This is a genomic window from bacterium (genome assembly GCA_022763185.1).
Lineage (GTDB): Bacteria > Bdellovibrionota_G > JALEGL01 > JALEGL01 > JALEGL01 > JALEGL01.
This window is the reverse complement of the sequence record JALEGL010000012.1, coordinates 57,672-147,316: the sequence shown is the minus strand read 5'-3', so window position 1 is coordinate 147,316 and position 89,645 is coordinate 57,672. Positions and strand designations below refer to the sequence as shown.

The window sequence follows — 89,645 nt, the reverse complement described above, 5'->3', positions numbered from 1 at the left end:
TTGCTTTGAGCAGCGTGAAACACAGGCCACCATCAGGTATAAGTCTATTGTGATATCGGCCAAACGCTTTTGCACCAATTGCATTTCAATGATTTTGTTACCATGTCGCTGTAGAATTTTTTCAACCGTATTGGCTAAAGCCACGACATGACCTTCAATATGCGCAGTTTCCTTTTTCAATTGTGGATCTGCTTGAGCAATACTGTCGCCATATAAATTACGAGATAACTTATTGCTCACATAATCATACAATAAACCAAAAGACTTGATTGATTTATTAAGGATGGATTTTTGTAATAGTTTAAGCTTTTCTCCCGTTTCTTTTATTCCGGATAAAGCAATAAAACAACGCAAAATTTCATTGGTCCCTTCAAAAATCATGTTAATTCTGGAGTCTCTTAACATGCGCTCATAGGGATATTCCTGCATATAACTTGATCCACCCGCTATTTGTGTGGCTTCATTGGCAATGTGCCAAAGCTTTTCTGAACCCGCTATCTTGCATGCAGCTGATTCAAGAGAGTAATCTTCAATACCTTGATCTACTAAGTTACAGGTTAAATATGTAGCTGACTCAAGCGCATAAATTTCACTCTGCATCAAGCCCAGTTTTTCTTTAACAATACCAAATGAGCCAATGGTACGACCAAACTGTTTACGCGTATTGGCTTGCGTTGCAGCCAACTGTAAAAGTTTTTTTGACCCGCCAATGCAGCCAGCAGCTAAACCCAAGCGACCAGAGTTTAAAATTTGCATGGCTAATTTAAATCCCTGCCCTAGTTCACCCAGAATATTTTCTTTTGGGACGTGTACTTGATCAAAATGCAACTCAACTGTTGAAGAGGCTTTAATACCTAATTTTTTTTCTTCTGGTCCGTGACTAAAGCCTGGCATGTCTTTGGTTACAATAAAGGCGCTTACTTTTTCTTTGCCCGTCTCTTTAGATTTGGTTTTGGCAAACACTGTAAAAAAACTGGCAAAAGCACCGTTGGTAATCCAAATTTTATTACCCGTAATTTTATATGAACCATCTTCTTGTTCTTCTGCTTTGGTTTTTAAGCTGTACGCATCTGAACCTGCACCAGGCTCAGTTAAAGCAAACGCTGCAATCATTTCTCCACTGGCAAGCTTGGGTAAAAAGCGTTGTTTTTGTTCTTCATTACCCGCTAACAGTAAACCCTTTAGACCAATAGAAGCATGTGCTCCAAGTGTAACAGCTATGGAAGCATCAATACCACCGATGCACTCAAATACTTTGGCATAAGCCATTTGGCTTAAGCCTAAGCCGCCATATTGTTCAGGAATGATGAGACCAAACAAACCCAGCTCAGCCAACTGGCTTAAAAACTCTGGTTTCAATGTTCCTTCTGCTTCAATTTTTGCAGAATCAATGTGATCTTTGGCAAATCGTTCAACGGCATCACAAATCATGTCAACGTTTTCTTGTTCTTTGGCTTCAGGATATGGAAAAACCATATCTTCTAATAGCCTCCCCATATACAAAGATTTTGCAAAGCTTAAGTCTGTTTGATTTTCTTTTTCTTGATTTTCTGGCATAGTCACAGAATATCAGGTTTTAAAATAAATGTTTAAATTTTTACAAAAAAGAAAATTTCATAAAGTTCTTAATCAATATATTCAACGTGGCGACTATAAACATGCTCTAAAGCATATAGAGGAAGCTCCTGAAAAATATAGCATGGACGGTGACGTTGAACTGTATAAAATATGGCTATTAATTGAATGCAATCAACTTCAAGAAAACTCTAATGTGCTGCATGATTTGGAAAAAAAGTATCCTGGGCACCCAATTGTCTTACTTCTCAAAGGTGAATACCTTTTTCAACAAAAGCACTTACCTCAAGCACAAGCCGTATTAGAAAAATCTCTTAGCATTGATCCTCACAACTTAAGAACAGAGTATAGTTTGGCCAAAGTTTGTCTAGCCCTTGGAGAAATTGATAGAGCAACCCAACTGATGAAGTCTACAGTACAGTATGACCCTAAACTGGTACAAAGTAAGCTTTTGGCGCTTACAGAGCTACTGCTGATGAAAAATACCGATCAAATCTCTTAAATATTATTGATCGCTACTATCGATCATGTTATGGCTGGCGACATGAAATACCTTAAACCTTGGTTCAGCTTGATACTTTTATCAAGTTTTTTAGTCCAAGCTCAGGATGCTTTGCAGCTTTCTGAAAAAGACTTAACTCGCTATGTTGGTGAAAAAAATCTTAATAATTTAAATAGCCTTATTGCTCAAGAGCAAGCAAATGTTAATCAAAAAGAATTTAAAGATCAATACAGCGCTTCTGCCTTTGCCAATGCTACCTATATCAATACCAATGAAGAAGCATTTATTGCGTTTCAACCGATCATATCTCCACAGAATATTGTTGAGTTTGGGGTAAGAAAAAAAATACCCTATGGTTTTGATGTACAAGCATCCATCGGATTTGATAACAGACGTTTTAATCTGGGTGCAGATGAAGAAAGGCCTTCTATTGCTACATCCAGCCTTGAAGTTAACATGAACTTATGGAAAAACTTTTTGGGAAAACTGGATAAAGCCAATTTAAACAGTTTTCAATTGCAACAAACACGCTCAAAACTTGAAAATAAAATCAATCAATCGCAGCAACTCTACATACTCAGATCCATGTTTTGGAACCTTGTTGCAGTGAATCAGCAAATCCAAATTTCTCAATCCATGGCCGACTTAGCAAAAAAACAGCTTAACAATGCTCAAAGACGATACCGTCAATCAGCTTCTGATCTAGCAGAAGTTTCTTTTTATCGTTCACAATTGGCTTCTCGCAACAACGCCGTTATTGTTTACAATTACAATAAGCAAACCATCGTTAATCAATTTAAAAAGGCTATTCCTGAATTTTCGCAATACACAGATATCCAAGTTAAAGATCTTGATTTAGAAAAAGCTCGTAAAGATGTTTTAGAATGCGTTAATGCTGTTCAGGCATCTTCATCCGTACCTGAAAACCAAACTTTGTACTCTGACTTAATTGCAGTCATCAAAAAATACTACAGCAATCAGGCTAAAATTCATAAAACCTATGATGATGTTGATATTAATTTAAATACGAGTATCTACACCCGCGCTGTTGATCCGTCAGCATTGGATGCTTTTGAAGAGTCTTTTTTAGAAAATAGACGGGGACTTAGAGCAAGTCTAAGTATCAATATTCCTTTAGGCAACACAAAAACCGAGTCTGATAAACTAAAATTAAATCAGATGATGCTAAACAGTGAGATAAAAAGCTTAAGGCAAAACTTTTTAACCCAATATCAGTTGATTCAAAAAAGCTCTTATTTACTTTTGCAATCTATTGAACAACAAAAGGATAATTTAAACAGCTTAAAACAACGCAGCAAAGAGATTTTAAGAAAATTTAATCAAGGCCGTTTATCCATTAGTGACTATATCTCTGATCAAGATAGACTTTTACAAACAGAATTACAGTTGATTGATAGCCAAAATTTAATCATACAAACCATGTTAGATTATCTAAATATTTTTAGTAAAAGCCAATGTGCATTTAATCAGGTATCCTTATGAAAAACATCATTCAGTTCTTTATCAAAAATTATAAGTTCACTTATATCTTAATGGCCTTTACCTTGATTTATGGTTTGATGGGCTTATCGCAAATGAACTCTGAATCTTATCCAACAGTTAATTTTGCAACGGCAACCATTACAACCATGTACCCTGGCGCCAATCCAGATACCATTGAAGAATTGATTACCAAGCCTATTGAAGATGAAATTAGAACGGTTAAAGGCTTAAAAGATACCAAGTCTACGAGTCAAGCCGGACAAAGTAAAATTGTTGTCCGTGTTGATATGGATCATTATGATGTTGATACGGTCATGGATGACTTGCAAAAAGCTGTGCAAAGAGTATCCAACCTACCCGCTGATTTAAGAGAACAACCTAAATTTGAAGAGCTCAACTCTGAGGAATTTCCTGCCATAGAATTGGCTGTTTTGGGAGACAATCAAAATAGAAAGCGAGACCTTTTTGCTGATTTTTTAAAAGACAAACTTGAAGACAACAAAATGGTGCGTAATGTACGTTTGGTTGGTTTTTCTAAAAGAGAGTTCACCGTAAAACTGGATGCTCAAAAGCTGCAAAGAAACTATGTCAGTATCACTGAGGTTTTGGCGGCGCTGAAAAAGCGTAATCAAAACATTCCTGCTGGTAACATTAAGTCCGATAGCCAGCAATACCTCGTCACTTTGGACGGTAAGGTTAAAAATATCAATGAATTGAAAAACATTGTTATCCGTGCCAATTTTTCTGGCAAGAAAATTTTACTCAGTGACATTGCTCAAGTTGTTGATGGCTCAGCTGAGCATGATGTTCTTGCCTCCGTCAACGGTAAAGCTGCTACACTCATGGTGGTCACTAAAAAAGGAGGTCAGGACACGATAGCCTTGGTCTCCGCAATTGAAGAGGTCCTTGAAACAACAGAAGTTCCCCAAGGCCTAAGCTTAAAAATCTACAACAACGAATCTGAAAAAGTAAAAAACCGAATGCAAATTTTACAATCCAATGCTTTAACGGGTTTGATTTTGGTTATTGTTTTCCTATTGATATTCTTGCCTGGTATTGTGGGTGTCTTTGCTTCTTTCTCTTTGCCTTTAGCGATCATGGGTACGTTTGGTGTGATGGCAAGTTTAGGCATGAACTTAGATGCTATTACCATTCTCGCTTTAGTGATTGCTTTAGGGATGCTGGTTGATAACAGTGTAGTCATCAGTGAATACTTTAGCCGTCTGATTCAAGATGGCATGGATAAGCATGAAGCGGCATGGACAGCGGCCAATCAATTTTGGTTGCCTATAACCTGTACTGCCTTGACGACCATTGCCGCTTTCCTGCCTATGTTGGTGACCAAAGGCATTATGGGTGAGTTCATTAAGTTTATTCCCATTGTTGTAACTATTTCTTTGATTTTAAGTTTAATTGAAAGTTTCTTTTTATTACCCTCACGCTTAATTTTTTCAACCCGTCAAAAGAAGTCTTCTTCAGCTACAGAAAACAAATCCAATAAAGACTGGTTCATGCGTATATCTGATCAGTTTGAGCGTATGATGGCAAGCTTGATTCGCTTGCGTTATGTCATGTTGGTTGTTTTTGGTCTATTGGTGGGTGGATCTCTATTTATGTTGGTTAAGGTGAATAAATTTATTCTCTTTCCCGCTGAGCAGACTGAGATTTATATTGCCCGTTTAGAAGCTCCCACCGGCACGCCTCTTGAAAAAATGAATAGGTTTACTCAAGAGGTGAGTTCAAAAATTAAAGCTGTTATGGGTCAAGACCTTGAAAATATTGTTGCTCGCTCTGGTGTTTCACAAACAGACCCAGGTGACCCTAAAGCCCGTGAAGGGGATAATGTGGGCATGATTTTAATTTATGTTACCCGTGACGCTTCTTTTAACCTTAAATATACTGATGCCTTAAAGCGTTTACGCACCATTGAACATGATCAGCTCAAAGAGCTAAGTTTTGAAGTTCAAGTCAATGGACCACCTGTAGGGAACCCAGTTGAGGCAACCTTTAGATCTAATGATGCCCAGCAATTGAACTTTGTTACCAAAACAATGATTAATCGCCTTAATGAGATCCCTGGAATTTTAAACCCACAAACAGATGATATTTTGGGTGATGATGAAGTTAAAATCATGCTCGATCATGAAAAAGTAGCGCGCTTAGGTCTAAGTTTACAAACTGTTGGAGATGCTATTAAAACTGCTTTAGAAGGGACATTGGTCACGGAAATTACATTAGACAACAAACAGTTTGACCTGCAACTTAAGTTTAATGAAAACTTTACTACCCAAACCAAAGACCTACACAATATTAAGGTTATGGACAGCAATGGTAACCTTATTGCCCTAACAGAACTAGGTAGCTTTAAGATTGAGCCAGGTAGCCCTGTGGTCAAGCGTTTTGATTTTCAACGCTCACGTAATGTTGTTGCAGATATTGATGAAGATCAAATCACCAGTATTGTTGCCAATCAAAAAGTTTTAGAGATTTACAATGAACTTAAAAAAGATAACCCTGAAGTAACGCTTGTCTTTGGTGGTGAACAGGAAAACACCAACGAGTCTATGGAAAGCTTAGGTAATGCCATGATCTTGGCTCTGATTGGGATCTTTGGTATTTTGGTGTTTTTATTCTCTTCATACTTACGCCCTGTTATTATCATGTCTACTATTCCCTTAGGTTTACTTGGTTTTGCTATTGCTTTTTACTTTCATGATAGACCGGTGAGCTTCCTAGCCATGATTGGAGTGATTGGTCTGTCTGGGATTATTGTTAACTCAGGCATTGTATTGATCAGTTATATTGATGACTTAAGAGAAGAAGGCAAGTTAAGCTTGGATGAGATATTGGTCCAAGCCTCTGGCATGCGTCTAAAAGCTGTGTTGGTAACCTCACTGACCACCATCAGCGGTTTGTTTCCTACAGCTTATGGTATTGGTGGTAGTGACATGATGTTAATTCCCATGACTTTAGCCATGGCTTGGGGCTTAACCAGCGGTACCCTACTCACTTTGATTTGGGTTCCCTGCGCCTATAGAATTTTGGAAGATTGGAATAATCTTTTGGGTCGTTTGTTTGGCAGAAAAAATACAGAAACACAATAAACACTTTGTGCTTAGCTAATACTTTCTAGCTCTTCAGCAACTCGCAAGTCTTTGGGTCTACCCATGACTTTTTTAGCCTTAATGAGTTGTTTTTTGGACAAAACCCTTACCTTGTCTTTTTGACTAATATTAACGTATTGTGCGAAAGGTTGAATATCACTCAACAATCCCAAACCTTTGATTTCACCAAGCACATCCAGTACGCCAAGTTGCGTTGTTAAATAAATATTTTTTAAGGAATCGAGATCCTCTGGGTATTTTAAAAAGCTCAATTTTTTTGGATGCATACGATGTCTCGGATCATATTCAGATAAGATACTCCTCAGTTCTTGAATCGATATTTCATCCATGTTCATACAAATATCAATATCACGTGTAACTTCAGACGAGCCATGAATAACTCCCGCAAAGCCACCTACCAAAACGAATTCAAGATCACTTTGAGCTAAGATTTTAAGTAAATTTAGTAAATCACTTTTCATCACTTAGGGTATGTTTATAGCTTTCTAGGGTTTCCAGCAAATATAGTGCATCTGCATGTTTTTTAAGACGCTCTTCAACACTTAATGATAAATTTTCTTTAAGCAGTTCTAAATCAATATCACTTATTTTTTTATTTTTATCCACAAGACTCTAAATACTAACAAATATTAATACACATGCACAAGCATAAAACTAGCCAAAGGTACCGGCTACCTTTGGGTACGGCTTATTGTATACCAATGGCTTCTTTCCACTCATCTGTTGCATGGATTAGCTTGCGTTTTTGCGTATCCCAAAAGCCCATGGTTAAAACGGCATCGCAACACACTTCACCCTTTTCGTTTTCTATCCATTGTCTCAATTCACCTATTTTAGGTTTGAAACTTTGCATTTGTGATTTGATCATTACTTTATCTCTGGCTTTGAGCTCTTTATGATACTTTATGTTAATGGCTAGGATAACGGGACCGGTTTTGGTTTCTTTTATTTTTTCAAGTCCAAAGCCTCTCTGGCTGATAAACTCCCAACGGGCAAACTCAAATAACTGCAAATAAACTGCATTGTTTAAATGACCAAAACTATCCAAGTGTGCTTCTTGTATGGTGCTTGGGTACTCAAAAATAAGATTGCTATTTGTCATGATCTTTCTATAACTTAAATTGTGACGCATATAAAATTTATTGTCATGAATGCATAGAAGACCTACAGTGAGCACATGCATAAACCTTTTTCAGAAGCCTGTGAACGCAATAAAGCCATTATTTTTGATACCCTTAAGCCTTATTTAAAAAAAATAGAAGGCCATCTTTTAGAAGTGGGAACAGGGACAGGTCAACATGCCGTTTATATGGCTCCACAATTAGAGCATATCACCTGGCACACCTCAGATGTTTCTGGAAATCATATGGGTATAAAAAGCTGGTTAAAGGAGTCCAAGGCTAAAAATATCAAAGCCCCCATCGCTTTTAAGGTGGGTGTGGATAAATTTCCCAAAAAAACCTTTTATCAAGCGGTCTATTCCGCCAACACCTTTCACATCATGTCTTGGAAACAAGTAAAAACACTGATCAAACTTTTAGGGCACTCTTTAAGGAAAGATGCACTGGTCTTTATTTATGGTCCGTTTAAATATAAGGGACAATATACCTCTGATAGCAACGAACATTTTGATCAAAGTTTAAAAGAAACTGATCCACAACGCGGTATACGTAACTTTGAAGATGTTCATACAGCTTTTGAAAAGTCTGGCTTTATTCTGGTTGAGGATCATATTATGCCTGCAAACAACCAGCTTTTGGTATTCAAACGCTTAGAGCATGGATAAATTAACCTTTTATTTCTGTTATCTTTTGTGCGTTAACAAAAACTTGCCTAAAGCAGCTTAAATGCGTTATGAGCTGGGACTGTGAATTTACGGATCAATGAAATTTTTTATAGCATTCAAGGAGAGTCTTCATACGCTGGTAGACCGTGCACATTTATTCGTTTAACCGGATGTCCCCTGCGCTGTTCATACTGTGATACCGGATATGCCTTTCACAAAGGTTCAGATATGAGCATTGAGGATATTTTAAAACAGGTTCAAGATTACGGTTGTAACTTGGTTGAAGTCACGGGCGGTGAACCCTTGGCTCAAGATAATGCTGTTGATCTTATGCAGACCCTAATTGATGATGGTTATGAAGTCATGCTTGAAACCAGTGGCGCTTTCTCTGTTGAAAAAGTCCCGCAAAAAGTCAAAATCATCATGGACATCAAAACACCCAGTTCCAATGAGATGGAGAAAAACATCTATGACAACTTTAAACTTTTAAAGCATAACATTGATGAAGTTAAATATGTTGTTAAAAATAAAGACGATTTTGACTTTTGCACCAAAGTTTCTGATGAGTTTGAACTGTGGGATAAATTTACAGTTTTGGCCTCGCCTAACTTTAAACATCTGGATAACTTGCAGTTGGCCAAGTGGGTTTTAGAGTCAAAAAAACCGTATCGCATGCAATTACAAATGCACAAATACATTTGGGACCCTGAGGAAAAAGGAGTTTAACATGAGTCATTATGATGTTCGTTTAGAACTTGAATTTAACTTGGAAGTAGCGCACTACATGACCAATGTGCCTAAAGACCATTTTAATGGCCAAATGCACGGTCACTCCTATTTAGGTTTGGCTATTTTTCAAGGACCCATTGACCCAGAAACTGGGATGCTTTTGGATTATGATCATCTTAAACGCAATTTAAGCGAGTATTTAACAAAATACGATCATAAGGTTCTCAATGATTTACCTGGTTTGCAACATCCCAGCAGTGAAAACCTGGCAAAAGTATTGTATGAAGACTTATCCACTACATATGAACATCTTAAAGCCATTCGCATATGGCGCCCCACTTTGGGCTTGAATATTCAATATCCAGGTGATTTCTAATGGCTTCTGATTCAGCCTTGGTTCTCTTTTCTGGTGGCCAAGATTCTACCACCTGCCTGTTATGGGCAAAACAAAAATTTAGTCACGTTGAGGCCATTTGTTTTCACTACGGACAAAAGCACAGTATTGAACTGGAATGTGCCCAAATGATTTGTCAGAAGCACGAGGTTCCTTTAAAAATGGTGGATCTTTCATTTTTATCCAGCTTGAGTCACAACGCTTTAACTGATGAAAGCATGGAGCCCACTGGTGAAAAGGGAGACAACGCATTGCCCACAACCTTTGTTCCTGGAAGAAACGCCCTCTTCTTGACCTCAGCATTATGTTACGCCGCTCCTAAAGCTATCAATAATTTGGTTATAGGTGCCTGTGAAGTCGACTACTCTGGCTACCCAGACTGTAGAGAGGACTTTATCCAATCCCAGCAACAAACCCTAAGCCTTGCTTTAGGCCAAAACATCAAAATCCACACCCCTTTAATGCAACTCGATAAAGCTGAGACCTTCCAACTGGCAAGCAACTTAGGTGGCCTCAATGATGTCATTGAATTATCGCATACTTGTTACAGAGGTGACCGCAATATATTTCATGCTTGGGGTTATGGCTGCAGTAATTGCGATGCCTGCCACTTAAGAAAAAATGGTTTTGAAAAATTTAAACAAATGAACAAGAATTCATAAGGAGTAAACCCATGGCAACAGCAGAAGGTAAAGTTTTACAGTTTAAATCCCCAGACACCGTTGATCCAAGTATTTTAGAAACATTTCCCTATGCTGGCCCAAAACAGCACGTGCAATACAGTACCAATGAATTCACAGCGGTATGCCCTTTTTCTGGCTTACCGGACATAGGTATTGTGACCATTGACTATATGCCGGGTGAGAAATGTGTAGAGCTCAAGTCTCTTAAGTATTATTTGTTAAGCTACCGAGATGTAGGCATTTACCAAGAACATGTCACGGCCAAACTGTATGAGGACATCAGTCAAACTCTTCAAGCCCAGGAATTGACCTTAACTGTTGTTTACCAAACCCGCGGTGGAATTGATACTACTTGTAGCATAAGCTCTAAAGATCAATAGACTTGCTAAAATTCCTCATGCGTGTATAGGTCTACATATTATGGCGACAACATCACGGTTTCAAAGAAAGCCGGAATGGTTAAAAATTAAGGCGCCCAGTGGCAAATCTTATCAAGACATTGCAAAAATGTTGCGTGAAAAGAAGTTGGCTACGGTCTGTCAAGAGGCTCTCTGTCCTAACATCAACGAATGCTGGAACGGTGGTACAGCCACTATTATGCTTTTGGGAGATACCTGTACCCGAGGCTGTCGATTTTGTGCGGTGAACAGCGGCAACCCAAAAGGGGTTTTAGATGAAATGGAGCCATTTAACACGGCTGAAACCATAAAAACCATGAATCTCAACTATATCGTGCTTACTACAGTTGATCGTGATGATTTACAAGATGGCGGAGCTGCGCATATCGCCAAAACTATTCGCTATGCCAAAAAAAACTGTCCCCAGACCATGATTGAATGTTTGGTGGGAGATTTCCGCGGTGATCACGCTGGGGTTAAAACGGTTGTCAATGCTAAACCAGAAGTCTTTGCCCATAATATTGAAACTGTAAAACGCCTAACCCCCACTGTCCGTGACCGTAAAGCTGGGTACCAACAGTCTTTAGAGGTCTTAAGTGCAGCTAAAACTTTTTCAAATGATATTTATACCAAGAGCTCTATCATGCTGGGCTTGGGTGAAACACTGGATGAGTTAAAACAATCTTTTGAAGATTTAAGAAAACATAAGGTTGATTTTTTAACCTTAGGGCAATACTTACAACCCAGTAAAAAACACTTGCCTGTTGAACGTTTTGTCCACCCAGATGAGTTCAAAGAACTCCAAGAATTGGCCATGACTTATGGTTTTACTTATGTCGCCTCAGGTCCGCTGGTAAGAAGCTCGTATAAAGCGGCTGAATTTTTTATAGAATCGCATATTAAACAACATAAAAACTTAAACAAAAACCCAAATCCTGTTGACATTAAAGCTGAGCAATATACATCTTTGCCGGTTATCCAACAGATTTAATACTAACGAGAAGGAGAAATCTCATGGCAAATCATATGTTTAACTTACCTGACATTGGCGAAGGTGTGAATGAAGGTGAAATTGTTCAATGGCTAGTAGCCGAAGGCGACGCAGTCAAAGAAGATCAACCTTTGGTTGAAATTATGACCGATAAAGCCACTGTTGAAATTGCTGCCCCTGTTTCGGGCACAGTGGTTAAACATGCTGCTCCTGAAGGTGAAAGCATTGATGTGGGTTCGTTATTGGCTGAGATTGCTACTGATGGTGCTTCTGCAGGTTCTAGTAGCGACTCTGATTCCAGACCAGCTGAGGGTCACTTAAAAGATAAAGCTGATGGAGGCGATACCATCAGACAAGAAGCTGAGCAAGCCGCAAAAGATCTTAAAAAAGATAATGGTTCCAATGTTATTTCTATGCCCGCAAACAGTGAAAAAGACGGTTTGGTTTTGGCCTCACCCGCTACAAGAAAAATGGCTCGAGAACAAGGTATTGCTCTAGCCTCTATTCCTGGTACTGGTGAGCATGGCCGAGTTTTAAAATCTGATGTTGAGCAATTTGTTGCCAATGGCGGTAACACCGCAACGGCTGCAGCCACTCAAACAGCACCAAGCTTTGTTCCTCAAACGCATGATGGCCCAATGGAAGAAAGAATTAAACTCAGAGGTATTCGTAAAGCCATTGCCAAAAACATGCAGCTTTCAAAAAATACGGCGGCTCACTTCACCCATGTTAATGAGCTTGAAGCCGATGAATTGGTTAAAGTTCGTGGCATGCTTAAACAAGAAGCAGCTGATAAAGGTGTGAAACTGACCTACTTACCATTTATCATTAAAGCTATTTGTGGTGCCTTAAAGGAGTACCCCAAACTTAATTCTAGTTTGGATGAAGAAACTCAGGAAATTGTCATCAAACATTATTACAATATTGGTGTTGCTGTTGCGACCAAAGATGACGACTTGATTGTGCCGGTAATCAAAAATGCTGATCAAAAAGGTTTGTTACAAATTGCTGCTGAAATTGTTGAGCTTGCAGACAAAGCTAGAAACAATAAGCTTTCTCCAGAAGAACTACAGGGCGGTACATTCACCTTAACCAGCATGGGTAACGATGGTGGCTTATTGGCCACACCAGTCATCAATTATCCACAAGTGGGGATTTTGGGCTTTTACAAAATTGCAGACCGAGTGGTTGTCCGTGATGGTGAAATGGTGATTCGAAAAATTGCTAATTTATCTGTATCCATTGATCACAGAGTGGTTGATGGAATGATGGGCGCTAACTTTATGAGCAGCGTAATCCGAAATTTAGAAAACCCTAGCAGACTGTTGCTATAAGGAAGGATAACTAGACGTGAGTGATAAAAATACAGAAGTAGTTGTTATTGGCGGTGGCCCTGGCGGTTATGTGGCTGCCATTCGTTTAGGACAACTGGGCAAAAAAGTTTGTTTAATTGAAAAAGAAAATGTTGGCGGTGTTTGTTTAAACTGGGGGTGCATCCCGTCTAAAGCTTTAATTGGTGCCGGCAAACTGTATGAAGAAATGCAGCAAGCACATGAAATTGGGCTTAATGTAGGTACAGTAACGGTTGATCTTAATAAAACCCAGGAATGGAAAAGCGGTGTCGTTAAAAAGCTAACCTCTGGTGTAGCAAGCCTTGCTAAAAATGTTGGGGTTGAAATCATCAAGGCCAAAGCCAGTTTCACCTCTCCCAATGAACTTAAACTAGAAAGCTCAGAAGGCACAAGCACTTTAGCTTTTGAACAAGCCATTATAGCTGCGGGCTCTAGCCCTATTGAAATACCTGGTTTTGCTTTAGATGGCAAAGCTGTGGTGGACTCACGTGATGCTTTAGATTGGACAAAAGTTCCTAAAAGGATGTTGGTGATAGGCGGTGGCGTTATTGGTCTTGAAATGGGCATGCTGTACCAAAAATTTGGCTCACATGTCAGTGTGGTTGAAATGACCGATCAGCTTTTGCCAGGCACCGATAAAGAAATTGCCAAAGAAATTGCCAAAGCCTGCAAAAAGAAAAAAATGGATATTCATTTAAGCTCTAAAGCCTTAGGCTATGAGCAAGGTAAAGACGGCTTACAGGTCAGCATTGAAAAAAATGGTAAAACTGAAAAAGTAGCCTGTGATATTATTCTATTGGCTGTGGGCAGAAAGCCAGACGGTAGCTCACTTAACCTGGAAGCTGCTGGTGTTAGCTTTGACAGAAAAATACCCGTCAATGAAAAACTGCAAACCAATGTAGATCACATCTATGCCATTGGTGATATTGCTGGCCCGCCTCTTTTAGCGCATAAAGCCTCTAAAGAAGGAGTTGTTGCTGCAGAAGTCATTGCCGGTAAAAATGTAATCTACGACGTTAGAGCCATGCCTGGCGCTATTTTTACAGACCCTGAAGTGGCTAGCGTAGGGATGACCGAAGAAGAAGCAAAAGAAAAAGGGATTGACTATTTTACAGGTAAATTCCCTATGGCTGCCTCTGGAAGAGCCTTAGCCTCTAGACATACCGATGGTTTTGTTAAAGTAATTGCAGAAAAAGGCAGTGAGAAGCTTTTGGGTGTACATATGATTGGTGCCCACGTTTCTGAACTGATTGGAGAAGGAACCTTGGCCATTGAAATGGGTGCGGTTATTGAAGATATCGCTTTAACGGTTCACCCTCATCCAACATTATCTGAATGCTTGATGGAAGCTGCTGAAAACGCTTTGGGTCATGCCATTCATACGGTTAATAAAAAAAACAATAGAAAAGCATCGTAGGTTAACATGATAGACAAAGCATTAAAAAAACAATTGTTTACCAATATGGTCAGAACGCGTGCCATGGAAGAGCGCTTGATCAAAATGGCTAAATCCTCAGATGGTTACTTCTGGATTGGTGGTCCGGGTGAAGAAGGCTTTAATGTTCCTTTAGGCACCTTGGTCAACAAAGGCTATGGCATTGATTATGACTATACCCATTTTCATTACCGCAGCTCTGGATGTATTATCGGTATGGGAGCTGAACCCATCAGCTTAATTCGTCAAATGGCAAGTGTCAAAACTGATCCTTACTCTGGGGGCCGTCACTTTGTGAACCACCCTGCCATCAAAAAATGGAATGTATGTCCAGTGAATGCACCCATTGAAACCCAATATTCATTTGCCATTGGTACAGCCAAAGCCCAAAGAAATAGTAAAAAAGGGATTACCATTGTAACAGGTGGTGATGCTGGGACGGCTGAAGGCGATTTTGCAACCTGCTTGGTTTGGGCAAGTCGTCCCGAAGAAGAGCTGCCCATGTTAATTGTGGTCACCAACAACCGCTTTGGGATTTCAACACCCTACAGCGAAGTCAATGGCACCAAATCTATTGTAGCAAGAGCAGAAGCGTTTAACATGAAAACTGACGTCATCAATGGCAATGACCCAGAAGAGTCTTATACAAGACTTAAAGCAGCCATGGACTATGTTCGTAAAGAGCGTAAGCCCTTCTGTCTTGAAGCATCTGTATCAAGACTACATGGTCATTCATCTTCATCTGGGGCCAATAGGGTTTATGATCAAGAAGATTGTATAGAAAACTACAAGGCCAAGCTTTTAGATGAAAAAGTATTAACCAAAAAAGAAGTGGATAGCATTATCGATGCTGCCCATCAAGAATGCAAAGACGCTTTGGATCAAGTGAGAAAAGAAGAAAAACCTTCTTCTGATTCAGTATACATGCACACCTTTAAGGAGGAGTAAGATATGGCATCGATCGCACAAGCCATTAGAATGGCACTTCATGTTGGAGAAACACAGTTGGGTGTTCAAGATATTTTTGGTGAAGATGTGGGACCTCCTTTGGGCGGTGTCTTTACTTGCACGCAAGGTTTAGAAAAAGCCTGGAACTCACCGCTTGATGAGCGCGGTATCATTGGCATGGCCATGGGCTTGGCTTTGGCTGAACAAAAGCCTGTTGCTGAAATTCAGTTTGTGGATTATATTTTTAACACCATTGACTTGATGAAGTTGGCCGGCAATACTTGTTGGACCACCAATGGTGAGTTTAACATTGATATGGTGGTGATGAGTCCTACGGGTTCAGGCGTACATGGTTCTGTCTATCACTCACATTCATTTGAATCAATTGCAACCCATATGCCGGGGTGGAAAGTCATCATTGTATCAAATCCTTTAGATGCTTATGGTTTATTGATTTCAGCCATTAAAGACCCAAATCCTGTTTTATTTATGTATCCTAAGGCATTGATTCGTACCCAAACAGATGATGTGATTCCTGGTGCGCCCAAAGATCAGAAAGAGCTTTCTAAAATGATCGATGCACCTTTGGGTGATCGTAGTCAATGGAAACCCGAGTGGCCAAAAACAGAAGTCATGGAAATTCCAATTGGCAGAGCAAAAAAATATACCAGTGGTGATAAACTGACGGTAATCAGCTATGGTAGAACCCTTCCCTTGGCTGTTAATGCTGCTAGAAAAATCAATGAGAATCGTGGCAGCGAAGACATTGAAGTCATGGACTTACGCACCATTTACCCCTATGACTGGGATGCCATTAAAACATCGGTAGAAAAAACCGGTAGAGTTTTGGTGGTCAATGAAGACACTGAAGTCACTAACTTTGGTGAACATCTCATCCGCAGAATAGCCAATGACTGCTTTTATCACTTGCAAGCTCCTCCAAAACTTTTGGCTGGTGCAAATACACCGGGTGTAGGTTTGGCTTGGACACTTGAACAAGTGCAAGTGCCTCAGGAAGATAGCATTGAAAAAGCCATGACTGAGCTTTTAAGTTTGGAAGCTTAATACTTTTATTAATAAAATGAATTGAGGCCTGTATATTTTTTGCAGGTCTCTTTTTTTAGGTTAACATTCTTAATTGAAATGCATTTATATTCAAATTATTTAAATATTTTTCTGCTTATCTTAGTTTTCAGTCTCACGACAGCTTGTGACAGACAAAAAAAATACCAACAAGAAAAAATTCAAGCCTATGAAAAGAAGCTTGCTCCACCTACTTACAAAGCACTTGGACATGGTTACACGGCGCTGCCTAAAAATTTAAATCCAGCCGTCTTGGAACAAAGAAAGTTGTTTGTAGAGTTTTTACAAGCTTTTCAAGATCAATGCTTAACGTTGATTCACTTGTATCACCCCAGTGATGTGGACATTGAATCTGTTGCTTTATGCATTAAAACAGAAGAAAAAAATGTAGGTATTTATCAAAACAAAGCCTGTGTTGTGGCACTGATTGATCACATTTATCAAAGACCCATGCCTTATTACTCAGAAAACAACTCGCATTGGGGCATTCAAAAAGCATGTGAATCAAATGCCATGCTTAACAAAATAAATCAGCCCGACACCCTAACAACAGTTAACCCCATAACATATGCACGCATGAAGTTGAATGACGATGGCTTTAGTATGCACACCATTCAAGATAGACTTGAACTTGCTCAAGCCATTAAAACAAAAATTAGCCCCTAAAAATATACTTCTAAGTCTTAAGGATAGGGGTACACCTGTACTCTAAAGCTATTGCTGGTTTATATTATTCAATATTGCTTACGGCACAATCAAGTCAAAGGTGGTAAAACCATTGCTTTCAATATGGCCTCTTGAAAAGCCCTGTGGAGGTGGCATGAGTTTTTGGTTTCGGATTCTAAAGTGAATTTTTTCTCCTGAAGTATAATTGTTTAAGTCTTGCGTATTTAAATCATTAGAATTAAAACTAACACTGCCTTGTGATTCAGAAGGCGTATCGTAATGATTAGAGCACTCTCCTCCACCCACATTAATATTACTATCGGTGTTCACCGCAGGTGAATAATTGATAACCAAGGTAGAGTTGAGTAAATCTGGTGCGGTATCATTATGGCTGTATTCTGTGAGCGAAACCCTTTGTGCCAGTTCAATGACTTCGTTGCTGATCGATCCACCAGACTTTACGGTTGTGATTGTAATTGTTGAAGCTTGTTCATCCAAAGGAATAAATGCACTGTAGCGCATGTAGCCTTGGTCAATAAATGGAAGTTCAATGCCATTGGCATAAATCTTTGTGCTTTCATCGTACCTTAAACCTTGTCCATCTTTACTAAACCTAACAATGACAGCTGCTTGACGCGTGTAAGGAGAAAAACCATCATTAATAGTGTAGTAGGCAGAGACTTCATCAGGGTGATGATAGGCAACATAAGAATCTGCTGACATTGTGCTTATACTAGTGCTACCACATGCCATGATGAGTATACCGCTTAGAAGCATACTAACACTAAAACTAAATATTTTGATTGTATTCATTTCAACCTCGAGCTCAATGAAATTTAGATTATCTAACAATGGACAAGGTTTGTTAAAGCAACTTATATGCCATACATATAAGTGCTGATTATCACTATAGCTCCTCTGCTTATATTTAAGCAGTGAGCAAAGTTTGGTTTTGATTTTGAGTCAATTTTAAGCAGCCGCTTAGCAGCAGTATTCAATCTCTGAAATTATTAAATTGCAGTGGCAAACTAAAATCTAAACCTTTTAATAAGGCAATCACGTCTTGGAGATCGTCGCGTTTTTTTCCTGTGACCCGCACAGCTTCACCTTGAATAGACGCTTGTACTTTCAATTTAGAATCTTTGATTTTTTTAACCAATTCTTTGGCTTTTTCTTTATCAATGCCTTCTACCACTTTAATGTTTTGTTTGGCTCTCCCACCACCGGCAGGTTCAACCCTTCCTAGTTCCAAAGACTTTAACGAAACGCTTCTTTTAGCTAATTTAGCCTGTAAAACATCAACCGCAGCTTGAACTTTATAATCATCTGCCGAGTTGACCATGATTTCTTTATCTTTACGTTCTATGCTTGTATTACTGCCTTTAAAATCAAAACGCTGGGTTAACTCTCTATTGGCCTGATTTAAGGCATTATCTATTTCAGAAAAATCAATCTCGTTAACAATATCAAAACTGGGCATGCTTCACTCCTTTATTTTATGCATCTCTTTGGGTCATACGTTTTGGATTTAAGGCTTCATTAAGTTTTGTCTCATCCAAAATATTTTTTGCCAAAGCAACTTCGCGGACAGTTTTACCACTTTTATAGGCTTCTTTAGCAATGGCCGCCGCTTCATCATAGCCAATCAAAGGTGCCAATGAGGTACACATGGCCAAACTTTCTTCAATCAAGGCTTCACAGCGTTCTTTATTTACACCCAAATCATCAATACAACGCTCTACAAAGTTGTGACAAGAATTGGCCAAAAGCTCACTGCTTTGCAATACATTGTGAATCATCATGGGCATCATGACGTTGAGCTCAAAGTTACCGGCTTGACCACCCATGGTCACCGCTGCATCGTTACCCATCACTTGCGCACAAACCATGCAAACCGATTCAGCAATCACAGGGTTGACTTTGCCTGGCATAATCGATGAGCCGGGTTGCGTTTCGGGTAAAAGCAACTCGCCAATACCACAGCGAGGTCCTGAGCCCAAAAGTCTAATATCATTGGCAATTTTCATGAAGCTTACAGCAAAACCTTTTAAAACTGCACTGGCTTCAACAATGGCATCTTTACACGCTTGCGCGGCAAAGTGATTGCGAGTTTCAGAAAATTGTAACTGTGTATGTTTGGCAATTTCGGCAATGGCGTGTTTTGGAAAAGCTTCTTTAGTATTTAAACCGGTTCCAACGGCTGTTCCGCCCAAAGCCAGTTCACTGATTGAAATTAAAGCCCGTTCTATTCTTTCTATGGCTTCTTGCACTTGAAAAGCATAGCCTGAAAATACCTGTCCCATTGTAATGGGAGTTGCGTCTTGTAAATGCGTCCGACCAATTTTAACAATGTCATCAAATTCATGGGCTTTTTCATCCAAAGCTGTATGCAAGCGCCGCATGGCGGGCAGCAATACTTTGTTAAAGTGTAAACTGGTGGCTATATGCATGGCTGTAGGAAACACATCATTGGAAGATTGGCCATAGTTGACATGATCGTTGGGATGAATCAGCTTACTGCCTTTTTCTCCACCCAAAATTTCTGTGGCTCTATTGGAAATTACTTCGTTTGTATTCATATTGGAAGAGGTCCCAGACCCAGTCTGAAAGATATCCACCACAAATTGATCATCAAACTCACCGGCAATCACCTGTTCTGCCGCTTCAACTATGGCTTTTGATTGTTCAGAACTGATACACCCCAACTCAGCATTGGCAATGGCTGCGGCTCTCTTAATTTCTCCCAAAGCCTGAATCATAACCCTAGGGATGGTATAAGAACTGATAGGAAAATTTAACACTGCCCTTTGCGTTTGTGCCGCATAATAAGCGTTTTTAGGAACCTGCATTTCTCCCATGGAATCTTTTTCTATACGATAGTCTGTATTTTTGAGCATAAGGGCTAACTACTAAAGCCATCAAAAAAGTAAAGTTTTACTCAACGCTTAGGATGGAATATTGGTTTTTGCATAATTTAATACCGGCTCTAGTTTAGAAGCGTTAAGAGCTGTATTTATATTTTCTCGTTCACAGAAATAAAGCAATTTTTCAGTGGCTAAATTGCCTTTAGCGCCGGGTGCATAAGGGCAGCCTCCCAAGCCAGCAATCGATGTATCAAAGACTCTAATTCCCTGCTGCAAACTTTCATAAACATTGCATAAAGCCAAGCCATAGGTGTCATGATAATGACCTGCTAAAAATGGATTTAAACCCATTTTTTCAGTCATCTGATACAAGGTCTTGATTTGTCGTGGACTGGCTTTGCCAATGGTATCGCCAATGGACACCTCATAGCAACCCATATTGAATAACTTTTCAACAATACTCACCACTTTATCTGGATTGATATCGCCTTCATAGGGGCAGACAAAAGCCGTGGACACATAAGCTCTTACTTTTATTTTATGCAGCAAGGCTTTTTCAATGACAGGCTTAAAACGCACAAAACTTTGCTCTATACTGGCATTGATGTTTTTTTGATTGAATGTTTCTGAAGCCGCTGTAAAAACAGCCACTTCTTGCATGTCACTTTCAATGGCCATGTCCAAACCTTTTAAATTAGGCACAAGTACGGATGTTTGTATATTTTTGGTCAATGCTTGAGTTGCAGCAAGAATCGCTTGTGTATCGGCCATTTGTGGCACAGCTTTAGGCGAAACAAATGCACCCAACTCTATGTATTGTAAGCCAGTTTGAGTGAGCAACTCAATCAGCTTTATTTTGATTTCTGTAGGAATGACCTGTTTAATGTTTTGTAAACCATCACGCGGGCCCATTTCTTTAATCTGTATGTCCATAGCTATGCTTATTCCAACTCAAGCAAATGTTGTTCTTCATTTACTTGTTGGTTTTCTTGAACCATTACCTTTTTTATCACGGCGTCCCTTGGGGCAAGTATTTTATACTCCATTTTCATGGCTTCTATGGTTAACAGGACATCATTTTTTTTAACGCTTTGTCCTTTTTCTGTAAATACAGCCTTAACCAGACCGTTGAGCGGAGCTTTACAGTGGTTTAAAGCCGCGTCTTCATCTTCAGATTGTAAGCGTTGAGCCTTCTTTAAAGTAATCTGCTTGCCATCTATATGCAGATATAGCGCATTATTTGCGGCTATCATAATCAGCTTGTCTCCATTGGCTAAACTAAAAACATGCTCCTGATGTGTTTTTGTTAAGGGCAACTTTTCAAGCTGTTGGGGATAAGGCAACAGTTCATTCATTGCAGTTTTATACAGATTTTGAGCTTGATCTCTGGCTGGAAGATTGGATGGAAGTGAATTGTGGTACCACGGATTGTGGTTTTTATCTTCTGCGAGATGTTCAACGCTATAAATTAAGTTGTAAATCGCTTGTGTTTCAAAGTAACTCGCTTCATATTTGACATAATCTTGATAATGGCGATCAATCCATTGAATATCATGTTTTCCGTCTACAAAATCATTGGCCGTTAACAGCCATTGCACAAAATTCATGTTATTTTGCACACCTAAAATATAACTGTCTTTAAGCATCTGTAACATTTTTGAAATGGCTTGATCTCGGCTTTCTGACCAAACCAAAACTTTGGCGATCATTGGGTCAAAGTTGTTGCCAACCATCGTGCCCTTTGCAACATCACATTCAATTCTATCAATACTTGACGAAAACTCAATGGCCCTAACCTGACCGTTGGCAGGAACAAAATCTTTTAAAGTGTTTTCTGCATAAACTCTTACCTCAATAGCGTGTCCATTCGGCTTTAAGTCCTCAGCAAGAGTGACGGTCTCACCCAATGCATGTTTGACTTGCAATTCCACCAAATCAAGAGCAAAAATCAACTCTGTTACACCATGCTCTACTTGCAGGCGTGTATTCATTTCCATAAAATAAGCTTTTTTGTTTTGATCAATGATAAACTCAACAGTTCCCAAACTTTCATAGCCAATGGACTCCACCAAATCAACGGCTTGTTGACAGACTTGAGCTTCTTGTTCATCATCTAAAAAAGTAGAATGACTTTCTTCTATAATTTTTTGATAACGCCTTTGCATGGTGCAATCACGGGTTTTAAAATGATAGGCTTTCTCTCCTGTAGAAAAAACCTGCACCTCAACATGACGCGCTTTTTCTAAATACGGTTCAGCCAACAAGCTTGCATCAGCAAAGGCTGCTTGAGCAACTCTTTTGGCTGAAGCCACCGCTTCTTTAAGTTCATTGATATCTCTCACAATGGTCATGCCTTTGCCCCCACCCCCAAGGGCTGGCTTTAAAATAATAGGCAACGATAAGGTTTTTTTTATTGCATCAATAAAGCTTTCTGTATGCTCAAAGTTGGCTTCATCTACACTATGTAAAACACTTAAACCTGCATCGATAGCAATGCTTTTGGCTTTGGCTTTGTCAGCAAAAGCTCTGATCGATGAGGGCTTGGGGCCAATAAAAACAATTCCATTGTCTTTGCAGGCTTGAGCAAAATCTGCATTTTCAGAAAGAAATCCCCAGCCTGGATGAATCGCGGTACAATCTTGACTTTTAGCATGCGTGATCATGGCTTTTGCATCGGTAAAAACCGTTTGCATGGCTTTAGCTTCTATCCATATGACTTCATCCAGATGCTTTGTATATTGTGATAAGTCCTCTTTACAAGCCAAGCCCACGGATTCAATGTTGAGTTTTTTTAGAGTTTTACACAGCCTTGAAACAACCTCCCCCCGATTGGCAATAAATACTTTGTGCTGGTTCAATTCTCGCTTCATGCTTCACTCCACTGCGGCTTACGTTTTTCAAAAAATGCATTTAAACCTTCCTGGCCATCATGAGATACCCGACACTGCGCAATCAGTTTGGATGTATATTGAGCAAAATTTTCAGGTTTTAAAGGTAAATATTGCCTAGATAATTGTTTAATGATTTTAAGTGCATAGGGCGAGTTACTTAAAGTGTCTTCACATGTTTTTAAAAATACTTTTTTACTTTCCTCTTGCCCAGCAATGCACTGATGAACCAAGCCAAAATTCAAAGCTTCTGGTGCCGAAAACTTTCTAGCCTGCAAGGACAAAGCTAAAAACTGTGAATAACCTATTTTTTGTATGACAAAAGGAGAAATAGTGGCCGGCACAATGCCTAATTTGGCCTCACTCAAACTAAAAAAAGCATTGTCTTGCGCAATGACAATATCAGAACAAGCAACCAAACCCAAAGCGCCACCCATCACAGCACCATGAACATGACTTACAACAGGTATGGGGCATTCATACAAGGCCAAGTACATGTTGAATAAATTTTCAGCTGAAGCAAGGTTCTCTTCTTCACTTAAGTCTTTGGATTGTCGCATCCAGTTCAAATCTGCACCGGCACAAAAATGCTTTCCATTGGCAGAAATTGTTAATATTTTAGAGCTCTTAGGAATGTTTTTGAATGCATCACTTAACTCTAAAAGCATGGCCTCAGTTAAAGCATTGCTGTGCTGAGGACGATTTAAAATAATATGACTTTGCGTTTGGCTATGCTCAATATTTACGGCTGACATCAATCACGCTCACATTCTAAAAACACCAAATTGGGTGTCGGGTATAGGGTTTTCTAAACTTAAGTTTATGGCCAAAGCCAAAGTATTTCTGGTTTGTCTTGGATCAATGATACCATCGTCCCATAAACGAGAGGTGCTGTAATAAGGTGAGCCTTCGGCTTCATATTTGTCCAAAATCGGTTGCTTAAAACTGGCCTCATCGAAATCTTTGGCTTTGCCCTGCATTTGCTTGAGCGTCCACAGAACATTGGCGGCCTGTTGGCCTCCCATCACCGATATTCTTGCATTGGGCCACATCCATAAAAAGTTGGGGTCATAAGCTCTACCACACATGCCATAATTACCCGCGCCAAAACTTCCTCCAATGACAACAGAAAATTTAGGGACTTGAGCGTTAGATACTGCCATGACCAACTTGGCACCATCTTTGGCAATACCACCCTCTTCGTAACTTTTACCCACCATGAAGCCGGTAATGTTTTGCAAAAATAATAAAGGCACTTTTCTTTGACAACACAACTCAATAAAATGCGCGCCTTTTTGAGCACTTTGTGAAAACAGCACACCGTTGTTGGCCACAATACCTATTGTTTGCCCCCAAACCTTGGCAAAACCACAAACCAAAGTTGTCCCATACAAGGCTTTAAACTCATCAAATTCACTATGATCAACAAGTCTTGCAATCACTTCACGCACATCATAGCTGGTATTGGGTGATTTGGGTATGACGCCCCATATGCTGGAACTGTCATACAGAGGTTCTTGATCCCTCATGACCAGCTTATGTTTTTTAATATTCAAATGACTTACAATCTGCCTAACTTTATCCAGGGCATCGTGATCATCTTTGGCCAGATGATCCACAACACCTGATTTTTTAGCATGCACATCGCCACCCCCCAATTCTTCTGCCGTGACATCTTCTCCGGTGGCTGCTTTAACCAAGGGAGGACCTCCCAAAAAAATAGTGCCTTGACCTTTTACAATCACTGTTTCATCACTCATAGCTGGGACATAGGCTCCACCAGCCGTACACGACCCCATCACACACGCTATTTGCGCTATTCCCTGAGCAGACATTTGCGCTTGATTGTAAAAAATACGGCCAAAATGCAGCTTATCGGGAAAGACTTCTGCTTGCAGAGGTAAAAATGCTCCACCAGAATCAACAAGATAAATACAGGGCAACTTATGCTCTAAAGCAACTTCCTGAGCTCGTAAGTGTTTTTTAACCGTTTGTGGAAAGTACGTTCCACCTTTAACCGTAGCGTCATTGGCAATAATCATGACTGAGTTACCCTTAACTTTGCCAATACCACAGACAAGACCAGCGCTGGCTACGGCATTGTCATATTGACCATAGGCGGCAAGGGGCGAAAGCTCTAAAAAACTACTGCCTTCATCAATTAAATAAGCAATTCTATCACGGACATACAACTTACCTTTTGCTTGATGTTTTTTTAAGTAAGTTTCGCCCCCACCCTTGGCAACGGCATCTAATTTTTGTTGATGGTCTTGCCAAAGATCTTTGTGGTATGCGTAATTTTCTTTAAATTCTTTTGATTCTGAATGGATTGTACTTTGAATAATCACAACTCTGTATCAAAGCTGCAAAATCAAAGCTCGTCAACTCTTAGGATCAAGAAAAACAATAATTTTTCTTTCTGGTAAAAAACGAACTCTTTACTTTTACACTTATAAAAATTTGGATATAAGAGCAACAGGGTTTAATTTCCATTTGGAGGTATGATGTTAAAAGAATTTAAAGATTTCGCTGTTAAGGGCAATGTTGTTGATATGGCTGTAGGTATTATTATTGGCGCAGCTTTTGGTAAAATTGTAACATCGTTTGTTAATGATTTAATTATGCCTGTTGTTGGGCAACTTACGGGTGGCGTTGATTTTTCAGATATGTTTTTTGCGCTAGATGGTTCTAGCTTTGATACACTCGCTGCAGCACAAGAAGCTGGGGCGCCTGTTATTGCCTACGGTGCTTTTGCCAACACTGTTGTTAATTTTGTCATCGTTGCATTTTCAATTTTCTTAGTGATTCGGCAAATGAACAAACTTAAGAAAGAAGAAGAAGCAAAGCCGACCCCACCCCCAAAGCAAGAAGTTTTACTTGAAGAAATTAGAGACTTGCTTAAAAAACAAAATTAAATCTTTGACGATGTGTACCCAAACCCAATAGAGCCATGTGTCTTGGGTATACGTTCAAAATAAATAGGGCTGAGACCTTTGTTTTGAAGTTATTTTATTAGATCAAAAGATAAAACTCAGATATAGTTGCCGGCACTCATGAGCAGAATACAACATCGTCTTACACAAAATATTCTCCTTTTAGATGGAGCCATGGGAACTGCCATTCAAGACTTAAACCTTAATGCTGCCGATTTTGGTGGTGAAGATTACTATGGGTGCAATGAAAACCTATGCTTAACAGCTCCAGAGAAAATTCTTCAGATTCATAAAAACTATCTCAATGCTGGTGCAGATATCATTGAAACCAATACTTTTGGTGGTTTAGAATTTGTTTTAGATGAATTTTCTTTGGGTAAAAAGGCCTATGATATTAATTTTACCGCGGCTCAAATTGCTAAAAAAGCCGCTTTAGGTTTTTCTACATCAGAACAGCCTAGATTTGTTGCCGGTTCTTTAGGGCCCAGCACAAAATCTTTGTCGGTCACCGGTGGCATTGAATTTGATGAATTGCAACAACAGTATTTCCAGCAAATAAAAGCTTTGATTGATGGCGGTGTTGATTATTTGTTGTTTGAGACCGTACAAGACATGCGCAATCTTAAAGCAGGTTTAAGCGCAGCTTTGAATTTATTTGAAAAAGACCCAAGTCTTAAACGGCCTATTGCCATCAGCGCCACCATAGAAACCATGGGAACAACATTGGCCGGGCAAAGTATTGAAGCTTTTTGGTCGAGTGTAGCTCACCTCCCCCTTTTATATATTGGTTTAAACTGTGCAACTGGACCCGACTTCATGACCGATCATTTGCGCGCGCTTCATGACTTATCCCAAACACCTATAGCCTGTATCCCTAATGCAGGCTTGCCTAATGAAGAGGGCCAATACACACTTGATCCCCAGCAATTGGCAGAAAAAATTAAATTTTTTATGGATAACGCTTGGATCAATGTCATGGGTGGCTGTTGTGGTACCAACTACCAGCACATTAAAGCTCTAAGAGTTTTATTGGATCAACACAATCCCAATCCCAGACACAACATTACCAAGTCAATACACCACCTATCGGGCATCAATTTTTTAGATATCACTGATGATAAGCTTCCCATTTTGGTGGGTGAACGCAGTAATATTATTGGCAGTCGAAAGTTTAAAAAACTCATTGAGTCAGAAAACTTTGAGCAGGCTGCTGAAATTCCCAGACAACAAGTTAAATCTGGCGCTGATATCATTGATATTTGCTTAGCCAACCCTGATCGAGATGAGCTGAACGACATGAAAAACTTTTTGGTTTATGTCAATAAAACCCTGCGCGCGCCCTGGATGATTGACTCAACCGATGCCCAAGTTATTGAGTATGCTTTAAAGCAATGTCAGGGCAAAGCCGTGATCAACTCTATTAACCTAGAAGATGGTTTAGAACGCTTTGAAAACATTGTTCCTTTGGCTAAAAAATATGGTGCAGCCTTAATAGTTGGGACTATTGATGACGATCCCAAGCAAGGTATGGGAATCAGTCTTGAAAGAAAAGTTGAGATCGCTGAAAAATCTTATAAAATTTTGACGCAAGACTTTAAGATTAGCCCTTACGATATTTATTGGGACCCTTTGGTATTTCCCTGTGCCACTGGAGATGAAAATTATTTAGCCTCAGCTAAAGCCACGGTTCAAGCTCTGACGGAATTGAAACAACGCTTCCCCAATACAAAAACAGCTTTAGGTATATCTAATATTTCTTTTGGCTTACCTGCTGCGGGAAGAGAAGTCCTCAATGCAGTATTTTTATACCATTGTAGTAAAGCCGGTTTGGATTTGGCTTTGGTCAACACTCAGATGTTACAGCGTTATGCCAGTATTGATCAAAAAGAAAAAAAATTAGCCGAAGATTTGCTGTGGAGTGGCGAACAACATTTCATTGATGCTTTTGCAAACTTTTACAGAAAAAAGAAAACGGCATCAACAAGACAAGATCAATCCAAGCGCAGTTTAGATGAACACTTGGCTTTTGCTATTATTGACGGCAGCAAAGAACACTTGATTGAACGCCTTGATCTGAAACTAAAAGAACAAAAAGCCATGGACATCATCAATGGTCCTTTGATGACTGGCATGAACGAAGTGGGACGTTTGTTCAATAACAATGAACTGATTGTAGCAGAAGTCTTGCAAAGCGCAGAAGTCATGAAAACAGCGGTTGATCATCTTGAACAGTTTATGGATAAAACAGACGCTGTCAGTCAGGATACCGTCATGTTGGCCACGGTTAAAGGAGATGTTCATGATATCGGTAAAAACCTGGTTGATATTATTTTATCCAACAATGGATATAAGGTCATCAATTTAGGCATTAAGGTGACCTCACAAGAATTGATTGATGCTTACAAAAAACACAAACCCTCCATAATTGGTTTATCTGGTTTGCTGGTTAAATCAGCGCAACAGATGGCCATCACGGCCTCTGATCTTCAGCGCGAAAACATCAACACCCCTCTCTTGGTGGGCGGCGCTGCATTGTCCAACAAGTTCACTACTGAAAAAATAGCCCCCAATTACGATGGCCATGTGTATTATGCTAAAGATGCTATGACCGGTTTGACCTTATGCAAAGATGCCTTAAATGAAAAAACGCTTCCAGACAAATCTAAACCGCTTTCTTCAGAGAGCACCTTAACTCAAAACACGAGCACTGCTGATAACACCGTTGTAGCTGCGTCTCTTTCAGATGCAGGATATATCCCCGATCCTCAACATTTTAAACAGGATGTTCATACCGTACAGGATTTGGATAGCATTAAAGACTTCATCAATCCAAGAATGTTGTATGGAAGGCATTTAGGCTTACCCAACTCACAAGTAGATCAGCTCTTTTCTATCTTTAAAGCCAAGGACAACACTGTAGAACTTAAAGCTAAATCCATAGAACTAAAAGAAAGTGTTGAATCAGTCTACAGCTATGCCAAAGAACAGCGTTTGTTTAAACCGCAGTATATTATCCATGACTTCCAATGTTTAAAAAATAAAAACAGTATAGAGTTTTATGACGAGGAGCAAAAGTGTATTGAGCGCTTTACCTTTCCGAGGCAAAGTAAAGGCGATGGTCTCTGCCTTTCAGATTATGTAAAGTCAGAAAAACCTTATGATACCTGCGCACTGTTTATTTGCAGTTTAGGCAATCAAGCACGCGAGCAAGCCATCGCTTGGAAAGAAAGTGGAGACTATTTAAAATCTCATATCTTGTTTGCCCTCAATTTAGAAATGGCTGAAGCCCTGGCTGAGTATGTTCATCAAACCATTCGACAAAATTGGGGGATCGAAAAAAACAGCTTTAGCTTAAAAGAACTTTTTCAAGCCAAGTATCAAGGTAAACGTTACTCTTTTGGTTACCCGGCCTGCCCTGACCTGGATGATCAAAAAAAATTATTCAAGCTGCTAAAACCGGAACGCATCAATATTGAGCTGACTGAAGATTGCATGATGGATCCAGAAGCCAGCGTAAGTGCCATCGTCTTCCACCATCCACAGGCAAAATATTTTTCAGTTTAACTTTTTATATGCCGCTAAGTTTACAAAATGATAACTAAAAAAAGAATTGTTTTACCCAGTTTTTGTTGTTTCCCATGGCCAAACAAAGCCCTTAGCGCGTAGAAACCTTTTTTCTTCCAACAAATTAACACAAATCAGCCCCATTAATTTGTCACGTTAGTCAACCTATAGCTTAAGATTTTTAACGGCTCGCTTTAAAGGCTGGGCCAATTCACCTTTATCACCAACCGTAATTGTATTTAGGTTTAACCACAACAACATTTGTTTCAATTCAATCGCTAAAGCAAGCGCAACATCTGTTTTCTTAACCTCATTTTCCATAAATGCTCCAGGCACCCATAAAGTATGTGTTGTTCTATCAGCCTTAAGATCAACTCTAGCAACTAAATCTCCGTTCATTAAAAATGGAAGCACATAATAGCCCCACTTTCTTTTTTCTTTTGGAACATAAATTTCTATTCTATAGAAAAAATCAAACAGTCTTTCGGTTCTTGATCTATGCCAAACAACTGGATCAAAAGGAGACAGAAGAGCTGTCATATGATCGCTAGAATTGTCAATATTATTATTTAACTTTGGTAAAGCATAGGCTGGTTTTTTCCAGGACTCTACCTGCCATTGTTGCAATTTTTTATCTTCACACAATTCTTTTAAGTAAGGCTTAGCAAGCTTGGGTGGCAATCTAAAATAGTCAACAATTTCGTCCTCTGTTCCTACTGCTAAAGCTTGTACAGATAAAAGCAACAACTGCTTTATTGCTTTTTCAACTGACGGTGTTTTTTGCCGGTAGATATTGTTTGGAACAATATTGTCTAAACAATCAAACTCTTTTTCAAAGTTCCCAACTCGCCTTATACCTGCACGTCCCGTACGAAATAACCAATCTAAAGCTTTAGCTGCATAAGAATAATGACCCCATGTACTCTTAGGTAATTTTTGCTGATCTAATATATCTTTGGCTCTTAGTCTTCCTCTCTCTTTTAATTGCGCATATACATCTTTAATGTACTTTTCTTCTTGTGTTGCAAAACGGTACAATGACTTCCAAGTATAGCCCTCTTTCACGCGCTCTTTTGACCAACGAAATAGTGGTTCATATTCAACCGGTACTAGTGAAGCTTCATGCGCCCAACATTCAAACCACTGATCTTTTTGATAGGCTAGCTCATCCAACCATTGATTGTGGTATGGACCTATGCGAGAAAATGCAGGAATATATTGAGCTCGAGCAACAATTGGGATGGCATCGAGTTGCAAAACATGCAACTTTGCCATCATGGCTTTAAACTGACTTTGTTTAAGTTCTTGACCGGTCTGTTTAATTTTTTGTTTATCTGCAAAGCCCTGAGCTATTAAAAACAAAAGACGAACCTCAGACTTTGATAGATGTTGTGTGCTTAACTTGGCCATAATATTTTTTTTCACAATTGTTGTAGGATTAGTGACTTCTGCTTAATCATAAAATGGAACAATTTTTTACGCAAAAAATATACAGTATAGGATTTATAGTCACCTAAATATTGTATAAATCATAACTTAGGCTTTAATTTATTTGGCATTTGTTTTGCTTAATTTAAAGCACAGTGTTAATTTTACAAAATCAATTAAAGTTTTTAGCCTCTGCAGAACTTTGCTATAATTAAGTGATACTATGAAAAAACAACTTACGGCTTTCACTCTTTTCTTTTCATCTATTCTTATTTTATCTTTACCTGTTCAAGCAGCGACATATGCCTACATTAAGCAGGCTAAAGTCTATGTAAAAAGTGCGGCCAATAGTCAAGCACGTAACATTGCAGCGTTACGACAAGGGACAAAAGTTGCCTACAGAAAAACACAAGGCAACTGGTATTTAATTTCATACAAATCATCCAATGGACAAGTTAAAAGTGGTTGGGTTGCTAAAGGTAGTCTCTCCAAGCAACGCCCAAGAAGTTCACAACCACGGTACTCTGCACCACCTCGCAGGCCAGCTCCTCCAAGGTATTCACCGCCTCCTAGAAAAAAGCCATCTTCTTCTACGGCCAATCGTTCAAACTATAAACGTCCTTCAGCCAACACCAGTGACTCTAAGTTGTTGGTGCAAGCCGGTTTAGGTGGTTCTTACTATGCTTACGACGTAAGTTCAGACACACAAGCTTTTGCCTATGCTTTTTTAGGGCCCAGTGCTCAAGTAAACCTTGCTTACAGCGCTTGGGAAAGTGCCAATAGTGACATGCGAGTAAAACTTTTGCTTGATGGAAACTTTGCTTTTTACTCATCTAAAACCAACTTACAAGATGGCACGGGCAGTGTTTTTAGCAAAAGAACTCAAAACAATATGGCCTTTCACCTTGTTCCAGGTTTACAAATAGAAAAAGATATAAATCCACAGACCACAGCTGGTTTAATGCTTGGTTATCGTTATTTCAGTTTCATGGGTGATGATATAGTTGATATTAATAACGATCCTATTGGCCTTTACAACAGTTACACAGCAACAGGTATCGTTGTTGGCCCCACTCTGGCTTACAAAGCAACACCTGATATCACAGTAAACTTGGCGATCAATGCCGTCTTGATGCAAAATTATGCTGAAGATCCTGAAGGCACTTCTGGCCAGGCTGATGCTCAGTCTATGGGTTACATGCCCAAATTGGATGTCATGTATGATTCTAATTTTGGTAGCTTATCTTTACGCTATAGTTTTCATAGAATTGAAAGTGCTTTTACAGGTACGGTAACTAGAGTTGAACAAAGCTTTACCAATATTACCAGCAAAACCGATACTCATTTTATTGGCTTGATGTACAATAAACGGTTTTAAAACAATTGTTTAGCATCTTTATAAAACATATTTATTCCTTGCTCTATTGCCTTGTTTTTCTTACAATATTAAGTAGCAATGAAAGCTAAAAAAAAATCAAAATACTTTAATATCAATACCTTAGATAGACTACTTTTTTTCTCTTTAATGTTTTTGATGACATTTTTTTTTGCCTGTAAACGTGAAGCTCTGGTTATCGATCAAAGCCCAGACAACCCTGATGGAGACTCGCTGTATGAAAACCGGGAAGTAGAATGGACGCCACAACAGTTGTATCAAGCGTTAGAAACTGCGAGTTCAAGAATGACAGATGGCTTTGCCGCGATTGATTTAAATATTGATAGCAGTCAACTGCTCAACCAAACTAACCCTGAAACAGCCAGAGACTTGTATGAAAGCTTAGTTGATCAAATTTTCACTCACCCTAGCTACGAACAAAAAATACGTGAGTACTTTAGAAAGCTTTTATTGGTTGCACAAAATGAACCTGATTTTTTTGAATCTCGGCGACTTGACCTTGCCATGTATGTGGTGAACAACAATTTAAGTACAGATCAGCTGTTTTTGATTCAAGGCAGTGTTGATCAAAATAATGTTGATAGCCTCGTTGCTTACAATCAATCAGATTATGATTCTTCTTCACTTACGGTTACACCCGACGGTGAACAAACCGGCATATTATCTGATCCAAAGTTTGTTCAGTTTTTACAAAACTCAGGAACCAGCTTGCCTGCTATTCGTTCTTATATGCAGTATCTTACCTGTCAACCACCACCCTATCAAATCCCGAACTTTAATAACTGGACCTTAGAACGTCTTGACCAAGCCTTTCATGCCCAACCAACATGCCAAGGCTGCCATGTTTATCTAGAAATGCTTCAAGGCGCGGTTAGTCAATACAATGCTGATGGCTACCAACCCAACCTGGATCCAGAGAATACTTGGGGCAAGCTTTCTGAAACTGAACCTGTCCTGGTTAATGGCCAAACGGTTCCCTTAAACCAAAGAAATCAATACTATAATATTTTTTTAGGTCGCCCCCCCGTCTTAACGCTGCATAGTTTTGTCAATGAAATGTTAAGCCAAGCCAGAGATACCGTAGACTCTTGTTGGAGTAGACGTGTTGCTGCTTTAGCTCTATCCATTAATAAAGAAACGGCCGGGTCAGGATTTGTAGAGGAGTATAATTTTGCCAACACTTCTTCTGAGCTATTGTACCTTGATCGATTCACTGATCTTTACGTTGAAAATAATCGTTCCATCACAGATACATTGAACGACTGTTTAAAATTTGACTGGTGTTTTATAGGTCCAGCAATAGAACCTTTTATTGGAGACCAACCATGAGCAATCAAAACAATATATTTTTTTCATTTTCCATACAGGCCTTATTTGTTTGCATACTTATGTTAACAGCGTGTCTCCAGCAGCCCACCCTAAAAAAAGTGTCCGCGGACGACCCTTCTTTACCACCATCACAAACATTTGAGGCAGACCAAACCAACCTAGAAATCATTTCTTATGATGCTCTAAAAGCTAAAATAAAACGTGTATTTAATCTCAGTGACGCTTCAAACACGGTAAGTCTTTTAGAAGGCCTTGAGTCTGAATTTAGAAGTTCATCACAGTTTTCTTCAGGTATATTTCGTTCATTGCTAACCGTATTTGATGAAGCCTGCACTGAAGCAGACCTACTTGCCATTGGATTATCTAACCCAAGCCAACCCAATGCATTTTGGCAAGCCTTAACTGGCTTGGATATGAATCAAGAGCAACTTGACAGTGTCACAAGTATGCTTGCAGATCCAGGGCTTTTAAACTCGGTTCAAAGAAGAGAAATGGCTTGTTTAACGCTTGCTTTACAAGCAACAGTTTGGGTGAAGAGGTGAAACACAGTGAATAAACAGAATAAAAAAAATATAAAACATTGGATGAATCATAACGATCCTAAAAAAATGAACGACATCAGCAGAAGAAAGTTTATTCAATCTGTTGGCATGTTTCTGGGAACGCTAGGTTTACCAGGCTTAGTCCGCTATGAAGTCATGGAAGACTTTTCTAAAAAACTTTTTGGGAGCTCTCTAGCTTTTGCACAAACAGGGGCATCTACACCTGTCATGTTTTGGTACAATATATCCGTAACCATCGCCGGCAAGCTCGATGCTTTGATGACCTTTAATTCTGATGCTTCTACCTATGGCAGCAATGACCTTAACCGAGATACACACTTTGCCGCAAACAACGCTATTGTAAGCCCAGGCAGTTTGATTAATGCCCCGGGTGTCTTCTCGCCGGAAATGAACAGCGTTGCCAATTCATTTTCTGACTATATGTCCTATATGGTTGGAGATAGAAACACCAGTCATGCATTTTCTGGCTCGACTATTTCTATTATGCAAACCGGTCAAAGCAATACCTCAGCAACTTTTCCAGTAGCTTTTATCAATCAACGCAATGATATCATTGCCGATATCAACAGTATTTTTGATTTTTCTGATGTTTGGGAACTTAACGGTGCTGGCCCTTATTCTTCTGGTTTTACATCAAAAGTAAGGACACTTGAGCTTTTATTAAGGCAGTTTGAGCAACTTAATATTGCCACCAATGCCGGAACCGTTTTAAATGAACCTTTTGTCAATGCTTTGAGTGCAATCAATTTAGGGTTTAAAAACTCAGTGCTCAAACTTATTGAAGACAAGCATCACAGCAGCTTCAATGACATTATGAGCAATATTGAAACCCTACTAAGGCTTAACAAACGTGCTCTTCTTGAAGAGAATCTTGCTGCTGCACAAACACTCAGCAATGGCATTACAAAACCCAGTTTTGGAACCATCAGTCTTGAGCAAAGAAATATTGATCCTTTTGTTGCCGGTCGTTTAGCTGCCAATATGGCTGCCAACAAAGCTTCTATGGGACTCAATGTTGAGATTGATAACTTTGATCCCCATATTTTTGTTGACAGTACGCAAGGCAATGTTGCCTTTGGCCAAACCACACGTGGAACGGCGGTTAGAGCCGGCGGTGTTGCCAATGGTCGTTTTTTTCAGCAGTTTGCAGATTATATGTCACAAGTTATTTTTGATACCCTATCCTATGCTCAATCAATTGATGACCCCGACATTCCAGGTAATTCAGTCCTAGATAGAATGCTGATCACCATTACCAATGATTGCAATAGAGGTCCGGATTTAGCGGATGACCCCAATGCCAATACCGGAGACAGCTTTGGTGGCGGAACCGCAGCCAATGTTGATCAAAAAGGTATAGAAATGATTGTGGTTGCTTCTCCTACGGCTTTTAAAAATGGATCTTTGGCCAGTATGGATAATAACTTTAACTACCTCGGTTTTGATCCGGTTTCACAAAACTTTATGAGCTCAGGGAATACTGTTGCGCAGCTACGTAATTCATTGGCAGATTTACTTGGGGTTGATATTGTTGCTGCTGGTGGTGACCTATCTAACTCAATTATGGTCCGTGTCTGATTGGAGACCGTTTAAAAGTATTGTGAAAAAAACACTTCTAATTGTGATTTTTCTTAACCTGAGCTTTAGTTTTAGCTTGTGGGCAGCAACGGTTCAGCGCAATACTTATATTTATCGTTACCCTTATAAAGATTCACAGAAAATTGACCGCGTATACCGCAATCAAAAAGCCAGTATCAAAGGCTCCACTGGAGCATTTTATAAAGTTAAAATTTTTTCAAAACGCAGCAATAGGAATATTGAAGGCTGGATTGCGAAACAAGCGTTTATACCTCTTAAAAAAGCGCCTGCTCCCTCTTATAGACAAAAACCTAGAAAAAAAACTCCTTATCCACCTGTTAGAAAAGTAAAAAGACCCCATCGTAATAGAAGCAGGACTTTGCAACAATCACCACAGTTGTTTTTTACAGCTGGCCCTAGCTACTCTGCAATAAACTACTTGATACGTTCAGAAAACAACACGCCCTTTTACAGTTATTGGACAGGTGGGCCTGGTGTTAATCTTTCCTTAAAGTACAAACTGTCCAAGTCTCCTCAAGCTAAAAAACAATATTTTCTAAACATCAATAGCAGCTATCACGTATTTAAACCCAATGTAAACCTCAATGATGCTGCTGGAAACACATTTTTGCAACAAAACCTTAATCAAAGTATGCTGCACATTCACCCTTCTTTACATTATATGAATCAATCTTCTCAAAACTTAAACTGGGGTCTTAATCTAGGCTATCAAATACAACGCTTTAAAAGCGATGATATTGAAGATATCAATCAAGTTTCACAAAATGTTTTTAACAGTTTTTCAAGCAAGCAGTTTACTCTGGGCTTTTCAATGCTTAAAAAAATTGCCAACCATCCATTAACAATCAACCTCCAATATGCTTTTTTAGGCAACTATACCGATACCGGTAGCAATACGGTTCTTAATGATACAAATTTAAAGTTAGGTTTATTGGGGCAAATTTATTATGATTACGTACTTCATCGCCAGCATAAACTAAGACTGAACTATTCAATTGATTACAAACATTATAGTAATAGCAATACATTTAGTCTTGCTGATGAAGACTATACAAACAGTTCTTTTGAATATTTACAACACATTGCTTCTTTGGAGTACCAGTTATCATTTTGATGTATAATTAAAATAAGGAAAATGGAGTCTACAACAATGAAAAATCATAACACACTAAAAACTAATAATTTTATATTGCTCAGTGTATTAATCTGCGTGACTCTTTTACAGTTTTGTTCCGTTGTTGATGTTAGTCAACTGGACCCTCAAAATTATCCAGAGGAAGGATCAAACCTCTCCTTTCAAAATGATATCTATCCCATTTTTTCAGACTCAAGCATTGGTCAACGCTGTACCAACTGCCACTACAATAACACACCGCTTGATGTTAATGGTCTCATTTTACAAGAAGGCAATGGTGAAACACTGGTCACCATTTATGACTCTTTATTTTTAGATGTTGGGCAAGGTTTAAGAGTTGATCCTAGCTCACCTAGCAGCAGCTTACTTTTGACCTATCCAAATGGTCAATCTCCTCATATCCAAGCTTTTACCGGCGGCACCAGCAATAGTGCTTACCAAACAATTTTGGCATGGATTCAATCAGGAGCACCTTTTTAATCCAATGCTAAATCTTTCCTTAAAATATCAGCTCAAAGTGTGCATTTTGGAAAAAGTGTTATAAAATGGAAGTATCAATGAAAAATTTAAAGCCTCAGTTTATTTTATTCTTTTGCTCGGTTTGTTTTTTTGGCATTCAACACTCTTTTGCACAAAGTTTTCTTGACCCAGAAACTTATGCCATCCAAAACAGAAAATACCACATGAAAAATGAATTTTTCTTTGCGGCTTCATACCTACCCATTGATGCCTTTGAAAAAGGCTTTGGTGCCAACTTCTCTTATGTTTATCACTTTAATGATGCTTTTGCTCTTGAGCTGCCTCAGTTTACCTGGATTGCCAACCAAAATACCGGTCTACAAAATGACTTACAATTGCTTTTTGGCTTGGAAGCCACTGATAGAGACTCTAAAAACTATGTCATCACCAGTAATATTATTTTTAAGCCCGTTTATAGAAAAATGCTGTTTTTCAATAGAAAAATTATGCATGGTGAAAGCTATGTCCTTTTAGGGGGCGGTTTTTTTAATTTTGATAGTGGTTTCAAACCAACGGCTGACCTTGGTTTTGGTTTAAGGCTGTACTTAAACCAAAAACTCTCTATTAAGACTGAACTTCGCAATTACTTTATTTTTGATGATTTAAACCCAAAAAATGAGCCCAGTATTGTTGTAGGTTTAAGCTTTAATCGCGGCGGGAATGGACAAAAAAAATAAATGAATTCTATACAAGTAAAATTGTATCGTCCTTGTTTGATATTCTTTTTTTCTTTTGGCTTGTTTTTTATTAACGGTTGTAGCAAAAAAATCCGTCAATCTCCCACCCCACAAGGAGATTACAATAACGCTAGAAAATATTTTGATAAGAAAAAATACTTAAAATCAAGTGCCTATGCTTGGTTGTTTATTCAGAATAACCAAAACACGGCCGAAAACTATGTTGGTGCTGAATTTATTTTTGCAAAATCCTTGGAAAAATTAAAACTGTATACTGTGGCCTTGGAATATTATGTTGAAGTTATTCGGCATGGTGCCAATAAAGAGTTTATAGGAGAGAGTTTAAAGTCTATTTTTAATCTAATGGAAAAGCTTCCCTATGATGCTCACTTGATTGAACAAGAATTATTGGCCAGCAGTGAGTTTGCACAATTTTCTGAAGCTCTTGATGAGCAAATTAAGTTTTATCAAGGAAAAGACGACTATATTAAAGCTGATACCCAATGGGGAGATGACAAGTTCAATTATCTTAAAGAAGGTGGTCTACCCTACCAAAAAGTAGAATACAGTAAGATTATTCGTGAATTATCTGAGTCTGAAGAAGAAAAAATATCTCAAGAGACCATTGATCAACTGGTGACTTTGTTGGAAAAAGTCCCTGAAAAAACACGATTAAAAAATTTAATTAGAAAAACCTTAGCTAGACTCTTGTTTGAGCAACAAGAGTATGAAAACAGCCTAAAATTTTACAATGCCGTTGATAGCAATATCTTAACCCAAAGTGATGTTTTTCTGGAAAAAGCCTGGAATCATTTTTGGCTTTATGATTACCAAAAGTCATTGGGATCACTGCATGCCTTAAAAGCACCGCACTTTAGTGATATCAATCAACCTGAAAAGTATTTATTGTATGGTATTGTTTTGCGTAATTTATGTCGTTACGGTGACACAAGAAAAATCATTGATCTTTATAGAGACCAATACTCAAAAACCATTGAAAAAATAAAAAATGGCGATTCTTTAAATAAAATTAATGCGATTGTTGATGCTGCCAAATATCACCCTTTGATTGAAAATATTTGGCAACAACAAAAACTCATAAGCTTTGAAAAAGAAAGGCTCTTGGCCGTTAAAGATGAACAGTGGAAAGAATATGGTCTGGCGACTCATTTATCCATGATTTATTCTTTAAAAGAAAAAGAACTCAAAGCTGAAACACTAACTGTACAAGAAGATGCATTAAAGGATGTATCTGCAGAGATTATTCATTTTAATGAACAAATGAATATCCTAGAGTATGAAACCCGTATGGATGAGTTTAAGCGTGGACAGTTCTCAGATACCAAAGAACCTGTTGAGCATAAAAAAGCAAAAGTGATCAACTCAGACCCCATCCATTGGAAATTTGATCAAGAATACTGGATTGATGAACTGGATTTGTATTTGGTTAAAATGGAGAGCTTATGCAAGTAAATCTACGCCATGCCATACAAAATTTAATGTGTTGTATAGTGCTGTTTACATTTTCAGTGATGACAACAGCTTATGGTTTCGAATTCCCAGAAAAAAAAGATTCAAAGACCTTCATTAAAGACCTTAATGACAATTTAAAGAAAGTAGATAAAGCGCTTGAAGCGGTTAAAAACCGCTTAAAAACCATTGATGAAAAAACCAATAGACCTGATTTACTGATGCAGCAAGCGGAATTGCACATAGAAAAATCGCGTTATCATTATTTTATAGCCAGGGAAAAATCACCTGACAGCATCAAGTCTTTTAAAGATGTTGAGCAATCTATAGCTCAAAAAGAGTTGGCCATTGGCGTTTATCAAAAAATTATTGAAGAGTTTCCCAACAATTTTAATGTTGATAAAATCATGTTTTTTATGGCGCAAGAAATGCAGCAAGTTGATGCTACAGATGCCGCCATGGATCAATATAAAAAACTGGTTGCCCAGCACCCCAACAGTGAATTTAAAGATGATGCTTTAATTATTCTGGGCAACAAAGCTTTTGATGAACGCGACTTTGCTGCTGCGACAGACTTTTACATTCAAATTCTGGATATGCCAGAAGGCCCTATGCACAATGTAGCTCGTTATAAGTTGGCTTGGAGTGAAGTCAATCAGGAAAATTGTGATAAAGCCTTAAAACTTTTTGAAACCGTCGCCCGCAATGCCAAAGAAGAAGATGAAGAACTTAAAAAAATATCGGCTACTGGCAACATACAGCGAGAAGCTTTGGTAGATAGTGTCTTGTGTTACACAAAAGTCCGTAAAAAAGATTTACCAGAAACCACCATTGCTTGGTACAAAGAGCTTTCCGACTCTAACCATACTTATATTACTGTTTTAGATAAATTGGCCAACCGTTATTATATTCAAAAACAAAATAAAAAAGCGATTCCCATTTACAGAGAGTTGATTAGACGCAGCTATGATTTAGAAACCAAAATTGATTACATACAACGCCTTTTTGGTAATTTAAGAAAATATGGCTACACGGGCCCTATCGATGAAGATGCAAAAATCTTAGTGGATAGCTTACGACGTTACTTTTATTCTTGGCGCCAAGAAAAGAGTGATAGGCTTGAAGTCGCTAAAAATCTGGAAAAATACTTGCGAGATGCGGCCACCCGCTTGCATGCCTATGCCAGGAAACAAAATGATCCTGACATAACCTTAAAAGCTGCCAATACCTATAAATATTATTTAATGGCCTTTGGACGTCATCCCAGTGCTTTAAAAATGAAATACAACTCTGCTGAGGCGCTGTATGAAGCCAAACAATATTTAAAAGCTGCAGAAGAATACAGAGAGTTAGCCAAGCGTGCCCGCAGGCCAAGAGAACAAGCAGACCTTTACCATTCTTCAGTGGTATCATATTTAGAAGCTTTAAAAATAAAAGATGACTTGAGCAAGCTAGAGTTGGTTCAAGCGCGATCTGGGTTTTTAAGATCCAGTGAAGCCTATTTGCGTCTCAATCCAAGGTCAAAAAAGGCGCTTGATATACGTTATGCCATGGGCAAGGTTTATTTTGATCAAAATGACTGGGATAAAACCATTGATTACTTTTGGAAGTTTGTTTTTCAATACCCCAATACTTCTAAAACCGTTGATGCCATTACTTTGATATTGGAATCTTACCATTTAAAAGATGATAAAGACGGCATGGTAAAAGCGGGAAATCAATTGATTCAAAGTCGTCGTTTTAATCGACGTATTGTTGCAGAAATAAGAGATATGGTTTCTAGAGCAGAGTTCAAACGCTTAGAAGAACGTTACGCAGCCAGTCCTGGTTCAAGCAATCAAAACTTAGCCGCCGGTTTTTTTAAGTTGTCTGCAAAATACAAAGGTACAGAAGCGGGTGAAAAAGCGGTTTACAATGCTTATGTATCGGCTAAAAAAACCAAACAGCCTGATCAAATGATGGCGGCTGCAGAAATGTTGATGCAGGATTATCCAAAATCAAAATATTTAGAAGACATCTTACCCAACATGAGCCAAACCATGTTTAATGTTGGTTTATTTGATCTAGGGGCCAAAGCATCAGAAATCTATGCGCGTAATTTTAAAAGTAAAGAAGCCTCCGTTGATCTATTACTTAACTCAGCTAAAATAAGATCCGCGTTGAACAATCACCTTAAGGCTTATCAAAACTTTAACCTGGCTTTAAAGTTAGCAAAGAGTAAAAATCAACAAATCAGCATCATGCAAACAGCGGCAGAAACCTTTGATGAATATGAAAAATGGTCATTCTTGGATAAACAAGCCAAACGATGGTTGCAAGTTCAGAGAAACAGTGCAAAAGCTTACTATTACCTGGCAAAAAGTTCTTTTAAACGCAAACAATTCAGCTCAGGCTTTGCTTATGCAAAAAAAGCCAAACAGTATATTGCTAATGCCGGCAGTGATAGAGCCTTTGTCTTATCGCAAATCACACTTTTAGAAACTCAGCCCATTTTTAAAAAATACAATGCTATTACCATGCGCAGCGGTGGTTCAGAAGAACAACTTATTGCTCAAAAAACCCAACTTTTAGAGCTTTTGTCGCAGAAGTACACGCAAATTGCGCAGTCGGGTGAAAGTACCGCCTCTATTGCAGCACTGGCCCAATCAGGACATTTGTATAAAGATTTTTCAAAATTTTTAAGTCAAACAAAAATTCCTGCTGGCTTAAGTGGCGCACAAAAAGCGCAGTATAGAAACATCATGCGCAACAAAATCAATGAAGTTCAACAAAGTGCTTTAGGCCTTTATCAAGCTTGTCATCAAAAAGCAGAGCAAATCAAGCTTTTCACGCATGAAGCCTTGGAATGTTCAAAAAAGAAGCTTCTTCCTAAACAAGGACAACAACTCAGAAGCTCTATGCGAAACTTTAAAGATCAGTTACAAAACAATGTTAAAACACTGATGAAAAATCCAAAAGATATTCAAACCCTTCACAAAAATGCAAAAATGTATTTGGATAACCGCTGGAACTACTCTGCTCTGCTTACTTTATCTAGAGCCAAAGAAATCGATGCCAGAAACTCCACAACCTTTGACCTCATGGGAAGAACCTTAGAAAACTTGAACCGCGATGATGATGCCTATAAAAACTATCGTCAAGCCCTAAAATACGATGCCAGCAATCGATCTGCTGCATCACATGTAAGAAAGCTTTGTAGAAAATACAGCTACGCCTCTTGCAGTCGCTAAGTTTGCTTAAGCTTCTTTATTGACTCTTTTTGCACCCAAATAAAAAAAGTATGCCGCAATAGCTAGAAGGCAATGACTAAGATCTATATGGTTGAACCAAGCGTGAAAACCAATGACCAAGTTGAATGTTAACACCGCTAAACCTGAAAATCCAATGCCATAAAAAAAATATTTACAGGCGTCGTGTTTGGTGCGCAAATAAAAATATATATTCAGCGGTAAAACAACGCATAAGAAAGCATAGCCTGAATGAATTTCAATAAATTTAAATTCTTGCGTCCATAGCACCAATACAAAGAAAACAATAAACTCAATAATATTAAGGTATGTCAATAACAGTAAGAAGCGATGGTTAACAAAACCTCTAGTTTGCAGGATAGAAGCACGCTCTAAAAATGTTAGCGACAACATTGCTAAAATCCACCCAGGAATCTTCCAGTTCATACTCAAATAAGGGAAGAGCGCGTGTCCAAAGATACCTGCATATAGCGTAGCAAAAGCCATAAGCAAGAAATAAACTTTAAATGATTGATGCGATGATTTTTTTAAAGATAACTTATGTAGTTGATAACACGCCCAAAAACAAACAATAGCAACCACTATATCGGTTAATGCGGTAACCGGCTCAAAAATTTTGAAATCAAATACAGTGATATAGGTTTTATCCAACATATTTTTACGTTTTAGATATATCTTTTTAGTAATTCGTTAATGATTTTATCAAGAGCCAGAAGCCATAACACATAATATTTTTTAGACCTATAAAAAAACCCGGCGTGCTAGCCGGGTTTTTAGATCATTTTATAGCTGTTTTGCTAAACTGTTTAAGCGTTTTGCCTTTTTCTTAAGCTTACATTGGCCAAAATAACTAAGGCAAAGAGAATGAAGTAACTTGGCATACCACTGTTGTTAGCGCCTGCACTTGCACACCCTTGAACCTGTGTACCTTCAACACTTGTGTCTTTATTAAAGCTTGGTCCTGAATCATCAGAAGTATAAGCATTACAAATCACTAAAGTATTTTCTGAACCTTTAGCTGTACATGCTGCTTGAAATGTTGCCGCAGACTCAGTCACAGTTGGATCTGTTCCTAACATTACTTCATCAAAGTCTGAAACATTATCTTCATCAGAATGTGCTGAAAGTGGATTTGAGCCAATATGCACTTCATGACCATCCAATAAACCATCAAAATCCATATCAGGGTTGAATGCATCTAAACCCATATTTAATTCTGGTCCATCCAATAAACCATCTTCATCCGTGTCGGCTTTAGTAGGGTCTGTTCCAGTTTGGCTAAACTCAACACCATCTAATAAACCATCTGCATCTGTATCAGCTACAAGTGGATTGGTTAACTGTGCATCTTCTTCTTGATCATCCATGCCATCACCATCAGAATCAGCATCGCACGGGTCGGTTCCATTGGCTACTTCTTCGCCATTGGTCATGCCATCACCATCATTATCTGCATCGGGATCTGAAACATCACAACCTGGTCCACCCCATTGGGCTAAGGCATAGTCAGGTGTAAATAATGTAAAGCCTGTTAATAAAATTATACAGGCAAAAATTCTTGCTATCATTGTTTGCTTGTTTATCATTGTGCTCTCCTTTAGCTGTGCTATAAAATTTAACATGCCTTAAGTAAGAGCAAGCACTGTACCAAGTTAAAAATTGACTTAACGCATTGATTTCTTTACCCCATAGATAATAAAAAATGGTAGAGAGCGTAATTTTTTTTGCAATTGAGAAAAAGTTGCATAGCTCACTAAAAAAAAGAGTGTCCTTTTTATAAATGGTCTATCCAGTTAGGCGTTTCATTATTTATATATAGAGCGTGCAACTTGTTTTTATAAAAACAGCTTTATCAACAATTACACGATCTATACAACTCACCCTTTGAACAACTTAACTTAATTGGCGCAATAACAATCCAATGAAAACAAATACACATTGTTTTTACAAATAACTATGCAATTTTTGCAGCCTGTAAATAATTATTTACACTTTATGCACTGACTGCATTCAGTTTTAAAAAATAAGTATTTGAATATATTGTTATTTTTTCTTCTAAACAACACAAACAACAATGGCATCAAGCTTGCTCTTATAAAGCCTGGAATTAATAACACTTTAAAAGGAGCATTATTATGTTAGCAATATTAAACAAAGGTGGACTGTTCATGTACCCCATTTTAGCGGTTTCCATCGTGGCACTGACCATCATGGTAGAAAGAGCTTATTATCTCTTTTTTGAATTGAGCCTGAACACCAAAGACTTCAGCCAAAGAATTTTTAGATCTGTTGAGTCAGGTGATATCAATGGCGCTATTCAAGCCTGTCATTCATTTTTTAACCACCCTCTTCCTCAAGTTCTCAATGCCGCTCTGGTTAAAGCCAATAGAGGTGACAAAGAAATTGAAAGAGCCATTGCCAGTAAATACATGCAGGTTACTCCCACAGTCAGTGAACGCACGGGATATTTATCCATGTTAGCCAACGTGGCTACTTTAATGGGTCTTTTAGGAACCATTATAGGTTTGATTCAGTGTTTTAAAGCGGTTGCTAACGCTGAAGCAGCTGCAAAACAAGAAGCATTAGCCAACGGTATTTCTGTAGCGATGTTCACAACTGCTTCAGGTTTGATTGTGGCCATTCCCTGTTTGATTGGTTTTAACATCCTAATGAACCGTCAAAATAAAATTTTAGACAGTATTCAAGAGTCCTCTATTGAGCTTTTGAATATGATTTCAGCATCAAATAAAGATTTGCGCGTGGGACCTCAAAGAGTAATCAGAGGTCAAAACCATTAATAGGGGCGGGAATTAAAGGAGAATCACTATGTTTGGACAAGATACATTTCCAGTAAGAGAAACTGCAACTGAAGAAGAAGTAAACTTAACACCCATGATGAACTTATTCGTGGTGCTAATCCCCTTCTTGTTGATGAATGCAGCATTTATCAAACTCAGTATCATTAATGCTTCAGTACCAACCATAGCTGATGCTCCTTTAAAACCTGGACAGTCTGAAAAAGTTTTAAACATAAGTTTAAGAGTTGAATCTGATGGATTTCATATCAGCGGTAGCGGCGACAACCTCACAGCTCAAGAGCTGGATAGTGTCCGAACAAGTATTAGAAAAAGTAAAGGCAAGTTTGACTATGACAAACTCAACCTAACACTGCAAAGTATTAAAGAACGATTTCCTCGAGGCAAAGCGGTTATGATGTTCCCAGATAAAAGTATTAACTATCAAACGCTCGTGAATGTCATGGACACTGCTCGTTGGGCAAAATCTCAAGGTAAAGGTGAACGCAAACTTCTCTACAATGAAGTTGTTTTAACCAGTACTGTTGGCGTAGAGTAATCTAAATGAAGCTTAAAATTTACTTAACTACAAAAGCTGCTTACACGCGTAAGCAGCTTTTTTGTTAGTAAAATATATAAAACGCTTCAAACGCTCTGGAAACATTAAAAAATTTTAAGAAACAATTACCAGGAGTAATACGAACTATAGCGCATTGTCCTGGCAAACTAACTTAGAGTGAAACACCATCAAAAGCCTCTGCAAGTTTAAAAAAACATCTTTCTTCATCGTTTTAAGTTTCCTTTCTTAAAGCAAACTTAACTCTTAAAGCCTAAAGTTTTTTACTCAAACAAACACTAACATAACTAAAAAACGTAGCTCATAGAAGGATGTGAATAGTTTTCTGCGACATAAGTAACTCGATTTGTGCCAAATGAGAAAGGACTTACATCTAAATGCTTGATTTTATTACTAAATAATTTTTTGCAACTTGGTATAAGCTTTGCTATGTGTAATGCGTCGCAAAATATCAAAACAAAGGAGATGAGAATGGGACAAGTAAATACATTATTTAGAGAAAGATTAGGTCTACGGGCTTTAGGAGTTGTAATGGCGGCATTACTTATAAATTTATCTTCAGCACAAGCTGAAGATATAGAAGCCCTAGCAGAACTAAAGCGCAATGAACTTCAAACTAAAATTAGTGAGCTGCATGAGAGAGGGGAAATTAGCTACGATGAAGCTGTAGAGTCTTTCATGGAAGTCTCTAGCCTGTCTAGCAAAACGCTTGCGAGCAATAACACTCGTTTTTATTTGTGTGGTGGGGCTGGTTTTGCCTTAATTGCTATGGCTGAATCACACAGATGCCTAAATCTGGGAAAATATCCGAATATACAAATCGGCAATATCTTGATTTTTGATGAAGACGGTGATCATATAGAGACTGATAATGGTTTTGGCATCGATGGAGGATTCAAAGTGAACGCCAGTATAGTTGTATACCACGGCAATGGTTCGCCAGAAGGTAAATATTCTGGTATTCAAATCGGGTTTACAAATGTAATTGGAGCGGAGATGGTCTTTATGGACAGACAATATAATATGGATGGACAATATGATAGGGCTACTATTGGGAGTGCAGGTGCAATGTTTGGATGGTTACTTGAGCTAGGTGTTGCAAACTTGAATGTAGTTGAGATCTCCAAATAAAAAAACCAAAAAGCGATTTATCCGCTATGGCAAAAATTGACCAGAGCACATAAGAGCGAATATTTGTCTATATTGGATCAACATTCTAATATAGACAAATTCGAGCTAAATCTTAGAAATTTTTGCCACTCATTCTATAAGCTTCTAGCTCTTTATTAACTAACGTAAGTATAGTTTTTCTTAGTCACACACAAGGTTTTCAAAGATATATTTCTATAGCAGAAAGTTACAGTATTTTTTTATAAGAACCTACTATTACTTTGCCTCATTACTTGTATTGCTTCCAATAGCGCTGAAATTATTGTGTTTTTCAGCACAAGATTAAGTATTGAAAAAAGCATCTCTAAGATTTATTTTAAAAAAGATACTTCATAGCTTGAGCTTTCAAATGAGATAAAGACTTTCATATTTATATTAAATAGCACAAGCGTTATTCCTCCGCCAAAGTCATCCCATTCTCCCTCAAGTATATCCTCTAATTCCGCTAAAAAATTTCTAACCCTTCCCTCTTTACTGTAATTATAATAGGCAGTTATAAGTCTTGTTTCCTTTATAGCTTTGTTCGTACACAAAGCATAAAATATTTCAATAAGCCATTTTGGAACATTAGCATCAATATGTAAGTTGCTATCTTGAGCAATATTATGAATCAAAATTTCAAGTTTATCAGGCTGGTATTTATTATTGATATGTATTAAATCAATAACCAATTTAATCTATGTGTTATTCATACCAACTAAAATGCACAATAGCACTATAAATATACAAGAAAAAATTTGCTAAATTTTTTCAATTTTAATCTTTTGGCATTATAAAATCACTCATTCATTACAAAGAATACAGTTAATCAGCTTAACTATACATTTAAAATATTACTATGTACTGAAGCGTAAGTATTATTTTATACAAAGCCACACTTAGACTGATGCAAAAAGAAGTTTGTATCAATTTCAAAAAACAACTATTTAACTCATAACTACTATGCAAAAAATGCATGATTGCAATTTTTATTTACGCTTTTTAAAGTTTAAACAACCAGAAAAAAAACTAACTAATTGAATTTACTTGTTTTTCAAAAAAACTCTTCCTCATTCCTTCTGGCACTACATTTGCTCTTAATAGAGCTAGTTATGATGTATTTAAAAAAAGCTCAAAGAATCCTTATTAACCTTGGACGTATCACTGTAGGAGTAATTTAAAATGAATTTTCCAAAACGCAAAGTCCCGCAAGAAACAATCATGCTTACATCTATGATGGACATGTTTACCATTATCCTGGTTTTCTTGCTGTTCAACTTTTCTTCGGAAGAACAAAAAGACATCAGCATTCCTAAAGATATTAAAGTCCCCTACTCTACCTCAGAAATAAGTTTAAACAATGCTGTTAATGTTACTGTAAGTCAGAACGCTATTATGGTTGAAGATAAAGTTGTCGCCAAACTACGCTATGGCAAAAAAATTCAAGCACAAGTTGATGGCCAAAAAATATTACCTTTGTATAGAGAATTGGTACAAATCAGAAGCCAACAAACCAATTCTGGAAAAGTTAAAAAAGAAGATGAAGGTGTTGTTTTACTCAAAGCAGACCAAAGTATTTCATTTGAAGTTTTAGATAAAGTTTTAAAATCATCCGGCATGGCAGGATATCCAAAATCTCGCTTTGTCGTCTTTAGGAGAGAATCATGAAAAACATAATCAATATAAGTTTAACGATAGTTCTTTTGTTTTCAAGCAGCCTTTTTGCAAAGTCTGGACAAACAAAAGTTAACTTTGGAAACATGCAAATTAAAGGACAAACTAAAAACGCAGACTCTGTCTATATGTCTGACAGAGGCCAACTGAAGCAAAAAAGCCAACTTCAGCCCCGTTTAAACTATAGAAAGAAAGTTAAAAAAAGCGCTTTATATTAAGCCAACAAAGAAGCCAACAACAAAGGAATCATTATGAAAACATTTAACACCGTCATAGCACAAGTCAATCAGGGATTTAGATTTCTCTATATTGTCAAGATTTCACTTGCCAATGGGAAGACTAAACAGTTCAAATTAAGTCATCCAGAAGCAAGCATTGGTCGATCAAGTAAAAATGACATTGTTATCAAAGATAAATATGTTTCAAGACATCATGCAACCTTAAGACTTAATGCTGATGGAACATTTTCACTTGAAGCTTTAAAAAGTAATAACGGTATTGAATATCAAGGCGAAGAATTTTTAAACATTGACCTTAAACCCAATCAAGAAGTTGTTATCGGTAGTACAACATTTTCTATAAAGATTCCTTCTTTAGAAAAAACTGAAATAGCCAATGTTTATGATGGTTCAGACTTATTTATTCCTGAACATAAAAAAGATACATCTGCGGTAATGGAAGATAGTCAAGAGTATGTTGTTACCGATCGTTTAACACCAGAAGATTACGACGAAGATGAAGACGATATTTTTACAGCTCCAACCTTTTCTATGCGTGACAAGCTATTAAAAGAAGAGCTTAAAAAACCCATGCAAGGTGAGTTGGTTTGGGAAGTTATTCGTTATAACGGTGAACAGGTTTTTGAATGCACGCCCATGATTGAAGACATGCAAATTAATCTATTTGGCAAAAAAGGTCCTAAGATCAAAGTAAACTCAAAAGGACATTTGTTAATTTCTAAAGACATTAACCTTCTTTGTGGCCAAGAAATCGATGGTGATCATTATGAAACAGTTGTTAATAAAATAGCCTTTGATGGCAATGGTTGGGGACAACTGCTTGAAGATAAAATTATTTTACAATACAACGGTTTAAGTTTTTATATCAGACAAACCCGTTTAAGCCCTATTCAACTGGCCAAGCTTAAAAAAAGCTTGCCAAAAAAATATTATGGTTTGAGTATTGCTTTAACTGCCTTACATTTGGTGGCTATTATGGGTTTAAGTCTTTTTTCAACGCAACAGCCCGTTGAGAAAAAATTGACACAAGAAGAGTTGAATCGTTTTGCACAAATTGCAATTGAAAAACCAAAGCCTAAACCAAAACCAAAAAAAGTTGTGCAACCGGTAAAACCTAAGAAAAAAATTACGGTTCCTTCTAAAACCAAAACCCATAAAATTTCTAAGCGTACGACCAAGAGTCGCGTACGGCATAACCAAAAAGTCAGTCGTAAAACCACCAAGGTTCCTGATATCAGTCAAGTGGGTGCATTGGGTAAACTGGGTGGAACAGGTATGTTCAGTAAAACCAAAAGCTCATCCAACCAATTGTTGGCCGCAGTATCCAATGTTAGTGCGGTAAGAGCCAAAGGTGGCATGCAAACCTTCTCAGTTTCAGGCAATATTGGTGGCATGCCAGGTAAAGATGTGCGCATGGCTCAAATCAGCCGCTTTAAAGGTGGTAAAGGTGGGTCACCACAAGGCAACGGCTTTGGCAGCACTTCTGTGGGAGCTAAAACTGGCCGTAAAATTAAAGGTAGAGTGGTTGATATTGCACCACCTCCAGGTGATGTAGGCGTGCGTGGTGGTGGTTTAACCCGAGCAGAAATTGCAAAGGTTGTACAAAGTCACTTATCCGAAATACGTTACTGTTATGAAAAAGGCTTACTACAAGATCCAGGTTTATCCGGTAAAATAGTTGCCAAATGGACCATTAACCCAGGTGGTAGTGTGTCCCAAAGTGGTATTAAATCATCTTCAGTCAGAAATGCCAGCGTGCATAGCTGCTTAACTGGAGAAATAACGTCTTGGGGATTCCCAAAACCAAGAAACGGAGCTTCGGTTTTGGTTACATTCCCATTTGTATTTAACTCATCTAACTTCTAGGAGGTATGTTTGGCTTCTTTACTTCTGAAAGTAAAGATGGGTTAAATCAACAGAAGGCGCGCTAAGAAGTGATTCCCCTTAGCGCGCCTTTTCTATTTTATTTTATTTCTACTAAGGTTGAACTATTTTCTGAAGTAACTCACAAACATGTTTTTTTCAGGACTATGTATAGTTTGACACCAGATTAATGAATTTCATGACCAACTTTTAATATTGACATTGCTATACGTCAGCACAAATCTCTATGAAAAACCTGCATAGGGTAACTTTAATTGGCACTTTTCAACATTGATCAATATAAAAATCTAAAAAATTCAACAACTTAAAAAGAAAATATTTGGCATGTATGTTGCGTTTTATATTAATATGAAGCCGTTAAATAAGATACCCTACTCTCTTTTGCTCTTATTATTTATACAACTCTTAGTATCATGCGCCAATGAAAATCAATTAGAGCCCAATGTTTCTGTCTCATACAGCCATAACACTCATTTAGCTGCTAACACTGCGTGTAATGCTAATGAAATCATGTTTTTACCCAAAAAAAATACAAATTTCATGAATAGTTTAAGTGTTCATCAACTCCAAAACAATAGTGCTATTCAAATTAAAAAACTCAGTAATGATCCAAAGGCGCTATCTAAAAATGAAAATACGCTGCATGATTTTAAAAGAATTCAGCGCATGAAAATAAACAGTTCCGTTATTGATACAAATGCTATTTTAAATGACTTAAAAAACAATCCAGATATCGAGTTTGCAGAAATGAACTGCAATAAATATGTACCGACAGCAACAACCAATGACCCTCTTTTACCAAACTTATGGGGTATGTCATTTATCAATGCACCTCAAGCTTGGGATACTGAACAAGGTGAGAATGTTGTTGTAGCCGTTATTGATACGGGGGTAAAAACCAATCATATTGATTTAAGCAATAATGTTTGGAACAACCCCAATGAAATCCCTAACAATGGTATTGATGATGATAACAATGGTTGTGTTGACGATATTGCTGGCTGTAACTTTGTGAACAACATTGGCAATGGTGATATTTCTGATAGCAATGGCCACGGTACTCATGTATCAGGGACTATCGCAGCAACGGGTAACAATTCAACGGGTGTAGTTGGAGTTGCTTATAAAGCCAAAGTCATGGGTGTCAAAGTACTTGGCGTCAATGGCGGTATAGATTCATGGATAGCCAATGGTATTGAATATGCAGCAGACAATGGCGCACAAGTCATTAATATGAGCTTAGGATGCCAATCTGCTTGTCCTCCAAGTCAAGTCACTTGTTCCGCTATAGATTATGCCAAATCACGAGGAACCGTTGTTGTGGTTGCTGCAGGTAACAGTAATGCAAATGCTGCCAACTATTCGCCAGCAAATTGTGGAACTTTATCAAACTCAGAAGGCGGTATTGTTGTTGCTTCCCATACTTCAAGTGGGAATAAGAGCAGTTTTTCAAACTTTGGTAATCTTATCGATGTCTCAGCACCCGGTTCAGACATCACTTCAACATGGAGTAACGGTGGATACAACACCATCAGCGGAACAAGCATGGCGGCACCGCATGTTGCTGGCGTAGCTGCGTTAACTCTTGGCAAAAACCCATTTCTTAGCGTTGCGCAGGTAGAAAACATTTTAACTGACAGTGCTACAGACTTAGGTGCAGCGGGTTACGATACTTTTTTTGGACATGGTGGTATTAATGCATATGAAGCGATTAATCTAACCCCAGACTCTAACGCCACCCCTCCTTCAATAGAAATTGGCGGTGTTCCAATCCTATCCGGTAATATTATTGAAGTCTTGGTCAATACCAACCTTAGTTTTGTTGTTAGCGACACTTCTGTTGATCAGATACCCGTTACTTTTTCCGCCTCAGGTTTACCCAGTACGGCCAGCTTTGAAACCGATACTGGCGCATTTTCATGGACACCTGTCATGTCTGATTTAGGAGATCATCCCGTAAGCTTTGAGGCAACAAGCGTAGTTGGAACTGATCAAATTGATGTAACCATACGCGTTGTTGAAGAAGCTTTAACACCTATTGTGCCTGATCCAGATCAGACAGAAACTTATGCATCTTTTGTTTCATCAAATGTAGCAAGTTGTAAAGCTCAAACTGGCAATTCATTTTTAATCTTGATGCTTATACTAACCCTAATCATCGTTTCACAAAGAACAAAAATTCATTATAGCAAGGACTGATTAAAAATCAGTCTAGCATCCTAAGTTGTACCTCATTGCTTTTTTTCAACTATGAAATACTTGCAGAGTCGTAACTTAAATTGGCACTTCAAAAGGTTTAACCCCCTTACAAACTAAATAAATTCAACAACTTAAGATAAAAACAACCTGGCCTAAAAATTGCTTTATTAATAAGCATGAAGCGCCAAACATACATAAAAACAATAAAAAACCTTAAACGTACAGCCTTAAGCATTATTTTAAGCTTAAGTATCATCAACTGTGGAGTAAACCCTGATCTGAAATTTCTGAATCAAAAATCAGATAAGGTCTCTGTGGTTGGTGAAATCTGTACGCAAAACCCCAACTCAATTACTTCACCAGTAAGAATTACTCTGATTGTAGATACCAGTGGATCTATGGCTACAACAGATCCGCAAGGATTTAGAGGCTTAGCTACTCAAGAAGTGATCAATGAATTCATTACACCTGATAGACCTAACTATGAGATTATGATCGTCAAATATGCCAGTGGAGCTGAAGTATTAACAGGTGGATTTACGCGTGATTTGAGTATTCTAAACTCTGCCGTGGGCGAACTGAATGAAGCCAACGGCTGGACCAACATGCCTCAAGCAATCAATACCGCACGTGATGAAATTGAACAGGAAATTTTATCTCTTGAACAAGAGTTTGGCTCTGCTGCCAACGCTTTTTTCCCTTCCATTTTATTGGCTGATGGTGCACCAATTGTTGATGGTGTCACCAAAGAAGCCGAAACTTTACAAGCCTTACAACTTTTCATGAATATTGAAAATAACTTTAGTATTGGTGATATTGTTATGAATGCTGCATTTTTGGGCAGTGCTGGTTCTCCTGGATTTAACTTCATGCAACAAGTTGCTCAACAAGGTAATGGTATTTTCTTACACTTTACTGCAGCCAGTGACATTACTTTCTTAAACCAAGGAATCAACTTAGCACCATTGGTTATTCCTTATATCTTGGTTGATATGTTTGTGGTTAATATGACTGCTGCTGTTCATAATACCAGTAACAACAACCCTTCTTATCTCCCCGATACAGATATGGACTTTGCCGCTGACTTATTTGAAAATACAGTTCTTAACTCGAGTCCTCTGGTTGCGGATACCGATGGAGATAAAGTAACAGATATGATTGAATACAGAACCTTATCCATTCCAGCCGTTGCAGAGGTTCACTGTACTGGACCTGATGCTGACGATGATTTGGATCAAGACAAATTGGATAAATGTCATGAAGAAAAAATATTCAGTGAAGATGATTTGTTCGACACGGATGAAGACAACATCATTGACTTCCTCGAAGCAAAGTTTGGTACTGATCCTAGTATCAATGATGCAAGCTTTGATAACGATGGTGACGGTTGGACCAATATTCAAGAAATAAAAGCCGGGATGAACCCTAATCTTAATGATGCTGTACTAAGAGATAACTTTGCGATTAGAAATAGCGTTAGTTTTACAGAAATTAACAATGCTGGTTTATACTGTTATCAAGTTGATTTAACCAACATCACCTTAACTCAAACACAAGCCATTTCAAGCGATATCCCAAGAACCAATGAAATAAGAGTGTATATGATTCAAAAAGAGTTAAGTTCTACTGAACCTAAAGATTATATTTTATCTGAAGGTGTTGTAACCATTAATATTGATGAGTTTTTTACAAGCGATGTAAGTAATGAAATTCAGATTTCACAAATACCGTTTGTCAATATTGAAAACCCAGAGTAAAATAGAGTTGGTGTTATGAACTTACTGGAGATGTCATGTTTAATTTCTTAATCTATAAAAAAGCGTTAAAGCCAATCTCTTTAACGCTACTTTTTGTCCTTTTCTTTTCTGGCTGCGCTAAGGATCCAGTCAATACCTTACGTGGAAGCATAGAAAATGTTCATGCACTGGAGTTTGATGACGTTGAAATACGATTCATTGAAAATGAGGGTATCGCCATTGTTTATACTTCAGATATTCCTAACTCCAATGAAAAAGAAAATGCTTTAAATTTATTGTATGATTACGATCAAGAAACTGACCCCGCCATAGAAGAAGGTGTGTCTTTAAATTTATTAAATAATAGCACCTTATCTCGATTTAGATTGATTGATAACAACGGTATACCAGAAGAAGATCGTGCTCCTTTCCCAACTGTTCAGAGTGGGAACCTTACCTTTGAATCCTTTTCTTTAACTGAAGGTTCTACGCTTCAAGGTCATTTTGAAATCACGTTTATCACCGGGGATACCATGTTTGGAACCTTTAAAGCCGACTTGATTCATACGGACGCCAACAACTAAGTAACGAGGAAGCTGATATGCAAAAAAATTTTCTATTTTTAACTTTTCTTCTGACAATAAGTTTGATGATTTTTTCATGTGGTGAAGTAGACATCACCAATTTAGATCCAGATCAGTTTCCAGACAACAATCCAGTGAATACATCCATAAGCTTTAGTAGTGATTTGGTCCCACAATTTCAATCAGCTGGCTGCACACTCTGCCATGGGAGTAGTTTAGCAGAAAACAATTTACGCGTTGATGTTTACACTTCTATCACTGGGGACATTGATGGACAATCAACATCAAGAGTCGATTTAATTACACCCTCTAACAGCTACATCTTAACTTATCCTAACAGTGGCAGTCATAGTGGTTCATCACTGCCTAGCAGTCTTTCTCAAAATCTACTATCTTGGATCACGGATGGGGCTTTAGACAACTAATTGATCTGACTTTAAGTTAAAAGGGATATGTATATTTGCATATCCCTTTTTTATTTTTTATACTTAATTATAATTCTTGTGGATAACTACATATTTTTATCAGCTCATCTGCAGTTTCAACAAGATGATAAAAAATATAACGATGTTCCATTGGTATGTTTTCAACCAAGTCAACATTCTTATCTAAAGAATTTACCTTTCTAACATCAGATTTAAAATTTTTAAATATTGCTCTTGCATCTTCTAAAATAACTTGATGACAATCAAACTGATAAGCAAAAAGATAATCTTTATTATACTTTCTTTTAAAATCGATATCGATTTGAGGTGACTGCCCATTGCAATCTTTACATCCTATCGCATGCATAGCAATGACTAAATGGCCATCATCTCTATGTTTAGAAAAAACAACCCTTTCAATATCGTTCCAATTTTCAGAAAATTTTTCTTCTAATTCTTGTTGAACATAATATGTTTTCTGTGCTTGAACCTCTTTCCAATACCCCAGTAAAAAAGTTAACATCAATACTATACTTAATTGTTTTGAAATTTTTTTCATATTTCATCCTCCTGAAGAAGACAAAATCTCAATTGAAAAAATTAATCCATGTTTTAAAAATTCAGTTTTTTTTATAACTTGAGTTAGAAAAAATTTTATGGCAGCTGAACTTCATAAAAAGCAATTCTTGGCAATAAAACTTTTTGTGTAAAAAATATTTTTGTTGATTAAAGTTCTTTTTAAGATCTCAATCATGCAACAAATAATAACTTTGTCTAATTTCGCTTCTGATTTAAAACAAAAACACCTACAGAAACAAAGACCACTGTCAATATTGTGACAATGATATTTGAGAGACCAAAACTAGGAATATTCATATTTAATTGTTCACTGCTCATTGACCAACGCATGGCTGCAAGGCTATATGTTAATGGATTAAGTTTATACAATAGATTCATCCATGTTGGAACAGACTCAAAGCTGAACAAGGCCCCTGAAAATAACCACATCGGCATCAAAACGATATTCATCCACACATGAAAGGTTTGCGTACTCTCGCTATACCATGCCAATAAAAAGCCAATACTACTCATGAGCACCGCGGATAAAAACAAAATCAAACTGATCTGTAAAAAATTTGAAAATCCAAAACTTAATTTAAAAATGTACGCACACACTAAAAGGATTAAACTTTGTCCCAAAGCAAAAAGACTACAGCTTAAAACTTTGGCCATCACCATGCTCAGACCACTTACAGGTGACACCCAAACGCTTTGTAAAAAACCAGAGTTTCTATCTTCAATAAATGATATCATAGAAAATATAGCGCTGAACATCAGTGTCATCAAAACCATACCAGGGAAAAAATACTCAAAGTAATTTATCTCCTTATTACTATTTAAAACAAAAGAATCTTGAAAGCCCAAACCTAAAAAAAGCCAAATCATCAAAGGCGTTAAAAAGGCTCCAAACAAGCGCCCTTTTTGTCTGGATAAGCGAATAAATTCTCTATTTAATAGTGCCAACATTTATTGATCCCTTAAGGTATGATGGTACACATCCATCAATTGCGTTGCTCTTAATGATATAGATTGAATATCTGCTAAATTCATTTGATTAATTTTTTGTAAGGCTTGATGACTTTGGTTTAAAATATAAATTGATTGATCATGCGCATAAACTTGATCATTTACAAAGGTTTCTTTTAATACTTGTAGTGTTTCATTGAGCTTGTATGTTTTTATATCTAAAAGCTGGGAACCCATTTTTTTAATTAAATCTATAGGTTTACCATTTAAAAATATTTTTCCATCTTTTAAAAAATAACACTGGTCCACTGCATCTATATCTTCAATAATATGTGAGGTCATGCAAATACCAATACCCTTTTGTTTAATTTTTTTTAAAAAACTCCACAAATCTCGTCTTGCTGATGGATCAAGACCTGTTGAAGGTTCATCTAAGAATAAATATTCAACATTGGGTAACAAGGCTTTAATCAGTTCCACTTTTCTTTGCATTCCACCTGATAAAGTTGAAACGGGCTGATCAACTTTAGCTTCCAATTGGAAATAATCAACAAGTTCACTGATTTTTTTTTGCATTGTACGTTTGTTTAAATTAAATAAACGCCCATGACAAACCAGGTTTTCTTCTACCGTTAAAAGCGGGTCTAGACTTGGAGATTGGAAACACACACCAATATTGCTTCTATAATCATGTAAGTTTTTTGAAGACAGTAAGGCTTCTTGGTACTTTATTTGCCCCATAGAAGCAGGTCTACTACTGGTCATAATTGAAAACAATGAACTTTTACCGCTGCCGTTTGGGCCTAAAAATAAGGTATATTCTCCTGCTTTCAAAGATAAATGAATATCTTGAAGTGCAAAAAAATCTTTATAATTTAAACTAATGTTACTTAACTCTATATAACTCATGAAAATATGGCATCCACTATGATCAATAAAAATAAGATTGGCAAATAAACAACAGAAGCCAGCAAAACTTTTTTAGCTTGTTGTTTTGTTTTCCTCTGATGCAACATGATGCATTCATAGAAGAAATATGCCCCAAGCAGTAGCGTACCAAAAAAGTAGATTTTGCCCGTCAACTTAAACAAAGTTGTCATCAGAGATACAGGAACCAAAGCTGCAGCGTACAAAACCGCTTGTAAAGCTGTAAAGTTTCTTTGTGGGTCTAGACTGGTTACAATAGGGAAGCCTGCTTTTTGATAATCTTCTGCATAAATCCAGGCAATCGCAATAAAATGTGGCATTTGCCATAAAAATAAAATAGCAAAAACAATGAAGGCTCCTGTATCTAATTGACCATTAGCCGCCACCCAACCAATAACAGGAGGGAAAGCACCCGGTATAGCGCCGATCAATGTCGATAAATGTGTTTTTCTTTTTAGTGGCGTATAGACCCAGGCATAGAGAATGATTGTACTTAAGGTTATCCACATGCTGATAGGATTAACAAAAAACCATAACAATCCTCCGCTAACGACTGCTAAAATAAACGCTATAAACCAACCAAGGTAAATATTGATTTGATTTTGTACCAAAGGGCGAAGACGCGTTCTATCCATAAGACCATCTGTGTCTTTTTCAAGAATTTGATTAAAAATGCTGGCACTGCTGGATGCTATCGCCGCAGCCAAAACTGTAACGAACATGGTAAGTGTTAAAAACTCACGACCTGTCAAAAAATATCCCAAAGCAGTGGTTAATGCCACCATCAGAGCTATTCTTGGCTTCATCAAATCGTGTATTAATTTTATACCCTGCCTCATAGACTCTCCCTTAATAGTCTTCAAAGCATAAAAACTCAACTAATCATTTACTTTATAGAGTTTTGCTTTTCGCTCTGAGGTGCGTTATACAAGTTTTATGAAAAAAGTTGCCATCAATGGTTTTGGAAGAATTGGTAGAGCGTTAACCCGTATTCTTTTACAGAAGTTCCCGGATATAGAAATTGTTGCTATTAACGATTTAGCACCAAATGAAACGCTTTTGCACCTGATGAAATATGACAGTATCATGGGTACATACAAAGAAGACCTTAGATTAAAAGATAATATACTTCATACTCAGGGTCAAAGCATTCAACTCCTTGAGGAGCGAAACCCTGCTCAACTACCATGGAAATCTTTACAAGTAGACTGTGTGCTAGAATGTACAGGAATCTTTAGAACAAGGGAGTCTGCAAAAGCTCACATAGATGCAGGTGCTAAAAAAGTTATTTTAAGCGCCCCTCCAAAAGACACATGGGATAAAATGATTGTTATGGGAATCAATGATCACCTATTACAAAATGATGATATATTCATCTCCAATGCCTCGTGTACAACCAATTGTTTAGCGCATGTTGCAAAAGCCATTCATGAAAACTTTACTATACAAACATCATATATGACTACAGTTCATGCTTATACCAATGATCAGAATGTACTGGATGTTGCGCATAAAGACTTACGAAGAGCCCGAGCCGCAGCTCAAAACATTATCCCCACAACCACGGGTGCAGCCAGCGCTGTGGCACAAGTTTTACCTGAACTAAAAGGGAAAATTGATGGCGCAGCTATTCGTGTACCTGTAGCCAATGGCTCATTGGTCGACTTTCATGCTGTTGTTGAAAAGCCAGTGACCAACGATTTAATCAATCAGGCTCTTGAGCACTACTCACAACAATATCCTAGCTGTATGAGCATATCTAAAGATCCAATAGTTTCTTCAGATATCATAGGAACACCACAGTCAAGCATTATTGATCAAGAATTAACTCACAGTCAGGATAACTTAATAAGAGTTGTCGCTTGGTATGACAATGAGTGGGGCTACTCTAACCGCTTAGCAGAGTTATGCAATTATGTTTTAAACCTATCAGCGGACTAAAATTAAAGAAATAAAGAATGCCAGTTTATTTATTTGACCTCAAGCCACCAAAAAACTAGCTTAGGAAAAACATAAAAGTGGCATTCTATATGTTTTTTCACATTTACTCTAAGGTCGAGGTTCAACATCCATCATATGAATAAAGCCAATTGGTTTCTTTTTTTGACCCATCATCATAGCTTGTGATTATTTTATAATAAACACCTTCCATTTGACTGTGAGGTGTATCATCAATATAGCTTCTTTGCTCAGCAGTGCTGGGATCACTAATATAAATGCTATCGATATCGTATTCGTATTCTACCATACTAGGCTCGTCATTTTGATCCCACTCAAACTGTTCGTACCTTATCCAAATTTCAAATTTGCTTTCATTGTTGGATAAGTCTTCCCAAACAATCCGCCTTTGACAACTTCCTGAATCAATATCAGCAGAAACCAAGACTGCATTAGCAAAAGCTGTACCTAGATCTACTGGCGCTATATCACAGGCGTCCCCTATTCCGTTGCCATCTGAATCTATTTGTGGCGCAGGATTATACACATTGGGACAATTATCATAAATTGAATCGACACCATCTCCATCTGGATCGGTTAAATAGCTCTGCCCTTCATAGGTAAGTGGACGAGCACAATTTTGTATAGCCAACAGTGTAATACTAAAAGCTATAAGTCCTAAAACACGGTATCTATATATTAATTTATTGATCATACAGATTTATATTGCAACACGAATGCCAAAAAAATCAACTCAAGCCATTGATTTTATTTAATTTATTTTAAAAAAAACTGTGCAGCTTTTCGGCTTATGTATATTCATTGTCTCATTGATGATGATTGGTTTATTTGATGATTATAAAATAGAGGCCAAGTCAATACAGCACACAAAATATATTTAACTCTAAAGGTTAACGCTAAGCCAAGTGAAGAATGGTGTTAGATCAACTTAAAGGTCTTTTGCTTTAATCAACTTACTCACAAGCAAAGCTTTCATTCATTTCATTAGACAACAGCACATTACCGTCGGCAAGAGTAACTTTGATTTGATATCTTAAAGCCTTCATCCAACTTTCTAAATCAAGATCATCGTACTCTATCACACCTAAATTACCGGCATAAACAATGGGGACATCAAGACTATCTTCATATTCGGTAATATCTGGACGCTGGTCTATAGGATCAAAAGATACACGTTTATATTTTTTGATAATTTGCACCTGAACTTCATCCATCGATTTATCTTCCCAAACAATCTTTCTACTGCAGCTTGTGCCATCTACATTTAATAGTTCCATAGAATAAAGTGAGGGACTTTCATTGCTTGAACTTACATCCTCACACGCATCCCCTAGACCATTATTATCAGAATCTATTTGTGTTGGATTATATACGTTTGGACAGTTATCATAAATTGAATCAACCTGATCTCCATCTGGATCGGTCAAAAAGCTTTGTCCATCATAAGTCAAAGGGCGACCACAACCATGTAAAAATAAACTAATTACTGCAAGCATCATGATGGTATAAAATTTAAGTCGTGTTTTGCGTTGATTGATCATAGTCTATTAAAAAGCAAAGATAATGCCAACATAAGGCACTGATTTTACTTTATTTTTTATACTAATCTCTTGTGCAAACTATCAGCATTGTCAGTCTTTAGCCGCAAAACTAAACTTCAACTTCAGTCTCCTCAAAGTCCTCAGGGTTTTTTAACATGTGTTCATGAAACACCAATTTAATGGGAATTCCTTGCAAATCAAACAAATGATACAGACTGTTCTTCCAAAATTTCTTTAACGCTTCAGGAACATACCTGCGTTTATTGCAACGGATAAAAAATGTTGGTGCTGGATTGGGGCGATAAGATAAGCGCCTAAATTCTAAAATATGCGCTTTAGGACCTTTAGGAGGGTTTGCGGCAATAATAGCTTTATAGGCATCTTTAAGCTCTTCTTCACTAAATACACTGTTTAGCTTATGATAAAGTGACTTGATCCCAGACAATAAATTACCTGTGCCTAAACCTTCTTTTGCAGAGATAAATTTAACCTCTGCAAATCGTAAAAAAGGTGCTCTGTAATACAACTCTTCTCTAAAATCTTTTCTTGGGCTATCACCTTTGGGTTGCTCATCCCATTTATTGGCTAAAATTAATAAGGCTTTGCGCTGTTCCATAATATAAGCCGCTATTTTTTGATCTTGAGTCGTAATATTATCCTCTGCATTGAGCATCAAGATGATAACATCGCTGGCGTCAACCGCTTTTTTAGCCCGCGTTACTGAGTAAAACTCAATGTTATCTTTTTTTATCTTGGATGTTTTTCTGATGCCGGCGGTATCCACAAAAGTCCAGTGTGTATCATTTTTAATAAAGTCAGAGTTGATGCTATCCCTCGTCGTTCCAGCAACATCCGATACAATCGATCGATCTTCACCCAGCATACGGTTAAATAAAGTTGATTTTCCCACATTGGGACGTCCCAACAAGGCAACTTTTATTGAAGTTAAAGGTTTATCTTCTGATGAGACTTTGCCTTGATCATGCTGAATATGTTTTAATTGACTTTCAATTTCTTCTATAACATTGGATATGCCGTAATTATGTTCTGCAGCTACGGGAAAGTAATCTTTAAAACCTAAGGCATAAAAATCACTTTCTTGCCTGTACATGGCTCCTGGGTCAATTTTGTTAACCACAAGCATGATTGGAATATTTAATTTGCGTAAATCTTTAGCAACAACTCTATCTTCTTCTGTTAAACCAACAATCCCATCAACCACAAATAAGACCAAATCACTTTGTTTGATAAAGTGTATGGCTTTATCAAAAACTCTAGCCAACATTGTATCATTGGGACGTTTACTAAATGAACTTAACCCCCCCGTGTCCATAAGCTCTATATTATATCCAGCGAGTTGCACGTTTTCCATAATAACATCACGTGTAATGCCCGGTTGGTCATGAACGATGGAGCGCCGAGATTTAATCATTCGATTAAACAGTGTTGACTTTCCCACGTTGGGGCGTCCAACAATAGCAATTGAAAATGCTTTCACGATTGACCATCCTTTATTCTTGCAAATTGCTGCAGAGCCTTTTGAGCTGCATCTTGTTGTGCTTGTTTTTTACTGTTGCCTTGACCATCAAATGTATAACCTTTGATGTGAACTTTTATAGTAAACGTTTTATCATGATCGGGACCAGCGCTTTTTAGAGTATTATAAATGGGCAAAATTTTAAAATACTTTTGTGTTTTTTCTTGTAGTTGTGTCTTAAAATCTTTGTTGAACTGTACACTATCAACATTATTGAGTACTTCTGCCAATCCATTTATAACAAAAGCTTTAGCTGCGCCTATACCATGTGTAAGGTATAAAGCAGCCAACAAGGACTCAAAAACATCAGACAAAATAGAAAGTTTATTGTGCCCACCGGACCTTTCTTCACCCAAGCCCAACTTAATTAAACCATTAATTTTAAGCTTTTCAATAGCCTGACCCAAAACACTTTCATTCACCACTGATGACCTAAACTGCGTTAAGTCACCTTCAGCTTTATCAGGGTACTGGTCATAAAATAAATCTGAAACAATAAAGTTTAAAACTGCATCTCCCAAAAACTCCAAGCGTTCATAATCATTGTAAGATACTGGGTTCTCTACCAGCCAAGACTTATGACTTAATGCTTCTTCAAACACAATGTTTTCTTGGATGTCTATTTGACAAATATCAGACAGTATTTTGTATATTGATTTCATTACTCTCTACAAAACATCAGCATAAAAAACGATGTTTTCCGTATTTTTATTATCCAGTTGCGACAACTGAACTTCAACTTCTTTTTCTTGTAATCTATCATGCCCTTTTATTTTAACGCGAACATAACGTGTGGTTTGGCCTTGTAAATAACCTTCTTTATCTCTCTTTTTTTCCACCAAAATTTTCTCTGTTGTATGTTCAAAACGTTGATAAAACTCTGTTTGTTTTAAAAAACTTAAGTCTCTTAACAACTTTACTCTATGCTTTTTTACCTGAGGATCAACATCATCTGTAAATACTTTTTCTGCTCTAGTTCCAGGACGGCCAGAGTAAGGGAAAACATGAAAATAACTGATCGGCAGATTTTTTAATGCTTCATAGGATTGCATAAAGTCTTGTTCAGTTTCACCACAAAAACCAACAATCACATCTGTACCGATACAAACGTTATCTTGAGTTTTTGACAAAGCCATAATTCTTTCATTAAAATTTTGTGCTTTATTTTTTCTATTCATCCGCCGTAGGACATCGTCACTGCCACTTTGCATAGGAATATGAAAGTGCGGAACAATTCTTGAGTTTTCTCCTACCACTTTAATAAATTCTGGGGTTAAGGTTGTAGGCTCTAAAGAACTGACTTTTAATCGAATTGTATGAGTTTCTTTTAAAATTTGATCCAAAGCTTTGGCAAAGGTCATACGAGGCTTTAAGTCTCTACCATAACTGCCAACATGCGTACCGGTGATAATCATTTCTTTATAACCGTGTTGCTCATAGGATTGCGCAAGTTCCACAAGCGTCTTTATATCAATAGAACGACTTCTTCCTCTCACATAAGGCAAAACACAAAATGCGCAATAAGCATTACAACCATCTTGCATTTTTAAATAGGCTCTTGTTCTTTGACTGGTCTGAGCCAGAGTTTTAAAGGCATCATTTTCTGTTAAACTAGGCAAACCTAAGCTCTCATTGATCTTGGGTCTATCTTTTATGGCAACAACATCGCTTACACCTGGCATTTGGCTAATTCTATCAGCGTCTGCCTCGGCATAGCAGCCTGTAACAATAATTTTAGCATTGGGTGTGTCACGGTGCACTTTTCTAATCAGCTGTCTTGCCTGTTTATCCGCTGACTCAGTGACCGTACAAGTATTAATAACCACTGCATCTGGGTTTTTACTTTTTGCATCAATATTCCAGTTTTTAAACTGACTTACTGCGGATTCCACTTGCGCAGAATCAAACCAGTTGACTTTACAGCCAAAAGTATAGGTTTTAAGCGTTTTTTTTGTATTTTGTGCCATTGCCATGTCCTTTTATGCTTAGAAAACTTGGGAGTCAAGCCAAGATAAGGTATATTCTCAACATGAAAAAAATTAATTTAACCATACTACTTACAATTTTATGTTTGGGATTAAGCTCTGCACAGGCAGGTTTTTATGTAAGACCTACAGCAGGCGCTGTTGTTCCCTTGAGTTCTAATCAAAATACTCAAGTAAGCTTGGGCGTTACAGCAGGATACCAGTTTGTTAAAATCTTTGCTGTTGAAGGCAGTTATAGCCGTTTTCTAGAAAACGATCCTGTACCTGCAGCCAATGCTTATAGGCTAACAGGCATTGCCAGAGTGCCTACGGGTGTTTTTGCACCTTACGCTTCTTTAGGTACTGGATTTATTAGCTATGACCTGCCCGGCAGTGACAGCACTTATTTTACCAGTTTAGGTGCCGGTGTGACCGTGGTTAAGTTATTCATGTTTTCTGCCAATGTTGGGGTTGAGTACTTGATCCTGGATGGTGCGGATAATTTGCTGGAGCCTAGAGCCTCAATCGGCGTCCATTTCTAATCCTTTTTTGTTAAGGGGGGATCTTTAGTAACTGTTAGACCAAAGGTCTTACAGTTACTTATGCAAGGCCCGCCCCTTCTTGACCCAAAAACGCGGTTTTGGGTCAATTCAACCCACCCAGGTCGGAATCGGTATAAAACCTCTCCTCCGTTTAAAAAGGCTAAAAACTCAAATTTTAAAAACTATTTCATGTCAGATAACATCAATAAAACCATAGGATTTTTTGGTGGGAGCTTTTCTCCACCGCATTATGGCCATTTTTTAGCGGCTTGTTATGCCCTTAAACGATACAACTTGGATGAAATTTGGTTTTGCCCTACTTTTAAACATGCTTTGGGAAAAAAAAGTTGGGATTTTGATTTTCGCATGCAATTGTGTCAAACCTTAATCATGGATTTTGAACATCCGTTTCACGTGTCCAACATTGAAGCTTCCGACGCAACCGATGGAAGAACTTATAACACCCTTCAATTGTTAAAAAAACAATACCCCAATAACAATTTTAAATTGATTGTTGGCAGTGATATCTTACAACAAAAAGACCTTTGGTATCGCTTTGATGCTATAGAAAGAGATTTTGGTGTGTGCCTTGTCCCCCGTGAAAACTACACGCAAGAGAAGTTTGCCATTCCTAACTTCTCCAGTACAGCCATTAGAGAAGCCTTAAGCACTCAAAACCAGCAAGTATTAGAACAACTTTTGCCGGATAAACTTATCCAGCTTTTACAAAAAAACCCACAAATCTAAAAAAAAAGCATTTCCACAAACTTCATGTTACATAGCGCACATGAGTAAAGAAATAGAACAATCTCCATTTATTCAAGCTTGTTTTGGTCAAGAAACGCCTTATACCCCAGTCTGGATCATGCGCCAGGCGGGTCGCTACCAAAAAGAGTACAGAGATATTCGTGCAAAGCACAGTTTTTTAGAATTGTGTAAATCTCCCGAGCTGGTCAGTGAGGTGACCTGTTTGGCTGTGGACATGCTCAATGTTGATGCAGCCATTATTTTTGCAGACATCTTACTCATTTTAGAGAGCTTGGGTTTTGATTTGGATTTTCTCAAAGGACATGGACCAACCATACACAACCCATTTCGTTTAGGATCAACGGTTGAACAGCTGGTTGAGCCTGATATTAAAAACAACCATGTTTACCTTGAACAAGCCGTTGCCCTGACCCGTAAAAATTTGCCTACGCATATTCCACTCATTGGTTTTGCAGGCAGTCCTTTTACGGTAGCCTCCTATGCCATTGAAGGTGGATCATCGAAGAACTTTGAGCACACCAAAAAGCTAATGCGCAGTGACCCTGAAACCTTTATTGCCTTGTTGGATCAACTTACTGAAGCCACCATAGACTACATGAAGTTGCAGTTGGATGCCGGCGCCAATGCAATTCAACTGTTTGACAGTTGGATTGGCGTTCTTTCTCCACAAGAAGCTCAAAACTTTGCTGTGCCTTTTGCCAAACAAATTTTTGATTTTGTAAAGATGTATGCCAAAAATGTGCCTACCATCTACTTTGGCGTTAACACCGCCCATTTAATTAAAAGTATGAAAGACGCTGGCTCAGATGTTATGGGCATTGATTTTAGAACTCCACTCAACACAATGAAACAAGATTTAAATCTAAAAGCAGTTCAAGGAAATCTAGACCCTGTCACCTTACTTTGTGATACGTCCGTTATAGAACATGAGCTAGATCATTTACTTTCAAGCATAAATAATCCAAATCAGGGGTATATCTTTAACCTGGGGCATGGGATTTTACCCAATACGCCCGTTGAACATGCACAGTTTTTAGTTAAGCAAGTTCATCAAAAAACAAAGAGGTAAGCTTCATGTCAAAACCTGATGCACATAAAACTCAAACATTAATTGTTGGTGGTGGTTTATCAGGTTTAAGTTATGCCTATTATTTAAAAAAGAAAAAACCTAAACATGAAATCACTCTTTTAGAAAAAAATTCTCGTTTGGGCGGTCTTATCTATACAGATACCGTAGATACACCACTGGGACCTTGTACCCTTGAATATGGGCCAGACTCATTTTTACCTAAGACTTCTCATATTTTAGATCTAATTGATGATTTAGGTCTTAATGATCAACTCATCAACATTGATCCAAACTATCAACGCAGTTATATTTTGCATAAAGGACAACTGCAAGCTACACCGCTCGGCTTCTATTTGATTGCTCCTAAAAACATCACCGCTTTTTTAAAGTCGCCTTTACTCTCATGGTCAGGAAAGCTACGTGTGCTGGCTGAAGTTTTTATTTCTAAAGGCAAAGATAAAGATCCAAGCTTGGAAGATTTTGTTGTCCGTAGATTTGGTAAAGAACTGTTTGAAGTGATTGCACAAGGTATGGTTTCAGGCATCTACACATCTGACCCAAAAAAGCTCAGCTTAAAAGCCACCCTTCCCGTTTTTATTGAGCTTGAACAAAAATACGGTAGCGTTATTCTGGGCTTGCTCAAAAACAGCTTTACCAGTAAAAGCAGCGGCCCGCGTTACAATTTATTTTACAGTTTACAAAACGGCATGTCACAACTCATCCATGCTTTGGAAAAGTCTTTACTTGAGCAAGGTGTCCATATTCAAAAGAATTGCCTCATCAAAACTGTTGATAAAGATGAGCATGGCTATATCGTCACAGATCAAAACAACACCCAATATGCAACAAATACTCTGGTTATGGCCAACACTTTACAATCCTCTTCTCAATTGCTTGCACACTGTTCACCGAAATTATCTGATGCACTTCAATCAATTAGAACCGCTTCTTCTGCTATTGCGATATTGATTTACAAGAAATCTGATATTGAAAACCTTCCTAAAGCTGCCGGGTTTATCATTCCAGAAATAGAGCAAAGAAAAATTTTAGCCTGTTCTTTTTTGAATCATAAATTCCCCCAAAGATCACCACAAGACACAGTTGTTTGTAGAGTATTCATGGGTGGCATGAACAATGAATCTATTTTAAATCACAGTGATCAAGAGCTAATGCAACTTGCCCACGATGAACTGTCAGATATTTTAGGCATCAAGCAAGCAGCACTATTTCAAACACTCCAACGATGGCCCAGAGCCATGCCACAGTATGAAATTGGTCATGCTGAAAAAAACACTAGCATTGACAAACTGAATAAGTCTCACCCAAATATAGTTCTGTTGGGCAATCATCGTAATGGCGTTGGTTTATCGGATGTGATTAAACAACATTTCGTATAAGTACAAGCCGAATACAGTTTTTATGTAGCAAGCTATAAAAAAATAGCCATAATGGCTCCAGTGCTCATGGTACTAAGAGTACCTGCTACAATTGATTTAGGTGCTAAACTTAAAACCCTATGTTTTTTGTCAGCAAAAATTTGAGCCAAGCCCGCGGTTAAAATACCCAAACTACCCAAGTTGGCAAAACCACACAAGGCATAAGTTAAAATAACATAAGATGTTTTACTTAAACTATTAGCAGGTAAGGTTGCCATTTGTGTAAACGCTACAAACTCATTGAGTAACAATTTGTTCGCCATCAATAATGCTGCCTGCCAACACTCTGAAACTGGAATCCCCATCAACCAACATAAGGGATAAAATAGATACGCTAATATGGTTTCTAAGCTTATATTGATCCCAATAACACCAAACAATGACAACGCTGCATCAACAATATGAATGCAAGCAAAAAATGTGACGATCACCGCTACAATATAAAACACCATATGAATACCTTCAATACAGCCTTCTACCAATGCTTCTAAGGCAGAGTTAGTCGTTGTTTCTATTTTTATATCAGAATTATTTTTTTCTTCTGTTTCCTCATACGGCACCATAATCAATGCAAACATAATGGCTGCTGGCAGGCTCATCAAAGAAGCCGTAATAATATGGCCGGTAGGATTATCAACAATACTTTGTAAAACATTGGCATACAAAACCATCACCGTACCAGAGATGGTAGACATGCATGCTGTGAACATAATAAAAAGCTGGGCTCTAGACATTTTTAATAAGTAGTGTCTTAACAACAAAGGGGTTTCTATAATGCCAAAAAAGAAACTGGATGCTACGGCAAAACAACTTAAAGCATCTATTTTTAAAATTTTTTCAATACTTAATGATAAACCATGAATTATTTTTTGTAATACTCCCCAATGAAACAAAACTCTTGATAAAGCGGACACCACCATGACTATAGGCAATACAGAGAATGCAATAATGAATGAGCTTTTACCTTCTTGTATAACAAAAGGCACATCTCCCCCAGCCAAGTAACCAAACATAAATGAACTGCCTTTTTGAGTGGCAGCATCAATCAGCAGCACTCCTTTATTTAACCCTAAGAGAATACTTTGTAACCAACTAGAACCCTGTAAAATAAAAGCCATAAAAAGTTGTAAGCTTATACATGTTACAATCAGCTTCCATGCTAGAGCTTTTTTCTTATTCTCACTCAATGCAAATGCAATAAAAATAAAAGTTAAAATACCTATGATTGCTTGTACTTTATTCATTATACCCTCTTGTATTTATTTCTTACGAACGTTGCAATTTCATGCCTATAGATTGTTCAGACACAACAAAACCAAACTTTTGATAGAGATAATCAACATCTGCAAACAGAGTCACAAAACATGACTTGGGGATGTTTTTATAAATATAGTCCATAATCTGTTGCATGATGACTTTGGATAAACCTTTTTTTTGATGCTCTGGATCTACCGCGATATCAGTTACTTGCACAAAGCATCCCCCATCGCCAACAATCCGGCCCATAGCAATCATTTTACCTTCATGAACAATTTGCACAGCATAAATGCTTCTGGGCAATGCTGTTTTAACACTTTCAAAATCTTTAGCACTCAAACCACATTTTATTCTTAAATCACAATAGTCTTGCGCTGTAGGAGTTTCATGTAAAACTTTATACTCATTGCTGTTCATCATTATGTTTATCCTATATAAGCTAACAGATACCTTATGATAGCTTATATTCCTAACACTTTAAGTCTTTTAAGAGTCCTTCTCTTTCCTGTTTTTATTTACTTTTATCATCATCAATCTTTTAATCTGGCCTTGATAGTTTTAGTTTTTTCAATGCTAAGTGATTTCTTTGATGGCTATCTAGCCAGAAAATACGATGTGTGCAGTGACTTAGGGGCTTTACTTGACCCCATTGCCGATAAAGCCTTTGCTTGTTTTTATTATAGCTTTTTGTACATCAATCATTTCATACCCTGGTGGCTTGCCTTCATTGTTTTAATCCGAAACTTTTCCCAATTGATGTCCGTTCCCATTTTATCCTGGTGGCTTAAGCGTTTATTTAAAGTTAAACCTAAACTTCTGCCCAAATATATTACGGCTGTGACCTTTATTTACATTTTAATCCCACTGTATGCCCCTGAAGCATTTTTAAATTCAATATACCATCAATGGATTCTTGTTTTAGTTGTTGTCGGAGAAATCAAAATTTTAATGGACTATATTCCAAGACTCCTTCAAATTGCGCTAAAAAAACACGATACCTTTGAATAAGTAGCCAAAGGTAGCCGGTTACTTTGGGTACCTTTGTTTGTGATGAGTTCCTATAGTAACCGGCTACCTTTAGGTACCTTTTGAGTTGACCTTTTGCCAATTAGAGCTATATTGGCCGCATGATTGAGTTAAAATACTTTGAAGATATTCCTTCCAAACAAGACATTGAGCAAACAGCTCTGTCCAGTCAGGACCTTATTGCTGAGATTGAGCGCTTAAAAAAAGAAAAAAACGCGCTTATTTTAGCTCACAATTATCAAAAACCAGAAATCCATGACATTGCCGATAAAATCGGAGATTCCTATGGCTTATCTAAAATGGCCACAGAAGTAGACTGTGACACCATTGTATTTTGTGGTGTACGTTTTATGGCTGAAACAGCTTATATTCTTAATCCAGATAAAACCGTATTATTACCTGAAACTGAAGCTGGCTGTGGATTGGCAGATGAAATAACCGGTGAACAGTTAAAGCAATGGAAAGCTGAAAACCCTGGCGCAGATACGGTGATGTATATCAATTGTAGTGCAGATGTTAAAGCTGAAGCGGATGTATGTTGCACCAGCTCCAATGCCCTGCATATTGTTGAGAACATGCCCAGCGACACCATACTCTTTGGTCCTGATGCAAATTTGGCTGACTGGGTCAGCAAAACCCTTAAAGCCAAGGGGTCCAATAAAAAAATCATTCCTTGGCAAGGCTACTGCCCTGTTCACAAAGCCGTTAGCCTAGATATGCTTGAAAAAACCATTGAACTGCATCCTGATGCCGTCATTATTGTTCATCCTGAGTGTAATCCAGACGTGGTAGCCAAAGCTGATGCCGTTTTAAGCACCAGTCAAATGTTGGATTTTGTTAAAGACAGCCCTGAACAAAAATTTATCATTGGTACAGAAATTGGCTTGATTCAAAAAGCCCAAAAAATCTGCCCGGATAAAGAGATTCATCCTATTTATCAACATAAAAGCTGTGACCAATCCTGCGCATGTCCTTACATGAAAGTGACCAACCTCAACAGCGTTTTAGATTCATTAAAGCACGATCGTTTTAAAATAACCGTTGAAGAAGATGTGAGGTTGAAAGCCTTAAAATCTGTAGAAAAAATGCTTGAAATTGGCTTACCAAAACAGTGAATAGCTCAAAGCGTTGATTAATTTAATAAACAGAAACAGGGTATGATGAATAAAATTTTTTTAAGTTTAGTTTTAAGTTTAATGCTTGGTACAACATATGCTCAACACAATATATCTGAAGAAGTTAATAAATTAATGTCAATGTGTGATCAAGATCTTTTTAGTCTTGCGCAAATAGGTATTGGTCACCAATACAAAGAAGTTCATCCAACATTAGGTCCTAGTTTCCATTTTTCTTGTTACATTCAATTTATTAAATCCATACTCGGTAACCATTCTTACTATCAAGTTTCTGTTCGGTCAGAAGAACCTCAAAAATTTTATCTTTCAGACTACTATGAAAATAAAACTGAAATAGCACGTATTGTATCTACACCAAACACAGAAAATTTAGTGCTGTCGGATGCTTTAGATACCCTTAGGCACTATATTAATAGTGGAGCTTGTTATATCCAATAATTTTTTTTGCTTAATGCTTTCAAAGAAAACCATAGCAGCCTTAACCACTAGCTCTGTATATATTGATTTAACTTAGGCGTTTAATATCTGTAAAATATTGGTTTTTACTAATTCTGACTTGACCTCTACTGCTGCTATTATAGGTTGAATATTGGTCCAAGCATGTTTTTGACTACTATGCTTAGAGTTTTGGTCAAGAATGGTTTGTCCTGCACCTATACCTTCACTTAAAACCCTTGTTGCTCCTGTGATACAGTTAAACAGTTCTGGTTTTAAAAAGTACATCACAGCTGATGGATCATGGCACCTGCAACCTGCAATTTTCACCTTTTCTTTGTATGACTGGGAATAAAACTGACAAGCCTCATACAAATCATTGATAAATGGTTTTTTGATTGTTTTCATTTCATCAAAAAACACATCGTCCAATACAATTTTTTGGGTTACATCCAAACCGACCAAGTGCAAATTAAAGCCAGCAGATATAACTTTATCTGCTGCTAAAGGGTCACTCCAAAAATTAAACTCTGCCGCGGGTGTCGCATTGCCTTGCGTAAGCACCGCTCCTCCCATACACACCACTTGTTTAATTTTTTTAGGTAAGTCTGGATCTAACTCCAGAGCCATAGCAATATTGGTTAAAGCACCTAAGCTAATTAAATTTAATTCACCTTTCAATTCATTGGCCTTATTAACAATGTATTGGGCAGCCGTTAATGACGGTACAATATGATCTAGATTGATTTTTTTATTATGGATAATATTGCCCAAGCCATCTTTGGCATGAAACATACTGGAATCACGTTTTCCAGAAATACTTTTATCAAGTGGGCTTTGTGCACCTTGAATGACTTTAAAGGAATGATCAAAAAGTCCCGCAATGTAACAAGCATTTTGTGTGGTCTGTTCAATTCTAACATTACCAAAGACTGTGGTTAAGGCTAAAAGATCAATTGCTTTTGCTTCTTGTGCAACAGCAATGGCTAAAAAATCATCAATCCCTGGGTCTGTGTCAATAATAACTTTCTGCATATCAGTCTTTAAACATGATATCCGCGCCGCCACGATTATCTCTTAATATACCAAAAACAAACGGCTCTCCTGACACACTGTCATCCAGTGTAAACTCGTTATCTTGACCCGGCTCTGTTCTTGAAAAGCGCAACACTCCCCCAGAAACAAACCATGTCACCAAATAGTTTTCTGTTTGGTTTTGCAACGTTCCTTCAGTATCGTATTCTTGGTAATTTTCTGGTTCAAAACCTGTTTGAATCGTAAAACCAATTTCACTCCCATCATTGATCATCATCGAATCACTCCCATCAACCAAGATATCTTCAAAAGCTGGATTTTGATTGGGACTTGGATTGCTTGAAAGCTTAATGCGTTTGACAGATTTAATTTCAGCATCGCCAGCAGTAAAAACCATTGAAACGATATAGTCTACACCATTAAATTGTGTTTCTGCATCCAGCATGCTCAGCAAACCTGCAGGTATGGAAACATCAAAGCTATCCATGGCACCACTAAAGTATTGAGCACTTAAGGTGTTGGTATCAAAATCAGTATAGGCTATCTGCTGATAGGTAGGGTCACTGCTTTGACAGGTTGGCTCTACGCCCAAACCAATACCCGGATCTAAACAAGCAACAATATCCAATGATACCAATCTGCCTTGAGCATCAACATCGCTGATCCATGGGGTTAGTGTTACTGTATTATTTATACTGGCATCCACTTCTGGTTGATCTGCAATCACCGCCATTAATCTAAACTCGCCAAGATTAAAAAAATCTACTTCCACTCTTTCACACGAAAATAAAAAGCATAGTCCTAATAATAAGATATATAATTTATTTTGTTGCATTAAAATTCTCCTTTTATACCAAAGGTTGGCAATACTGGAATACCTGCTGCCACTTCTCTTGATGAATAGTCAAAACTGTAATCGTAATCAAAACCATTTTTACGGTTGGTTACATTTAAGATATCAATATACAAAGACATGATCCACTGATCAAAACGCCATTTTCTATCGGCTCTTAAATCCAGTTGAAACGTGTCAGGAACTCTTTCAGAGTTTTCAATACCTTCAATAGGAATGTAAATGTCATTATCTAAATCATAGTAAGCATCCACAATTGGTGTATGTCTTGCTCCAGAAACATAACGTAAACGTGCTGAAAGCTCCCAATTATTTAAGTACACCCGTGTACGCATATTAAAGTTATGACGTTGATCGCCATTGGTAGGTCTAAACTCTTCTCCCTCTTCTTTTCTTTCACTCCATAACAAAGTGTACGATAACGCCGACTCAAATTTTTTATGTTTATAATTTAGAGCCCACTGAGCACCTGCCGCATAGCCGTCTCCGCCATTGGTATACCTTAAAGGCTCAAGCACGCCATTGCGATCAATCAATTCATCGGTATCTACAACAACATTACTGATGTCTCTGTAAAACAGAGTCATATCCCCAAACAGCCCCGTTGTTTTATCAATACGCGTATCAAACAAAACACCCAAAGCGTAATGAATAGATTTTACATCTTTTAAATCCGGATTACCAAAAGAGGCTTCAACTTCAGGAGCTTGTGGTGTTTGATAATAAAAGCCACTGGCTGCACGTAAGGTCCAAATAGGATTTAATTTTTTTCTAATTTCCAAACGAGGTGAAATATGAAACTCATCGGTTAGCTCAGAATAATCAAAGCGCACATTGGGTGAAAATAACCATGTTTGATTTTCTGTACTAAGATTAAATCGTGTATAGGCTCCCAAATCCCAAAACTTTTCATCAATTGTTTTTGTAATTACATCTCTTAAGGCTTCCGGAACAGCATCACTTTCTGAGTTTTGAAATGTCCCTGAAGGAACACTTAAATCTGCCTTAAAATGCGTAAACTTAGTATCAAGACCCAAAACTGTATTGAATTGATCATGCCAATGATGTTGCCACTCCCCTCTTATGGTTGGAGCATAGTTGGTGGCATCAAAAAAAAAGTCATCCAACTCTTGATTAATAAAGTCTAAGCCATGTGCAGTTGATAGAGATACACTATTTTTTTCTCCATAACTGTACCGTATGCGAGGAATAAATCGGTAAAATGCTGTTTTAAAACTGATATCCCCTCTTAAGCTAGGGTCTTCGTTATCTTTAATTCTCAATCGTAAAACATCTTGCGCACCAAAACCTAAAACATCAAAGGTCCATTGTTCATTAATTTTCCATTGGTAATTGGCTTGCAAGTCAAAAAATTGAGGGACGGTATTAAACTGAACATTATCATCATCACCGGTAACCAAATTAAATACAGGTCCAATGTAACTTACCCGCCCTCCAAGCCAAAAACTATGCTTTTTATCTTTATCTAAAGGGCCTTGAACCAGAGCTCCAGCATTTAGAAGATCAACATAGGCCATACCATGCAATCTATCCAATTTAGGGTCTCGTGTTGTTAGATTAATATTACCACCAACGGTCCGCCCATATTCACTACCAAAACCGGCAGTTAATAAATCAACGGACTGAATTGACTCAGGAACAAAAACAGAAGAAAAACCCAAACTGTGAAATATCAATGGAATTTCATGGCCATTGACATAAAACCGTGTATCCTCAGGGTCTGCACCTTGTAAAATAATACCACCCTGGTCTGAGAAACCACTAAAGCCGGGTTCATTTTCTAAAGCAACAATTGGGTCACCTCTTGAACCAATGGCCTTAATAAACTTGTCCTGATCTATGGTTCTTTTTGAGCCATCTCTTTTATTGGCATCTGTCGTCACAACCATTCTATATACCTTGTCTTGGACAGGCTCTATATACAATGTAGTTGTGGTTTTTTTCCCTTGAGAAATGTTTTTATTAATATCGAGTCTTTTATATCCTGAAATGTTAACAACCCACGACCGGCTGCCACATACAATTGCCTCAAAAAATACTTGACCTTTTTCATCAGAAACTTCTTTGCGTCCTTCTGGAAGAAGGTACATATTCGACTTAACAAGTGGTTTTCTAGTTCCCTTTTCTTTCAATATAAATGTAGCTGAGCAGGACAAATCTTTAACTGTAACATTTTCGTTTGTAACATCATCATTGCTATTGGCTTTTTTTTCATCGCCCGATAAAAGTTTTTGCACAGTATTGTCGTTTTTTACAGTGTTTGTCAGATCAAGCTGTGAATCAACTTTAATATTTGGCTCAGTAATTTCTTGCGTAAAAATAAGCTGCGTTTGCATGAGAACTAAATAGAAGCACATTTTAGGAATTAATTTCAAACTCAATTTCATACCTTATCTCCACTGCTACAGGTTTTCCCGCTATTTTTGCAGGCTTAAATTTAAATTGTCTCATGGCCTCAATCGCTGCCTGACCTATCCCCATACCGGGATCGTCAACAAGCTTTACTAGCCTAACAATTCCTTTTTCGTCTATAAGAACATTCAGTTCAACTGTGGTTTCAAAGCCACTGTCTTTAGCCTTTTTTGGATATACCGGCGTAACTTTTTTAATAAGTATGGGCATCTGTGTCACCATGTATTCTGGTTTTGGCACAGGCAAGGGATCATCATTTTCTGCAATCTCATTATCTTGTTCTTTTAAAACTGTATTGCCTTTTTTAATGGATACCGTGTTATCGGCATTGGAACCTTCATCAAGTAAGGTGTCTTTTTGCAAACCAAACACCTCTTTTACCGGTTGTTCAAAGATGCGTTCTTGTTTTTCATTTTGTTTGACTGAGTTGACTTCTTGTTCTTCAATTTTGACAATTTTTTTATCACTGGAAATGGTTTTTTCGATGACTTCAAACTCAACTTTATCTAAAACAGGGACTCTCACCATACTTTGTAATACTACAAGAACAGTTACCGGCCCCACCAACAAAGCATGAAGCCATAATGATTTTTTTAAAGCTTCGCGCATTATTAGTCTTTTTTAATCACCTGAAAAGCAAATTGCGTAATCCCAGTTTGCCTTAAAACATCCATGGCTTTAACCACTGCCTCATGTTTTGAATCCAAGTCCGCTGCAAAAATAACTTGTACATTTTTGGACTCTTCAAACGCTTTTTGAGCTTGTTCATTGATTGTTTGTAAGGTCATCAATTTTCCATTAAGTAAGTATTGATTGTTGGCTGTAATACCCACAGACAAGGTTGTTTTTTGAATTGCATCTGCTGTCTGTGTTTGCGGCAAGTTAACCTCTAAGGCTTGCTGTACCATCATTGGAGCGGTTACCATAAAAATAACCAGCAACACCAAAACCACATCCACAAAAGGTGTAATGTTGATCTCAAACAAACCTTCATCATTGTCATTCACTTGCATTGCCATAAAAATTTACTCCTGTGAGTTTTGATAGGTATTCTTCATGGCCACAAGACGCTCTAAAACCATATTCATTTTTTGTTTGAAGTAGTTAAATGCAATCACGGCAGGAATAGCCACCAACAAACCTACTGCAGTCAGAATAAGGGCTTCAGCCAAAAGAAACATGATTTTATTGGTATTTTGTGAGTTAATGGATAAATCCCCAAAGGCATTGATGATACCCAAAACTGTTCCAAACAAACCTATAAACGGTGCTGTAGCCCCCAGAGTTCCTAAGACAGAAAGGCCTTTGTTCATAGTTGGCTTTTCTTGCAAGGTGAATGTTTCAAAGGCTTTTTCTATTTTCTGTTCTTGCTTTTCTTTAGCTATAAATGCATACGCTCTGTGCCAAAGTTTATCAGAAGTTTGCATGGTACTGTGATCTAAATTTTTTAATTCTTTATCCCAATTTGCCTTGGGTAAATCTTTTAAAATACGTGAAAAGTATTTTTTACGATCAAACATAATGGCAATTGACCAAACCGATAAACAAAGCAAAAGCAGCAGAACAAGTCTGGCTAACCATTCAACAATCAACATCCATACAGGCATATCTACTCCACTCTTTTATAATTTAAATACTTTTGCGCAAGCTACTTTTTATGAGCTGTAAAGAGACTTATACTTTAATCTCTATTAGTAAAAAATCCATAAATCTTCATCTTGCAGAGTTATTTATGGCTTTGTATATTATTCCATGGAGATTTCAAGTCTCTTAAGTTTTCTTTGCTTAATCTGTTGGGTCCAAAAACTTTGCCAGGATTAAATAGATTCATAGGGTCAAAATGTTGCTTTATTTGTTTATACAGAGGCATCAGCTCTTGTTGATATTGACTCACGTAGGGCGCTCTTAAGAAACCATCTCCATGTTCTCCTGATATACTTCCACTGTATTTATCCACTAAGGCATAAACATCTTGCATGAGCTGATTTAAATAAATGTCTATATTATCTTCTATTTTAATCCATGGATTAACATGCACGTGACCCATGCCAATATGTCCAAAAATAGGACCAGAACAGTCGTAGTTTTTTAAAATTTTTTTTAATTCAATGATATATTGTTCAAGCAGTTCTAGCGGAACAACGGTATCTTCAATACACCGTAAAGGTTTTCTATCTTTGTTAAGCTCATGCAAAATGGGTGATGCTTGCTTACGCATGGTCCAAAACTGCTTGATGTCATCATCATTGCTTGTTTCATAAACCGTATCCAAGTTTTTATTTTTTCTACTAAATAGACTTGGATCTGTTTCCCATTGCGCACATAAAAAAACATTGTTTTCATGCTCAATCATTGCTTTAAAAAAATTGTATTGTTTTGATAAAGCCTTTAAAATCCAAGAATCCAAAAGCTCTAAGGCATCGGGTTTATAGTCATTAAGGATAGCGCTAACGGTTGCTACAGCATCTTCAATAGTATTAAAACGAAAAATTTTTAAATTTTGCTCTGTAGGCAAAGAAACCGTTTTAAGTTGCAAGCGAGTCACAAAGCCCAAAGTGCCTTCTGTACCGGCAAAAAATTTTTCTATTGCTGGTGGTTCTTCTAGTAAGGCTGCAAAATTATAACCACTGGAGTTTTTTTTGACAGAACTTAATTTTATTTTGTTATGTAAAAAAAATTGCTGTACCTGTTGCACAAGGTTTGAAAAAAAACTGTCTTGAGATTGACTGTTAATTATTCTTAAATCGCTGCTTAATAAATCAAACGCCAACACATGGTCTTTGGTACTGCCATATTTAAGTCCTAATGGCCCAGCAGCATTACAAGCATACATACCGCCAAGCGTACAGTACTCCGATGATCCTGGGTCGGGGGCAAATTTTCTGGAATAGGATTTTAAATATTGGTTAAGTTTTTTCAAGGTAACACCAGGCTCTACCCAAACATAGTTATGACTTTCGTTTATCGGAAAAATTTGATTCATATATCGGCTACAATCAACAACCATCCCATCCCCTATTGATTGACCTGCTACACCTGATCCTGCTCCTCTGGGAGTTATATTGATCTTGTTTTTTTGACAAAACTCAATGATTGTCTGCAAATCTTGATGGTGTTTTGGGTAAGCAACCGCCTGAGGAGTCATTGAAAAAATAGATTGATCCAAGGCATAGTCTTGTAAGGTTTGCCCTTGCCAAAACAACTCACCATTTAATTTTTCCTTGAGTGGCCGCCAATCCATATCTTCACGCTTTATTCAATCATTGCTCTGGCTCAATAAGTTGAGACTGACTTTGATCAATTTTTTTTATTTTTTTAAGAAATTTTTCTTCAAGTTGTTGTTGTAACTCATGGATCTGCCAAGCTTCCATGCCTGGAGCAGCAATTTTACCACCGGCTATCAGCAAATGTCCGCCGCCGGTACCACCAAAACTTTTCATCAATGCTTTCATCAACTTTCCTGCATCTTTTCTGACATTGGTTGTTCTAATAGAACAGTGTAAATTCCCTTCATATTGACCTGTGCACAAGGCCCAACTGCAGCCTTCAGCTCTTAAAATCAAGTCTGCTACTTCAGGAACAATATCTGGAGAATCAACATCTGATAAATGACTGACCAATGCACTGCCCACCCAATGCGCTTTTTGCAAAGCGTAAACCAGATCTTTAAAATATTGTTCCGATACTCTTGGGTTAACAATTTTTGATAATAATTTTTTATTGGCCAGTGGAAACAGTTTTAAATAACTTTCAATATCAACCGCATAAGCTTCTCTACCCAAGTCTTGGGTTTCTGATTTAATTCCATACAGCAATGCTGTTGCTAAGCTTTGATCAATTTGTAAATCAAATTTGTCTAAATATTCACATAAAATGCTGGCTGTAGCTCCATAATCCAAACGAATATCCACAAATGGAACATCTTTGGTTGCTTTTATTTTAGGGTGATGATCAATCACCAAATCAGGAGTAATCCCATCCGGTAGCGCATTGTTACCGGTTGTCGGTTGCGTATCACACATGGCAATTTTATCGTATTTATCAAACTTAACTTTTTCAACCGGAACCAACTTTAACTTTAAGTATTTAACCATGTGTGCATTTTCAGCTCTACCAATAATACCACCATAGGCAATGGTGGTCTTTGCTTTACCCAATACTTGTGCAATTTGAGCTAAAGCCGCTGCACTTGAAATGGAGTCTGGATCAGGATGGTCGTGGGTTAAAATCAATAACTTTCCTCCTTGCGGAAAATCATCAAAAAAACGCTCTAAAACACTCAGTTCAATTTTTGGAAATGTGTTACTACTCACCCCCATTAACTATCCAATGCAAAACAAATATGCAAGTTGCGATCTTATCTAGCGTAAACTTATTTAAAAACGCATAAAAATATCCCTATTTTTGGCCTTTTACTGGTCACGCTTACTGATTCTATGTAAATTATGCCTCATGACAGATACAATACAGAGAGAAGTTTTAGAGGTTGATTTTTTATTTGTTGGTGCTGGCCCTGCCAGTCTTGCCGCGGCTATTCGCTTGGCGCAAAATATAAAAACTCATAATGAAAAAAATGGAAGCTCTCTTGAACCAATGATAGCCATCATTGAAAAAGCCGCTGAATTGGGTGGACATCAAGCTTCTGGTGCAGTATTTAACCCACAACCTTTAGCAGAGTTATTTCCTGATTTTCTTGAACAAAACTGTCCTGTTGAAGCTCCTGTTACTAAGGAGAGTGTTTACTTTCTTAAAGAGAAAGGCTCTATCAAATTTCCTATTATCCCCCCACAGATGCACAACAAAGGCAACTATGTTGCTTCCTTATCAAAATTAACCCGTTGGTTGGGTGAAAAAGCCACTGAACTGGGCATTAATATATTTAATGGCTTTACCGGTAATGAAGTTTTATATGAGAACAACAGAGTTGTAGGCGTTAGAACCAAAGACCAAGGCATCAATGCCAAAGGTGAACAAAAACCTAACTTTGAACCTGGTGTGGACATTAAAGCCAAATGTATTGTTTTTGGTGAAGGGGTTAGAGGCTATTTAACCAAACAATTGATTCCAAAATTAAACTTACAAAACAAGCAAAATCCACAAGTTTATGAAACTGCAGTTAAAGAAGTATGGCAGTGTAAACCAGGAACCGTCAAACCCGGTAGCGTGATTCATACTCTGGGCTATCCCTTGGATAGAAAAACGGTTGGGGGTACCTTCATTTATGGTTTTAAAAATGATGTTTTAACAATTGGTTTGGTTGTAGGTTTGGATTATCAAAACTCTCATATTGAACCCTACCAAGAGTTGCAACGCTTAAAAGCTCACCCTTTGATTGCAAAAATGATTGATGGTGGCAAACAATTATCTTACGGCGCCAAAGCCATTACTGCTGGTGGCTATTACTCCATGCCGCAACTCTATTTTGATGGTGGCTTACTTGTTGGCGAGTGTGGAGGTTTATTAGATATTGCCAAGCTTAAAGGCATTCATCACGGCATGCGTTCTGGAATATTGGCTGCGGATCAAATTTTCTCTTTGTACAAAGATGAGAAAGACTTTACAGCTGATCACTTAGCACCTTATCAAGAAGCTTATTTAAAAAGCAAAGAAGGTAAGGATTTGTATAAAGCCCGAAATTTCCACCAAGCTCTGGCAAAAGGTTTACCCGAAGCATTTTTACATATAGGTGTGCAACAAATCACGGGTGGTCGAGGCCTTATTGACCCTATGCCGTCTCATATTGATAGAGAATCATATTTGCCCATTGCCAAATCCCCTGCCATTGATTATTCCAAAAAAGAGCATCATGTTGATAAACTCACATCTATTTTTAATTCTGGAACCGTTCATGAAGAGGATCAACCTTCGCATTTAATCATTGGAGATACGTCTATCTGCTATGATCATTGTGATGATGAGTATGCAGCGCCTTGTAATCGTTTTTGTCCAGCCAACGTCTATGATTTACAAAAAGACGGCGACAATAAAAAAATGGTTTTAAACTTTACCAACTGCGTGCACTGCCAGACCTGTGACATCAACTGTCCAAAAGATAACATCACCTGGACCCCTCCCGAATCTGGCGGTGGCCCACGCTATGAAAACATGTAAGACTTAGAGCTTAAGAAAGGATCTCTCTTTCTAGAATCCAATACTCTGTGTAAAACTGTCCAATTGAGCTCTCCTCAATGCAGATCAAAGTTTCTTTTTCCAACTCAACTTTTTCCTTATTAAGTTTTCTGCACTGCAGTTTAGCATAAACAGCCTTGGTATCCCAGGTGTACAGCATAGCAAAATGCGCCTTTTGATTCATAAAAGTTAATTCCTGCGTATCACCGTTGGGAAAATACATGTCCATCAGTTCTTGAATTAGATTTCTCATCGTATCGCCTGGGTCAAAGCTGGAGTGCTTTATTCCAGTATAAGGCCCTTCCATCACATTCAATTTTGCCCAGTATTCATCAGTACCAGGGTTATCATCAGAGTAAAACAACAGTTGGGCATTGATATAAATCATAAAGTCTCCAACAGCACCGTTTCCATGAACAAAGCCGTGATAGTTGGTGCTCCACTCTCCGCCATTAATCATCTCAATGTTGATTTCTTTATGAGCAAAACTATTATCTTTATGATACTGAGCCATTAAATCTTGATAGTATTGATGACTCTGAGCTGAGACTACTGTAATACATAGGCTAAGCGCATTCATTAAACTCATTTTTAATATTTTAAGCATATTCAAGCCTTTCTTAACTTGTAATTTTAATCCTTAAGTTCAGAAACGTCTTTTCTTAAGTTAATTTTGACCAAACAGTGCTCATCGTTCATGGTAAATCGATCAAATAAACGTTTATTTGGGTTTCTATAGTTACCACTTTTTGTATCCGTTGAGCTTTTCTCATAAACCTCAGCATATCCCAGGTTTGATTTAAGCTCCCCATAAGATCGATGCGGGCTCAAGAAATCAAAATCATGATCAAACCTTACCCTTATACCATACGGACTGTTCTGATTTACGCAATATATATAGCGTTGTGCAACATTTCGATCAATCACCGTATTAAAGTAGTGCCATGTTTGCAAGTCTTCGCACTCAAGAACGTAGCCAAAGACAGAGGCTTCTAGCGTCCAAAAGTGTCGCTTAACCCAGCTATGACTCCTTAAATTAACATAGCGCTGACCTAGATGAAATAATTGAACGTCAACTGAACCTGATTCAACTTCCGTTGTTCCATAAAATGTTTGATAATCACTGTTATTTGCAAATACACCCTCAACACTTAATACAACACCAAGCACTATGCTAATTTTTACTATGAATTGTTTAATCCTATACATGACACTCCCCAAAACAGCTCTACAAGTAGCAAGATTTGCGCAACACGTCAATACAAAACTCAATACCTTTGATCAATTTCAGTTCAGACAAAAATTTTAAAGCTCTAGCACTAAAAAGCTTGATATTCTTTTCATTTCCAGCGATAGTGCGCGCATGAGCGAGACTGTAAAAAACACATCACTTGAAAACTTTAAACCTGGACTTGAAGGCGTACCTGCATGTAAATCGTCGATTTCTTTTGTTGATGGTATCAACGGCGTTTTAGAGTATAGGGGCTTTTCAATCAAAGACCTAACCGACTCATGCACCTTTGAAGAAATATCTTATTTACTTTTAACTGGAAAATTACCTAAACAATCAGAGTTAACTGATTTTATTTCTAATCTTAACCAACGCATGTTTATCTCAGAGGAAATTCAAAAAATCATTTCTCTTTTTCCCTCACAAGCGCATCCCATGAGCGCATTACAAACTGGCATTGCAACATTGGGTATGGTGAGCCCTTACCCTAAAAAAGCAAGCTCAGAAGATATGTGGAAAGCCATTTATACGCTGATTGCAAAAACATCTTTGATTATAGGTGCTTTTTATCGTCACCAACAAGGCATGGCCAACCTGACACCCGATCCTGAGCTAGGCATTGCAGGAAACTTATTGTTAAGCTTCACTAATAAAGAACCTTCGCACTATGAACGCAGAGTCATGGATGCTTGTCTAATTTTACATGCTGAGCATACACTCAATGCCTCCACTTTTACTGCACGCGTTATAGGCTCAACCTTAAGCGATCCCTTTGCAATGATAGCTGGGGCTGTAGCTTCACTCAAAGGTCCACTCCACGGCGGTGCCAATGAAGCTGTCATGGACACTCTAAGACAAATAGAAAATGTAGATCATGTTGAAGCTTTTTTAGATAACAAAATTCAAAACAAACAAAAAATCATGGGCTTGGGTCATCGAGTTTACAAAACCAAAGATCCAAGAGCGGTAATTTTACAAGATTTGGCCAAAGATTTATTTAAAAATGCAGGTGGTTTGCTTGCTATTGCAGAAAAGCTAGAAAATGAAGCAGAAAAACGTTTATCGGCAAAAGGGATATATCCAAACGTTGATTTCTATTCTGGCTTGGTCTATCACCAATTGGGAATTCCCCAAGAGTTTTTTACACCTATCTTTGCTGCAGCTCGTGTTAGTGGCTGGTTAGCTCATTGGGTTGAACAACTTGAAGATAACCGTATATTCAGACCAAGACAAGTCTATACTGGAGATCACAAAAAGACCTTTGTCAATCTTCAAAATAGATAAAAGACATCCAATAAAACGCTTTATCCAACAATGATAAGGCGTTTATAGTCTTGTTTTATCTTCGACTGAGCTTTTGCTCTAAAATTCTTTGTCCACCTGATGGATAAGAGTAATACACATTAACAAACAAGTTCTCACCTTGAATCAAAAACACCCAAACACCATTATCAATAATACCTGCAGGTAAATCTTTTTTAACCTCACAGTCTTGTTTAGAATTATCCAGCTTATGGCATGCCAAATATTTAAATACCGCAAGATCACTGTATTTATAGTTCATGATGCGTGCCTTGATCCAGTTGGGTAGTTGCTCTTGAGCGATCTCTTGGGTATAGACTTTAATGTTGTTATCAGACCAAATATGCTGTTCATTGATAAACTGCCACTGCTCTTGTACTTGGCCTATATTCAAATTACCTTCAATGCCTTGATCACTTTTAAAAAGGCTTATTTCGACTTCTGTACCTGTTTCTCCCAATGTCGGTGTTCCACCGCCAGTTGGGTCAGAACTGTTGGTCATCACTTCTCCCTGCCACTTACCCAATAAAAAAGAATAACTATGTTGGAGATTGTTTTCTGCACTACTTAAAATGTTTTCATTGTTTTTTTGGGATTGATTCAAGCTATTTGTTTGACTTGTTTTACTGGCACAAGAAAACATAAAACCTACAAAAAATAGACTTATAGAATATAAAAAAATTATCTGTTTTGAAATTTTCTTTTGCTTGTGCATGCTTACCCTCTTTTTTCCCATTGACAACAGTTTGGTGGACAAAATTCTCTAGCTCCGTAATGACCTATCGCCAATTTTTCTGTTTCATGAGGATACAAGACCTCTTCAATTAAATCGACCAGCATAGAAACAAATACACTATGTGTACCTGGCGTATGTACTCTTATAAAGTTTAAGTTTTCTTCTTTAGCAATCTGTTTTGCCTCGGTATCTAAATCATAAATCACTTCCATATGATCAGAAATAAATCCTATAGGACAAACATAAAGATTTTTAATTGTATTCTTATCATTATCACTAATTTGTTTTATTGCATCACAGATATCTGGTTCTAGCCAAGGTGTACGTGGTGAACCGCTTCTACTTTGATACACCAACTGCCAGTTTTTTATATCCAAATACTCTGCAACCAAACGACAGCTCTCTTCTAGCTGCATAACATAATCACTGGCTTTGGCCATGACTGTAGGAATACTATGTGCTGTAAACAATACTTTTGTATCTGCTTGTGAGTAGCTTATGCCTTGACTGTTTTCTTGCTCTTTAAAACGCTCAGCAATACACTGAATAAATTTAGGGTGATTGTAATACTTTCTTAAAACATCATACTGGAAGCTTTTAGGGTTTTCTAAATGTGCTTTTGCCTCTTCAATGTTGTTTCTGTATTGCCTACACCCTGAAAAAGACGAAAACGCTGATGTAAACATACACAAAGTTTTTGTTTTTTGGTCTTGAACAATGTTTTGTATGGTTTCAGGGATAAAAGGTTGCCAGTTGCGATTTGCAAAGTAAATTGGAAGCGTTATATTCCTTTTTTCTAACTCATTTTTAATACATGCAATCAGCGCTCGATTTTGCTCATTGATAGGACTTTTACCATCAAACAAATAATAATGCTCAGCCACCTCTTTTTTTCTTTCTTCACTGACAGGCTTACCTTTTAAAACATTATCCAAAAAAGGCCTGACATCCTCATTTTTTTCAGGCCCACCAAAAGAAACCAGCATCAAAGCATCATACATCAAAGAATTCATATATTTTTCCTAGCATATTTAGCTAAAAATAGATAATTTATGCGAATTCTGAATCAGTAGACTTTAATTCTAAAGTGCGACAATTTATCAATTGAATTTTCAATTATTTTTGAATATTCAGAATTCATATCATGAAAAATAAAATTTTCACTTCCATGCTGGTTTCTTTCTTTTTTCTTTGTTCATGTACGACCAATAAAATTTTAAAAGAAACCAACCAAAATTTAGAACAGTTGAACAGCTCTATTGACGAAAAATTCAACAAAATGTCGCAACCCATGAACGATATTTCAAAAAACTTTGCAGAAATGTCTAAAACCATCAACAGTTTTTCAAAATTCACTGAAGATGATGGCATGATTGACCAACTCAAAAATGTTTTAGCACAAATTTCATCTCTTGATATTGGAAACTCTGTAAACACCATGCAAGAAACCATGCAGGCATCCTTAGGTTTAATGGAGGGTATTGATCGTATGGGTGGCGTTGAAGGGGTTATGGTTCAATTAACCCTTGGCTATACATTGGGGGCTCAAATACTTGAGGTATTTAAAAAATATGCTGGAGTCAAAACTGAAGGTGATATCGAACAATATTTAATTGCTATCCAAACAATATTAAATACTACAAAAGATAATGTGAACCCAACGGTAAAAAGTATTAGGGAGTCTATACAAACACTTATTGATCTTAAAGCAAAAGAATACGATCTTGACCTCAGTATGCAAATAGAACAAGCACAAAAATTAGAAAATGAACTTTTGAAAGCTCAATCTGCATTAGATGAAGGGATAGCGTTTATCAATAATTATCAAAAAAATGATTATATGGATATTACCGAGATGAGCCCAGAAGAGTTAAAAGACTTTCAACACAAAGCAACCCAACTAGCGGAATTTTATGGCCAACATGCTAAAAAAATTACCTCTATGCAAAATGTTTGGCTGGACTGGTCCCAGAATAATGAAATGATTGCTGCTATAGAATAAAAATTTATGGTAAAGTATTAAACGAGTTATTATGGACAAAATACAATATAAAGAAAACTCAGTAAGTCCCTTGATTTCTAGTTCTGATGTTGACTCACAATACAACACTAGCTTAATCAATGAGCAAGAGCTTGTTTTTTCTAATATTATTGCTGATCTGGTTGAGCAATGGGGCTTTAAACGCCTTTTAGGCAAAGTATGGGCCCTTCTTTACCTCAGAAAAACAGCTTTAAGCCCAATTCAAATTCAAGAAGCCTTTGCCATTTCAGCAGGCAATGTGAATACTGTTTTAAAAGAACTTCAACAATGGGGTGTTGCTAAACGGGTTAAAGTGCCCAATGATAGAAAGTATTATTATAAAGTAGATGAGCACTTATGGCGCTCTATTGCCAATGTTTTTAAGGCTAGAGAATTAAGAATATTGGATGATGCTATTGAAGGTTTGGATCAACTTGAAACTCAACTCAAACAAAAAAATGCTTATCAGGCTTCACAAGTAGAACATGTCAGCAAAACCTTACAAATTGCCTACCAATTTTCAAATCTGGCCGTTAATGCTCCTATTGATAAAATGAGCAAGCTTACAAGCTTGGTTAAAATCTTGAGAAACCTTTAACTAACACTTCCATTTCAACAAATACTTATTTGATTTTATTATAAAAAAAACCCTTTGAACTTTAATGCTCAAAGGGTTTTTTAAAAGCAGAATATTCAACAAAAGATGTTAATTAAGCTTGAATTTGTCTTTTGATTTT

The 89,645-nt window shown here is 37.6% G+C and carries 85 protein-coding genes (1 of these 85 only partly in view); 46 read left to right on the top strand and 39 right to left on the bottom strand.

Translation table 11 applies throughout. The annotated features are described in order from the left end of the window. Positions 1–1,557: acyl-CoA dehydrogenase family protein (locus MRY82_07775; protein ID MCI5072820.1), on the bottom strand; the 1,557-nt coding region annotated here is incomplete at its 3' end. A gap of 28 nt (positions 1,558–1,585) precedes the next feature. Between MRY82_07775 and MRY82_07770 the strand changes: the two genes are divergently transcribed. The 3 genes from MRY82_07770 to MRY82_07760 are packed head-to-tail and all read left to right on the top strand — an operon-like array spanning position 1,586 to position 6,684. Next, positions 1,586–2,077 (top strand): tetratricopeptide repeat protein, encoded by a 492-nt coding sequence (locus tag MRY82_07770; protein ID MCI5072819.1) that lies wholly within the window; start codon positions 1,586–1,588, stop codon positions 2,075–2,077. 42 nt (positions 2,078–2,119) lie between these two features. Further along, on the top strand, positions 2,120–3,580 hold the full coding sequence (locus MRY82_07765) for a TolC family protein (protein MCI5072818.1): 1,461 nt from the start codon (positions 2,120–2,122) through the stop codon (positions 3,578–3,580). Beyond that, the gene (locus MRY82_07760) at positions 3,577–6,684 is read left to right on the top strand and encodes an efflux RND transporter permease subunit (protein MCI5072817.1); all 3,108 of its coding nucleotides are present in this window, start codon (positions 3,577–3,579) and stop codon (positions 6,682–6,684) included. Before MRY82_07765 ends, MRY82_07760 begins: the two co-directional genes overlap by 4 nt. Positions 6,685–6,695: 11 nt before the next feature. Here MRY82_07760 and MRY82_07755 read toward each other — a convergent pair whose 3' ends face one another. The 3 genes from MRY82_07755 to MRY82_07745 form a co-directional block, all read right to left on the bottom strand. Further along, positions 6,696–7,166 carry a nucleotidyltransferase gene (locus MRY82_07755; GenBank protein ID MCI5072816.1) on the bottom strand — a complete coding sequence of 157 codons (471 nt, stop codon included), beginning with the start codon at positions 7,164–7,166 and terminating at the stop codon, positions 6,696–6,698. Next, entirely contained in the window at positions 7,156–7,311 is a 156-nt protein-coding gene (locus MRY82_07750) for a hypothetical protein (protein MCI5072815.1), read from the bottom strand. Before MRY82_07750 ends, MRY82_07755 begins: the two co-directional genes overlap by 11 nt. Positions 7,312–7,393: 82 nt before the next feature. Beyond that, complete coding sequence (locus MRY82_07745; GenBank protein ID MCI5072814.1) at positions 7,394–7,807, bottom strand: acyl-CoA thioesterase; 414 nt, start codon at positions 7,805–7,807, stop codon at positions 7,394–7,396. Positions 7,808–7,882: 75 nt separating this feature from the next. On the opposite strand from MRY82_07745, the gene MRY82_07740 reads away from it, so the two are divergent. The 11 genes from MRY82_07740 to MRY82_07690 all read left to right on the top strand — a co-directional run bounded on the left by MRY82_07740 (position 7,883) and on the right by MRY82_07690 (position 17,170). Beyond that, positions 7,883–8,491, top strand: a complete 609-nt coding sequence (locus MRY82_07740; GenBank protein MCI5072813.1) for a class I SAM-dependent methyltransferase — start codon at positions 7,883–7,885, stop codon at positions 8,489–8,491. Positions 8,492–8,572: 81 nt separating this feature from the next. Next, complete coding sequence (locus tag MRY82_07735) at positions 8,573–9,217, top strand: radical SAM protein (GenBank protein ID MCI5072812.1); 645 nt, start codon at positions 8,573–8,575, stop codon at positions 9,215–9,217. Position 9,218: 1 nt separating this feature from the next. Further along, entirely contained in the window at positions 9,219–9,596 is a 378-nt protein-coding gene (locus tag MRY82_07730; protein MCI5072811.1) for a 6-carboxytetrahydropterin synthase, read from the top strand. Beyond that, complete coding sequence (gene queC, locus MRY82_07725; GenBank protein MCI5072810.1) at positions 9,596–10,276, top strand: 7-cyano-7-deazaguanine synthase QueC; 681 nt, start codon at positions 9,596–9,598, stop codon at positions 10,274–10,276. Before MRY82_07730 ends, queC begins: the two co-directional genes overlap by 1 nt. Positions 10,277–10,287: 11 nt before the next feature. Beyond that, positions 10,288–10,677 (top strand): preQ(1) synthase, encoded by a 390-nt coding sequence (gene queF, locus MRY82_07720; GenBank protein ID MCI5072809.1) that lies wholly within the window; start codon positions 10,288–10,290, stop codon positions 10,675–10,677. Positions 10,678–10,717: 40 nt separating this feature from the next. After that, positions 10,718–11,686, top strand: coding sequence for a lipoyl synthase (lipA, locus tag MRY82_07715; protein MCI5072808.1), 969 nt, complete (start codon positions 10,718–10,720; stop codon positions 11,684–11,686). Between the two features lie 23 nt (positions 11,687–11,709). Beyond that, the gene (locus MRY82_07710; GenBank protein ID MCI5072807.1) at positions 11,710–13,020 is read left to right on the top strand and encodes a 2-oxo acid dehydrogenase subunit E2; all 1,311 of its coding nucleotides are present in this window, start codon (positions 11,710–11,712) and stop codon (positions 13,018–13,020) included. 16 nt (positions 13,021–13,036) lie between these two features. Further along, positions 13,037–14,455 carry a dihydrolipoyl dehydrogenase gene (lpdA, locus tag MRY82_07705; protein MCI5072806.1) on the top strand — a complete coding sequence of 473 codons (1,419 nt, stop codon included), beginning with the start codon at positions 13,037–13,039 and terminating at the stop codon, positions 14,453–14,455. A 6-nt stretch (positions 14,456–14,461) separates the two neighbouring features. Beyond that, a complete protein-coding gene (locus MRY82_07700) occupies positions 14,462–15,421 on the top strand; it encodes a thiamine pyrophosphate-dependent enzyme (GenBank protein MCI5072805.1) in 960 nt (319 codons plus the stop codon). A 3-nt stretch (positions 15,422–15,424) separates the two neighbouring features. Further along, entirely contained in the window at positions 15,425–16,486 is a 1,062-nt protein-coding gene (locus tag MRY82_07695; GenBank protein ID MCI5072804.1) for an alpha-ketoacid dehydrogenase subunit beta, read from the top strand. A gap of 78 nt (positions 16,487–16,564) precedes the next feature. After that, positions 16,565–17,170, top strand: a complete 606-nt coding sequence (locus MRY82_07690; GenBank protein MCI5072803.1) for a hypothetical protein — start codon at positions 16,565–16,567, stop codon at positions 17,168–17,170. A 78-nt stretch (positions 17,171–17,248) separates the two neighbouring features. Here the strand turns inward: MRY82_07690 and MRY82_07685 are convergent, their stop codons facing one another. The 7 genes from MRY82_07685 to MRY82_07655 all read right to left on the bottom strand — a co-directional run bounded on the left by MRY82_07685 (position 17,249) and on the right by MRY82_07655 (position 25,270). Next, positions 17,249–17,893 carry a hypothetical protein gene (locus MRY82_07685; protein MCI5072802.1) on the bottom strand — a complete coding sequence of 215 codons (645 nt, stop codon included), beginning with the start codon at positions 17,891–17,893 and terminating at the stop codon, positions 17,249–17,251. A 271-nt stretch (positions 17,894–18,164) separates the two neighbouring features. Beyond that, on the bottom strand, positions 18,165–18,650 hold the full coding sequence (locus MRY82_07680) for a YajQ family cyclic di-GMP-binding protein (GenBank protein MCI5072801.1): 486 nt from the start codon (positions 18,648–18,650) through the stop codon (positions 18,165–18,167). Positions 18,651–18,666: 16 nt separating this feature from the next. After that, positions 18,667–20,067, bottom strand: a complete 1,401-nt coding sequence (locus MRY82_07675) for a class II fumarate hydratase (GenBank protein MCI5072800.1) — start codon at positions 20,065–20,067, stop codon at positions 18,667–18,669. Positions 20,068–20,115: 48 nt separating this feature from the next. Beyond that, on the bottom strand, positions 20,116–20,967 hold the full coding sequence (locus tag MRY82_07670) for a hydroxymethylglutaryl-CoA lyase (protein MCI5072799.1): 852 nt from the start codon (positions 20,965–20,967) through the stop codon (positions 20,116–20,118). A gap of 8 nt (positions 20,968–20,975) precedes the next feature. After that, a complete protein-coding gene (locus tag MRY82_07665; protein MCI5072798.1) occupies positions 20,976–22,904 on the bottom strand; it encodes an ATP-grasp domain-containing protein in 1,929 nt (642 codons plus the stop codon). Next, entirely contained in the window at positions 22,901–23,677 is a 777-nt protein-coding gene (locus MRY82_07660) for an enoyl-CoA hydratase-related protein (GenBank protein ID MCI5072797.1), read from the bottom strand. The genes MRY82_07665 and MRY82_07660 overlap by 4 nt, the downstream gene beginning before the upstream one ends. A 9-nt stretch (positions 23,678–23,686) precedes the next feature. Continuing rightward, positions 23,687–25,270, bottom strand: a complete 1,584-nt coding sequence (locus MRY82_07655; GenBank protein MCI5072796.1) for a methylcrotonoyl-CoA carboxylase — start codon at positions 25,268–25,270, stop codon at positions 23,687–23,689. A gap of 156 nt (positions 25,271–25,426) precedes the next feature. Here MRY82_07655 and mscL point away from each other — a divergent pair, with 156 nt between their 5' ends. Further along, the gene (mscL, locus tag MRY82_07650) at positions 25,427–25,837 is read left to right on the top strand and encodes a large conductance mechanosensitive channel protein MscL (GenBank protein MCI5072795.1); all 411 of its coding nucleotides are present in this window, start codon (positions 25,427–25,429) and stop codon (positions 25,835–25,837) included. A 138-nt stretch (positions 25,838–25,975) separates the two neighbouring features. Next, positions 25,976–29,419: a methionine synthase gene (gene metH / locus MRY82_07645; GenBank protein MCI5072794.1), complete on the top strand. Its 3,444-nt coding sequence runs from the start codon at positions 25,976–25,978 to the stop codon at positions 29,417–29,419. 165 nt (positions 29,420–29,584) lie between these two features. On the opposite strand, the gene MRY82_07640 is transcribed toward metH, so the two are convergent. Further along, a complete protein-coding gene (locus tag MRY82_07640) occupies positions 29,585–30,829 on the bottom strand; it encodes a winged helix DNA-binding domain-containing protein (protein ID MCI5072793.1) in 1,245 nt (414 codons plus the stop codon). 241 nt (positions 30,830–31,070) lie between these two features. Here MRY82_07640 and MRY82_07635 point away from each other — a divergent pair, with 241 nt between their 5' ends. The 9 genes from MRY82_07635 to MRY82_07595 all read left to right on the top strand — a co-directional run bounded on the left by MRY82_07635 (position 31,071) and on the right by MRY82_07595 (position 42,765). Beyond that, positions 31,071–32,225: an SH3 domain-containing protein gene (locus MRY82_07635; protein MCI5072792.1), complete on the top strand. Its 1,155-nt coding sequence runs from the start codon at positions 31,071–31,073 to the stop codon at positions 32,223–32,225. Between the two features lie 78 nt (positions 32,226–32,303). Beyond that, positions 32,304–33,572, top strand: a complete 1,269-nt coding sequence (locus tag MRY82_07630) for a hypothetical protein (GenBank protein ID MCI5072791.1) — start codon at positions 32,304–32,306, stop codon at positions 33,570–33,572. Beyond that, complete coding sequence (locus MRY82_07625; protein MCI5072790.1) at positions 33,569–34,114, top strand: hypothetical protein; 546 nt, start codon at positions 33,569–33,571, stop codon at positions 34,112–34,114. Before MRY82_07630 ends, MRY82_07625 begins: the two co-directional genes overlap by 4 nt. 6 nt (positions 34,115–34,120) lie before the next feature. Beyond that, a complete protein-coding gene (locus MRY82_07620; protein MCI5072789.1) occupies positions 34,121–35,713 on the top strand; it encodes a hypothetical protein in 1,593 nt (530 codons plus the stop codon). A gap of 22 nt (positions 35,714–35,735) precedes the next feature. Further along, complete coding sequence (locus MRY82_07615; protein ID MCI5072788.1) at positions 35,736–36,848, top strand: hypothetical protein; 1,113 nt, start codon at positions 35,736–35,738, stop codon at positions 36,846–36,848. A 36-nt stretch (positions 36,849–36,884) separates the two neighbouring features. Beyond that, entirely contained in the window at positions 36,885–37,349 is a 465-nt protein-coding gene (locus MRY82_07610) for a hypothetical protein (protein ID MCI5072787.1), read from the top strand. Positions 37,350–37,426: 77 nt separating this feature from the next. Continuing rightward, entirely contained in the window at positions 37,427–38,065 is a 639-nt protein-coding gene (locus tag MRY82_07605) for an outer membrane beta-barrel domain-containing protein (GenBank protein MCI5072786.1), read from the top strand. After that, positions 38,066–39,538, top strand: coding sequence for a hypothetical protein (locus tag MRY82_07600; protein MCI5072785.1), 1,473 nt, complete (start codon positions 38,066–38,068; stop codon positions 39,536–39,538). Beyond that, complete coding sequence (locus tag MRY82_07595) at positions 39,529–42,765, top strand: hypothetical protein (protein ID MCI5072784.1); 3,237 nt, start codon at positions 39,529–39,531, stop codon at positions 42,763–42,765. Before MRY82_07600 ends, MRY82_07595 begins: the two co-directional genes overlap by 10 nt. 6 nt (positions 42,766–42,771) lie before the next feature. Here the strand turns inward: MRY82_07595 and MRY82_07590 are convergent, their stop codons facing one another. Both MRY82_07590 and MRY82_07585 read right to left on the bottom strand, forming a co-directional pair. Next, a complete protein-coding gene (locus tag MRY82_07590) occupies positions 42,772–43,437 on the bottom strand; it encodes a hypothetical protein (GenBank protein MCI5072783.1) in 666 nt (221 codons plus the stop codon). Positions 43,438–43,589: 152 nt separating this feature from the next. Beyond that, the gene (locus MRY82_07585) at positions 43,590–44,369 is read right to left on the bottom strand and encodes a hypothetical protein (protein ID MCI5072782.1); all 780 of its coding nucleotides are present in this window, start codon (positions 44,367–44,369) and stop codon (positions 43,590–43,592) included. A gap of 549 nt (positions 44,370–44,918) precedes the next feature. Between MRY82_07585 and MRY82_07580 the strand changes: the two genes are divergently transcribed. The 3 genes from MRY82_07580 to MRY82_07570 all read left to right on the top strand — a co-directional run bounded on the left by MRY82_07580 (position 44,919) and on the right by MRY82_07570 (position 47,286). After that, on the top strand, positions 44,919–45,581 hold the full coding sequence (locus tag MRY82_07580) for a MotA/TolQ/ExbB proton channel family protein (GenBank protein ID MCI5072781.1): 663 nt from the start codon (positions 44,919–44,921) through the stop codon (positions 45,579–45,581). Positions 45,582–45,609: 28 nt separating this feature from the next. Beyond that, a complete protein-coding gene (locus tag MRY82_07575) occupies positions 45,610–46,137 on the top strand; it encodes a biopolymer transporter ExbD (protein ID MCI5072780.1) in 528 nt (175 codons plus the stop codon). Positions 46,138–46,503: 366 nt separating this feature from the next. Next, the gene (locus MRY82_07570) at positions 46,504–47,286 is read left to right on the top strand and encodes a hypothetical protein (GenBank protein MCI5072779.1); all 783 of its coding nucleotides are present in this window, start codon (positions 46,504–46,506) and stop codon (positions 47,284–47,286) included. A gap of 350 nt (positions 47,287–47,636) precedes the next feature. Here MRY82_07570 and MRY82_07565 read toward each other — a convergent pair whose 3' ends face one another. After that, positions 47,637–47,996, bottom strand: a complete 360-nt coding sequence (locus MRY82_07565; protein ID MCI5072778.1) for a hypothetical protein — start codon at positions 47,994–47,996, stop codon at positions 47,637–47,639. A gap of 490 nt (positions 47,997–48,486) precedes the next feature. Between MRY82_07565 and MRY82_07560 the strand changes: the two genes are divergently transcribed. From MRY82_07560 to MRY82_07535, 6 genes are all read left to right on the top strand, one after another. Next, positions 48,487–48,972 (top strand): biopolymer transporter ExbD, encoded by a 486-nt coding sequence (locus tag MRY82_07560; protein ID MCI5072777.1) that lies wholly within the window; start codon positions 48,487–48,489, stop codon positions 48,970–48,972. A 257-nt stretch (positions 48,973–49,229) separates the two neighbouring features. Beyond that, on the top strand, positions 49,230–51,083 hold the full coding sequence (locus MRY82_07555; GenBank protein ID MCI5072776.1) for an AgmX/PglI C-terminal domain-containing protein: 1,854 nt from the start codon (positions 49,230–49,232) through the stop codon (positions 51,081–51,083). A 558-nt stretch (positions 51,084–51,641) separates the two neighbouring features. Beyond that, complete coding sequence (locus MRY82_07550; GenBank protein MCI5072775.1) at positions 51,642–53,300, top strand: S8 family serine peptidase; 1,659 nt, start codon at positions 51,642–51,644, stop codon at positions 53,298–53,300. A gap of 176 nt (positions 53,301–53,476) precedes the next feature. Next, a complete protein-coding gene (locus tag MRY82_07545) occupies positions 53,477–55,057 on the top strand; it encodes a VWA domain-containing protein (protein ID MCI5072774.1) in 1,581 nt (526 codons plus the stop codon). Between the two features lie 35 nt (positions 55,058–55,092). Further along, entirely contained in the window at positions 55,093–55,620 is a 528-nt protein-coding gene (locus MRY82_07540) for a hypothetical protein (protein ID MCI5072773.1), read from the top strand. 17 nt (positions 55,621–55,637) lie between these two features. Beyond that, positions 55,638–56,045, top strand: a complete 408-nt coding sequence (locus MRY82_07535) for a hypothetical protein (protein MCI5072772.1) — start codon at positions 55,638–55,640, stop codon at positions 56,043–56,045. 67 nt (positions 56,046–56,112) lie between these two features. Here MRY82_07535 and MRY82_07530 read toward each other — a convergent pair whose 3' ends face one another. The 4 genes from MRY82_07530 to cyoE all read right to left on the bottom strand — a co-directional run bounded on the left by MRY82_07530 (position 56,113) and on the right by cyoE (position 59,305). Continuing rightward, positions 56,113–56,604 carry a hypothetical protein gene (locus MRY82_07530; GenBank protein ID MCI5072771.1) on the bottom strand — a complete coding sequence of 164 codons (492 nt, stop codon included), beginning with the start codon at positions 56,602–56,604 and terminating at the stop codon, positions 56,113–56,115. A gap of 215 nt (positions 56,605–56,819) precedes the next feature. Further along, complete coding sequence (locus MRY82_07525) at positions 56,820–57,572, bottom strand: ABC transporter permease (GenBank protein ID MCI5072770.1); 753 nt, start codon at positions 57,570–57,572, stop codon at positions 56,820–56,822. Further along, positions 57,573–58,481, bottom strand: coding sequence for an ABC transporter ATP-binding protein (locus tag MRY82_07520; protein MCI5072769.1), 909 nt, complete (start codon positions 58,479–58,481; stop codon positions 57,573–57,575). Next, a complete protein-coding gene (gene cyoE / locus MRY82_07515; protein ID MCI5072768.1) occupies positions 58,478–59,305 on the bottom strand; it encodes a heme o synthase in 828 nt (275 codons plus the stop codon). Before cyoE ends, MRY82_07520 begins: the two co-directional genes overlap by 4 nt. A 130-nt stretch (positions 59,306–59,435) precedes the next feature. Here cyoE and gap point away from each other — a divergent pair, with 130 nt between their 5' ends. Further along, positions 59,436–60,440, top strand: a complete 1,005-nt coding sequence (gap, locus tag MRY82_07510) for a type I glyceraldehyde-3-phosphate dehydrogenase (GenBank protein MCI5072767.1) — start codon at positions 59,436–59,438, stop codon at positions 60,438–60,440. 121 nt (positions 60,441–60,561) lie between these two features. Here gap and MRY82_07505 read toward each other — a convergent pair whose 3' ends face one another. From MRY82_07505 to mtaB, 5 genes are all read right to left on the bottom strand, one after another. Further along, complete coding sequence (locus MRY82_07505; protein MCI5072766.1) at positions 60,562–61,152, bottom strand: thrombospondin type 3 repeat-containing protein; 591 nt, start codon at positions 61,150–61,152, stop codon at positions 60,562–60,564. A gap of 259 nt (positions 61,153–61,411) precedes the next feature. Further along, positions 61,412–61,999 (bottom strand): hypothetical protein, encoded by a 588-nt coding sequence (locus tag MRY82_07500; protein ID MCI5072765.1) that lies wholly within the window; start codon positions 61,997–61,999, stop codon positions 61,412–61,414. 109 nt (positions 62,000–62,108) lie between these two features. Continuing rightward, positions 62,109–63,497: a ribosome biogenesis GTPase Der gene (gene der / locus MRY82_07495; GenBank protein MCI5072764.1), complete on the bottom strand. Its 1,389-nt coding sequence runs from the start codon at positions 63,495–63,497 to the stop codon at positions 62,109–62,111. Further along, positions 63,494–64,198: a ribonuclease III gene (gene rnc / locus MRY82_07490; protein MCI5072763.1), complete on the bottom strand. Its 705-nt coding sequence runs from the start codon at positions 64,196–64,198 to the stop codon at positions 63,494–63,496. The genes der and rnc overlap by 4 nt, the downstream gene beginning before the upstream one ends. Before the next feature lie 6 nt (positions 64,199–64,204). Beyond that, entirely contained in the window at positions 64,205–65,503 is a 1,299-nt protein-coding gene (gene mtaB / locus MRY82_07485; protein ID MCI5072762.1) for a tRNA (N(6)-L-threonylcarbamoyladenosine(37)-C(2))-methylthiotransferase MtaB, read from the bottom strand. Positions 65,504–65,565: 62 nt separating this feature from the next. On the opposite strand from mtaB, the gene MRY82_07480 reads away from it, so the two are divergent. The 4 genes from MRY82_07480 to hemG all read left to right on the top strand — a co-directional run bounded on the left by MRY82_07480 (position 65,566) and on the right by hemG (position 69,276). After that, entirely contained in the window at positions 65,566–66,042 is a 477-nt protein-coding gene (locus MRY82_07480; protein ID MCI5072761.1) for an outer membrane beta-barrel protein, read from the top strand. A gap of 189 nt (positions 66,043–66,231) precedes the next feature. Continuing rightward, complete coding sequence (locus MRY82_07475; protein ID MCI5072760.1) at positions 66,232–66,789, top strand: nicotinate-nicotinamide nucleotide adenylyltransferase; 558 nt, start codon at positions 66,232–66,234, stop codon at positions 66,787–66,789. Positions 66,790–66,829: 40 nt separating this feature from the next. Then, complete coding sequence (hemE, locus tag MRY82_07470; GenBank protein ID MCI5072759.1) at positions 66,830–67,879, top strand: uroporphyrinogen decarboxylase; 1,050 nt, start codon at positions 66,830–66,832, stop codon at positions 67,877–67,879. A gap of 5 nt (positions 67,880–67,884) precedes the next feature. Continuing rightward, complete coding sequence (gene hemG, locus MRY82_07465) at positions 67,885–69,276, top strand: protoporphyrinogen oxidase (protein MCI5072758.1); 1,392 nt, start codon at positions 67,885–67,887, stop codon at positions 69,274–69,276. 32 nt (positions 69,277–69,308) lie between these two features. Here the strand turns inward: hemG and MRY82_07460 are convergent, their stop codons facing one another. Next, the gene (locus tag MRY82_07460; GenBank protein MCI5072757.1) at positions 69,309–70,559 is read right to left on the bottom strand and encodes a nucleoside:proton symporter; all 1,251 of its coding nucleotides are present in this window, start codon (positions 70,557–70,559) and stop codon (positions 69,309–69,311) included. A gap of 22 nt (positions 70,560–70,581) precedes the next feature. Beyond that, entirely contained in the window at positions 70,582–70,992 is a 411-nt protein-coding gene (locus tag MRY82_07455) for a GNAT family N-acetyltransferase (GenBank protein MCI5072756.1), read from the bottom strand. A 33-nt stretch (positions 70,993–71,025) separates the two neighbouring features. On the opposite strand from MRY82_07455, the gene MRY82_07450 reads away from it, so the two are divergent. The 3 genes from MRY82_07450 to MRY82_07440 all read left to right on the top strand — a co-directional run bounded on the left by MRY82_07450 (position 71,026) and on the right by MRY82_07440 (position 73,172). Then, on the top strand, positions 71,026–71,580 hold the full coding sequence (locus tag MRY82_07450; protein ID MCI5072755.1) for a CDP-alcohol phosphatidyltransferase family protein: 555 nt from the start codon (positions 71,026–71,028) through the stop codon (positions 71,578–71,580). A gap of 119 nt (positions 71,581–71,699) precedes the next feature. Continuing rightward, entirely contained in the window at positions 71,700–72,713 is a 1,014-nt protein-coding gene (nadA, locus tag MRY82_07445; GenBank protein ID MCI5072754.1) for a quinolinate synthase NadA, read from the top strand. A 42-nt stretch (positions 72,714–72,755) separates the two neighbouring features. Beyond that, the gene (locus MRY82_07440; protein MCI5072753.1) at positions 72,756–73,172 is read left to right on the top strand and encodes a hypothetical protein; all 417 of its coding nucleotides are present in this window, start codon (positions 72,756–72,758) and stop codon (positions 73,170–73,172) included. A gap of 72 nt (positions 73,173–73,244) precedes the next feature. On the opposite strand, the gene MRY82_07435 is transcribed toward MRY82_07440, so the two are convergent. The 8 genes from MRY82_07435 to MRY82_07400 all read right to left on the bottom strand — a co-directional run bounded on the left by MRY82_07435 (position 73,245) and on the right by MRY82_07400 (position 81,803). After that, positions 73,245–74,204: a nucleoside hydrolase gene (locus MRY82_07435; GenBank protein ID MCI5072752.1), complete on the bottom strand. Its 960-nt coding sequence runs from the start codon at positions 74,202–74,204 to the stop codon at positions 73,245–73,247. A 1-nt stretch (position 74,205) separates the two neighbouring features. After that, positions 74,206–75,039: a hypothetical protein gene (locus tag MRY82_07430; protein ID MCI5072751.1), complete on the bottom strand. Its 834-nt coding sequence runs from the start codon at positions 75,037–75,039 to the stop codon at positions 74,206–74,208. Continuing rightward, positions 75,039–77,414, bottom strand: a complete 2,376-nt coding sequence (locus tag MRY82_07425) for a TonB-dependent receptor plug domain-containing protein (GenBank protein MCI5072750.1) — start codon at positions 77,412–77,414, stop codon at positions 75,039–75,041. The genes MRY82_07430 and MRY82_07425 overlap by 1 nt, the downstream gene beginning before the upstream one ends. Positions 77,415–77,436: 22 nt before the next feature. Then, entirely contained in the window at positions 77,437–78,099 is a 663-nt protein-coding gene (locus MRY82_07420; GenBank protein ID MCI5072749.1) for a TonB family protein, read from the bottom strand. A 2-nt stretch (positions 78,100–78,101) separates the two neighbouring features. After that, the gene (locus tag MRY82_07415; protein MCI5072748.1) at positions 78,102–78,509 is read right to left on the bottom strand and encodes a biopolymer transporter ExbD; all 408 of its coding nucleotides are present in this window, start codon (positions 78,507–78,509) and stop codon (positions 78,102–78,104) included. A 6-nt stretch (positions 78,510–78,515) separates the two neighbouring features. Continuing rightward, positions 78,516–79,097 (bottom strand): MotA/TolQ/ExbB proton channel family protein, encoded by a 582-nt coding sequence (locus MRY82_07410; GenBank protein ID MCI5072747.1) that lies wholly within the window; start codon positions 79,095–79,097, stop codon positions 78,516–78,518. 119 nt (positions 79,098–79,216) lie between these two features. Then, a complete protein-coding gene (locus MRY82_07405; protein ID MCI5072746.1) occupies positions 79,217–80,731 on the bottom strand; it encodes an FAD-binding oxidoreductase in 1,515 nt (504 codons plus the stop codon). Positions 80,732–80,750: 19 nt separating this feature from the next. Continuing rightward, entirely contained in the window at positions 80,751–81,803 is a 1,053-nt protein-coding gene (locus tag MRY82_07400) for a DHH family phosphoesterase (protein MCI5072745.1), read from the bottom strand. 139 nt (positions 81,804–81,942) lie between these two features. On the opposite strand from MRY82_07400, the gene MRY82_07395 reads away from it, so the two are divergent. Next, entirely contained in the window at positions 81,943–83,601 is a 1,659-nt protein-coding gene (locus MRY82_07395; GenBank protein MCI5072744.1) for an electron transfer flavoprotein-ubiquinone oxidoreductase, read from the top strand. 10 nt (positions 83,602–83,611) lie between these two features. Here the strand turns inward: MRY82_07395 and MRY82_07390 are convergent, their stop codons facing one another. Both MRY82_07390 and MRY82_07385 read right to left on the bottom strand, forming a co-directional pair. Further along, a complete protein-coding gene (locus MRY82_07390) occupies positions 83,612–84,226 on the bottom strand; it encodes a hypothetical protein (GenBank protein ID MCI5072743.1) in 615 nt (204 codons plus the stop codon). Positions 84,227–84,252: 26 nt separating this feature from the next. Continuing rightward, a complete protein-coding gene (locus MRY82_07385; protein ID MCI5072742.1) occupies positions 84,253–84,828 on the bottom strand; it encodes a hypothetical protein in 576 nt (191 codons plus the stop codon). 154 nt (positions 84,829–84,982) lie between these two features. On the opposite strand from MRY82_07385, the gene MRY82_07380 reads away from it, so the two are divergent. Continuing rightward, the gene (locus tag MRY82_07380; GenBank protein MCI5072741.1) at positions 84,983–86,134 is read left to right on the top strand and encodes a citrate synthase; all 1,152 of its coding nucleotides are present in this window, start codon (positions 84,983–84,985) and stop codon (positions 86,132–86,134) included. 55 nt (positions 86,135–86,189) lie between these two features. Here the strand turns inward: MRY82_07380 and MRY82_07375 are convergent, their stop codons facing one another. Both MRY82_07375 and hemH read right to left on the bottom strand, forming a co-directional pair. After that, positions 86,190–86,867, bottom strand: a complete 678-nt coding sequence (locus MRY82_07375) for a hypothetical protein (GenBank protein MCI5072740.1) — start codon at positions 86,865–86,867, stop codon at positions 86,190–86,192. Between the two features lie 2 nt (positions 86,868–86,869). Then, a complete protein-coding gene (gene hemH / locus MRY82_07370; protein ID MCI5072739.1) occupies positions 86,870–87,901 on the bottom strand; it encodes a ferrochelatase in 1,032 nt (343 codons plus the stop codon). A 131-nt stretch (positions 87,902–88,032) separates the two neighbouring features. Between hemH and MRY82_07365 the strand changes: the two genes are divergently transcribed. Together MRY82_07365 and MRY82_07360 are read left to right on the top strand one after the other, a co-directional pair. Beyond that, positions 88,033–88,890, top strand: a complete 858-nt coding sequence (locus MRY82_07365) for a hypothetical protein (protein MCI5072738.1) — start codon at positions 88,033–88,035, stop codon at positions 88,888–88,890. A 31-nt stretch (positions 88,891–88,921) separates the two neighbouring features. Then, positions 88,922–89,506, top strand: a complete 585-nt coding sequence (locus MRY82_07360) for a hypothetical protein (GenBank protein ID MCI5072737.1) — start codon at positions 88,922–88,924, stop codon at positions 89,504–89,506. 112 nt (positions 89,507–89,618) lie between these two features. On the opposite strand, the gene rpmB is transcribed toward MRY82_07360, so the two are convergent. Then, a protein-coding gene (gene rpmB, locus MRY82_07355) for a 50S ribosomal protein L28 (protein MCI5072736.1) crosses the window boundary here: on the bottom strand, positions 89,619–89,645 show its 3' portion. Its footprint extends 246 nt past the window's final position; 27 of the gene's 273 nt are visible here — the last part of the coding sequence; its start codon lies beyond the right edge, outside the window; its stop codon occupies positions 89,619–89,621.

Bases quoted from the DNA above. Each gene is read 5' to 3' on its own strand.
- MRY82_07770 (MCI5072819.1), top strand. From the start codon at position 1,586: ATGTTTAAATTTTTACAAAAAAGAAAATTTCATAAAGTTCTTAATCAA.
- MRY82_07765 (MCI5072818.1), top strand. From the start codon at position 2,120: ATGAAATACCTTAAACCTTGGTTCAGCTTGATACTTTTATCAAGTTTT.
- MRY82_07760 (MCI5072817.1), top strand. From the start codon at position 3,577: ATGAAAAACATCATTCAGTTCTTTATCAAAAATTATAAGTTCACTTAT.
- MRY82_07755 (MCI5072816.1), bottom strand. From the start codon at position 7,166: ATGAAAAGTGATTTACTAAATTTACTTAAAATCTTAGCTCAAAGTGAT.
- MRY82_07745 (MCI5072814.1), bottom strand. From the start codon at position 7,807: ATGACAAATAGCAATCTTATTTTTGAGTACCCAAGCACCATACAAGAA.
- MRY82_07740 (MCI5072813.1), top strand. From the start codon at position 7,883: ATGCATAAACCTTTTTCAGAAGCCTGTGAACGCAATAAAGCCATTATT.
- MRY82_07730 (MCI5072811.1), top strand. From the start codon at position 9,219: ATGAGTCATTATGATGTTCGTTTAGAACTTGAATTTAACTTGGAAGTA.
- queC (MCI5072810.1), top strand. From the start codon at position 9,596: ATGGCTTCTGATTCAGCCTTGGTTCTCTTTTCTGGTGGCCAAGATTCT.
- queF (MCI5072809.1), top strand. From the start codon at position 10,288: ATGGCAACAGCAGAAGGTAAAGTTTTACAGTTTAAATCCCCAGACACC.
- lipA (MCI5072808.1), top strand. From the start codon at position 10,718: ATGGCGACAACATCACGGTTTCAAAGAAAGCCGGAATGGTTAAAAATT.
- MRY82_07710 (MCI5072807.1), top strand. From the start codon at position 11,710: ATGGCAAATCATATGTTTAACTTACCTGACATTGGCGAAGGTGTGAAT.
- MRY82_07700 (MCI5072805.1), top strand. From the start codon at position 14,462: ATGATAGACAAAGCATTAAAAAAACAATTGTTTACCAATATGGTCAGA.
- MRY82_07695 (MCI5072804.1), top strand. From the start codon at position 15,425: ATGGCATCGATCGCACAAGCCATTAGAATGGCACTTCATGTTGGAGAA.
- MRY82_07690 (MCI5072803.1), top strand. From the start codon at position 16,565: ATGCATTTATATTCAAATTATTTAAATATTTTTCTGCTTATCTTAGTT.
- MRY82_07685 (MCI5072802.1), bottom strand. From the start codon at position 17,893: ATGTCAGCAGATTCTTATGTTGCCTATCATCACCCTGATGAAGTCTCT.
- MRY82_07680 (MCI5072801.1), bottom strand. From the start codon at position 18,650: ATGCCCAGTTTTGATATTGTTAACGAGATTGATTTTTCTGAAATAGAT.
- MRY82_07675 (MCI5072800.1), bottom strand. From the start codon at position 20,067: ATGCTCAAAAATACAGACTATCGTATAGAAAAAGATTCCATGGGAGAA.
- MRY82_07670 (MCI5072799.1), bottom strand. From the start codon at position 20,967: ATGGACATACAGATTAAAGAAATGGGCCCGCGTGATGGTTTACAAAAC.
- MRY82_07665 (MCI5072798.1), bottom strand. From the start codon at position 22,904: ATGAAGCGAGAATTGAACCAGCACAAAGTATTTATTGCCAATCGGGGG.
- MRY82_07660 (MCI5072797.1), bottom strand. From the start codon at position 23,677: ATGTCAGCCGTAAATATTGAGCATAGCCAAACGCAAAGTCATATTATT.
- mscL (MCI5072795.1), top strand. From the start codon at position 25,427: ATGTTAAAAGAATTTAAAGATTTCGCTGTTAAGGGCAATGTTGTTGAT.
- metH (MCI5072794.1), top strand. From the start codon at position 25,976: ATGAGCAGAATACAACATCGTCTTACACAAAATATTCTCCTTTTAGAT.
- MRY82_07640 (MCI5072793.1), bottom strand. From the start codon at position 30,829: ATGGCCAAGTTAAGCACACAACATCTATCAAAGTCTGAGGTTCGTCTT.
- MRY82_07635 (MCI5072792.1), top strand. From the start codon at position 31,071: ATGAAAAAACAACTTACGGCTTTCACTCTTTTCTTTTCATCTATTCTT.
- MRY82_07630 (MCI5072791.1), top strand. From the start codon at position 32,304: ATGAAAGCTAAAAAAAAATCAAAATACTTTAATATCAATACCTTAGAT.
- MRY82_07625 (MCI5072790.1), top strand. From the start codon at position 33,569: ATGAGCAATCAAAACAATATATTTTTTTCATTTTCCATACAGGCCTTA.
- MRY82_07610 (MCI5072787.1), top strand. From the start codon at position 36,885: ATGAAAAATCATAACACACTAAAAACTAATAATTTTATATTGCTCAGT.
- MRY82_07605 (MCI5072786.1), top strand. From the start codon at position 37,427: ATGAAAAATTTAAAGCCTCAGTTTATTTTATTCTTTTGCTCGGTTTGT.
- MRY82_07600 (MCI5072785.1), top strand. From the start codon at position 38,066: ATGAATTCTATACAAGTAAAATTGTATCGTCCTTGTTTGATATTCTTT.
- MRY82_07595 (MCI5072784.1), top strand. From the start codon at position 39,529: ATGCAAGTAAATCTACGCCATGCCATACAAAATTTAATGTGTTGTATA.
- MRY82_07590 (MCI5072783.1), bottom strand. From the start codon at position 43,437: ATGTTGGATAAAACCTATATCACTGTATTTGATTTCAAAATTTTTGAG.
- MRY82_07585 (MCI5072782.1), bottom strand. From the start codon at position 44,369: ATGATAAACAAGCAAACAATGATAGCAAGAATTTTTGCCTGTATAATT.
- MRY82_07580 (MCI5072781.1), top strand. From the start codon at position 44,919: ATGTTAGCAATATTAAACAAAGGTGGACTGTTCATGTACCCCATTTTA.
- MRY82_07575 (MCI5072780.1), top strand. From the start codon at position 45,610: ATGTTTGGACAAGATACATTTCCAGTAAGAGAAACTGCAACTGAAGAA.
- MRY82_07560 (MCI5072777.1), top strand. From the start codon at position 48,487: ATGAATTTTCCAAAACGCAAAGTCCCGCAAGAAACAATCATGCTTACA.
- MRY82_07555 (MCI5072776.1), top strand. From the start codon at position 49,230: ATGAAAACATTTAACACCGTCATAGCACAAGTCAATCAGGGATTTAGA.
- MRY82_07550 (MCI5072775.1), top strand. From the start codon at position 51,642: ATGAATAGTTTAAGTGTTCATCAACTCCAAAACAATAGTGCTATTCAA.
- MRY82_07545 (MCI5072774.1), top strand. From the start codon at position 53,477: ATGAAGCGCCAAACATACATAAAAACAATAAAAAACCTTAAACGTACA.
- MRY82_07540 (MCI5072773.1), top strand. From the start codon at position 55,093: ATGTTTAATTTCTTAATCTATAAAAAAGCGTTAAAGCCAATCTCTTTA.
- MRY82_07535 (MCI5072772.1), top strand. From the start codon at position 55,638: ATGCAAAAAAATTTTCTATTTTTAACTTTTCTTCTGACAATAAGTTTG.
- MRY82_07530 (MCI5072771.1), bottom strand. From the start codon at position 56,604: ATGAAAAAAATTTCAAAACAATTAAGTATAGTATTGATGTTAACTTTT.
- MRY82_07525 (MCI5072770.1), bottom strand. From the start codon at position 57,572: ATGTTGGCACTATTAAATAGAGAATTTATTCGCTTATCCAGACAAAAA.
- MRY82_07520 (MCI5072769.1), bottom strand. From the start codon at position 58,481: ATGAGTTATATAGAGTTAAGTAACATTAGTTTAAATTATAAAGATTTT.
- cyoE (MCI5072768.1), bottom strand. From the start codon at position 59,305: ATGAAGCCAAGAATAGCTCTGATGGTGGCATTAACCACTGCTTTGGGA.
- gap (MCI5072767.1), top strand. From the start codon at position 59,436: ATGAAAAAAGTTGCCATCAATGGTTTTGGAAGAATTGGTAGAGCGTTA.
- MRY82_07505 (MCI5072766.1), bottom strand. From the start codon at position 61,152: ATGATCAATAAATTAATATATAGATACCGTGTTTTAGGACTTATAGCT.
- MRY82_07500 (MCI5072765.1), bottom strand. From the start codon at position 61,999: ATGATCAATCAACGCAAAACACGACTTAAATTTTATACCATCATGATG.
- rnc (MCI5072763.1), bottom strand. From the start codon at position 64,198: ATGAAATCAATATACAAAATACTGTCTGATATTTGTCAAATAGACATC.
- mtaB (MCI5072762.1), bottom strand. From the start codon at position 65,503: ATGGCACAAAATACAAAAAAAACGCTTAAAACCTATACTTTTGGCTGT.
- MRY82_07480 (MCI5072761.1), top strand. From the start codon at position 65,566: ATGAAAAAAATTAATTTAACCATACTACTTACAATTTTATGTTTGGGA.
- MRY82_07475 (MCI5072760.1), top strand. From the start codon at position 66,232: ATGTCAGATAACATCAATAAAACCATAGGATTTTTTGGTGGGAGCTTT.
- hemE (MCI5072759.1), top strand. From the start codon at position 66,830: ATGAGTAAAGAAATAGAACAATCTCCATTTATTCAAGCTTGTTTTGGT.
- hemG (MCI5072758.1), top strand. From the start codon at position 67,885: ATGTCAAAACCTGATGCACATAAAACTCAAACATTAATTGTTGGTGGT.
- MRY82_07460 (MCI5072757.1), bottom strand. From the start codon at position 70,559: ATGAATAAAGTACAAGCAATCATAGGTATTTTAACTTTTATTTTTATT.
- MRY82_07455 (MCI5072756.1), bottom strand. From the start codon at position 70,992: ATGATGAACAGCAATGAGTATAAAGTTTTACATGAAACTCCTACAGCG.
- MRY82_07450 (MCI5072755.1), top strand. From the start codon at position 71,026: ATGATAGCTTATATTCCTAACACTTTAAGTCTTTTAAGAGTCCTTCTC.
- nadA (MCI5072754.1), top strand. From the start codon at position 71,700: ATGATTGAGTTAAAATACTTTGAAGATATTCCTTCCAAACAAGACATT.
- MRY82_07440 (MCI5072753.1), top strand. From the start codon at position 72,756: ATGATGAATAAAATTTTTTTAAGTTTAGTTTTAAGTTTAATGCTTGGT.
- MRY82_07435 (MCI5072752.1), bottom strand. From the start codon at position 74,204: ATGCAGAAAGTTATTATTGACACAGACCCAGGGATTGATGATTTTTTA.
- MRY82_07430 (MCI5072751.1), bottom strand. From the start codon at position 75,039: ATGCAACAAAATAAATTATATATCTTATTATTAGGACTATGCTTTTTA.
- MRY82_07425 (MCI5072750.1), bottom strand. From the start codon at position 77,414: ATGCAAACGCAGCTTATTTTTACGCAAGAAATTACTGAGCCAAATATT.
- MRY82_07420 (MCI5072749.1), bottom strand. From the start codon at position 78,099: ATGCGCGAAGCTTTAAAAAAATCATTATGGCTTCATGCTTTGTTGGTG.
- MRY82_07415 (MCI5072748.1), bottom strand. From the start codon at position 78,509: ATGGCAATGCAAGTGAATGACAATGATGAAGGTTTGTTTGAGATCAAC.
- MRY82_07410 (MCI5072747.1), bottom strand. From the start codon at position 79,097: ATGCCTGTATGGATGTTGATTGTTGAATGGTTAGCCAGACTTGTTCTG.
- MRY82_07405 (MCI5072746.1), bottom strand. From the start codon at position 80,731: ATGGATTGGCGGCCACTCAAGGAAAAATTAAATGGTGAGTTGTTTTGG.
- MRY82_07395 (MCI5072744.1), top strand. From the start codon at position 81,943: ATGACAGATACAATACAGAGAGAAGTTTTAGAGGTTGATTTTTTATTT.
- MRY82_07390 (MCI5072743.1), bottom strand. From the start codon at position 84,226: ATGCTTAAAATATTAAAAATGAGTTTAATGAATGCGCTTAGCCTATGT.
- MRY82_07385 (MCI5072742.1), bottom strand. From the start codon at position 84,828: ATGTATAGGATTAAACAATTCATAGTAAAAATTAGCATAGTGCTTGGT.
- MRY82_07380 (MCI5072741.1), top strand. From the start codon at position 84,983: ATGAGCGAGACTGTAAAAAACACATCACTTGAAAACTTTAAACCTGGA.
- MRY82_07375 (MCI5072740.1), bottom strand. From the start codon at position 86,867: ATGCACAAGCAAAAGAAAATTTCAAAACAGATAATTTTTTTATATTCT.
- hemH (MCI5072739.1), bottom strand. From the start codon at position 87,901: ATGAATTCTTTGATGTATGATGCTTTGATGCTGGTTTCTTTTGGTGGG.
- MRY82_07365 (MCI5072738.1), top strand. From the start codon at position 88,033: ATGAAAAATAAAATTTTCACTTCCATGCTGGTTTCTTTCTTTTTTCTT.
- MRY82_07360 (MCI5072737.1), top strand. From the start codon at position 88,922: ATGGACAAAATACAATATAAAGAAAACTCAGTAAGTCCCTTGATTTCT.